Below are 85,046 nucleotides of genomic sequence, written 5' to 3' on the forward strand. Positions count from 1 at the left end.
TCGGTGCCGCCGCATTTTTCGCGCCGCTTCCGGCGTTGTTGTTGCCGCAGCCGACCATTACAATTACGGTCAACAACAGCAACATGACATTCGCTATGTACTTCCTTCTCAATTGAATCTCCCTCTCCATATTAATGACAATAATATTCATTCTCAATAATAACCCAAAAAAAAGAACTTCCTCTTACACGATCACCCCATCCAAATGATAATGAAAATCATTAGCAGTACAGACGAGCTACTTATCATTGTAGCCGACAAAAATGAGAAAATGATGTGAAAAATAAAAAACATGTACACAGTTCGGGGACATTGTACATGTCGGATGGGATTGCCGGGAAGGTAACCGATAAGGTCGACTAACGGAGCAAATCTCTCCGGCATGCCGCCGATGATGGCGAAGGCGATCGGAAGACCCAGCGTTCCTGCCCGAACCGCCGACTGACGTGATTTCCGTTCATGGCATGCGGTCCTTGCACGCTCATTCAGCAACAGGCCGGCTCTGGAAGCCGACCTGTTCCGTCATCAGTGCGTTTTAGACAATCCGGAGGTACGGCGGTAAGCAATCGTGCCTTGCCCGGCGAACTCCGGCAAGAGCCTGTTTACCGCTCAGCACGGATCCACCGTACCGAATATTTTCCCCGCTGAAGGAGCGAGCTTCTCCAACTCCTGCGCCAGCCGATCCCACGAGCGTCCAGGGCCGCTTCTTCCGGATCGAGCTCGATGAAGATACCGCTGGCGCCCGCGGCCACGACCGCCTTGCTGAGGGGGGCGACCATCTCGCGCCGTGGGGCGTGTGTGGGATCGGCAAATACGGGCAGATGGCTCATCGACTGCAGCGCCGGAATGGCGGCGATGTCCAACGTGCTGCTTCTATACGGCCCAACCCGAAAAATCAACTCGACGTGACGGGCTCGCCAAGGAACCGAGGCATCGATGCCGTCGCTCCATATGATACAAGAATAACACCAAGCTGACAAACCGTTACAATGACCGCATGTATGCTTGCGATTTTGTCACGATCGAAGGTTGCGTGTTCGCGTATGTTCGTTTATAATGGGAACAAGTGTTCGTTTATGTGGAGGTGTTCGCGTATGGTCAATGAGCGTGTAGCGGTTTCTCCGGAAGATATGCATTTGATCCGAAACCTCGTCATACTTCCGGTTGTTCTATCGGCATTCGAGTGCGACAAGATCTATTTCGAGAAAGACAAGGGCCCCGGAATCATGAGTCATTACGTAACCGTTGTTCAACGTGCCATAAACAGGATACGGGTTGATATGGAAAGGTTATTCAGTACGCTGCGCGAGCGCGGTATTGATGTATTTGAAGAGAGACGCAACCAGAACGGAATAAACCGCGTATTTACGTTCGCCGGCCAGCGGAGTGTGTACGCCTTGTATTGGGGAGCCTTCGATGCGGAGATCGACTTGCTTACGAATTACTATTTGGGCAACCTGACGGATTCTGATAGGAATGGATAAGTCTTAATAAACGATGTATCGAGCTACAGCGCAGCGCTGCGGCTCTTTTTTGTGTTTTCGAAAATGATGTTGTAACGAAATGAAAAGTATGCAGTCTAATAGAGGTGAGGAAGTGAGGGAGTGACGAATTTCGAGAATGTCTACAATCAATATTTTCGGGATATCTACTTATTCGTGTATGCGTTGAGCCGCAATGAGACCATTGCCGAGGAAATCACGCAAGAAACCTTTTTTAAAGCTTTGAAAAGCATCGAGACGTTCAAAGGTCACTGCAAGATTAACGTTTGGTTATGCCAAATCGCCAAAAACACGTATTTTTCTTATCTGGAGAAACAAAGACGGCTCGGGCCGGAGCCCGCCTCTGAACCCGTAAGCAAAGAAAATGTCGAAGAAGCGATTCTGCATAAGGAGGATGCTTTCCGAATACACAAGGCGCTGCACCGTATGAACGATCCGTACAAGGAAGTGTTTACCCTGCGAGTGTTCGGAGAGCTATCCTTCGCACAAATCGGTCAGCTGTTCGAGAAGACGGAGAGCTGGGCAAGAGTTACCTTTTACCGCGCCAAACAAAACATTCAGAATGCGCTGAAGGAGGAATCGATATGAGCACAGTCCAGTGCGATATCATCAAGGATCTGCTGCCTTTGTACGTGGATAACGTATGCAGTGAGGCGAGCAGGAAAATGGTCGAAGCTCATCTTGCGGAGTGCGGCAATTGCAGAGAAGAATTAGAAAATATTCTACGCGAGCTGCAGATACCGGGAGATGCTGCCGGAAATAATCGTAGCGACGGCAATGTCATAAAGGGAATATCCACCATCTGGAATCGCTCCAAAACGAAAGCTTTTATGAAAGGAGCCGTCATTACGGCATTATCTTGTACGGTTATTGTTCTGGGGTATGTCGGTCTGTTTCACTGGAACATTACTGCCGTTCCTACGGATGTGATCCAGATAACCGATGTAAGCAAGCTGGCCGATGGCCGGATCGCCTATCATGTCCAATTCACGGATGGTTACGATCTCAATGAGGTCCGATTCGATTCCGATGAGAACGGAAATTTTTATTTGACTCCTTACCGGCCCGTTGTCAAAGAAAAGCCCATCATGGATGGCGGACTCTCCAATATGTATTACACGCTTGCGGAATTCGAGAAGCACGTATATCAAGAGAAGCATGGCAACGATAAAGAAATTACAGCCTTGTACTTCGGCACACGGACAGACAACATCCTGGTATGGAAAAAAGGGATGGAACTGCCCGCGGCGAGCGAAAAAGTCGAAGCTTTGCTGGATGGGAAAGAATAAGAAAGTCGGCCCCGTAATGCTAAATGCCCGACCTCATGGTATGGTAAAAGTAAACGACGTTAAGAGGGTGAGCCAATGGACCATCTCCGCTATCCGATCGGCCGATTCGAAGCCGTTCAGAATCCAACTCCGGAACAACGCAGCAGATGGATTGAGGATATTTCGGAAATGCCGAAAATGGTTCGGCTGACTGTGCAAAACCTGACTATGGAGCAGCTGCTTACCGAATATCGTCCCGGTGGTTGGACTGTCCGACAGGTCGTTCACCATATGGCCGATAACGATATGAATGCCTTTATTCGTTTTAAGAGAGCATTGACCGAGGATAGCCCTACGGCAGGTTCTTATAGAGAAGATTTGTGGGCGGAATTAAGCGATTATGAGACGCCAATTGAAGCCTCGATCATTCTTCTCGAATCCCTTCATTATCGATTTGCAGCGTTACTAAATTCATTGCGTCCGTCTGACTATCAACGAACATTTACGAGTCCCACTCACGGCGCAATGACTCTCGATGTCGCCGCTCAGAGGTATGCTTGGCACGGCCGGCATCATATCGCCCAAATCGCTTCTCTTAAAGAGCGGATGGGCTGGTAACGAAACAAATCGCGACTAAGAAACGTTGCTTCAAATTAAGGCCACAGCTTCAATGGGTTAGTCATAAAGGAGCCATCATCCTTAGCATCACTGTGGCATTGCCGAACCCTAATTTCATTATTACTAGACGAAATTTTGGCAAACGGCCCTCGCCGGCGCACGTGACGTCGCCGGCGGGGGCCGTTTGCCATTTCGATGCAGAAGGATTAAGCGCTTACTTTGACGCGGCGGCGGCTTCCGCTTGCTGGATTTTCTTATTCACTCTCTCCGCCGCTTCGCGGAGCGCCGTATTGACATCCTTGGTGTTGTACACGACATCGCGGACGATGGTAACGAACTCTCCGTTGTTCGGGCCGTTGTATTTGTTGACGGAGCCGGCGGGAGCGTATTTGTCGGGCTGTAAAGCCTTGCTGTTTTTGCCGGCATACATCGGGTTGTTTTTACCGAACGATTTGCGCAGTTCTTTGTCGTTCAGGGAGGTCAGAAATTTGCCGTCCTGGATTTGCCGTGTCTGGTATTCTTCGCTGGTCAGGTAGGCGATAGCCTCGAACGCTTGGTCCTTGTGCTGGCTGATGGAGGTGACGTAGAAGTAGGTCGGATAAGCTTGCGGTCCCATGTCCGGCATTTCCTTCAGAACCGGGAACGAGGCCAGATCCCAGTTCATATTGCCGATCTCCTGCGACGTATACAGAGCGGAAATGCCGAGGAACATCGCTACCGTGCGGTCTTTGAAGAAACGGTTGCGTTCGTGCGGTTCGGAAATTTTGCTTGGATCGACTGCTGCATAACCCGGGAGCTTGTAAAAGCGGATCAGGTTATCCGCGAAGCTTTTCCACCTCAGATCGGTGTCGTAGGCGGATTTTTTCGTGTCTGTGTACACGATGGGAATGGACTGCTGGTTCATCATGGCCAAGTGGCCGTACGACGAACCTAGCCCGGTATAGTTGACGCCGCCGTCGGTGCGGGTCAGACTTTTGCTCAGCTCGTACAAGTCGTCCCAGGTCATGCCGTCCTTCGGATAAGGGACGCCGAATTTATCGAAGAGATCCTTGTTGTAGTATAGGGCTGCGGGGGTTGTGTAGACGGGCAAACCGTAAATGCCGCCACCCGCCAATTGTCTCGCGGTATCCACCATGGTCGGCTCGAGCCGGTTCAGGTTGTAGTTGGCTTGCTTGATCAGCGGGCCGATGTCGTACTCCAGCCTGTAATCCAGCAGACTGCCCGGACTCGCTCCGATCGAAGCGAAGACGATGTCGATCTTCTGTCCTGCTGCCAGCAGCTCGGTGATTTTGCCGCCGGGGATATATTTGACCGTAACATGGGGGAATTTGCTCATAATCGGCTGACCGAACGTTTTCATAAACTCCTCTTCGGGCCAATCCGCCGGGTAAGGGAAATAGACGCTCAGCTCGGCCGGTTGTCTGTTGCTTGCGGCTGCAGTATCGCCTCCGGCGGCCGGAGCTACCCGGCTATTGCTGCATGCGGACAATAGTATAACGAGGAAAAGCAGTAAAGGGACAATCCTGTTCATCCTGTTCATGGACACTCGCATACCCTCCTTGTTTACAAGCAATGGGAAGTCGCTTACAAATCGCCCGGGAGCCGGAATGTTTTGTCGTCATGAAGATAGGGGACTGCCGTGATCCGTTGCCGCGCGTTCACCTCTTTCTCCGGAATAGTTCGGTTTGCCTGCAAGCGGTGGCTGTATTCTCAGTTTATTGAAGTTGCGGAGAAAGTAACAGTGTATTTTCTTAAAGATTAAAAAAAGTTTTTTCCGGCTCGCCATACTTGCGCCATGTTCCTCCCGTCCCGAATCGGCGAAGATAGAACCCATAAACAATACGAATCGGAGGGTTCAACTATGGAGTACTCATCTGTGGAGCATGGAAACAATCATTACGAGCTGGAGCTGCCGCATGGACGGCTGCATGTATTTGCGAATTCGGACGTGTACCAGACGTTCGGTGCGAAAGTATACGAGATGGCGGACAACAATCTGCGTATTCCCCGTCATGTGTATATGAGCTATACCCCGGACGCGCATGTGGGAGTAGGGACTTGCATCGGAACGACGGCGGTGTGGAATATGAAGGACGGGTTCGTGTCCCCTTCCATCGTCGGAGTGGATATCGGTTGCGGGATGCGGGTGCATACGACGACGCTGCATCGCCGGGATATTCAGGATCGGGCCGTGCGCAGGGCGTTGATTGAAGCGATCGAAAAGTATGTGCCGACGAAGGAACGGACCAATACGCATTATGCGGATATAGATATCATGAACGTGGTTCGGCATGGGTTAAAGGGTCTGCCTGAGAAATATGTCCCGCAGGAGCAATGGCTGACGCATGTGGAAGAGTCGACGTTCCGGTTTGAGCATGCTTATCTGGAGCATTTGCCGGCCCAGATCCGAAAATATGCGCACGGACAATTGGGGACGCTTGGAGGCGGGAACCATTTTATCGAGCTTCAGGTTTTGGAGATCGAGGAAGGCCGGGCGGAGCTGGCGGCGCGGTGGGGACTGTTCGACGGTCAGGTGGTGGTCATGATCCACTCCGGCTCCCGGGCATGGGGGGCGAAGCTGGGACAGACGTACACAAGCGAGCTGAGGGACGCGATGTACAGTTGGGGCGTGGACAATCCGGACCGGAACCTGATCTACGCTCCGATTGCCAGCCGGGAAGGGCAGACGTACTTGAACCTGATGTACTCGGCGTTGAACTTCGCGGTCAGCAACCGGCATATGATCGCCTTCGGGGTGCGGGAAGCGTTTCGGGACGTGTTCGGGGCCGGGCTGGAGATGCCGGTGCTGTACGACTTGATGCACAACTATGCGCTAAAGGAAGCTCATCGCAACCAGCCGATGCTCGTCCATCGCAAAGGAGCGACCCGGGCGCTGCCTCCCGGCCATTATTTAAATACGGCCGCCTACAAGGAGACGGGGCATCCGGCCCTGATTCCCGGCTCTATGGGAACGTCCTCGTATATTATGGTCGGTCGCGAGGAGGGAATGAAAAATTTCTACTCGATCTGCCATGGCGCGGGAAGAGCCCGCTCGCGCAAAGCGACGAAGGAGCTTGTGACGGTCGATCAATTCGAGCAATCGTTGATGGTCGGGACGGATGAGGAGATTCTGGTCAACCACCGGTCGCTGCAGACTATTCTTGACGAATGCCCGCAAGCGTACAAGGACGTCGATCAGATTATCGACAGCGTGGTCGGAGCGTCGTTGGCCGATGTGGTAGCCAAATGCAAGCCGATGGCGGCGATCAAGGGCGTGTAAGCGTAAGAAAGGCTCGTTTTGCGTCGACAGGTATTTGCCGGATACAGTGTGAATTCCGTATGGAGCGTTGAGCTGTGGCATCGCATCGTTCATGCGACCGTTAAGGTCGGAGGTACTTGGTGATACCCGAACAGGGGCGACGGTGTTGCGGAATATTAGAAGGGCCTCTTGATAGGGGCCCTTTTTTCGTCTTTACAAGGGACTGCAATTCGTTAATAATTACTTGATACTACATGACAGCGAGGTTTGCAGATTGATCATCAAACATAATTTGCCCGCCATGAATGCCCGATATAAAGCGACGAGAAACAATGAGTCGGTATCGAAGACGCTGCAGAAGCTGTCTTCCGGTCTAAGAATCACTAACGCGGCGGACGATGCGGCAGGATTGACCATCTCGGAAAAAATGAGAGCCCAAATACGGGGATTGAATGCGGCGAGCCGAAATGCCCAGGACGGAATCTCCTTGATCCAGACGGCCGAGGGCGCGCTTGGAAATATCGGCGATAATCTGCAAAGAATAAGAGAGCTGGCCGTTCAATCCGCCAATGGAACGTTGACGGAACAAGACAGAAGCTATTTGCAACAGGAGGTGGCCGAACTAAAGGAATCTATCGACAAAATCGCGGACACGACCGAATTTAACGGCATGAAGCTATTGGACGGATCGTTATCCGTCATTCCCGCGAAGCCGGCTATTCCGGCAGTTCCGCCAATACCCGCGACTCCGACGATACCGGCTGTGCCGACCATCCCGGCCGTACCGCCGACACCGGCCATTCCTGCCGTACCCGGTACTCCGGATATCCCTCCGAGCTCCTCTATTGACGTAACGACGGGCGGCATGGGAAAAACGATAGCGGACGGAGACATTCCGATCGGCATTTACGGGGCCGTCGTACGTATAAATCCGGACGAATATATTCATAGCGATGAAGCGTACGACCTTTACATAGATTGGCTAAACGGCGCACCCGTCGGGTTTAACGTCACTCGAACCCCCAGCGGGCTAATCGTGACTCATACGATTTCATCCGGCACCACGTTCAGCGTAAACGGGATCACTTTCGATATAACAAATGCCAGCACGTTCAATATGTCTCCGGGCAACCAACACCAAGGTACCGTGGTGTTCCATCCGGGCAATAACTCCTTGATACCGGGGATGCCCGGAACCCCGGCCATACCGGCAAGCCCCGGATCGCCTGAAATACCGGGAACGCCGGAAATTCCCGGGACACCCGAAATACCGGGAACGCCGGAAGTTCCGGCGACACCGGAGCGGGACAATCGATTGTCGTTTCAAATAGGCGCCAATTCCGGCCAGACGATGAAAGTAGAACTGGGCGATTACGGTTTGGCGAGCTTGGGTATCGGGACATTGTCCGTGGATCCTGCGGATAAAGCGTTGGAAGCCATTGCGGTTGCAGATGAGGCCATAGCGAAAGTAACGGCCGGCAGAAGCAGTTTGGGGGCCAGTCAAAACCGGTTGGAGCATACGATTTCCAATCTGAGCAATTCCGCCGAGCAGCTCACCGCCGCGGAGTCGAGAATCCGGGATGCGGATATGGCCAAGGAAATGATCGAATACACGAAGCATACCATTTTGGCGCAAGCGGCCCAAGCGATGCTGACGCAAGCCAATCAGCAGCCGCAGGGAGTATTGCAAATGTTCAAATAGTTTCGCGAGCAGACGCTGAGGCGCCTGCTTGTTTTTTTATTGAAGGTGTAACTTCGATAAAGCGTTAAAGCGAAGTGCGAGTTTCCGCCTTGGCCGGTGTTCGCGAGACGCCAATCCGTCAAATAGCGGAACTGGCGTATGTTATGGACCCGAAAAGCAGCGCAGACCGCACAATAACGGAAAACCATTCCTCTATTCCGCCGTTCACCCCCCATTTTCCCACCGAGAGATCAAAATAGCGGAAGCTTGTGCCGCTATATTCAGGAGTGCAACGAAATTCGAGACGATAACGGAACACAGCGCCGCTATATACAGGCAACGCGTTGTCTCCTCTATAGCACGGATGCACTTCATCGAGAGGGCTTCGATCAGAAGCTCCTCTCATGCACATGATTGCTCTCGTTCGCCAGAAACTGAAGATTTCATTAAAAGCTTAAAGTACATGTGGAATCCTCGGAGCTGAATAACTGAGGATGAAGCGGCAAAATGCTGTCAACCTTCTCATTTGCATGAATGTTGTAAGCTTGAATTGTCACAAGGTTAATGGAGCCGGGACTTATCCGGCACGGCACTCCAACTCTATTCAAGGAGGCACTATGGCGACAAGCGAGTATGCAATCGAAGTGCGGCAGTTGAGGAAATCGTTCGGGAAGGTCGAGGTGCTGAAGGGCGTAAATCTCGGCGTGGAGCGGGGAAGCGTATATGCGGTGCTCGGGCCCAATGGGGCCGGCAAAACGACGACGGTTCGCATCCTGTCCACGCTGCTCGTTCCGGACGCCGGAACGGTGCGGGTATTCGGGCATGACGTGGTACGCGAGGCCGACGCGGTTCGAAGCCGGGTCAGTTTGACGGGGCAATTCGCTTCGGTGGACGAAGGGCTTTCCGGTCGCGATAATCTGGTGATGGTCGCGCGCTTGATGGGTTATGCCTGGAAGACTGCCAATGCGAGGGCGAATGAGCTGCTTGAAGCGTTTGATCTGACGGAGGCCGCCTACCGTCAGGCCAACACGTATTCGGGGGGAATGCGGCGCCGCTTGGATATTGCGGCCAGTCTGGTCGTTACGCCGGAACTGCTGTTTCTGGATGAGCCGACAACGGGGCTCGATCCCCGCAGCCGCAATCAAGTGTGGGAGATTGTCCGGACGCTGGTGGCCCAAGGTACGACCGTATTGCTTACGACGCAATATTTGGAGGAGGCCGATCAGCTAGCCGACCGGATAGCCGTCATCGATCACGGCAAAGTCATAGCCGAAGGAACCGTCGGGGCGCTGAAAGCTTCGGTCGGGTCGGGGAGTGTTCAGGTGAGGCTGGACAACGCGGAGCAGCGCGGAGAGGCGGAACGGATTTTATCCCGCACGCTGGGCGCGGGCGTACAGCTCGCTTCCGACCCGGTCGCTTTGTCGGCCCGGGTATCGAATCCCGAGTTGGCTGCAATCGCTTTGGCCGAGCTATTCCGGGCCGGAATTCCGACGAACCGTTTCTCGCTCGCGCAGCCCAGCTTGGATGAAGTGTTCCTGGCTTTGACCGGTCGTCCGGCCGTCGAAGAAGCGAACGGTGAGGGGGATACGCTATGAACGCTACTTCTATGACCCGGACGATCGACGGGCGGAAGCTGAAGCAAGCGTTGTCCGTTCACAGTCGTCCGAAGCGTCCGAGCGCCTGGTCCGCCACGATGACGTTTGCCTGGAGAATGGTGCAGGGTACAAGGAACAATCTGTTTATGTTTCTGATCGATGCGGTTGTTTTTCCCGCGCTATTTTTATTGATTTTCACCTTTTTGTTCGGCGGAGCCATCTCCGGCTCGACCGGCCTGTATTTGCAGTTTTTGCTCCCCGGCATGCTGGTCTACACGGTGACGACCATGACGGTATACACCGGGGTTACGATCAGCACGGATATTTCGAAGGGCGTATTCAACCGGTTCAAGACGCTTCCGTTCTGGCAACCGGCGGCTATTATCGGGACGCTGTTGATCGATATCGTCCGGTATGCGGCCGCATTGAGCGCTACTGTCGGGATCGGGATGCTTCTCGGCTTTCGGCCGGAGGCGGGCTTGCTCGGCGCCTTGCTTGCCTTGTTGACGGTCATTCTGTTCGCCTTTAGCGCGAGCTGGATATTCGCCTGCCTCGGCGTCGTGGTGAAGAAGACCGAATCGCTTACGAGCACGAGCTATTTGGTGCTGTACCCGCTTATGTTCACCAGCAACGTATTCGTGGATTCGTCCACGATGCCCGGATGGCTCCGGGGCGTCGTCGATCTGAATCCGCTCAGCCTGGCTTCGACGGCCGTACGGGGATTGATGCACGGCAACGCCGCGGCCGGCGACATCGTCTGGGCGCTGGCGGGATGCGCCGTGCTCGTCATCCTGTTCGCACCGCTGACGTTTCATCTGTATCGCCGTAAGGTGCCTCAGTAGGGGGGCATGCGGTTCACCGAAAGCCCGCTGCGTCGCTGGACGATTGCAGTGAGGCTTTTTTTTCTACGACAGCATTATCCGCAAACAAGCTGGGGGCTGCTTCGGTGGGCGTGACAACACGTTGCCTGTGTATAGCGGCACTGGATTCCGTTATTGTCTCGAATTTCGTTTCATTCTTGAATATAGCGGTACAGGCTTCCGTTATATCGATCTCTCGGGTGAAAGTGGAAAGTGAACCGCGTATTAGAGGAATGGTTTTCCGTTATTTTGTTGTCGACACTGCTATTCGGTACATAACATACGCCAGTTCCGCTATTATACGGATTCGCGCTCTCGCTAGCGCCGGCAAGGCGGGAAGCCTTTACTGATCATGCGATGCACGCACTTCTGTATGCGAATTATGCTGTCATAGTTTTTTTAACGTTGCAGGAAGATTTCGCTAAGCACAGAGCGAATTGCGAACCTTCTGTACCAAGAATTAACATTGCTTCTGGCCGTCGTGCAGCAAACTGGATTTAGACAGGCACCGCACAAAATGGGGCGGAAATTCGAAACATAATCACATTTTGCACAGCGGCACCTCCTGCTAAGATTGCGTTAACCCCCGAAGAAACATCTGGCGAATCGCTCACGAGCTTGGGAAGGGAGGGTGGTAGTGTGGCTGAATGCCGGCTGAACGAATCGGCGCCTGGATCGCGGCCCGGATAAGCTCACCGAGGGGATACCATGATCGACCGGCCTGAAAGGCTGGACGCTTTCCTGCAATCATTTTCATATCGATTCGGATAGGGAGGGTTTCGGATGAGCATGCGCAACAACAGCTTGGGGCTCGTTTTGCTGCTTTCGGTGTGTCTCGTAGTCCAGTGGTTCGGTTTTGGAGGGAGTAAGGCTTCAGCGGATTTACCTGCAAGCGATGTACTGGTAAACGGCGGTTTCGAAACGATCGCAAACGGCGTTCCGTCCGGGTGGGTGCCTATCGGTAATACGTGGACCGGCGGTGTGCAGATCGCTTCGGAGGCGGCTCGGACCGGCAGCTACGGAGTTTCGATTCAGACGAACACGACGAACAATCCATGGATATCGCAAGGGGTTCCCGTGGACGAGGAAGCTACGTATGCGATCACGTCCTGGTTTAAGGCGATGGGCGTAACCGGCGCGCCCGGCTTCAAGATCGAGTTTTACACGTCGCAGGTGCCATCGCCGCAAACCGCACTGGACGGATATTCGTACCGCAGTCCCGCTTCCTATCTCGACGGGCAGTGGCATGAGCTGAGTTACGAAGTCAAGGCTCCGGCCGGAGCGAAGTACATGGTTGTTTATTTGCGGCTGTACGGAACCGGCAAAGTGTATTTTGACGACGCGGCGGTCGTCAAAACGAAAGATGCGCAGCAAATCGTGCTCACGCCGAATCAGACTTACTACTATCCGGAACTAACCTCAGGCAGTATCCATGTCGTGCTAAAGCCGTTGGACGGCCTCTTCGCGGGAAAGAAAACGGACCTTAAGCTCGTTAAGGAAGCCGGGGGGGCGGTCGTCTTCGCGCAAACCGACATGGCAGCCGCCGCGGAATGGAACGTTCCGTTCCAGCCTTCCGTCATGGAGCTCGGGCAGACGTACGTGCTGTCGGCGGAGCTGAAAGACGCAGCCGGAGAAATCATTTCGCGCGAGGAGAGGAAGCTTTACCGATGGAACCGTCCGACAATGCTGCCGCAGAACGGTCCCGTCCAAGTCGGCGGACAACCTTTCTTCCCGATTATCGCCTACCATGCGTACCCGAATGATTTTCCGTATTTGAACCAGATCGGTATCAATACGATCCAAGGCGTCAACACGGCAAGCGAAGCGACGCTGCAGACACTGCTCGACGCTGCGCATGCGAACGGCCTGAAAGTGCTTCAGACACTGTACTTGAATATGCAGGTCAAGGAAAACTTTGCGCTGACGGAGCAGATGGTTGCCCGGTTCAAAAGTCATCCCGCCCTGCTGGGCTGGATGATCATGGACGAGCCGACCTATAACGGTATTCCCCAGTCGGAAATTCTCGAAGCGTACAAACGAATTCATTCGATCGATCCCGATCATCCGACCTATATGGTCGAGTCCGAGCCGTATGCGTACCGCTCCACCGGGCAAGCGACGGATATACTCGTGACGGACGTATACCCGTACAATGGGACGAATATGCAGCCAATTTCGGCGGTCGGGGAGGGCGTACGCAAGGCGGTGCTCGATACGGACGGGGTAAAGCCGGTCTGGAGCGTGCTGCAGACGTTCCGTTTCCCCGGCTCGGCTTCGTGGGACTACTTGCCGACGATCGGCCAAGTGCGCAATATGGCGTACCAATCGATTCTGGCCGGAAGCAAAGGGCTGGCGTATTACTCCATCAACGATCCGGGCTGGAGGATGCAAGATTCGGCGCTGTGGGCGGGGCTGGCCGCTTTCAAAGACGAGCTGCCGCTGATCGGGGAGCTGGCGGCACAAGGGAGCAAGACGGCCGAACAGATCGGCGAAGCGGTACAGTGGGGAGTTTGGAGCAAGGGGCAGGAGCAATATGCGATCGCGATCAACGTGACGCAAACGGCGCAGACAGCGGAAATTCCGCTCGCAAACGCAGGCAACCGGGTACGGCTGCTGTACGGCGACGAGCCGTCGTCTTGGGAAAGCTGGGACGCGAAGCTGGACGTGAATCTCGGTCCCGAGCAGGCGCTCGTATACCGCATTACGCCATTTATATCCGAGGTCCAGGCTGCGACCGACACGATGCAGGACGCCGTAGCGCTTTTGCAAAGCAAACATTGGAGGCAAAAAGCAAGCGAGCTCGCCGCTAAGCTGGGCGATGTGCGGCAAGCCTTGTCCGGGCAAGCTCCGGACGTTAAAGACGTGATGAACAAGGCGGACAAAGCGCTGGATGACACGAGCAAACTGACGTCTTGGGTTAACGGGCAAACCGACACCGTCCTGGAAGGCAAAAGGCAGGCGCTTCTCGCGCTGCTGAACGGCGCGTACGACCGGGTGGAGCCGATCGCCCAATCGACGATCCGCCTCGATTTGCAGCCGCCGCCGGATGTTATGACGCCCGGCGGGCAGGGAGCCGTAAGCGTCCGAATCCGCAACACCGGGGACAAAACGCTCCGTCCTTGGCTCCGCGTCGATTTGCCGGATGCCTTCGGGCTGCAGCCGATCGAGAGGGAGTTCGGTCCCGTCAAAAGCGGTGCAACCGCTAATGCCTCCGCAGATTTCACGGTACCGCCCGCCGTCCCGGCTGGAACTTACAACGTCACGGCATCGGTATATTACGAATACAAGGGCTCGTTGTTCCAAGTTTCGTCCGCCCGAGAGCTTGAGGTGACACCGCTCTTGCAAGCGAAGCTGTCGCCGATTACGATCGAGGCGGCGAAGGCGGGCACGTATCCGTTTGCCGTCGAGCTGACGAACGGCTCCACCGAACCGCTTACGGTGGAGCTGGTCCGAACCGTCCCGAACGGATTGACGGTCGACCTTGCGGCTTTCGCGACTCTCGTCGGGCGGGAGACGAAGACGGTCCATGGAAGTGTTACGATTCCCGCGACGGTGACGCAAGGCGTCTATACGGTAACGGTGGTGCCGAAGGCAAATGGAGGCAGCTATGCTCCGCTGCCGCTTACGGTCCGGGCCGAGACGAACCTCGTATACAACAGCGGCTTCGAGATAGCCGGTACGAACGGTCCGGACGGTTGGTTGATGCGAACGGGCGTATGGGATAAGACGACGGCCTACGGCGGATTGGCGTCAGCCAAGCTGAATCCGGACGCGAGCAACAACTGGAACGTGATCAATGCGACCGAGGCCAAAGAAATTCCGGTTGTGGCGGGTCGCCAGTATAGGTTGTCCGGCTGGGTGAAGAACGGTTCGACGGCCGGCTCGGTCGCGCTGGGCATCCGGCAAATCGACACGAACGGCGTGTCCGTTTTGTACAACTGGACAGAAGCTGCGAGGGGAGGCGACTGGACGAAAGTGCAAGTGAGCTTCACTGCGCTGCCGCAAACGAAACGGGCCGCCGTCTATTTCAAAGTCGACCAAGGCGTGAACGGTTCGGCATGGGTAGACGATCTGGAAATGCGCGAGCTGCCGTAAAGGTCGGCTTGCCGATGCGGCTTGCGGAATCTGCGCGGCTCGAAGTGAGGAGCATCGCCAGCTCTTTGGATACGGTCGCCAAAGACCGTTAAAGCTCCACAGTACGAGTTTCACAATGGTTACGGACATTAATGGCCGTCAGACTCGAAAATCATGGTTTTTTTTCTGGTTTTCCTTCCTAATGGTCATCAATAACCGTTGGAAAACCGAAATCGGTGTAAATTAACTCTACCGGTCATTTGTGTCCGCTAACTACATGTATTTAGCTCGCCCAACTCGTTTATCCATCATGGGATGTCCGAATCTTGATCATGGGAGGCTAACAGGGGTTCGCTCACCGACAGTCTCCTAGAAATAAAAAACCGCGATCCCGAAGGACCGCGGTTTTCGTTCTATGGAGCGTAGGGGGATATGGAAATCCTGATTGAACCGTCCGGAGGAGTAGAATCGACGAAGCAGATCGCAGCGGTAGTTGCAGACGCCGTGCTCGTTCGCTGCGCTCCCTCCGCACGGTCAGAGCCCCGCTTCCGGGACGTCCCTTTTTCTGGGCTATCAGGTAGATGAAGTGCAGCTTCTGGCTCAAGCTTGCGAAGTCGGGCTCGAACGCCATGATCCGTCAAAACCGGTATACCCTTCCACTAGGTGTCTCCTCTCGGAAGAACAAGCTTCTATAAAACGGCGCGCAGATTCGGTCACAGGCCAGCGCGGGCCTAGCTCGCAAGCCGAGGAACGGAAGCTGAGTCCGCAGCTTAACCGGGCTTCCGCACCTCGATGAGCATATACGCCATGATAGGTGCGCTCGGCAAATATGACGAGGTCTCCCGGTTCGGTTACAACCGGAAGCATGCCCGGCACATCCATGCCGCAATAGGGAACCGGCTCCGTCCCGGTTGGGTAAAACGACTTGCGTCCCGGTGTAAATTCAAATCCGACGGGTCCGGACCAATCGTCAGTATGAGAATCCGGCACGATCGCCAGACCGCCGTTCTGCGGGGTGCTGCCCGTCAAATAAAACCAGAGCGAAGGGGCGCCGCTGTTGTTTAATACGGCATTTGCCCCATAAGGATGCTCGAGCGGGTCCCAATCCGTATGCCAGGCATGTACTCCCGACTTCGCCGCATCCCCCGCGGCACCCGGCTTCTTATAGATGCCCGCGCTTCGATTCAACGTGATCGGCTTATTGCCGTTAAGGAAGCCTGCAAGGAGCATGAGCGGTTCGTAGGCCAGCAGTTCGGCCATTACCGGGCCTTTCTCGATAAAAGACGGATCGGTAATGGACAACGTGGTATCGTCTTGAAACATAGGCCCGATTACCCGGCGCACTTCGTCCTTTAACCGCTCTACAGTGTGGCGGGACAACATTTGTTTGACGATCGCAAAGCCGTGCTTTTCCTTGCAGTCCCGAATGTTTTGCAGCTCGCTTGGCTCAAATTCATATCGATACGAAAGCTGTATATTCTCCATCCGAAAACACTCCTTTAAATTTCTATATTGAAATGAACGGTTACTTCGCCTTAAGCTTCTCTTCGATCGTCTTATTCGTTTTCTCTTCCGCCTCGCGCAGTGCGGAGTTCATGTCGGTCGTGCCTAGTATGACGCTGTTCACTGCTCCGGCGATATTCGTTTCCGCGATTGCATTGTACTGGTTGATCCCATTTGTGGCCGCATATTTCACCGGTACTAGCGCAGCCGCGTTCCTTCCCTTGAGATTCGGTTCTTGCGAACCGTATACTTCCCGCCATTTCGTATTGTTCAGCACAGGCGCCGCGCCGCTTTTGGCAGCCTGGAACTGCAGCTCCTCGTCGGTCAAGGCGGACATGGCCAAAAAGGCGGCATCCTTCTTTTTGCTCGTACTCGGCATGACGAAATAGACGGCTTCAGGCTGCGGGCCGACACCCGGACGCGACTTGAACTCCGGGAACGTTACCGCGTCCCAATTCATTTTGACTCCTTGTTCTTCCTTTGGCCAATCCGAGTTCATTTGCACAAGCATAGCGAGCGTCCTGTCCTTCGCAAACATATCCAGCGACGGCCCGCCGATCCCCGTACCTTTCTCCGTTGGCGCGAAGCCGGGCAGCTGGGAGAAGCGGATGAAGTTCTCAAGAAAGCTTTTCCATTCCGCGGTAAAAAACGCCGCTTTGGAGCCGGCATCCAGTCTTGGCAGCGACAGTTGGTTAAAGGTGATGAAATTGGTCGTACGGATGCCAAACCCCCGATACTTTATTCCCCCGTCCTCGCGCGTCAGCTTCTTGGCGGTTTCGTATACTTCGTCCCAAGTCATGCCGTCCTTGACATAAGCCACGCCGAACTTGTCGAACAAATCTTTGTTGTAGAAAAATCCGGGGGCATTCACTTTAAAAGGCAATCCTGCCATCTTTCCCGGCTCCAACGCTTTAGTCAATTCGTATACAATCGGGTCCAGCCTATTAAAATCGTACTTGTACTTCTTGGCCAGCTCTGTAATATCCCCGTTCAAGCCGCGGTCCTGCAAACTCTGGTAAGCGTTGGAGGTAGTCATGATCAAATCGAGCTCCGTTTTGGACGCTATCAATTCATCCATCGTAGCACCGGTTCCGCTCTGGATATAGTTAATGGATAGATTCGGATATTTTTTCACTATATAATTGCCGTACGTTTCCATGAACGTTTCTCTCGGGTAACCGCTCCATGGATAATAAATCGTGATTTGCACCGGTTCCTTCAAAGCCGTTTCCGCGCTGCCGGCTTCAATCGATTTCTCGCCATTGGCGGTCAGGCTTCCGCCATCCCCGCTGCTGCACGCGCCGACTAGCATAATCGACAAAGTTAGCGAACCTAGTGAAGCAATCCTTTGTTTGACCATAGCGCCAATCCCCCTTGGTTATTTGCAGCCTTCTTGCCATGCTTCTGGAACAAAGTCGGAGCAGTACCTCGAAATGGGCTCGAGAGTCAATACCGGGCACAATAAGAAGGCTTGACGTTGCATTAGCGTTAATGTTGCGCTTCTCTCTATTGCCTTTGGAATCGGTATGCTACAATGAAAGCGCTCTTCAAAAACTTCGGATTGCTGCGAATGATGTCCTGGAGGTAGCTTATGATCGAATATCCGACAGAAACGAAAGCGCTTTGGCTGCACAGACCGACACCGCTCGAGAAAATGTGGGGTATCTGGCCGACCAGTACCGGATACGCGATAGCGAAGCCGGAATACCGGAACGGATCTCGAGCTATTCCGTCTTTCGCCCTTATTTATTTGGAGCAAGGCGCCCTCCATTTCATCGATCATCGAGGCAACGAGCAGCTTTTGCGCAAAAATACGATGTTCTGCCTGATCCCCGGCATTCTCCATCAATACTATTACGCTGAGGCCGACGCGCCGCCACGAACGTCATGGATCACGTTTGAAGGGAAGCAGTCGCTCCCGCTCCTGAACCGGATCGGCTTTTCCATGGAGCAGCCTTGTTTGACCGGTTGGGACGAAACGCGGCTTATTCCGCATATGAAATCCATGGAGCGTGTGTTCGCATCCGAGGAAAAAACGGACCGCTTGCATTTTGTGCTGCTGCTCGTAGGCTTGTTCGACGAACTGCTTGCGCAGTCCCGGCAGCTCGGTTACGAGAACGCCCCTAACACCTCCTGGCTGCAGGACAGCATCGAATTTATGAATACCCACTATTCCAATGGCATCCGCATTCGCGATGTAGCTCGCCATGCGGGTATGACGCGTTCCCATTTTACCCGAGTGTTTACCGAGCATAGGGGCTGCTCCCCGAAAGCGTATTTACAGCAGCTGCGGATGGAAAAGGCGATGCACTACCTGAAGGAAACGTCCTTCACGCTCACGGAAATCGCCTTGACGATCTCTTATCCCGATGCCTATTCGTTCAGCCGGGCATTCCAGCAGCATTACGGCTATCCTCCTTCCCGAGCTCGTGAGCGACCCGACAAAGGTTCTTCGGGTTAACCCCATCTTACCAGCAGGCGCTGCCGCGCAAAATGTGATTATGTTTCGAATTTCCGCCGCATTTTGTGCGGTGCAGACCTTCGTGATCTCCGTTAGTGACTGTAATCCCTGAAATAAGTCGCCCCTCGGAATGCTCCCGTCGCATTTGCTTTTCCATCGAGAACGCCGATAAACGGCAAACGTTTTTCCAAGCTCGCAGCCCATTATTTCCCGCTCGTAATACTTTCGCCATGTTCGTTTCGCCCCGGATCGGCGAAAATAAAAAATGCAACAGACAAAGGATTGGCGCAAGGGTGGCGTACCTGGGCAGGGACCTCTGAACGGTCCCGCAGTACCGGCGCTCGATTAGCGCCCGTATGCTGTACGGCCATTGCTGCGCGAATTCCGCCATTGCAAGGGTTCGAATCCCTTAACCGCGAGAAGCGGTTAGCTCAGCGGTAGAGCACTCGACTTTCAATCGAGCGAAAACCTTATACTCAGAAGACCTTTACAAGGAGTACTCAGTGGCTCTGTCAGCACGCTTGCGAGCACAGCTTTGCAATCCGCGGATACCGTAACGGCATGCGGGTGTGACGGTCGGAGAAGCAGGGAAGGGCGACCGCTGCACGTAGGGACCGGGGGCAGAATGGTCCGACAGCGGCGATGCAGCGTGCAAACGCGCGCCGGCCGCTTCCCGAGCTTTCCGGCACAATGCCCGGAGCGCACCGTCGCTTAAGCGCGATTCCGCTGTCCGCCGCAGGAGGACTCCTTGCGCAAGGTCGCCAATTCGACTTTTAACGTTCAGAGATGTTTCGTTCCATAGACCGAAGAGCCAAGCCAAGCTTTGAGCCGAGAAAGGCTATCTCATAAATGCGAATGTGCTGCTTTCAAAATGGCCTCGATCAGAAGCCTATCTCATACATAACAGAAATGAAGGGGGATTCATCATGTTGAAAACCGTTACGATTCAAACCGACGAACGCGGCTTGCTGTTCCGCAAGGGCAGCTATGTCAAGCTTTTGCAGCCGGGGACTTACCGGTTCTGGTCTTGGAAGAAGACGACGGAAGTCGTACTGCCCGTTACGAAGCCTTTCGCGGTTGCCGGGAAAGATCTGCGTCTTTTCCTGCACGACGAGGAGCTGCTGCGGCAGCTGGAAGTGGTGCACGTTCAAGACCATGAGATTGTGCTGCACTATGAGGACGAGAAGTTCGTCGCCGTTCTGCCGGCCGGAAGCTATGCGTTCTGGAACGTGCTGAAGCGGCATACGTTCATCCGCGTCGATATCCGCAACCCGGAGCTGCCCGCCGGGATCGATCCGGCTGTCGTACCCAAGCTGGGAACGTATATTCAGACGTTCGAGGTGGCCAATCACGAGTCCGGCGTGCTGTTCTATAATCACGTCCGGCAGCGGGAGCTTCCGCCCGGCAAGCACGTATTCTGGAAAGGGCCGGTCTCGGTCTCGGTGGCGAAGGCGGATCTGCGTCAGCAGCAGCTGGATATGACCGGGCAGGAGATGATGACGGAGGACAAGGTAACGCTGCGGCTCAATTTCGTCTGCCAGTACAAGATCGTCAGCCCGCTTCGCGCCTTGGAGTTCAAGTCGTTCGAGGAACAGCTGTACATCCGGCTGCAGCTGCTCCTGCGCGAATATGTAGGGACGCTGAAGCTGGACGATCTGCTGAAGATGAAGCAGGAAATCGGAGCGTTCGTCTTGTCGCGGCTGAACGGGGAGAGCGAGGAGTACGGCGTCCATTTCGTGTCGGCAGGGGTGAAGGATATCATTCTGCCTGGGGATATCAAAGACATTCTGAACACGGTGCTGCTGGCCGAGAAGAAGGCGCTGGCGAACACGATCACCCGCCGGGAGGAGACGGCCTCGACCCGCAGTCTGCTGAATACGGCGAAGCTGATGGACGAGAACGAGACGCTGTTCCGGCTGAAGGAGCTGGAGTTTCTGGAGAAAATATGCGAGAAGATCGGCACGATCTCGTTGACCGGCGGCGGCAATTTGCTGGAGAAGCTGAACCTGCTGCTCGGGGACAAAAACGGCAGGAAAGCGTGACGGCAAGCACAATGCTGCGGCGTACCCGATTCAAACCGTCGCGTCGCTCGGCGGCAATCGCAGTTCCGCGATCCGTCCATACGGCAGCCGGGACTGATCTCTGCCGCACCTTGGCCCGGGCTGGATGCGGATGCCGTAGCGTGGATCGCTTCTATCGGGTAATCGGCACGAAACATTCGTTGCATGATTCCAGAAGTTCGTATCCAACGGGAAGCGGAACAAAAAGTTCCTCTATCGAGCTTCGTGGCATCGAAATTGGGGCTTTACGGAATAAAAAGTTCCTCTATCCCGTCCGGAAGCACGCGATACAGCCTGTTGACGGCAAATAGCGGAACGAATCGTTCCGTTTTTACATATTAACTCGTCTTCACGCCTCCATAAAGGAAGTCATTGTTCCCTCGCCGCCCAATAGCGGAACTCATTCTTCCCCTACAACGGTCGCAGATCCGCAACCGCGTTCCACAAGGGGAACGACCTTTGATACGCAGGACTGGAATGCAAAAAAAGAGGGAGTATCGCCGGCAAAGGCCGTACTCCCTCTTTCGCTGTTCCGCTGCTATCCGCTATCCTTTTTCGCTACTATCCAATAACCTTATTCGTTGTTATCCATCAATCCGAGCTTGATCGCCAGTCGTTTCAGCATCACGACGGCTTGCGCGCGGCTCGATTGCTCTTTCGGGGCAAAGGCGGAATCGGCGATTCCGTTCATGATGCCTTCGCTCACGGCGCGGGCTGCCGCATTGCGCGCCCAAGCGCTGATCTTATCGGCATCCGCGAAAGGTTGCAGCGCATTCGATGCGCCTGCCGCAGACTTCAAGGAAGAGAAGTCGAACGCACGGGATGCGAGAACCGCCAGTTCTTCGCGGCTGATCACTTGATTCGGACGGAACGAGCCATCCTCGTAGCCATCGATCAAGCCGGCTTTGGACGCTGTAGCCACATCGCTTGCATACCAGTCGGTGGAGCGTACGTCGTTAAACGTTGCTCTTCCGTCTTGCTGCGCAAGACCGAGCGCACGAACGAGCAGTGCTGCAAATTCGGCCCGGGTAATCGACTGGTCCGGAGCGAACTCGCTGTCGGTAACGCCTTTCACGAGCAGCTTCGAGGCGAGAAGCCCGATATCGGCTTCGGCCCAATGTCCTTGCGTGTCCTTGAATGCTTTGCCGTACGAGACAACCGCATACGTGCTGTTCCCGGTTCGTTTGATGACGACGGTCGTCACTCCGTCCGCTTGTGCGAAACGGGCGGGAACGAAAGTCATTTCACCGGTTGCCGGATCGATCACGACCGCAGTCGCACGTCCCGGTACATTGCCCGTCAAGGAGATCGCGCGTTCCACATAACGGCTTCCGAAATTGTCGAGCGCAAGCGTTTTGCCGCCGGCTTGCACGATAATGCGGAAATCGTAAGCGTCGCCGATCATTTCGCCGCCTTGCTTTTCCACTTCGTCGGCGATCGCTTCCGCTTCCGTTCCGGTTTTCTTCTCAAGCGTGACCGTCAGAACGAGGTCGCCCGAAGCTACGCCCATTGCGCTCGCGAGCGCATCGATATCGATCAGATCGGCCGGCAAGTAATAGGTTACGCCGCCGGATTTGATAACGAACACTGCACCGTCGATCGCGCCGCCGGCCAGAGCCGATGCCGGAAGCGACAAGATCGCGACCGGCTGGGCGGACGATACTTCGACGACGATTTCCTTCGCCGTGCTTCCTTGCTGCTTGAGCGCGGCCAGAGCCTTGGCTACCGTATCCGCGTCCAGCGTCACTTTCATCGCCGGCTTGCCGTTCTCATCCGTCGTCTGGACCGCCGTCGCCGAGATCGTTACGCCGGTGTCGGTCGGTTTCGTCGTCGGCTGCTGCGGAGAGGTCGTTCCTCCGGACGGACCGGATGTTCCGGACGAATAGCTTCTTGTCGTCACGGTCGAGGAAGGACCGTTGGCGCTCCAGTTGCCCGAAGCGTCGCCGGCTTCTACTTTGAACGTATAAGACGTACTCGACAGGAGGCCGGTCACGTCATATACGTTGCCTGTTACGGTCGCAATTTCTTGACCGCCTTGGTAAAGCTTGTATCCGGTTACCGCCGTATTGTCGGTTGCGCCGGACCAGGTCAATTGAAGCTGGGTTTGCGATACATTCGTTGCGGTCAAGGCTGCATTGCCTGCCCATGCCGGCGCTTCCGCATCCGCATTCGGATCGTAGGTCAGCTGAATCGACTTCTCGTTCGTCTTCATGCCGTCCACATACACGGCGAACGTTACGGTGTTGCCGCCTTCCTGCAAATTCACTTTACCCGCGAAGTCGCCGTTAGAGTCGATCGTTGCGGCCGTTTCGTTCAACAGGACGTTCACGGATGAGCCTGCTCCCAATACTTTGACATTCCCCGTAAGCTCGGGGGTTGCCGTAGATACCGTCTTGCCGTTGTAGTTCATGAAGCCCGAAAGGGCTGCCGATCTTACATCATCGCCGACATTGTACGTATTGGCGATTAGCTGACGCTTCGTGCGCACGCCGTTCTCGTCGAGAGCCGAAATGACCATGCCTCCCTGCGGAATGGCGCTGTTGTTGTCCTGAGGAGATCCCCAGCTCCAGTTGATCGCTTGCGATTTATTGACCATCTTGACGACTTTGCCCGTCGAGTCGGCTACGACTTCCACGCCGAACCGGTTCGTGCCGGTCGAGGTGCCGAACTCTTCGTTATACACGGTCAAATCGCCGAGATTCCGGCTGACGTTGTAGAAGTTGGCTTCGATAAAGGAAGAAGGATTGCCGGGCTTGCTTAAGCCGATTTGGTAATCTTTCACATACGCTTCGTCGCGGATGGAAGCTTTCACGATCGGCCAGTTGGCGAGCGATGCGTCGAACAGCATCAGTCCGTTCGAGCTGCCCATCGCCGTCTGGAAAATTTCCCGCTGCAGCTCGGGGGACTGCAGATCGGCCAAAGCCATACCCGAGTAAAGCGGCACTTCGCCGTTCGTCACGATCGAATCGATCGTAATATAGCGCTGAATTTCCGGTATCGTGCTGTAATAAGTTCCGACCATCAGGAAGTCCATATGGTCGATATAGCCGGTCTGGTAATATCCGTTCGTATAGATCGAATCGGTAGGGAATTTCAGACGGCTGTCATAGCGGAAATTTTTGCTGCCCCAGTGGACGCCGTTCAAATAGTAAGACTCGTACCACGCTCCGACATAGGCGGACGTTTGAATCTTTTTCCCCTTCGATGCGGTGTAGCGGTCGACGAGGTCGCGCGTTTCTTTCACGAAGCTCTCGATCGTGCCGGAGCGGAACTCCCACCAATCCTGGATTAGCGGACCGTCAACGCGTTTGCCGTCCGTGTATTTGAAAATGTCCGCCGGCCAGTTCGTTAACGTTTTGCCGCGCTGCTGGAGGAACGTCGCGAATTTCGCTTTCGTAAGATCGCTGAAATCCGCGGATTCATTGTCGTAGCGGCCCCGGTCGAGAATGATGCCGTCCACGTCGTAGTTTTTCATGACTTCCTCGAACGTTTTCAGCTGGAAGTCGCGCACTTCGTCGTTAGACGGGTTGACGAACAGGACAACCGCTCCGTTCGATTGGTCATTCAGCCCGCGTTGGCCGTAGGCGCTCTCTCTCAGACGCTTGATTTCTCCATTGTCATCCGCGCGGTATACGCGCTCTTCCCAGTCGAGATGCTGATCGATAATCGCATAATCTTTCATCGCGATGGAGCCCTCGGCAAATACGTTGAACGCGGCATGAACCTTCAAGCCGAGCGCATGGCCGTGGGTAAGGAACAATTCGAGCAAATCGAGATCGGGGTTCGAGCCTTTCCGGTCGTTGGCCGTCATTTCGCTGACGTAAGGCCGGTTGGTCAAGTCGTTCTTTTTGTAAGAGACGAAGCCTTCCACGCCTTTGACGTCAAACGCGATGTCCGTGACTCCGGCGTCTTTCGCATGCTTCAGAAAGTTCAGCACGCTTTCGCTCGATTGGAGCTTCTTCGCGTTCGCTGCCTGGTCGACCCACAAAATCACTTGCTTGTCGGAAGTGAGGGACGGTCTGCTGTATACGACGACCGACTTCCTGTCCAGCTCCGAGCCGTTCTTCGACAGCACGACATCGATGTAGTTCGGTCCGGCCGCAAGAGCCGTCTCCAGGCTGAACGTGCCGTCCGCCTGCAACGTTGCGGCTTGATCGCCGATCTTGACGGAAGCTCCCGTCGGGTTCGTGATTTTGCCGGAGATCGTCGTTTTCGCAGCGGCTGTCGTATACATCGTCATGCCGTCGAGCTGCATGCGAGGTACGGCGCCCAGACCGCTCATCAGATCGGATACGGGTACGACGTTGCCGTTTTTGCGCAGCTTGACGACGTCGCCCACTTTGAATTTCGTAGCCAAATACTTTTTAATATCGTACGTATTGTAGCTGTTGTCTTGAGCCATGACGACGTAGCCGCCTTGCGGAATGTCCAGCTCGCCGCCGACCCACGAAGGGGTGCTGTTGCCGTTCGCCGCGTTGATCATCTTGGTCACTTTGCCGTTGGCGTCGACTTGCAGGGCAACGTTCGTGGCCGGAATTTGAATCTTCGATCCGTATTCGGTCGTGAACAAGGCGATAATATTCGGAATGCCGGTTACATCCTTGTCAACGTAGTTGATCGTCTTCTTCGGGCCTTCGACGATAATCGTAATGTCCGCCGGAGGGGCTTCGATCTCGATCAGATCGCCGGTCGGCTTCTGGTACACGATCGTCAGCGGCGTATCCTGCAGCACGTCCGCATTTTTCAGCAGCTTGACCGAAATGCTGTTGGTGCCTTCGGCCAGCGTAACGGTCTGGCTGAACGTGCCGTCGGCTTGGACGGTCGCGACGACGTCGCCGACCTTCACGGCAAGCCCGATGCCGGATGCGTAGTTAAGCACTTTGCCCTGAATGTTGTATGTAGCCGTCGTAACGGTAGTGACGGATCCGGCCGATACTTGCAGGACCGGCTGCGACAGGAAGTCGACTGCGGTTAATCGGGCTCCGTCTCGCTCTAGGGCGATGGTTCCGTCTTTGAAGTCATACAGCAGACCTCTGTGAGTAGTTCCGTGGGATACTAAGGCATATCCGCCTTCCGGTATTGCGATATACTGATCCGCTTCCCATGGCGGTCCGCCCACAGCGCGGATAATGTCACCTTGGGCATTCACAAAAATAGCCGTATTGCCGTATTTTACGAATACTTTACCGGCTTGCGCCGCCAGTTCATGGTTCACGTATCCGTAATTCACTTCGGCTCCGCTTGTGTAAAGAGCCACATAGTTCGTTTTTTGTGAAGGTTTGTTCACATTAAAATTCACATAATCAACCTTCAGCTTCTTGCTCCCGTCCAGCGACACCGCATAAACCTCGTTCGTCACGGAGCCGCCTCCGGTCTCGGCCGCCTGCGCCGTTGCCCCGAAAGACGGAAGCAGCGAAACCAGCAAGCAAACGATGAGGAGCACATTCAATCTGTACCCGTTCGTTCTCATAATTCACCTTCCCCTATGTAGTAATAGTTCGAATACGTTTTCATTATAGGTGGGAGCGGTTTCATCTTATAGGTGAGATGATGACTGTTTTTGGCACTATAATGACATTTCGGACGGAAACCCGAACGGACGAACTCCGAGCCGCACGAGGGCGGTTATTCAAAAAGGTTAAATTTGCATGAAAAGGTTTGTTTTCGGTATTAGCAGCTATACGAAGAATATGTCATTGCAACCTTACCACTTGCACCAATGTTGTAATCTAATATTGTCAAACCAAATCCATTTGAACGGAGGATGTAAACTGAACGATACGATCGCAATCAAAGGCGCCCGGGAGAACAATTTGAAGCAGGTTTCGCTCGAAATTCCGAAGCATAAGCTGGTAGTGTTGACCGGCCCTTCCGGGTCCGGAAAATCTACGCTCGCCATGGATACGCTGCAGCGGGAATGCCAGCGACAGTATATGGAATCGATGGGGATGGTGGCGGATTCGGTCAGCAAGCCGAAGGTGGACTCGATCGTCGGCCTTTCCCCTTCGATTAGCGTGGGACAGCATGTCACGAACCGGAATCCGAGATCGACGGTCGGGACCGTGACGGACATTTATACGTATTTGCGCGTCATCTACGAGAAGCTGGGCGAACGGCCGTGTCCGGCTTGCGGCAAGACGATCGTGCCGTCGCTCGCGAACGATACCGAGCCTCCGCGAGTAGGCGACGACGAGCAGGACGGTTTCCAGAGCTATATCGAATGTCCGCATTGCCATGAAACGATACAAAAATTGGAGCGTAGCCATTTCTCGTTCAACAAGCCGGAGGGAGCATGCGAGACGTGCGCCGGGCTGGGCGCTGTAGCCGAGCTCGATCTCGACGCCGTATTTGACGGGCAAAAAAGCTTGAACGAAGGCGGCGTCACGTTTTGGTTCGACGCACTGGCCCAGTACCAGATCAACATTTTGAAAGCGGCTGCGAAGCATTACGGTTTCGTGTTCGATCCCGACCGGCCTTTGAAAGATTACGACCCGATCCAACGCGATTTGTTGTACTACGGCGTCGAGAGCGAGGCATTCGTCCGCCATTTCCCGGACGTCAAGCCGCCCAAGTCGGTTACGCAAGGCAAATACGAGGGCGTCGTGACGGGAATATGGAGACGATACAGGGAGAAGGAAGGGGAGTCGGGCGAAGCGGCGCTGTTCCATGAAGAGACGTGTACCGCTTGCAGCGGGGCCCGGCTGAAGAAGGAAAGCCTGCTCGTCAAGGTGGACGGAGCTTCGATCGCCGAAGTGTCCGAACGGTCGCTGGAAGAGGCGCTGGCCTGGATGAACCGGCTGATGGACAGCTTAAGCCCGGAGGACAGGCACGTTGTGGAGGCGCTGCTGCACGACCTGATCGTCCGGATGAAACGGATTACCGGTGTCGGACTCGGCTATTTGTCGTTGAACCGGCAGGCGGTCACGCTGTCCGGCGGAGAGGCTCAGCGCCTGAGGCTCGCCTCTATTCTCGGCTCCGGTCTGACGGGCGTTCTATATATTCTCGACGAACCGACGGCCGGTCTCCATCCGAGAGACACGGCAGGCTTGATCGGGGTGTTGAAGCAACTGCGCGATCTGGGCAACACGGTCCTTGTCATCGAGCACGATGTCGAGATGATGCGCGCAGCCGATCATGTTATCGATATGGGGCCGGGCGCCGGCAGCTTCGGAGGGCGCGTAGTCGGGGAAGGAAGCTTGGAAGATTTGATCCGCAGCCCGGAATCGGTCACCGGCGCTTACTTGCGGGACGAGGAAAGCTTCGCGGAAACGAGGAGAAGAAGGCCCGGCAACGGAAAGTTCCTGACGGTCCGGAATGCCTACGAACGCAATTTGAAGCATATTACGGTTTCTTTTCCGCTCGGTTGTCTCATCTCGGTTACCGGAGTCTCGGGCTCGGGGAAATCGACTCTGTTGTTCGATTTGTTGGCCGCCGGCGGCACGGAGGAGCAGCGGCGGAGAGGCTGCGAGAGCATTGCCGGGCTGGACGCCATCGGCAGCATGATTACGGTCGACCAGTCTCCGATCGGGAGAATGAGCCGGTCGAACGTCGCGACCTACACCGATGTGTTCACTTTGATGCGGAACCTGTTCGCGGGCTTGCCGGAAGCGAAACGGGCCAAGCTGACCTCGAAGCACTTCTCGTTCAACACGCCGGGCGGGAGGTGCGAATCCTGCCAAGGACTCGGCGTCGTATCGATGAACATGCATTTTCTCCCCGATCTCGAGGTTCGCTGTCCGGTTTGCCGCGGCAGACGGTTCCAGGACGAGATTTTGCGGATTACGTACAAAGGCTATACGATATCCGACCTGCTGGATATGACGGTTCAAGAGAGCTTGCCGTTGCTCGAAGACCAGGAGAAAATGGCCGGATCGATCCGGCTGCTGTGCGAGGTCGGGCTCGGTTATTTGCAATGGGGGCAGTCCGTCCGGACATTATCGGGCGGAGAGGGCCAGCGGATCAAGCTCGCCAAGGAGCTGAGCGGCAAAACAAAGAACCATACGCTCTATTTGCTGGACGAGCCTTCGACCGGCCTGCATCCGGGCGATACCCGGCAGCTGCTCGTTCTATTGAACAAATTGGTCGAGGCCGGCAATACCGTCATTGTCGTCGAGCATAATCTCGATGTCATCCGCGAAGCGGATTGGGTCGTCGATATCGGTCCCGAAGGGGGCGACGCGGGAGGCTCGCTCGTGGCGGAAGGAACGCCGGAGACGGTCGCGGCCGTCGATGCTTCGTATACGGGAATGTATTTGCGGAAGGCTTTGGGGCTGGGGTGACGGAGGCCAGGCCGGCTCCTTTTTCGCAAGGGCCGGACCGATTGGTTCCTGACGCTTACTTGTTGTCCCCCCAATTTTACGGCAGTGCCTGCACGCGGCTGGAGGAGGCGTGACCGGAGGCGATCGCGGTTTATCTGCAGGGCTGCGAGGGGGACTTGAAGCCTGGGAGCAGCGGACGGCAACCGTTTCAAGTCGGGCTGATTGGTGGAAATGCGGCCGGGGAAGTCGCGGACATGCTGTGCGAATAAGCGTTTACGGCGCTCGAAGGTCCGTCGGCTCCGAGGGATCCGGAGAAGCTTGTCTATGAAGCGTCCGCTTGCCTGGATCAGATGATCGGCAACGGACGCTTCAGTTTTCCGGCGGAACGGGCGGTGGGCAGTCGACCTGATTCGGTGGCTCACCGTCTTTTTCAGACAAACTCAAACAGCTATAATCCTTTTTAATATCTTACGTGAATTCCTTGTTCTTTAAGGTATTGTTTTATATCATCAATCGTACATTCTTTGTAATGTAACAAGGAAGCCACCAGCGCTGCATCGACATTTGCTTTTTCAAACACTTCGCCTATATCGGAAAGCTTGCCGGCGCCCCCAGAGGCGATTATAGGTACGTTTACGGACTGGGACAATAAACTTAATAATCCAATATCATAGCCATCCTTGGTTCCATCTTTGTCTATACTGGTGCATATTATTTCTCCGACTCCCAATTGTTCGGCCATTTGTGCCCATTCGACTACATCAAGTCCCGTGCTTTGATGCGCGGAGTGCGTATAAACTTCATAACGTACAAGTTCTTTGTTTTCGTTGTATACCGCTTTGGCATCGAGGCCTAATACAACACACTGCTTGCCGAAAATTTCGGCGGCTTCGGTGATCAGTTCCGGTCTTTTGACCGCTGCGGAATTAATACCTACCTTATCTGCTCCGCATCTCAACACTTTTTTGAAATCTTCGACAGTTCTTACACCGCCAATGACAGAGAAGGGAACAAAGACATTTTCGGCTGCACGTCGTATCCATTCATATTTTACGTTATCGTTTGTCAGCGAGGCAGTAGTATCCAGATATATGATTTCGTCCGCCCCGGCTTCCGCGTATTGTTGGCCTAATTCGGCCGGATCGCCAACAATAGTAGGGTTTCTAAATTTAACATACTTTACTGCGCTATCGTTCAGGACATCTATTGCCGGAATAATCCTTTTTTTTAACAAGAAATTTCCTCCTACGATTTTGATCTTGAGGCCGCCCATCATTCGTGGTGCTGTTGGGTCGGTACTCGGCTCGTTCGGTTTTAATGATTAACCCAATAAAAGGTGAACCGACTAAAGCAGCACAAGTTTTCTTTTAACATGAGCAATGATATGACCGGGAGTGGCGAAATTTTCGAACAACAGCTCTTCCTCATCAAATGCGATGTTAAACACTTCTTCCAATTCGACAATGAGTTTAACAATTTTAAAGGAATCGAAGCCCCATGCGTACAAATCTTCCGAATAAGATAAAGGAGCGAATTTCTCGCCGAGAGTGTTCTTGAGTTTTTTTTTGACTAGCTGTTCAATGTTTAAATTCACAATTCACCTCCCCGAACTCGCCGATGCTATTTCCATATCCGTTTATTCCTTTATTTCTGCGGTACTGGGTCGGAGTTATTCCAAAATAACGTTTAAACAAATCTCCGAATTGCGATTGGGAAATATAACCAAGTTGTTCTGCGATTACACCGATAGTAAAGTCGGTGGAAACAAGCCATTCTTGTGCCTTTGCCATTTTTAAGTTTTGTAAATACTTGATCGGGGAAACCCGAAATACTTTTGAGTAGGAGTTGCATAAATAGACTGGATTACTTCGAACCAAATCCGCCAAATACTGCAAAGTAAGGGGGCGCATATAATTATTGCGGATATAGCGGTTCACCGTAATAAGTCTGGAGTCGATTTTACCTATTGGTCGTTTGGCCGGTGTCAAAACATTCTCTTTCTCTACATGCAAGGATTGAAGCAACGAATAAAGTTGCCTTTCTGTTTCCGGCAATACTTCCGTAGAAATTCTATTTTCCGCGAATAAAGGGGCGACTATGGATGTGGCTTGGATGGCAAACGAGTTCTGGCTGTGCACGATTAAAGATCGCTCCCATTCCTCTGAAGCGGCTCCCCATTGAAAAATAATTCCTCGTACCGTAACAGGATGGGCGGTTGTGTTGACGAGACGGAATTTCCTGCCTATCAGTACATCTCCATGTTGTAGTCGCTGACCGGTTTTATGCCCCTGTAAATGCAGGGATCCAAATATTTCGATATAAGCGTAGTACTCTGCTTGGACATTCCAATGAGTCGAGCTCCCCGAGGTAATGATTTCGTTTGTATGGATCGAACAAATTTTTACAAACACGGTATCACCATATTCGCGATGTAATGAGGACGGTTTCACACAATTTTAATATAAATTTTACCATGAAAAAAAGGAAATTCAAGTTAGTTTTTGATGTATATCCTATATAATACATATAATCGGTATTTACAGATATTATCTGAATTTACATAAATGATAGTGTTGCAATGAGGTCTGTGATATAGTACCTTCCATGAAAATATTAATTTTTTTACTTTATATTGTAAAAAAAGGGGGATGAGTACTATACCAGTTACAAGTGACGAGCTTTCTTATAGTTTGAATGGCAAAATAAATGATTTACAGAAAGCATTTAGCGATAAAGCCGGTTATTATGATCAATCAGGTTTATTTCCACATGAAAACATAGATTTGGTAACCAATAACGCTCTACATACAGTCACTATAGACTCGGATTACGGCGGAATGGAATTAGGTTTTGAAGAGACTAGTGAATTGCTGGTGCGTCTCGCTTCAGGTTGTCCTTCTACGGCCTTATGTTTGGCAATGCATTACTACACCATTGCCGGATTAAACAAAGTGCTCTCCCCGCAACAAAAAAGCAAAATTTATTCGGACATACGTAATAACGGACATTACTTCACATCCTTTAATCAACCGAACGTGACGATTGTTCAAGCGAACCAGGATTTCACCCAGAGCACGGGAATAGCAATAAAAAAAGTGGATGAAGGGTATTTAGTGAACGGAGTCAAGAGATGTTCTTCGGGCATTGACAGATTTTCGTACATTCCGATTTATGGGAATCAAGTGGGCATTGATAAAAGCAGGTTTGGTATTTCGGCATTGTTTTTACGAAGGGACGACCCCGGTGTAACCATAACCAGCTCTTGGGATAACGCATCTTTAAGAGCATCTGCAGGTCATGATGTCTTACTTAACGATGTTTTTGTGAGTAAGGACAGATTAATTGGCCATGAGGGATTTGGAGTCGAGAATACTTCCAATTTGGTGTTTTGGTCAAGGATGGCTATATCTTCGGTTTATTTGGGTATTGCCAAAGCTTCCATGGATTACATAACTACTATTATTAAACATAAAAAAGATTATGTTTCGAAGAAAACGCTCGCTTTTTTACCTAACATACAATATGCCTTTTCCGAACTGAAAATCAAATATGATACAGCCCATAGTCAGTTGAAAATGTTTGTCAAACAGGCGGATTATGAAACTTTTAATGGTAAATACACGGACGATTTGTTTCAACGGGCGCTTGTAACCAAATTTTTTGTTGGTCGGACCGCCAATGAGATCGTATGGCAAGCTATGCAGATTGAAGGCATGAGATCCATGTCAAGAGGAAGTGTTTTGGAGAGACTGTATAGGGATGTTAGAGCCGCTACTTTTCATCAACCGAATGACGATCTGATGAAGGAAATATTGGCGAAAAAGGCACTTGGACTCATCGCTCCCAAAAATAGATGGGTATAGGGAGAAAGTAGACTATTAATTGGAAAATTTATGTTCGGGAGAGATTTATATGAAACTTGAGCTTGATTTTTTTTCTCACTTGCTAGTGGATACGTATCCATTTCAATTTAGGATTTCCAATGAAGACACTTCCGTTCATCTGAAGAGCGATTCTCTCGAAGTTCTGGCGCATACGAGGGCTTATTTGCACTATGAACTTACGAATACGCCTAATTTATACAATTGGGAATTTATAGCGCTCACATCGTGTTCAATGGATTTTGAGGTGCTATTTCAAGGAGCCGAACAAAAAAATCTGGAGTATGGGGATCCGGGCTCCACAATACATATTTCTTCTTGGCTCGGGATTCGGAACCATCGATCAAAAAGCTTTATTTTTGTTAACCATAAGGAACGTAAAGTCATTCTTATAAATTCTGATGAACGTTCACTGTTTGTGGATACCTATAAAGCAGTTCGGCAAACGATAACTAGTGAATTGATGGGACGGTGTATTCCGTTACATTGTTCAAGCTTTTCTTATGGCGGTCAAGGTATTATTTTTGTGGGCGATAAAGGAAGCGGGAAAACGACTCTGCTGGTGGCCTCATTGTTACAAAAAGGAAGATTGGCTAGCTATCTAGGAAATGACCGGATTTTGGCACGTGCGGATGAAACGGGAGTCAATCTTTATGTGTGGCCTACTGTACTTGGAATTGGGCCGGGTGCGATTCATAATATGCCAAAATTCAAAGAGCAAATGTTGCCGGATCTGCATGATCGCGCGGGTGGAACGGCTCGATGGCTGTTCGATCAAGAGTTGATAACGGAGCCTGAAGGCCCCTTTAAAGAAGTAGAGAATCTGGAACGGAGTAAACAATGGAACTGGCCCCAAAAACTTTGGCTAACGCCGATGGAGGTAGCTGCTTCCTGCAATACCAACCTGGGACATCGGAGCGGGCTAAATCTGATTATTTATCCCAGTCTTAATCCGGATGCCAAGCATGTATCCGTAGAAGAGATCAATGGGGAACAGTCGGCCGAAATGATAAATTCAAATATTTTGAAAGAACTTACATTTTATCCGAATTGGATGAAACTTCCGACTCCTCACACAGATGTATGGAATAATTCCGTTGCTGAATTGCAGGAAAAGGTTAAAAAAATTCCTGCTTATAAAATTACCGGCGGGCCTGATACTGAAGCTGTAGTAAATGCCGTTTTTTCATTACTCTCTCGTAGGGGAAAGGGGAGAGTCTAATGTTAGCTTTTTTCGGAGGAAAACCCGAAGTTACAGTTACTCAACCGCACAGTAATTGGCCAATTGTTCTACCCGAAGTAATTCGTGCTGTCCAGAAATATTTGGAGGATGGAAGCCCGCTATCCATTAGTGATAAGACTGGCGTGGTTAATGATCTGGAAACAAGTTTTGAAGAATATTACGGTCTCCCGTATGCGCTTCTGACCAACTCGGGAAGCAACGCTTTATTTTCGGCATTTATGGCAATAGGCATCGGTCCTGGTGACGAGGTCATCGCCCCGACTTACGCATTCCATGCTTGCATAACTTCTGTAATTAATCGAGGAGCGGTTCCAGTATTATGCGACACCGAGCCCGACTCTATGAACATCGATGCGGCTTCTATCGAGCAATTAATTACTCCGCGAACCCGTGCAATTGTCGTTGTGCATAATTGGGGTCATCCGGTCGATCTGGAACGGATTAGACTCGTTGCGGACAGACACGGTTTGTATTTGATTGAAGACTGCTCTCATGCGCACGGATCGGAGTATAACCATCAGAAGGTCGGAACGTTCGGAGACATTAGCTGCTTTAGCCTTCAAGCCAATAAACTTGTATGCGCCGGGGAAGGCGGGGTTTTGCTTACTCCTCACAGGGAATTGTACGAACGTGCATGTTTATTGGGGCACTACAGAGGACGCAGCCACACGACTATCAAAAGTAAGTTCTACAAGCAATTTGCCGAGACAGGCTATGGTCTGAAAAATCGAATCCATCCGTTGGCTGCTGTTATAGCCCGAGAATATTTTTTAGCGCTTGACGATGAAGTTGGCAGACGGGTGGAGATGTTTCATTCATTGAATGAAATACTAAGAACTTTGCCCGGAATAAATCCGCCACTGATTAAAGAATACGTGACAAGACATTCCTACTATGGATACAAGCCGGAGTATAATCCGGATGAATTAGAGGGCTTGAGCATGGAGTTGTTTATAGATGCGTTGAAGTCCGAAGGCGTTGAAATACATAAGCCGACTTTCAAAATGATACATCAACTTGAACTATATAGAACAAGAAACAATAGGCTTTATCCCAATACTCCCGAAAACTGGAGGGTGTACGGGGATGGAGATTTCCCGAATTCCGAAAAACTGATTACAAAATTGCTAACTTTATCTATTCCAACGGGACCAGAATCAAAATCAATCATGGAACAGTACATGAACGCATTTTATAAAGTAGTCGAAAATTATCGTAAGCTACTAGATTACTCGACAGTTGCATTGAAATAGAGGAGTAGCTTTCCTAGGAGTGTTCTAGCTTGTCTATCGAATTGATAAATGATGTGTTTCCGGACAGTGCGATTACTTGTACCGAGGTTTTAATAGATCAACCCAATAAGCTAGTAATAAGATACGGTCTATTGCAAGGAACAACAAAAAGAAATGTAGTATATAAAAAAGGTTCATATAAAGAGATGCAAATTTCGGAATATCTCGATAAAATAAAAGTTCCAGGAATTCCATTTTTGTATTATGTTGATGATAAACAAATGATTATGGAAAGTACTGGCGATCCAATCAAAAAGAATTCGGTAATTCCCGTCTCGGTGCTGAATACGATTTGTTATGTACATAACGCGACTATTGGTAAAATAGAGTCGATTCCTTTTGTTGGAATACACACCGAGAAAACGTACTATGAAGAGCTGGAGGATCTCCAACTCATATTAACAACGGTCCTTAACGGTAAACACGCCGAAATTTTATTCGATAACGAAATGAAAGCGATTATTATGGAAAGTATGTATGAAATATCAAAATATTTTTATGCATTACAAACTACAAATTGCTTCAGTCTCATTCATTTTGATTTATGGAGTGGTAATATGCTGATCAATCAGGAGGGGCACGGATATAGTGTTATAGATTGGGGAAAAGGTGCCTACGGGAATCCCGTGTTTGATCTAATCACCTTTTCGGACTGGAGGAGGTCGGCAAATTTTTACTATAAACATAGAATAAAGAATCCAGCTTACCAGCTAAATTATGACAAATTTCAATTACAGTGCTACATAGCCAGAACGGTTAAAATTTTAAGTTATTTAGACTGGGATCTGAATGTGAATAATTTGGTAACGAAAGATTTGAATAATAAAGTCATTAAAAAAGTCGTAACGATGAGAAAGGCTCATATAAAAAGGAGGCTTGACGAGATCCGGACTAATTTATTCATATTAAAGAACTTGAAGCCGACAGAGAAGGCCATTTTATGACCAAGGGCATCATATTCGATTTTGATGGTGTAATCCTCGATACGGAAACGATCGATTATAAAGTTATGTGTCAAATATATGAAGAATATGGGGCCGTATTGCCGCTTGACATGTGGGCGAGGAGGGTCGGCGGACATAAAAATAATTTCGATCCCTATGAATATCTTATAAGCTGTACGCAAAACAATCTAAATAAAAATGATCTTAAGAAGTATAAAAAGGCCAAGTATGAGCAATGTATGGCAAATGAAAGGCTGCTGCCCGGAGTGCTATCATGTCTACAATCCGCGAAAAGGATGAACATCCCGGTAAGTATCGCCTCCAGTTCACCACGAAAAAGAATAGTAGAACTGCTAGGCAAATTTAATATCATTGACTATTTCGCCTATATTGTGAGTTCAGAAGATGTAGTTAACGTCAAGCCCCATCCGGACTTATACTTGAAAGCCGTGTCGTTGATGAATCTGGAACCATTCGATGTTATAGCCATTGAAGATTCACCTGCAGGAGCAAGGGCAGCGAAGGACGCCGACATATATTGTATTATTGTTCCAAATGAAATGACGAGAAGATTTACTTTTCAAAATGTGGACTTGCAATTAAATTCTTTGCAGGAAATGGAGTTGCCCGATCTGTTAAACTATGTAAATATAGTGAAAGGAAGATAAAAGATGGAAATCGAGTTGGCTTTAGAAGAGAGACTGATTCTCAAACTAATAAAGCTAGACATGACAGACGAAGAAGTAGAAGAATGCCGCCGCTTAATGAGTGAAGGAGCAGTTGATTGGGGGAGAATGATTCATCTCGCGGTTATGCATAAAGTTACCATGATTATGTATAGAAATGTTATAGAGAAAAATATATTCAATGTTGAAGGCAAATGGAAAAATATTCTCAACACCTACCTTGCAGGGAATCGGATACGTAATGAAATGATTTATCGTCATATTTATCCCGTATTAAGCGAATTGTCTGAAATAGACGTAACATGCATCCTATTAAAAGGCGCTTTATTAAATCATACCTTATACGATGATTTTGGATTGCGACATAGTAACGATGTCGATTTACTTGTAAGTGAAGATGCTTTGACGGTTACCGAGAAAATTTTTGAAAAGCACGGATTTATTCAAGGCCAGATCAACTGGGAGACTAGAAAGCTGGAACCGGCCACTAGAAAACAAAAAGCTTTTCAGCGAATGTCTACCCATGAGCTAATGCCTTTTATATTGGAAAAAAACGAGAGTTTTTGCAAATTTGTCGAGGTCGACGTTCATTTCGATATTTTTAGCCGAGCCAAAAGAATGAGAGCAAATTTCCCTATCGCGGAACTGTTTAAATCAGCAAAAAAAATAACTATTAACGGGAATATTGAATGCTACTCTCTAAAGCCGGAATACAATCTAATGCAATTAGCATCGCACCTCTATCAGGATGCAACAATGATACAAAGTATTTCAAGGGGGAAAGACATTGAGCTAATAAAATTCGTGGATTTAAATGAATTCATACGTCGGAATATTCATGAAATAAATTGGGGAGTTTTTGCCGAACAATTGGTGGAATTTCGAATCAACCCCATCGTTTATTACGCTATTTATTATACGGAGCAAATATTTGGCGAACTAGTTCCCAGATCTTTTATGAACAGTATTTGCCCGCCCGATCAGGAATACCTTAATATGTTTGCATTCGAGGAAGAGCATCAGCACGTATGGCAACAGCCATTTTTTGAGCGTATGTTTAATTTCGATAGAAAAGAGGCGTTGAAAGATATTAAAAAAGATGAGTCTTTAAAATACATCTCTATTCTGAAGGAGTTAAAAGCAAAGTAATATAGCAGAATTTTATTGGAGGAATTTTTGTATGATAGGAATTATAGATTATGGTGCGGGTAATCTCTTCAGCGTGCAAAAATCAATCGAAAAACTAGGAAAACAAGCAAAAATAGTTTCATATCCCGAAGATTTTACGCAAATCGATAAAGTAATCCTTCCGGGTGTAGGGAATGCAAAAAGAACTATGGATATTTTGGACCATCGGGGGCTAAGCAGAGCTATAAACGAAATCGTAAAAGAAATACCCTTTCTGGGAATTTGTTTGGGGATGCAGTTGCTTCTAGACTATAGCAAAGAAAATGATGCCACTTGTTTAGGGATTGTGAGTGGCGGGGTAGTACCTTTTGACCAAAGCCTCAGAGTTCCACACATGGGTTGGAATGAAGTAAAGCAGGAAAAAAAACATAGAATCTTTGATGGCATTCCGGATAAGTCCAATTTTTATTTTGTTCATTCTTATCGTGTGTTTACAAACGATTCGGAACATACAATTGGAACAACCATTTACGATGGCTCGTTTTCGAGCGTAATCGCCAAAGAGGACCATATTATCGGGGTACAATTCCATCCCGAGAAAAGCGGAGAAACAGGCCTTTTACTGCTTGAAAATTTTTGTCGTTTGTAAATTGCATAAAACGAAGGAGAGCCAATGTCATCGAGTAAACGTCAAACGGCGGCGCTAAACGGGGCGGGTTCCGGGATGCTGAGCGTCTATGGGTGGGTTATTGCTTATTTGGGCCGATATAAGTGGCATGTTGCTCTATTTATTGGATGCGGGGTAGTAGCTTCCGTTATCGAGCTGTCGATTCCGAAATTCATTCAATTTTTCATCGATCAAGTGTTGCCTGGCAGAAACATCCCATTGTTTGCGCAGCTATTGTCGGTGCTATGCCTCTGTTTTATTATGCTGTTCATAGTAAAAGCTTTTCGCAATGTATTGCAAAGAATATTTCAGGAAAAGACGGCTCGGGATCTTCAGCTCGGCCTGCTTGCCCAGTTGCGGCGCTTGGGCTTTTCCTATTACGAGCAACATCCGACGGGAGAAACATTGGCGCTGTTCAACACGGAAGTCGCGGCCGTGCAGCAAATCTATAGGAGATATTTTCCTACGATCATTCAGGGGAGTTTGACCTTTGGCATTGCCTTCGTGTTTGCCGCTCAAATCCATTTTATTCTAACTATTTCAATTGTGCCCTTTTTCCTGTCGTACTATATGATAGGACCGTATTTCGAGAAGAAGGCGGCATTGATCGGCAGAGAAGCACAGCAAAAACGAACGGAAGCCAACAAAAAATTGTATGACAGCTTTTCCGCGATTCTCGAGCTTCGGGCTTTCGGTGCCCAGCAATGGGATTTGCGCCGTCTCCTCGCCAAGTTTACGAGTTTTCATGAGGTGCTGCTGGCGCAATATTTGAACGCCTATCTTAGAGGGACTGTGCGAAGGGTGACGACCTACTTCGGCGCGCTTTTTCTGTTTGTGTACGGGGTGCACTTGGTTCGGAACGGAGAAATGAGCGTAGGGGAATTTGTGGCGTTTGCCTCTTATTATTTTCTGATTATGGGAGATTTGACCCGTATTGTAACGATGACTACCGAGCAACGGTTGCTGCTGCATCAAGCGGAAAAGCTGTATCGGTTCATGCACGAGGAGCCCGAGGCGGCGGAGCCGGCACGGCCTGTCGTACTTCCCGCCATTCGGGGGGAAATCCGCTTTCGCGATGTGTATTTCGGCTATCCGCAGTTTCCGGCTGTCATTAGGGGGTTCGAGCTCCATATTCGTTCGGGGGAAAAAGTGGCCTTAGTCGGGACAAGCGGCAATGGGAAATCGACTTTGCTGAAGCTGGTGGGGCGGTTTTACGACCCGCAGCAGGGGGAGATTTTGCTGGACGGGGCTCCCTTGCCCGAGCTTTCGTTCTCCCAGCTTCGCGGGGCTATCGGATTTGTGTTTCAAGAAACGTATCTCTACGGTACTTCGGTGATGGAAAATATCCGCTTCGGCCGCCCGGAGGCCAGTGACGAGCAGGTGATGGCGGCGGCGCAAGCGGCTTATGCCCATGACTTTATCGTGCAGATGCCGCAGGGCTACGATACGTTGGTTGGCGAGCGGGGTATCAAGCTTTCCGGCGGACAAAAGCAGCGCATCGCGATTGCCCGCATGTTTGTGAAAAATCCGTCCATCGTGCTGCTGGATGAGGCAACGTCGGCGCTGGACAATACGAGCGAGATTGAGGTGCAGAAAGCGCTGGATGCTTTGCTGGAAGGGCGGACGACGATTGCCGTTGCCCATCGTTTGTCGACGGTGCGCGATTATGATCGAATCGTTGTAATGGACGGGGGGCGCAATGTGGAAGAAGGCACTTACCGGCAATTGCTGGAAAGGAAAGGCATGTTTTACCGACTGGCCGAGGGCGAAACGGCTGATGCAAACATGGCGGGTGAAGCTGGATGAAGGGGAAGCGGAATGCAAGCACGGACGTTGTCCCGGCAGACGGGCGAATGACCAATATCGGATGGTTGATTTCCGTTTCCCGGGCAATCCGGGGCGGGCTTTTGCTCGGCCTGCTGCTGGTTGCCGGCAAAACGGTGGCGAATTTGGCGCTGACCGGGGTGCAGAAGTGGATTATCGACGATATTTTTCTGGGTCAAAACTATGGTCTGCTGTGGCCGGTCATGTTCGGCTTCGCGCTTGCGATTGTCGCCTATAATGCTTTTCATGCCATGGGCGATTTAACTTTAACGAAGCATTCGTACCGGCTGTCCCGCTCGCTGACGGAGACTTTCCTGCAGACCGTTCACCGGCTGCCGGCCGATACGCTGCAAAATGAGCGTACCGGTAAACTGGTCAACCACGTCACGGGCGACATTCAATCCGTGGCAAGCATTTATTCGGGCTCGTTGTCCAACGGCGTTCAGCAAGTGATCGGCGCCGCGATGCTGATCGTTGTCGTCGCTTATGCCAGCCCTGTCATTTTGATCAGTGTATTGGCCGTCGGCGCGCTTTATATTCCATTGGGCAAGTATTTCGGTCCTCGTCTCAAAGCGGCGTCCAAAGAAGTGCAAAGCGGACGCTCCGACCTTGTTGTTTATTTCGAGGAGGGGGTTGCCTCGACCCGCGAAGTGATTGCGTTCGACCGGGTGTCCTGGGAGAAGCGGCGCTACGGGGAATGGTTTGCCGTTTTTTTCGAAAAGGTGATGAAAGAAGGCAAGCTCGTGAACCGACACCTGCTGTGGAGCGACCCGCTTCGCTGGGGAGTCCGGCTGTTTGTCCTCGGGTACGGGGGTTATGAAGTGATGCGCGGGAATCTAACCTTGGGCTTGTTTGTCGTGGTGTATCAGTTCTCGACGCAGTTGATGGAATCCGTATATGGCATTTATCAGTTTATTACGGGTCTTACCGGTCGTATGGCTTCCGTGGAGCGGTTGCGGGAAGTGCTGGATCGGGCGCAAATTTCCGAAGGGACGGAGCGGCTTCCGGGGCGTATCCGGCAAATCGCCTTTCAAAAGGTATGCTTCCGTTATTCGGAAGAAACGCCGCTTGTGCTGGATCATTTGACCATGACCTTGCCGCTTCAACGAAAAATTGCTTTCGTGGGGAGCAGCGGCGGAGGCAAATCGACGATCGCCCAGCTGTTGATCCGTTTCCGCGAGCCGGACAGCGGGGCGATTTCGGTCGATGGTTTTCCGCTGCATAACATCCACCGACAGCAGTGGACGGAACGGGTCGCTATTGTTTTTCAGGAGCCGTATCTGTTTCCGGATACGATCCGCGCCAACTTGTTGATGGGAGACGAGCAAATGGACGAGTCGCAGATGAAGGAGGCGTGCCGGGTCGCCTGCATCGACGACTGGATCGAGGCACTGCCGCTGGGCTACGACACGGTGCTTGGGGAACGGGGCATAACTTTGTCCGGAGGGCAACGCCAGCGAATTGCTCTGGCGCGTGCCATTGCAAGGCAGCCGGATATTCTGATTCTGGATGAGGCAACCTCGGCTCTTGATTTGGAGACGGAGCGGAACGTGATGGCCAGATTGGATGCATGCCGGAAAGAGCGAACGACGATCGTCATTGCCCACCGGCTCTCCACGATCCAAAATGCGGATGTAATCTATGTCATGGATAGCGGGAAAATTGCCGAACAAGGTACGCATGAACAACTGCTGGCACAACGGGGCGTGTATGAATCATTACAGAACGTGCAACCGCAATGGGAAAAGGGGGCTTGATTCAAATGCAAACGACTTCGACAGTAACTATGGTTTCGGACATAACGGCGAAAGTAAATGAGATTCTAGAAACGGATCACAACATAGCTTGGGAGGAAGAATTAACGTCACTCGGTTTGGATTCTATCAAGTCTGTTAACTTAATAGTAGATCTTGAAGAAATGTACCATATAGTATTCGATGAAGATGAGCTGCTCACCGAAAATTTTTCGACGATAAGTAAAATAGTAGCCCGTGTTCAAGGGAAGCTGGGGTAATTTCATGATCACTAACCCATTGTCGCATTGGAACTGGCATGACAAAAAAATATATTGGTATTGCAATTTAAATCATGAACAAACTTGGAATGAATCGAAGTTTTTTCCTTCGGTGACAGATACATCTCAGCTTCATTTGATTTTGCAGCAGGAACAGCAGATGATTTATTTGACTAGAGCCAATGACACTGTACTGTTCAGGCATCAACCCGATCTTGACTTTTGGTTGTATTTGCAAAAGCAAGGCATTCAGCTTCCAAATATCCAGATCATATCTGATTTTCATTCTTGGTACCGAAGCGAGCAAATGGATCGTAGCGCTATGATCGTGCCTTACATGGTGACAGAGGAATTTCTTCCATGTCTCCAAGATGATGGCTGTTCCGTTTACGGAAGCAATCCCGCGCTGGTGAAATTTTTGAATAACAAGCTTGCTGTGCGCAAGTTTGCGCAGGAGAACGGGTTTACCACCACAAAGGGATACTTTTGTGGTGGTTTGGAACAATTAATAGACGCTTATCGATCGTTAACACTCCAAGGTTTCGAGAAGACGGTCATAAAAATCCCTTACGGATCTTCTGGAAAAGGATTGAAAATAATCCATAATAAAGAAGAATTCAATCGGTTTGTTGCTTTCATAAAACGAAGGATCCATACGTTTACGGAACTTGTAATTGAAGGCTGGTATACGATCGAACGTTCTTTGAATGCTCAATTATTAATTGAAGATGGGAACGTTCACTTGCTCGCAGTAACGGAGCAACATATCGACGAGAACGCAGTTTACATGGGTTCCGATTTCACACCGCAGTACAATCGTTTGTTAGTCCAAAAATATCGAAATGAAATGCTGAGGCTGGGACACCTGCTGAAAGATATGGGGGTACAAGGAGTTCTGGGTGTGGACTCTATTGTGGATCAAGCAGGGGTTCTTTATCCCATCATTGAAATTAATGCAAGATTCACTCAAGTCACTTATTTACTCCCCCTTATAGAAAGACTGAACAAGGAACATCCCATTTTAATGAGCAGATTTCTCAGGTTTTGCCTAATTGAAGAATTCAGTTTTAATGAAATTTACGAGTGTCTCAATTTACATCTGGAGCCCGATTCTAGTAATTATTTTTTGGTGTATACATTTGCTACAAATAAAGAAGGAGGGAAAACCAATTATCGAATGTTTGTTTTATTCTATGGCTCCGATAGAAGGAAAGTACAAAGTATGATGAATGCTTTTCTGGCATTCAATCCTATTTCATTTAAAAATTAATTTATTTCGCGATTTGTTGTAGCAAGGAGGGGAAACGATAGTGTATGACCAGAAAATTTTCAGAATTGTTGAGTCGACAGGTCTGTTTTGTCGAAAAAGCCAAACTTTAAATTATTTCAATCGTAGAGGATTAGACGTAGAGCCTTTATTTTTCGCCGCGTACGACAACACCAGAAAAGTATACGAAGAGGCCGTAGTAAAGAAAAAATCCAGATATAACATTTCTAATAAGCTATGCAATAAGGAAGACTTTGCAACGCTAGGTATTTTACAGTATGATACGAAATTTGTATCGTTCGGAGATGCTTACTCTACTGTGGTCAGCAATATGGAAAGAGAAAGATCCGTATTTATTTTTATAACAAATGCATATATTCCCCATCGTGGCGGAAGGAGCACGCACTCCATCATACTGGAAGGATTCGATAGGGAACAAGGCTTGTTTGCTGTAACCGATCCCCCTGCAAAGAACCCTTATTATTATGATATGGATATTTTGTGCGCCGCGTACGATAGTTTGCCGGATTTCAAAAAATATATAACTGTTTTTGACTATAGTTCTTTCAAATTGGATCAAGAAAGTTTACGTAATTTGCATTCGAAGTTTCATCATTTATTTTGCGGTATGGAATTGGATCTCCTGCTGTTTGACGCTTTTGTCGGCTTTTTGGAAGGGAACTTGGAAACATCCGACCAGCTGAACGAGTGGATTGAAGCTTTTTCCTATCTTCATGGAACGAGGTCGTTGTTCCAGATCTATTGGGAGAAATACCATTCATCCGTAGCCGCCCATAATCTTTTGGAAGAGTATATCATGCAAATGGCCATTCTTAGAAATATGTTATATCTGGTGAAAGCGAAATGGCCCCAACCCGATAAGATAGGAAGCCTTATCGAGCGTTGCAAGAAGATCAGACAGATGGATCTTATGCTGTATCAGACGATACGTAGATATTTGACCGATTCTGATAGCGGCTTGTACAATTCAAGCGTACGACCTCTGTATATAGATCCGCCGCATGCTTTTAAATGTACCGCTATGACAGATACGAGTGCGTTCTTATGTTGGGAAGATGCGAATGCCGAAATGCGGGCGGACGGATACGAATTGTATCAAGACGAGAGCCTAATTGCTGTGACCAATCGCAATAGTCATATTGTCGGTAACTTAATGCCCGACACAAAGTATAATTTTAATTTAGTATCTAAAGACGCATTCGGCAACTGTTCAAAGCCAGTCGCCTTATCCGTCGCCACTAGAGAGGAAGACGTATCCGAAAGTCGTAATTTTGCTCTTTACAAGCCTGTAGAGACATCATCTGAAAGAGAGCAAATATTATTGGGGAAATACAACATTGTCGATGGGGATCAGACTACTCCTTGGGTCAGTGATGAACAGGAGTTCCAGTTCGTTAAGATAGATATGGGAGAATTAAAGAAAGTACGTCATGTCCGCATACATTGGGGAAGCTTGTATGCCAGGAAATACAAAATGATGTGTTCTGAAAATGGGGACCAGTGGAATGCGGTTTATTTATCGGAGCACGGGAAAGCCGGGATTGAAGATATACATAATATCGAATTCTCGGGCCGATACTTAAAAATTGAAATGCTTGAATCCGCGTATGAAAACAAATATACGATTTGGGAAATTGAAATATTTGGTCGGCGAAAACCGCCTTTGCACTATTATAAAGCCGAAGAGTTGGACACGCATCTGTCGGAAGGCACACGAAGGAATAGAGTTCAACAAAGAGATCAAGCCGGAGCCCAGTGGAGAGCCGTAGATGTCATTAGATTTAGTGCCGTGAACGATTGTATGACTTACAAACTGAATATAGAGAAGTGTGGAAACTACTTGGTGCGGATCGGTACAATTAGAGCCATTAACCAATGTAGATTTCAGCTCTATGTCAACGGGAAAAAACAAGGGGGCGAGCAGGATATGGCTCTTGCCCAAACTTATTTTGAAGTTCTGGACCTTGGAAGCCTGGTTATTGAGGAGGCCGGAATAATCGATTTTACAATCGAGGTTTCAGGAAAGAGTGAAAGCAGCAAGGATTATGTGCTTATTGTTGATCATATTGTTTTGATCCCGGACCAGACCGGGTAGTCCTGACGGAAAGAGGGGAATCCTATGAAACGACTGTTTTTGATGCTTGACTCAGCATGACTAACCTAGAGGCGGTCGGTCGACCGCATCGTCCTCCTCCCCGATTAAAAAGAGGTGCTCGGCCGGACCGCGTAGTCTAAGCCGGCTCATGCAGGCGGCCGGCGACTGGCAAGTTGTCCTCCACTTGTCGGTTGCCGTGAGCCCGCCCCTCATTCCCCCTCACGGCTCCGAATGCGCAGCAGCCTTTCCGCCGCGGCGTCGGCCGTCTCCAGTCCGGCCCAGAACAGTCCGAGCTCGTAATCCATTTCGCTGATAAAGGCGCTGTCCGGAAACGCCTCGTGGACGAACAGGCACCGGTCGAGACGGGCGTCTCCGAGCCGGATTGCCTGCAAGTGCGCCTTGTCCCACACCGATTCATTAATGCCGCGAAGCACCGACAAAAATCCCGAGGTTCTGCCGATCCTGTCCTGGATGTCGCTGCGAACCGCGATTTTGCAAAAGGCAGCGGCCAGCTCCGGCTCGGGGCAGGCAACGGGCACCATGATCGCATTGGCGACGAGCAGAGTGGCCCGTTCGGGACCGAAGCGGATCGGGGCGGCTTGCGGCTCGAAGGGAAGCGATTCTTCCTTGAGCGCGGCCAGCTCCATGGCGGTCGTAAGCATCATCGCGGCATTTTCCGTCGCGAACGGCTCGATATTGCGGCTGTTTTTGTTGCGGGTGTACAGAATAGCCGTGCGCTTGCGGTACAGCATGTCGTGGAGCAGGTTCAGCGTTGTTCGAAGCGCATCGGCATGTTCGGTCAGCCGGTTGAAATCGACTCCGTTTTGCAGGGCGATAACCGGCCAGCGGTTGTACGTATGCGACAACGATAGCGCATACAGGTCCGGAATGCCGTCGCCGTTCCTATCCTCGGACAGTCCGAGAAGCGGGGCAAACGTTTCGTTTCCGTTGCCGTACTGGTGCGGATCGGGGAGAGGGATGCCAAGCCTGCCCAGCAACGCCGGGTTGTATGCGATGAATACCGGAGAGAACGTTACCGGCAGCGCCTGCAGCCCGGACGTCCCTTCAAAGCCGCCGAGCAGCTTCGGGTAAAACATTCGCTTCGTATGCTCGATGCGCTCGTCCAAGTCCATATATTCTTCTTTACGCTCCAGTTCCCGGAATTGCCGGTCGGTCACGAGCAAGATATCCGGGTAAGGCCCGGTTTCCTGCAAAGTATGCACGGACTTCCAGAAATCGACCGCGGATAGCTGCAGCACCTTTACATCGGTATGGGGGTGCTCCTTCTCGAAAGCTTCGATCGTCATGCCGAGCGCGTAGTCCGCATAGTTGGACGGCGAGGTGGTGACGATCCGGAGCGTTTTGCGCCGGCGCTCCTCGCGGGGGAGATGGGCGGCCACGACGCTGCCGAGACCGGGCTTCTTCAGGACCAGTCCTTCGTCGACAAGCGTGTTCAACGATTTGCGCACGGAAATCCGGCTTAATCCGTAACGGAGGGCGAGCTCATTCTCGGATAGCAGAAAATCTCCCGGCTTGAGGACGCCGGAATGAATTTGTTCGCGGATAATGCCGGCGAGCTTCATGTAGAGGAAGTCGGTTTTGCGTTTCATCGGAATCCTTTCTGAGACGCTTTTTTTGTTTGCGGTTACCAGTAATTGTATTGTATATAAGAACATATTGGATTACAATATGAATACAAGAATGGAACAAGGAAAGTACAGGTATTATTTTTTCCATTCTTGTTGCAAATAAATAATAGGAGGTGCATGATGGATGAGGCTGTGGATCAGAAGGAATGTCAGTCTCACAATTGTAATCGCTTTCATATTGACCTTGCTTCCGGTGTTCGGTCCGGCTGAACGTGCGGGAGCAACCGGGGAGAGTTCGTATGGCCCGAACCTGCTGCAGAACGGAAGCTTCGAGACGTGGAGCGGTGGAACGCCGACAAGCTGGACGAAAGTGCTGGCGGCCGGAGGAACGCTAAGCCAGGAGACGTCGTCCGGGAACGTGCAGGACGGGGCAAGTTCGGCCAGGCTCAAGGCACCAGCGGCGACGGGAGACTCGGCTTCTTTGCGGCAGGGCGGTATTGCGGTGACGGGCGGCAAGGAATACCGGGTATCGTTCTACTATAAAAAACCGCTCTCGCCGGCGACGGCGTACGTGTATTTCAAACTGACGTATAGAAAGAGCGACGGCACGGCGATTACGCCGACGACGGTGGAGAAGCTGCCGACAGCCGAGGTGGCGAATTTCACGCTGTTCGAGAAGAGCTTCGCGGCGCCGGCCGATGCGGTGTCGGTCACCTATGAATTTCTGATGCAGAGAGGAGCGGAGTTGATCGTGGATCATGCTTCGTACGCCGAAGTGATCGGCAGCACGCCCGAGATCGGCGAAGGCCCGAATTTGCTCGGCAACGCCGGTTTCGATACGTGGACGTCCGGACAATTGAACGGATGGACGACGGCAGTGACAGGCGGGGGACAGGTGCTTCTGTCCAACCAGGCCGGCTACCGACTGAAGAGCAACGCTGCGGAGCTGGCCGCTCTGCAGTCGGGCGACAGCGCCGCCGTCATGCAGGGAGCTCTGCCAGTTACCGGTGGGCAGCCGTATCGCGCGACATTTACATACCGCACGGAGTTTGTCGTTGGAACGGCGCAGCTGCGCGTGCTGTTCAAGGATGCGGCGGGGCAGACGCTGCGAACGGTGAGCGCGGACCTGTTCGACGAAGAGCACGACCGGTTCGCCACGCTGGCGGAGCTGGATGGGACCGCGCCTGCGAATGCGGTGACGGCTGCGTTCGAAGCGACTGTCTCGCACGGGCGCGTCTGGATCGACGAGGCTTCGTTCCGGACGATTCCGAATCTTGTCGCCAACGGCAGCTTCGAGAGCCCGCTCTCCGGAAGCGATTGGAGCGTGGCGTCCGGACCCGGAACGACCGGAGGGTCAGCCGTTCGGGTAACCGCCGGGGGATTCGACCTGAACGGCGCGGTCACGATCGAGACGTACGGGGCGCAGGACGAATGGAGCGTCGGACAGTCGTTTGTTGCTCAGCCAGACGGACATAGGCGATTCAAAATAAACGCGCTGTACAAGGTGCAGCAGACGGGTACGGGCGCCGAATCGTTCATCCGCCTGACCTGGCTCGATGCGAACGGACAGCCGATTCAAGTGACGGCGGCCGATAATCCGCCGTTCGCTTCGGGACAGCTGCCGCTGTCCTCGTTCGAAGCGCCCGTATTGAAGCGGGACGGCGAATGGCACCGACTGACGCAAGTATTGCTGAAGCCCGCCGGCGCGGCGAAGCTGGAAATCCGGCTCGTCGGACGCGGCGGGGTGTCCAGCGTCATGTGGGACGGCATCCAAGTCGAGCCGTGGTCGGATTTGTACAAAGTCGACGGAACGCCCGCCACCGATCTGGCTATGGCATACGATTGGTCCAACGAAATCGAGCCGGACGTCTTCTGGTCGAAAATTCCGGCTGCGGCGCGGCAAACCATGACCGCTCCGGTATGGGAGTCGGAGCTGTTGAGGCGCCATTTCTTCGGTCTCGACGGTTACTACTATTTGAATTACTACACGCCGTTAAACAATAAAATGTCGCAGGCGAGAATCCCGTATCTGGAACATACGGTCGGCGTATCCGCCGCGACGGGGGCGCCTTCGACAGTAAGAGCGGGGGATTTGCCGTATAACGTAACGGCTTCGCCCGACGGTCCGAACCGGGAATATTACGCCGGCGGCAACCAGTCGTCCGTCGGGACATATGCGACTTTATACACGTTGACCGGAGAACAGCCTTTCCTCGATCGTGCGGAAGAACTGATGCAGTTCAGCCACTACTCCCAATACAAGTCGGACGGGGATAACCCGTTCGTGCGCATCCATTACCCGGACGAGTGGCAGCGGCTGCTCGATACGGGACGGAATGTCCAATTCCGCGGGGGCTGGGACTACAAATTCAACTACAACTGGACGAACGTATACGGCTACACGTATCCGAAGCATTCGCCGGACGGCCATGTCAACGCCCAGATCGGAGGCCGAATGCTGCATCTGTACCCTTATGCGGATGATGCCGCAGGCGTGCTGAATGCCGTGTACGAATTCGCCTACAACCAAATCCCGTGCAACGGCTTCAATTACGGTGTATACAAAAACCGGGCCTATTATTGGTTCGGGTACGGACCGTCGACAACGGGTATTCCCAACGATGCACGAAATCCGCTCGGCGACGGCACAGACAATATTAATGCGGCGAAAGCGCATGTATTCGCCAAGGTCGGCTATCTGCGCAACGATCCGAAAATGCTCGAGCTGGCCCGAGGCCTCCTCTGGTATCTCGCCCGCGAGTACGAATACGACGGAGCCTTCTATTACGATTCGGCGGAAAACCCGTTGAATAAGACCCGCGCCGTGCTCGATCAAAGCCACGAGACGATGATGGTATGGGACGCGATGCACGCTTTCGCCTATTTGAAGCAGGCCGGGGTGGATATCGGGGCGGAGGAGGCGGTATGGAAGGAAGCGCTCGATACGACGGTCGACTCCGCGCTCTGGTACCAAGGCGACCGCTACATCAAGGCGCTGAAGGCATTCGACGGTACGCCGGCGCCGAATTCGCAGTTTACGATCGCCACTTACTTGCAGGCTATCGGCGACGGGCCGTATACGAACGTGAAATGGTTCGATAAGCTCGGATCGAACATGGTCGTACCGCAGTCGCTGAACGTGCGTATTTCCAAAGTCGTGCCGCCTTCCGCCACGGAATCGGATTGGACGGTCGATCCTGGCCGGGACGTCGTCTACGCGGTAACGCCCGACAGTATGGCGAATGACGGCATCGTGCTGCCCTGGATGCTTCAGAAGGGAGATATATACCGGGTTGTGTATACCGCAACGACCGGATCGGGCTTCGACCGTAATGCAGATACGATGCCGAACGCCGGCGCCGCCTTTTACTTGAACGGGGGCAGCGGGGGCAAGCTGGAAATCGCCGAGGCGATGGCTCCGCCGATGCTGATCGATTTGAACGTGAACGCGTCGAATCTGCTGAGCTTCCCGGCGCAGTTGTACTTCCCGTTCCCGAATGCGGCCTCCGCTGCAATGGAGCTTCCGGCGGCCCCCGCCGCGCAAGCGTACGCTTCTCCGGGCTGGAGGACGGATAGCGTCGGCGACGCCGTAACGATGCATTTCAAGCACCTTGCGCCGACCGTGACCTACTCGACGTACTCGAACTCGATTTATGGCCAGGTGTCGTTCAGCCGGTATATCGAATATGCGTTCTACTTGCCGCGAACGTCGGAAGGGGAGTACGACGTCGCCCTCGAGCGGTTGAACGGCAGCATCGCCTATTCGGTTTCGATCGACGGACAGCCGCTCGCGGCGGAAAGCCTCGTCTCGACCGGGCTGCGCACGTCAGTCGCCGATCTGGGCTCCGTCACGCTGGAGCCGGGCTGGCATACGATCCGCTTCGATACGCCGGGCTCGATGGGCATTTTGAATGTGAAATTTACTGCTCTGTCGGTGGCTCCATAGTCGCGAACGGCGATAGAAAGGAAGAGAAACAGCCTCGCATGAAGCATGATGCGGGGCTGTTTTCTTGTATAATCCGCGGACAACAACACGTTCAGCGTGTAACGGAACGTTTTTCCGTTAAACACCCGATTCCGCGGCTTTTCCAAAAATAGGGGAACGGATTTCCGCTAAATCTCGGTTTTCGGGGAAAAAGGGGCTGAAGCCGCGGAATAGCGGAAAGCCTTTCCGCTATCGAGCCGTCGACAGCGGGATTCGGAGAAATAGCGTACGTCTGTTCCGCTATTTTCGCACCGCACGCTGCTCCCTGCGCGCCGTGTTTCGCTGCATGACGGCGGTCGGTCGACCAGCTTCAAAACGAATTCAGCCTTATCGAACGGCTCATGTCAGCCGGAAGTTGCTTTATATTAATACGGTGCGCTCTTCCAATCGTTAATGGTTAACACCGCTAAACTGTCGCATTGTCCTGATCGTCTTGCTCCTTCAAGGACCCGTCTTCCCCGTACCGCGCAAGCGCCTTCGCGGACGACTCCAGCATGCGATTCCTGATATAATCGCCCTCCACGACCCTGACCCGTTTGCCGAGAAAGCGGATTTTGGACAGCAAGTATTCGCTGTCGTCCCCCTGGAAGTGCACCCGGACCCGATACGTGTCCTCATCGGGATCATACGCAACGTCCTTCTCGAAGCAGGAGAAGGCGTACAAAATTCGCGACAATTCCTTGTTGTACTGCCTTAAGACCTCAATGCATGCTTCCTGCTTGCGCGAATCGAGGGTTCGGTTAAGGCGGTTAAGAATCCGATCGGGATCGGCGTACGACGGCAGCGGCTCCTCGGCAGCGGACGAGATTTTCTGAAGCCGGGTGCTCATGAAAGCGCGATGCCGAAGATGGTACCATAGCAAGTACCATTCTCTCTTGACCATCGAATACTCCAATTTATAAGGAAAACCGGACTGGTCGACCACTTCCCGCCCGTTCTTGATCGTGTAGGCCAGCCGGATTCCGCTCCTGCTCGCGATGCAACGGCGCAACCGGCGCAGTAGCGGGTGGTACACTTGGCTTTCCTTGCTGCGGGCTTTCTCGGCCAGGTGGTCCGCGGCGTCCAAGCAATCGTCCTTCTCGAGCGCGGAACGAAGCTTGTCCAGCGTGTCCGCCTCGAACGCCTGCCGTGCGGCCGGATGCTCCAGCATCGTTTTCAGCCATGCCCGCTCGGAGGAGGTAATGAGCAGCGTGCCGGAGCCGTCGAGGCGGGACAAGATCCGATAGTTGAATATTTTCTCAAACGGATTCATAGTAGGCCTGAATCTCCCTCCATTCCGCGATCAGCTCCCGGCGCAGCGATACGGGCTCAAGCACTTCGCAGCTCGATCCGAAGCTGCGCAGCCACGGTTTGATTTCCGTCGTTCCGTTGACATCGATCTCGTAGACGAAGGAGTCGTCGTCTTCCTCCGCGATACGTCCCCATTGCCCCTGAAGCAGCACCCGTTCCATGATGAAGTTGGCCTGGCCGTCCCCCGGATTGTAGAAGCGAGCGCGCACCGTTATCGGTCTACCGGTGTCGATCAGCCAGCTGTTCCGGGTTTTCTCTTCGAGCTCTCTTCTCTTCGATTCGAAAAATTCCGCTTCGACCGATTCGTTCGCTTCGATCTGGGTCATCCCCTCGAGCCGGTATTTGCGTATGCCTTCTCTCCCGTGAGAAAGGAGATACCAGCGTCCATACTGGTGATCGTACACGATCCGGAGCGGAACCGTGCTCTCCAGCCGGCCTTCGGCCTCCCGCTCGAACAACGGATTGGTGTTTTTGGAGGCGTAGCTTTTCTCGGCTTTCGGCGAGAAGTAGAGGAAGCGTATTTTACGGCGGCTGCGGATCGCGCCGAGCAGAGTAAACAGGTGAGCCTCGTCCAGAATGCGGGAGTAGTAATGGTATTTGTACAAGAAGGGCTCCGGTGCCGTCTTGCCCCCGCTATTGCGGACGACCTGCTTCTTCAGCGCCTCCCGCAGCAAGTACCCTTGGACGGAAGGCACTTGCGTATTGGTCATGACGTCGACGAAATCATACAAGTCGCACAGCTCCTCGTCCGACAAATTGCGGATAAGGCCGTCGTGGACCCGGTACCGGTAAGGCCGGGGGCCGGGCTCCTTGACGATAACGCCGACCTCCTCCAAATATTTGAGGTCGCCTCTGACCGTTTTCTCGTCGGGAAGGGGGAGATCGGACGGCAGACTGCCGCAGCAAATATCGAGCAGCTCTATGGCGGTAAGAGCTTGTCCGTTTAAGGCCGCCAGCAGCAAAGAAATCCTGTCGCATTCGGATTCCTTGAGCGACTTGGCCCGGAACAGGAAGAGCAGCAGCGGGTCGGTGGAATCGTAATAGCTGAAGCGCAGCATTTCGGCCAAATCTTTGCCTTGCTCCTCCGGCAGCTGCCCGTACGTGGCGCTTACGATTTCTTTGAGCCGCTTGAGCGTCTTGTCGAACGTATGCACGGATATTCCCAGACGCTCCGCAAACTGCTGGCGGCTGTACGCGCCGCTGGTCAATACGAGCATGCGCAGAAGCTGGATTTCTTTGTCAAAGCTTTCTCGGGCCATCCGCATCCTCCTTATCGTACGGAGCTATCACTTATGCTTCCTATTGTAGCAGGGTAACGACGAAGTGAACATGGGAAGCCTGATGCGGTGAGGCGATTGCAACTCAAGTCGTGAGAGGTACTGCTGAACCACTTTGGATAGTTTTTCACTATCTCTAATATTTTCTATTGCCAACCGCATGACTAATTTGCCGGGCAGTATAACGATATCCCGTGGAGGATGTTTGTGGAAAATGCCGAATAGATTAACGGAAACCTATACCCATTCACAAAAGCGAGGAAAAATATGAACATCGTTCTTATAGGTATGTCCGGAGCCGGTAAAAGCACTTTAGGCGTGTTGCTCGCAAAAGCTTTAGAAATGGATTACGTGGATACGGACATTGTTATACAACAACATGAAGGCAGGTTGTTACAAGATATCCTGGATCAGGATGGTATCGAAAAATTTATGGAAGTCGAAGAAAGAACGGTATCTGAACTGCAACCAAAACATTGCGTTATCTCTACAGGGGGAAGTGTTATATATTCAGAAAAAGCCATGAATGTCCTTAAACAGGGCGGACAGATTATTTATTTGCATGTCCCCTATGAAGAAATTGAAAAGAGACTAATCAACCTGACAACCAGAGGCATTGTAATCAGGAAAGGAAATAGTCTTAAGGACGTTTACGAGGAGAGAGTGCCTCTATACATGAAGTATAGCGATCAAACCCTCGATTGCTCGAATAAGGATATAGAACATTGCGTTAGTGAGCTTATAGAAAACATACAAGCATCGCGATAATATCCCTCTATGTGAGCGCCTTGCAGGGTGAAAGGTTCGTTTTGTAATAGCATCATTTTTTACACGATCCGGATAGTTATGGGGAGTACCGGCGAATTTGCAGAATAGCAATTTAAAAGAAATAGAAGCCAAGGACGGCAGTTTTGGATTTGATTTCGGCGGAGTCTACGACGAGGTGAGTCTTCACGAGGGCATCGCCTATACGCTCCGGCGACGGTAGAAAAGTGAAGATCGTTTTTATTCGCCAAGGCAACGACACGAAGATCGTCGAATCGTTCGAAGCGGAAGAGACCAACGCCATCGAGATGCAGCAAGCCGGCTGGCAAGCGATTTTAGACAATTTCAAAACATATGCGGAAAATGCCTGAGAAGAATAAAAACTTTCGCAGCCTTAGAAACGCATGTCGATGTCGGCATGCGTTTTGTTATATCCAGCATGGCAGACATCAAGCGAATCACCGGCCGGACGAACTGCAGATTGGCATTATGCCTATCTTGCTTGGTGAGGGGCAGCGCCTTTCGAGCACCTTGAAGGCATGCGGATCATGCTCAAGAAGACAAGTCTCGTTGAAACGGGCCAGCGTACAGACATATGGCTTACTGTCCAAAAGTAATGCCGAGGACTTTATTTTCAAGGCTGCCGCTGTATGCATCCATTCCGCTCCCATTCGTTTATAAGCCGTTTTTGTGTTTATAGTATGAGGAGAGCTTTCTCTAATGCCGCATAAATTGCGGCTTTTTTTGTTTTATAGGGTTTAGTTCAAGCAGAGTCGCAGAAAATAACGCTTCCTTTCCGTTGCGCTTCTTTATCTTGTATGGTAGTATACTAGTATACAAGATAGATCGAAGGAGGAGTCATTATGATTCAACCCCAACAACGGCAAGGTTCCAGCCGGGACTATGTGTACGATATCGTTAGAAAAGATATTTTGAGCTTGAAGCTGCAGCCGGGCACGATGATTTCGGAGAAGGAAATAGGGGACAAATTGGATGTAAGTCGTACGCCGACAAGAGAAGCCTTTATCAAGCTGGCGGAAGAGGACCTGATCGTCATTTATCCGCAAAAGGGCTCCTTCATCTCGCTAATCGATATCGAGCAAGTGGAAGAAGCCAGATTCGTTCGGGAAACCATGGAAGTAGCCGTATTGAAAATCGCCTGCGAAACGTTCACTGAACGTGATGTTGCGGAGATGGAAGCTCTGGTCGCCGAGCAGCGTATTTATAGCGGCCATAATAACATTGAGAAAATGCACGACCTGGACGAGCTTTTCCATGAAACCATATTCAACAAATGCAACAAGCAGAGAACGTGGTCGGTTATCCAGCAGATGCTCGCTCACTACAAACGATTCCGCAACCTGCTTCTCGCCGTTTACTTCGATTGGGAAACCATTATCGCTCAGCATACCCGGATCGTGGATAGCATCCGTGCGCGTAATCCGCTGATGGCTGAGCAGGAGCTGCGGCAACACGTGAAATCCCGCTTTGAGAAAGCCGAGCTTCTGGAGAAGTACCCGAACTATTTCAAGAAATCGGACGCCTCTTCATCCGTCACCTTATTGTAAGCGGCTTCCGGGACATAATTGACAAGAAGGGTGATGTTATGGTTTCAAGTTGGGTCGATCGTAATATCCGGTATCTGTTCTCGCTGCCGGCGGTTCTGTTCGTAGCCTTAATGGTTGTTTTCCCGCTCGGCTATACGGCGTGGCTGAGCCTTCACGAATGGAGCATGTCGGGCACGTCGGCACCGCAATGGATCGGATTGCGAAACTATGCCGAGCTGCTGACGGATTCGCGGTTTTGGCAATCTGCTTGGCACACGATCTATTTCTCCTTCGGGGTCGTCATAGCCGAGACGATACTCGGGGTGCTGATCGCGGTGCTGCTCAACCGCAGTTTTCGTTTTAAAAACGTTGTGAAAACGCTCTTTTTGCTGCCTATGGTATCAACGCCGGTGGCGATCGCAATGGTTTGGATGCTGATCTTCGAGCCGACGGTCGGCTTCGCCAATTATTTGCTCGGGCAGTTCGGCATCGCGCCGCAAGCATGGCTGACCTCTTCCAAGACGGTCCTGCCTTCCCTGATGCTCGTCGATATATGGGAGTGGACTCCGATGATCACGCTTATCGTATTGGCTGGAATGGCAACGCTTCCACACGAGCCTTACGAGTCGGCGGTCGTCGACGGGGCAACGCGCTGGCAAATTTTTTGGCAAATTACGATTCCGATGCTCATTCCGACGATCGTTGTCGCCATGCTGTTGCGGATGATCGACGCTCTGAAAACGTTTGACCTCATCTATGCAACGACACAGGGGGGACCCGGCAATTCGTCGGAGACGCTAAACACTTATGGCTATGTACTCGGTTTCGGCTTTTTCAAAGTCGGACTCGGCTCGGCGCTCATCATGTTGTTTTTGCTTCTGGTGGCCTTGATTAGTCTAGTCTTTGTGTTAGTAAGAAAAAAGGCGGGTGACGCGTTATGATCCAAGCGGTTCAAACGAGCGGGAAACGTGCGTCGCCCTGGCGGCCGGGCTCCATTTTGTTCTATGCGGGACTTGCAGTGATTTTGCTGATCGTGTGCTTTCCGTTCATCTGGATGGTGTTGGCTTCCTTTAAAACTCAGGTACAAATTATGTCGGTGGACAAGCTATTCGTATTCGAGCCGATTACCGGCAATTACAAAACCGTCTTTAGTGATTATGAGTTTGTAAAGCCGATTGTAAACAGTCTAATCGTCGGGGTATTCTCGACCTTGCTGGCGGTCGTGTTGGGGCTGCCGGCCGCGTACTCCATTTCCCGCTATAGGCAAACCATGCTCGGACTTGTTATTTTGATGGTGCGCTTCATTCCCGGCATTACGTTCCTAATCCCTTGGTACGTTATTTTTTCCAAGATCGGTCTGGTCGATACCCATTTCGCGCTATCGCTTAGCCATCTATTGATCAATTTGCCCTTTATTATTTGGATTATGATCCCGTACTTCGACTCTTTGCCCAAAGAGCTGGAGGAAGCGGCGATCGTAGACGGTTCATCGGTTTTCGGGCTGTTCGTGCGCATTATATTGCCGCTCTCCGTTCCGGGCATCATTACTGCGTCGCTGCTGTCATTTATTTTCTCTTGGAACAATCTTGTTTTCTCGATGGCATTGGCGGGGGGCAATACGCAGACGCTGCCACTGGCGATATTCAACTTTATCTCCTATGCTTCGATCGACTGGGGCGCATTGATGGCCGCCGCCGTGCTCATTACGGTGCCGATTCTCGTGATCTCATTGCTTACCCAGCGCTTCATTATACAAGGCTTGACAGCCGGAGCGGTTAAAGGCTGACCTGTAGGCGTTGAATTCCAAGGGGAGGTGATAACCGGGATAGAGCGTACAGTTGCAGAACAACGTAAAGATTAGATACAAGCAGAAATTCGGTACAGGCAACGAGGGAAACGAGCAGCACAATACGAATCAGGGGGTATGGGTACTATGAAACTCAATTGGGGCAAAACGACTTCGGCCATGATGGCGTCTGTCATGCTGGCAGGCATGTTGGCAGCATGCGGTTCTTCGGGAAGCAACGGACAAACCAAGACGGGCAACGGCGCCGATAAAGACAAACCGTATGCCGGAACGGAAATCCGATTTGTCATGGCCGTTCATCCGTGGCTGGATACGATCAAGACGATGCTGCCGGAATTCGAGCAAAAAACCGGCATCAAAGTCAAAATCGATTCGTTCAGCCAAGAACAGACCAGCAACAAACTGGCAGTAGAGATGACGGCGAAAACCTCCTCGTTGGATGTCATGTTTATCCGGCCGCTCGACGAAACGAAGCTGTTCTCCAAAAACGGCTGGGTGGAGCCGCTCGATCCGTTCGTAACGAACGATGCCAACTACGACGTGAAGGACTTCATTCAATCTTCGCTCGACTCGTCAACCTATGACGGCAAGCTGATCGCGATCCCGATCACGACCGAGCGAGAAGTGCTTTACTACCGTAAAGATTTGCTGGAGAAAAACAACATCCCCGTTCCGAAGACGATGGACGAACTGATGAAGGCCGCGGAAAAGCTGAACGATCCGAAAAACGGCATGTACGGCTTCGCCGCACGCGGCAGAAAGGTCGTCGCGGTTACCCAGTTCTCCGGCTTCCTGTACAGCTTCGGAGGCAAATTTCACGATGGGGACAAAGCGACGTTGAACACGCCTGAAGCGATAACTGCCTTCAAATATTACGGTGACATGTTGAACAAATACGCTCCTCCTGGAGCGATCAATATGCATTGGACGGAAGCGGCTGCAGCTTTCGCTCAGGGGAAGGTAGCTTTGTTCACAGACGCCGACGCCATTTATTTGAACGTGGCGGATCCGTCCAAATCGACTGTCAGCGACAAAGTAGGTTACGCGATGTTCCCTGCGGGCCCTGCGGGATCGCGTCCGTATAACGTCAGCTCCGGAGCGCTCGCGGTTAGCAAATATTCCAAAAACAAAGAAGCGGCAGCCGAATTTGTCAAATGGGCGACCAGCAAGGAGACGGTGCTGAAAACCCAGTCCGCGGGCAATCCGGGTGCGAGACAATCGGTGTGGAACAATCCGGAATCGACGAAAAGCTACCCGGCCGATCTTGTCAAAGTGATCAATGAAAGTTCCAAGATCGGCGTAGGCGTGGATCGGCCTCAAGTTATCGGAGTGGCCGAGGCAAGAGACATCATCAGCGGTCCGATGAGCGCCGCTATCGAGGGCAAAGATATTGCCGCGGCGGTCGAGAAGGCGCAAAAAGATTTTCAAGCTTTGATCGATAAAGAGAAAGCGTCCCAGTGACGGCTAAATGGGGGCGGCGGGAAACGACCGCCCCTTTATGATTCGGAGGAGGAAGAAACGGATATGACAACGATCGGTTTCATCGGTTTGGGGAGAATGGGCGGCGGCATTTGCCATCAATTGCTTGAACGGGGCTATGCGATGACCGTATTCGATATTAACGAGAACAACAGCAGTCTGTTTGCGGACAAGGCCGCTGTCGCGACAACAGTCGGGGAAGTATTGGACAAAAGCGACATCGTCTTCTTGTCGCTGCCGGGCTCGCCGCAAGTTGAAGAAACCGTGGAGAAGTTTATCGCTCTAGGCGTGGCGGGCAAGACGATCGTAGACTTGAGTACCAGCTACCCGTTATCTTCAAGCAAGTTGCACGCGCAGGTGAAAGCGGCCGGCGGCCAGTTCGCCGACGCCTCGCTGACCGGTACGCCCATGCATGCCGAGCAGGGCAGCCTCATCGTCACTTTCGGCGGAGACGAGCAAACGTTTTCCCAATGCAAGCCGATCATCGAGGCTTTCGCTTCCCGCGGCGTCCATCATATCGGAGGACCCGGAGCGGGCAACATCGCCAAATTGGCCAACAACTATTTGTCGATCATGTACATCGCCCTTTATTCGGAAATATTTCCGCTGGCGGAGAAGCTCGGCTTCGATACCGTCAAGCTGTTCGAGATTATCGGCAACAGCGGAGTCAATTGCCCAATGTATCAGAGCAACGCGGCCAAAATCGTCAACAAGACTTACGACCCGTCGTTTGCCCTTGACTTGGCTTTGAAAGATTTATCTTATGTGAAGAAGCTATTCGACGAGCATCAATTTCCTTCCTTCGTTCTGGACGGCGGCCTGAACTTGCTGCGCATCGGACATCAACAAGGCTATGGAGCCAACGATTGCTCGGAAATGGCTCGTGTCGTCCGGGATATGATGGGGGCGGAATAAGGAGAACGGGTATGAAGGATACATGGGATGCGGGAACGCTTCGCGCGTTTTACGAGGATCATCTGAAGCGTGTGCTGTTGCCGTTCTGGCTTCGATCTACGGACGAGAAGTACGGCGGGTTCTTTAACTGCTACGACAATTTGGGGGAACAGCTTGTCTCCACGGACAAATACACGTGGTCGCAGGGCCGGTTCGTTTGGATGTACGCGAAGCTGGCTTCCATGAGCACGGATACTTTCGACAGCGGGGAACGGGACCGATTCCTGGAGCTGGCCCGGGGCGGCGCGAAGTTTCTTATGGATCATTGCGTGCTGGAGAGCGGGAACTGCGCGTTCGTTATGGATCGGGCCGGTGTGCCAAAGCTGAATCCGCCGAACGAGCGGTACGATTCCAGCATATTCGCCGACTGCTTCGTTGTGGCCGGACTGGCCAAGTACGCCGCCGTATCGGGCGATTCCGTCAGCTTAAGGTTCGCTTGGACGCTGTACCGCTCGGTCATCCGACGTATCGAGAGCGGATCGTACGAAATGGCGCCTTATCCGACGCCGGATGGGTACCGTTCACACAACATTCCGATGATCTTGCTAAATGTGACCCAGGAGCTGCTGGAGGCCGAAGAGGCGCTTGGAGCTGCAGGTCCGACAAACGGCGCCGACGGAAGTGGGAAGACGGAATGGCTGCGCGGCAAGATGACGGCGTTTTTGCTCGATATTATGGGCCATTTTGTCGATCGGGACGGAGTGCTGAACGAAATGATCGCTGCTGACGGCTCTCGCGTCGATTCGCTTCTGGGCCGTTACTGCAACCCCGGTCATTCCATCGAGGATATGTGGTTCGTCATCCATGCGGCCGAGAAGCTGGGTTTGGAACCCTATATCGGCAGAGCGGTCCGGACGGCAAAGAAGATGGTGGAGCTCGGCTGGGACGATCAATACGGTGGCTTGCTGCTGTTTGCGGACCGGGACGGGGGGCAGCCGCGGGGAGACTGCAGCGGCTTGGAACACGAGGCCATGGTCGGGCAGATCGGGCAAAACTGGGACAATAAGCTGTGGTGGGTTCACTCGGAGGCGCTGTATACGACAATGCTCGGCTACAGTTTGACGCGAGACGAACGGCTTCTCGCCGACTATCGCGCCATTCACGAATACACATTCCGCACGTTCCCTCATCCGGACGAGCGAATCGGAGAATGGATACAAATTCGCCGACGCAACGGCGAGCCGATCAGCAAGGTCGTTGCTCTTCCTGTGAAAGATCCGTACCATATTATCCGCAACGTAACATTGATCATCGAGCTGCTGGAACGGATGGAGAAAGGGATCAGAACGGAGGCGTTGCAGTCATGAGCATCATCCGCAAGCTGCTGGAGCCGATTCCGCTGCCGCCGATGGCTCTGATCCGGCAAAAGTTCGACGAAACCCGGGTTGACGACATTCCCGGTCATCTAAGGCGGGAGTTCGAGAAACCCGGCACGATCGATCGTCTGCAGCCGGGCCAGCAGGTTGCCGTCGCGGTCGGCAGCCGGGGCATTCAAAATCTGGCGTTAATCGTTAGAACGACGCTCGACCGGATTAAGGAAGCCGGTGCCGTTCCGTTCATCGTTCCCTGCATGGGCAGTCATGGCGGGGCAACGGCTGAAGGCCAGATCGAAATTTTGAAACAGCTGGGCATAACGGAATCGTCCATGTCGGTACCGATCAGAGCCTCGATGGACGTGGCCGTCATCGATACGCTCGACAACGGCTTGCCCGTTTATTCCGATCGGTATGCCATGGAAGCAGATGCGATCATTGTCATTAATCGGATCAAGCCGCATACCGCCTTCCGCGGACCGTACGAAAGCGGCGTCATGAAAATGATCGCGATCGGACTTGGAAAGCAAAAAGGGGCGGAGGCGATCCATCAGCTCGGCTTTAAGCATATGGCCGTCAATATGCCGGCTGCGGCCCGCATTCTGATGCGCAAGCTGCCGATCGTCTTCGGCGTCGCGATCGTCGAGAACGCATACGACCAAACCTGCAGAATCGAAGCACTCCCGATTGAACGCGTGGAAGAGCGGGAACTGCAATTGCTGGAGGAAGCCAAGGAACGTATTCCGAAGCTGCTGATCGGGCAGATCGACGTGCTGGTTATCGACTGGATCGGCAAGAACATAAGCGGCGACGGGATGGATCCAAACGTTACGGGGCGCTTCCCAACCCCATACGCCTACGGAGGGCCGGATGTTACCAAAATCGTTGCGCTTGACTTGACCCCCGAATCCAAAGGCAATGCAGCCGGAATCGGACTGTCCGATTTTACGACAAAACGTATGGTCGAAAAAATGAATGCGGAAGCGACGTATGCCAATGGACTGACCTCGACTGTGTGCTTACCCTGCAACATTTCGACTACTTTGGAAAACGACTATTATGCAATTAAGGCCGCGGTCAAGACATGCAATATATTGGACTACAACGCTTGTCGTCTCGTGCGTATCCGCGATACGCTGCACCTGGGCGAAATACAAATTTCGGCCGGGATGCTGGATGAAGCCCGCAGCCACCCGGATATCGAGGTATTGACGGGGCCGGGCGAGTGGCATTTTGACGAGGAGGGCAACGTACCCAAGGCATAGCCCGGCTTATGTCCGCCACAGAGCTCCATTTCATCATAATAAACGAATTGTCCGGTCTAACGACCGGGCATTTTTTATGAAACGGTAAGATCGGTTCGCCGAAGGGAACTGAATAGGCGTTACTTTTTAAGGCCATATTGCCCCTATTCCATTATTGGATAGCATTCTAATGTTGCAAGAAAGGAATCATTTAGAAAATATCGAATACTAAATTAAGTCATTATAACCGGAAGGGGAATATAATGAGTAAGAAGCTAATATATGACCCAACTCAACATCCAGAATGGGTACCCCCGCATAGTCAAGAGTGATGATCGATTAGCATTCCGCTCCCTCGATATGAATTAGTTTCTAACGGGAACAAGAGTACAATAGGTAATTCATCAGGCTGCCGGCGATCGGTAGCCTATTGAAGTAACAGGCAGATTAGGCGAATAGTAGCCGGTAATTGTGTAGATGAATATTTCCGTCAGTAGGGCTAAGAAGTTAGGGGAGGATTAAGAAATGAAGATTGTCCAAACCGGCGAACGAGGAGCACGAACGATGATGGCGATGGTCTATGAAACCTACGGATCGCCAGAAGTCCTCCGAATTAAAGAGGTAGATGTCCCTGTATTGAAGGACCATGAAGTGTTGATCGAGGTCCATGCGGCTTCGGTGAATTCCTGGGATTGGGATCTCCTTCGCGGGAAACCGTACATAACCCGCCTTGGAGGGCTCCGCAAGCCCCGTTACCGAATTCTTGGCGCGGACATCGCGGGGCGGGTAATCGCCGTGGGCGACGCAGCCAAGAGATTCCGACCGGGGGAAGAGGTATTCGGGGACCTTTCCGGGTGCGGCTGGGGCGGATTTGCGGAGTATGTAAGCGCCAGCGAGGAAGCCTTGACACCAAAGCCGGCCGGGATGAGCTTTGAGCAGGCGGCTGCGATTCCTCAAGCGGCCGTTCTAGCCTTGCAGGGTATGCGCGACAAAGGAAAGCTGCGAAAGGGTCATCGGGTTCTGATCAATGGGGCTGGTGGCGGAGTCGGCACGTTTGCGGTCCAATATGCCAAATGGCTCGGAGCGGAAGTGACCGGCGTTGACAGCGCCGGAAAGCTGGATATGCTGCTTTCCATCGGGGCAGATCATGTCTTGGATTATACGAAGGATGACTTCGCCGCAAGTGGAATACGGTACGACCTGATCCTCGATGTCGTTGGAAGTCGTTCAGTTTTCGCTGTGAAGCACGCGCTTTCGTCAGGCGGTACGTATGTCATGGTCGGCGGTTCACTGCTTCGCATTCTCCAGGCTTTGTTGGCGGCACCGCTGTATGCTTGGCTTGAAAGGAAAAAGTTAACGGTCCTGGTCCATAAGCCGAACCACGACGATCAAATGGTTTGGAAGACGCTTGTCGAAGCAGGCCAAGTCGTGCCTGTCATTGATCGGCAGTATCCGTTAAGCGACGCGGCTCAGGCGCTTCGGTATTTTGGAGAAGGCCGCGCGAAAGGGAAAATCGTCGTGTGCATGAAAAGCTAGCTAAACTAACGGATTCGAGAACTGAATAAAGACAGCGCGACGGCAGCCGGCCACAATGATCGGCTGCCTAATGCTTTTTATCTTGTCTAAAGTTAAAGGGGAATCTATATAGTACTGGTCAGTGAAAAGTTCTTCATAGAAAATAACCCAATCCAGCGATTATATGATATCCTCAAGTTCTCGCACGAAAGGATATAATCGCTGAAGGGTTACAAGAAAATAGACCCGATTTCAGAGCGATACGGGTCGTATAATGTAACTACAAAACGTCAAGAGGAGAGACTCGGTATGAATATATTTAAAAATATGATTTCAAGCGAAGATGAATTACGTGCCCTGTTGGGTTATCCAAGCGAGCTTGTACAAAATAAAGTAATTGATCATTTGGATAAACATGGTCTTGAATTTATTTCAAAATCTCCATTTTTGCTAATGGCTACGTCGGATAAAAACGGAAGGTGTGATGTTTCTCCTCGGGGTGATGCTCCTGGTTTTGTTAGGGTTCTGAATGAAACCCACATAGTTATTCCGGAAAGACCGGGGAATCGTAGGATGGATTCGATGAGAAATATTTTATCAAACCCTAAAGTAGGGCTTATTTTTATAATTCCAGGTCTGGAAGAGACACTACGGATTAATGGACATGCTTGCATTATCCGCGATGAAGAATTGTTGAAGCAGATGGAAGCGAACGGGAAGATGCCGGTTGTCAGTATTGGTGTTTCAATTGAAGAGTGCTTTGTTCATTGTGCTAAAGCTTTCAAACGCTCACATTTGTGGAATCCAGATACATGGATGCACAAGGACCGATTGCCTAACATAGCAAAAATGATAGCAGACCACGCAAAACTCCCTGGAATGGATGCTGAAAAGATTGCTGAAGCACTTCAAGACAGCTACACGAATCGCTTATATTGAGCAGAGTTTAATTGTTCTTTATTTATTTCACAAGCTTCATTCGAATTGCAGTGACCACTGCCTGTGTGCGGTCCTGCGCCCCAAGTTTTTGCATGATATGGTGTATGTGCGTTTTTGTTGTACCTTCAGAAATGCATAAAATCGCTGATATTTCATGGTTTCTCTTACCGTAAGCAAGCAGCTGCAATACTTCCGTTTCACGCTCCGTCAAGGCGCCGAGCAGCCGATCTTTGCCAGTTGAATCCGGCTCCTCCATGCCTGAAGTCAATATTTGGTCTAGAGCGCGTTTGGCCGTGCTGCTATTGAACAGGGTTGCCCCCCGGTGCATTGCACGTATGCCGCTGAGCAACTCATCGGTTTCCGTATCCTTCAACAAATAGCCGGAAGCCCCGGCACGAATCCCGTCAAACACATACTGTTCAACATCGAATGTCGTTAAGAGGACGACTTTTGTATCGGGCATAGCTTCAACGATAGACTTTGTAGCCATGATGCCCGTTCCGCCCGGCATGCGGATATCCATCAAGACGATATCCGGAACGTTTCGTATAGCAACGTCAACCGCTTCTTCTCCGGTCGAAGCTTCTCCGACCACCTGCATATCTTTTTGAATGTCCAATATGTAACGCAATCCTTTACGGATGAAAGGCTGGTCGTCCGCAAGCACGATTCGGATCATTTTTCCGATTTGCATGAAATGTCTCCTTTAAAACGTACTCGATGAAATAGCAAGCGGAATAGTTGCTTGTATCTTTAAACCATTCGGTGAATTTGCGGAGAAAACGATGCTCCCTCCGGCTGATTTGCATCTTTCGATCATACCGCTTAGGCCGAATCCGAAATTCAAAGGTTTCTCGCCGCTGAAATGACCGTCATCCGTGATGAGAAGCTTTACATGTTCATTCTCTTCCTCCACCGCAACGTCAACCTGGCTCGCACCGGCGTGCTTGAGGATGTTGGTTAACGCTTCTTGCAAGATCCTGTAGAGAATCACGCTGCATTCAACCGGCCACTCGCCGATAGGTCCGATTTCTTTGTATTGTATCCGCACCTGAGAATTGGCTTCGATTTGAGAGATCAGGCCTTTCAGCGCGATCGGTCCCAAGCCCTTCTCATCGTCCGACCATTCCTTTACTGCAATCCTTACCTCATCCATCCCTTTCCTAGCTACCTTCAGAATTTCGTCTACGCTGTTTGCCGCCTCAACCGGGTCTTTCGGAATCATCAGCTTCAACGCTTGAAGTTGAACAATAAGCGAGGTCATCTGATGTCCAAGCCCGTCATGAATGTCGCGTGCCAATCTCGTACGCTCCGTCAGCGCAGCATAACCCATCGCCTGAACGGATGTTTGCTGCAATTCGGAATACGCCGTATTCAATTGTTCCAGCTGCTTTCGGTTCGTTCGATGCGCTTCGTGAAGCCGGCTTTGATTTCGGACCGCGATATACATCAGGACAGCCGCTATGAGAGCGCCATATGAAACCCCGTCGACCAACATCATACCAAAAATGAGGCAAACCGTGACGAATGCGAGAGTAGCGGTCGAACGGTTCCATTTCGGATCAGCCACACCCAACATATACAGGAGCGGCCAGAAAATGCGGTGATCAGGGTGATCGGAATGAAGGATGCGAATGATGACGGATATAGCGGTAAGAAAGCATACCGCGATGACATACCTTCTAGCGTTCCACCATCCTTTAGGCGCTGCCGCCATTCCTATATAACAAGCCGCGAAGGCAGCGTAAACGATAAGGACGTGGACATGTAGAAACGGATATTCAGGCCATATCAATACGAAAAAGGCAACGATAAAGGTAATATGTGCGGCGCGCGTGTCAATGTGACGAAATATGTTTTTGTTCATTGTTCTTTCCTTCAGTCGGTTGGTTTCCTTCATCATATCAGATGAATCCGTTTTGCTCATCAATCGATCGATATAGACGCTGAATAAAAATCAACTGCAGATAGACGTAAAAGGAATCGCATTTTGATATCTTTTGTGTGCAAAGAAAAATGAGGAGTGATTGCAATGGATCTGGCCGGAAAAGAAAAAATCAATAAGAAAAAAAGGACGAAGTTTTTTTTGGTGGAATTGGTTAAGAAACGGTGGCCTTCTTTCGTGGCGTTGGCCATAGCCGCAACAGGACTTCCCGCTTCAACGGATCCCATGTCGTTGATCCTGTTTCTCGCAGCGCTTTTCTACCCGATATCGGGCGCAATTCGCGGTCATCTCCGCGGGGGGCGTACCATCTTGATACAGGCGATCGCATTGGTCTTCTTCGGCGTTATCGCGTTAGTGTCTGTGTACGTCGACAGAGACACGGGACTGATTCTGCTTGCGGCAGGTTATATCGGCCATACGATCTGGGACATTGCCCATTTTCGGACCGGAAGGATCGTCCGGCGGGGATATGCGGAATTTTGCGCGGTTTTGGATTTGCTTATTGCAGCCGTTCTGCTCGCTCCGATATTCATGTAACACGTGGAGAGGCTGCCTTTCTGGGCTCCGATCCTGCTTGCCGTATATCCGGATAGTCATGCTTTTTTAATCGGACAGCGATTTTAGATGTCCTTGGTTTTGAATGACAGTTCGAATGTGAAGATCCATTTCTAATGAAGGATAGTAGTCGGACCTCCAATGTTCTAATTGATCTCGAGACAGTTTGTTCCGAAAATATTGTCCCAGTCCTAAAATATCGGCTTCCCTTGTTTGAATTTTGGCAAACATGTGATAAAACCGTTTAGTAAGAAGCTCTTCCAGTTCTTTTTGGATGGAGTGGATTGATGGATGTTCCCTCGTCTCCAAAATGGAAGCTTTCAAGTTTATCCGACTCTCCATGTATGGCTTTTTATCAACAACCTTACTGTCATGGGTCATTGTATTACTAACAATCAAAACGGTTGCGTGATCCATGACTTCAATTTTTCCCTGGGTGCTATGCCCGTTAAATGCATTAATCAAAAGAGTCTCATCCGAACTGATTTGATCAACCATCTTGCCATTTTTAATAACCGCTGTACCGACATGTTCAACTTTCGTACTTTTCCGGGATTTAACAATCGGTATGGCAACGTCGCGCGTATAGGAGTGGATACTGCGGTAAACCTGCCAAATCCGTGTCAGCGCGAAAACTTCCTCTGTAATCGAACCCCAAAGTAGTATATGGATATTGGAACCGCAATTAAAATATAGAGCCTTAATATCGTATTCCACCACATTAATTGTTCCACATCCTTCCAGCCCGGAATTGTTATGCAAATGATAAATACGATCACTGAAGGGGAAATCACAAGGAAAACGGGTTTAACGGACGGCAAAAATTGGTGCAACGGCAGCAATCAGAACTTTATTTCTGTTGTAGGAGACGTAAGGCTGCACGAAACCGAGAAACAAAAAACCTCCCGCAAATGCAAAAAAGCTTTCTAAATAGAGGGGGTCCTAATAAAGGAAAAGTGTTCGTCGAAAAGGGGGAATACATAACGCCAATCCATGTTCTGAAAAGAAGTGATAAAAACAAATATGACAATCGGAAGAAATAGTAAGGTTAGTTAAAAGGGGATTTGTATAGTAATAAAAATATAATTATAATCAGTAATTATTTATTGTAAAACGATAAAATGCGTGTTAAAATCAAACTGACAAAAACGAAGTGAGGTGCATTTTATGGAACGAGGAACAACACTCTTTTTAAAGGTTACTTTATTTCTTATTGGAATTCCGATTCTGGCTTTGTGTATATTTTTTGTGCCTCAGTTAGCGAATTTTGCAGCGGAATTGTATCCGGATATTGCTTATATGAAATATCTCGTTTTCATTGATTTGTATGCAACGGCGATCCCTTTTTACTTTGCTCTGTATCAAGCTTTTAAACTTTTAATCTACATTGACAAGAACACAGCTTTCTCGGAATTATCTGTAAAAGCTTTAAAGAATATAAAATACTGTGCAATCGCAATCAGTATTTTGTATGTATTAGGCATGCCGCTCTTTTATCTCATTGCAGAGTTAGACGATGCCCCGGGTATCATATTAATCGGAATGGTCATCATTTTTGCTTCCATGGTGGTTGCAGTCTTTGCTGCTGTTCTTCAAAAGCTATTAAAAAATGCCATAGATATAAAATCAGAAAATGACTTAACGGTCTGAGGTGAATAACATGGCAATGATAATCAATATTGATGTGATGCTGGCTAAAAGGAAAATGAGCGTAACAGAGCTTTCGGAGAGGGTTGGCATCACTATGGCTAACCTTTCTATATTGAAAAACGGAAAGGCAAAAGCCATAAGGCTTTCAACTTTAGAGGCCATTTGCAAAGCATTAGAATGCCAACCCGGGGATATTTTAGAGTACAAAAGTGACGGAGACATTCAAGGATCAAATTTATAAAGGGGATGAAGGAGGCTTTGCTGAAGCTCGTAAGGACTGGCTCCTCCGTATGGATATATTTGTGTGGTGAGGAGAAATCATGAGGGTATTGCTGCAGTTCATTCGTTTTGGTTGGGGGCAGGCATTGTCTTGTCTGTTTCCCGTCGTTATTTTCGCTTCGTTGGCTATAACGAAGCTTATCCCAATCCCTTGGCTGCCGAGATATGACTGGCTGCTGCTCATTTGCCTCGCAATGCAATGGTGGATGGTGCATTCCGGTCTTGAAACGCGCGATGAACTTAAAGTTATTACCTTGTTTCACTTGATAGGCCTGGCACTTGAGCTGTTCAAGGTGCATATGGGTTCTTGGTCGTACCCCGAGGAGGGGTACTCGAAGGTGTTTGGCGTTCCGTTATACAGCGGATTTATGTACGCGAGTGTGGCGAGTTATCTATGCCAAGCGTGGCGGAGGTTGAAGGTCGAATTGGTGAGATGGCCACCGTTCTCGATGGTGGTACCGCTTGCCGCGATGATTTATTTAAACTTTTTCACCCACCATTATTGGGTCGATGTTCGTTGGTGGCTGTCGGCGCTTGTCCTTCTCGTATTTTGGCGGACATGGGTCACGTATGAGGTCGGTGGAACGCGATACCGGATGCCGCTTGCGCTTTCTTTCGTGCTGATCGGATTTTTTATCTGGATAGCGGAAAACGTCGCTACCTTCTTCGGAGCCTGGGAATATCCGGATCAGTCGGTATCGTGGCAAATCGTCCATTTTGGCAAGGTGAGCTCATGGCTACTGCTTGTGATTGTCAGCTTTTTGATTGTAGCCACTTTAAAGCTGGTGAAGGATCGACAAACCCCTGCTTCAAAAGATATAAGCATCCAAGGATAATTACTTCTTCGCCGTTATTTCCACAACATTTCAAGTCCGATGTTTTTATCGTATTCGTAACAAGGGTATCGTTTGTTCCGCCTCAAGCGAGCGGGTAGCTTACGCTGCCTGTAGCGGGACGGCCCGAGAAAGTCTATGATAGAGGAGGATGCATGAAAAGTTGGAGATGCCCCGAGCAGAAGGAGGAAGGTTACAATGAACATGAAGCCGGGTGAAACGGCGATAGGATTTATCGGCATCGGCGTAATGGGAAAAAGCATGGCGGAGCATATCCGGCAAGCCGGCTATGAGCTGCACGTCTACACCCGCACGGCCGCCAAGGCGGACGAGCTGGTGCATAGAGGCGCCGTCTGGCACGAGACCCCGGCCGATCTGGCCTCCGCTTGCGATGCGATCATTACGATGGTCGGTTATCCGAAGGATGTGGAAGAGCTGTACCTCGGCGAACGGGGGTTGATCGCTCGCGCCAAAGCGGGCGCGTATTTGATCGATATGACGACGTCCAGTCCGATTTTGGCCAAGCGAATCCATGAAGCGGCTGCGCGGAAGGGGCTGTACGCCCTCGATGCGCCGGTTTCCGGCGGGGATATCGGCGCGCGCGAGCGCAGATTGTCCATTATGGTCGGGGGAGATCAGGAGGCGTTCGACGCCGTGCTGCCTCTGCTCCAGCGGATGGGTGCCAACATCGTGCGTCAAGGCGGGGCCGGAGCGGGACAGCATACGAAGATGTGCAACCAGATCGCCATCGCTTCGAATATGCTCGGCGTTTGCGAAGCGATCGCCTATGCCGAAGCGGCGGGGCTGGACCCGAACACCGTGCTCGGCAGCATCGAATCCGGCGCCGCGGGCAGCTGGTCGCTCAGCAATCTGGGACCGCGCATCATCGCAGGCAACTTTGAGCCGGGCTTCTACGTCAAGCATTTTATCAAAGACATGGGGATCGCCCTGGAGGCGGCGAAGGAGATGGGACTGGACACGCCGGGGCTGAAGCTGGCCGAATCCCTGTATCGGCAGCTCGAGGAGAAGGGCTATGCGGAGAAAGGAACCCAGGCCTTGTACAAGCTGTGGGCCGAATAAGGCGCTCCTGTCTCCGGGCTGCAAGGCAATCGCTTCCGGAATGGAACGAGCGCCAGATGCCATAGTTCAACTTATGCGGAGGAACTCCATGAACATTAGAAGGCTGGGCTCGGCCGAAGCGCCCCCCATGGATTTGCTGCTGTTGGCGGATCCATCCCGGACGTTGGTCGAAGCCTACATCGCCAGAGGACAATGCTTCGTCGCCGACCGGGACGGCGGCACGATAGGCGTATACGTACTCTTGCCGACAAGACCCGGGACGGTGGAACTGGTCAATGTGGCCGTTGCCGAGGACGAGCAGGGCAAAGGGATAGGCAAATTGTTGGTCCTTCACGCCGTCGAGCAAGCCCGAGAGCAGCGTTACCATACGATCGAAGTCGGGACCGGCAGCACGGGCGTCGTCCAACTGGCGCTTTATCAGAAATGCGGCTTTCGCATGACCGGCATCGACCGGGATTTTTTTGTCCGGCACTATGAAGAGGAGATTTACGAGAACGGTATCCGGCTACGGGACATGGTCCGGCTTTCTCGGGATTTATAGGGAATGTCCGCCGGGGGGGATCGGATGGGACATCGGCGAGTCGGGCCGAAGGAGGGGACATATGTTTACTTATAGCGTGACGCAATGGATTTTCGGAAATGAACCGATGGACACGAGCTTGCAGCGGCTCCAGCGTTTCGGATACGACGGCGTCGAGCTGGCGGGGGAGCCGGCGAAGCTGGACATCGACGGGCTGCGGGAGCAAATGAAGCGATACGGGCTCGTCTGCACCTCGATATGCGGCATTTACACGGCCGAGCGCGATTTGTCGCACCACGATCCGACTCGGCGGCAGGAAGCCGTCCGATATGTGAAGGATTGCGTAGACATGGCGGAGCGGCTCGGGGCGTCCGTCGTCATTGTCGTACCCACGCCGGTCGGCAAGAACGGTCCGATTACGAACCGGCAGGACGAGTGGGCCAACGCAATCCTGAGCCTGAAGGAGGCGGGCACGTACGCCCAATCGAAAAACGTCCGTCTCGCCATAGAAGCGCTGAACCGGTTCGAGACGTATCTGGTGAACACGCTGGCAGCGGCCAAACGGCTGGCGGAGGCGGTGAACGTCGCGAGCGTAGGCGTCATGGCGGACTTATTCCATATGAATATCGAAGAACGTGATCATAGCGAGGCGATACGGGACATTGCCCCGTACTTGGCTCATGTACATATCGCGGACAATACGCGCGAAGCGGCGGGACTGGGGCAAACCGACTTTACGGACGTGTTCCGCACGCTGATCGGCATCGGATACGACGGAAATGTGACGATGGAGTTTTTGCCGCGAATTTCCAACCCGTACAAGGCTGCCGGGACAACCGGCTCGGGCGAGATCTACGACGCCTACGCCAAGCAGTCGATCGAGCATATTCGAGGGATCGTGCGGAAGTTACGATAGGATCAAAATTTCAGCGGGCCATTCCCAAGTGATGAGAGCTTGGCGTGGCCGTCCCATAGGAACGACAAAACCTCCAGTTCCGCTTCGAAGGTGAAGCGGTACCGGAGGTCATTTTTAATCCGATTTGTTATTTCCAAGGAGACGCCGCCGCGCCAAGCCTCCTATCATCCGGTCGTCGGCCGTACCGGGAGCGTTGCGCGCGAACGCCTGCGAACGTAGGCGTATACCGTGAGCATCACGATCAGCTCCGAGAGCGGGATAGCCAGCCAGATGCCCGTCGTGCCGAACATGTGCGGCAGCGTGAACAGTAGGGCGACCATCAGCAGCATTTCCCGGGCGACGGTAATCCAGGTGGCCATACGCACCTGATCGGTCGCTTGAAAATACGTCATCATGACGAAGTTTACGCCCATGAACAAGTAGGCGATGAAGAACAGACGGATGCCGGTCACGGCCAGCTCGCGGACTTCGACGGCAAACGTCCCGAACAACGAGACGATGCCATCCGCCGCGACCGATCCGATGATAAAGATGCCGAGTCCCGCCCCGAAAGCGGTACGGACGGCGATCCGGATCGTCTCTTTTTGCCGGGCGTGCAGCTTGGCTCCCCTGTAGTAGCTGATCAGCGGCTGTACGGCCGATCCCATGCCGAGGAACAGCATGAGCATGACGCTATGCACATAATTGAGGATGGAGAAGGCTGAGACGCCGACCGTTCCCGCCCATCGCACCATTGCCATGTTGTAGCCAGCCGTAAACACGGCGATTCCGATTTCCGCGACAAAGCTCGGAAAACCGATCGCGAGCGTGCTTCTGGCCAGCTTCCACGACAGACGAGGCTTCGTAAAACGAAGCGTGCTGTCCTTGCGCATGAAATGCGTGAATAGCACGCATGCTCCGATAACCGCCCCGCCGACCAATGCCCAAGCGGACCCCGCCACCCCGAAATCGAGAACAAACAGCAGGACGTAGTTCAATACGATGTTGCACCCCGCAGTAACGAGCAGGGAGATCATGGACAAGGTCGGATTGCCGTCGTTGCGGACAAATACGCTGAACGCATTTTGCACGGTAATGGCGAATCCGCAGGCCAATAAAACGCTCATATATTCCATGACGTAAGGCATCGTCTCGTCATTCGCCCCAAGAAACAGCGCGAGCCTTTCCCGGAACCCGAACGCGATCGCCGCGAGCAGCAAAGTCAAGCCGAATATTAGCGTCAAGGAGTGCGTGAATACGGAGCGGGCCTCCTCATATCGCTTGGCGCCCATACTTTTGGAGTAAAGAGTTGCGCCTCCGATGCCGATCCATAGCGATACCGCAATGAAGATGGAAAATACGGGGACGGCTACGTTTACCCCCGCCAGCGCCACTTCACCGAATCGATGCCCCACGAAAATGCCGTCCACGACGACATTGATAGACATCATAAACATTCCGATCAGTGACGGAATCAAGTAACGAACGAATACTTTTCCCGTGGATTCGGTTTCCAGGGCTTGCAAGCCGTTTTGTTCTTTAAGCATTATGCACCTCTGATTGTCAGTCCCCGTGAAGCAATCCATTCCATAGCAAGGAGAAAGTCGCTTCCGCGGCTTGGATAAAATAGTCCGGGCTGCCGAAAATAAGCTTCGCGGTCAAGCCTTCGTAAATCGTATGGACGGCCAGCGCCCCGTCCTTCGGGTTTGCCTGGATGTCGGGATCGTGCTGAAAGGCAAGCTCCAGCAAATGGAGCAGGTGATGCGAGTACAGCTCATACATCGTAAGGAACAGCTCCTGCAGCTGCTGCGGGGGCATGAACGCCATCAGAAACATCAGTTTGACGTTGCGGTTGGTCGCGTAACGGTCTCTCATCTCCACGACGAATTGATCGAGCAGCTTGCGCATCGGCTTTCCTTTGTGTTCATTGAAAAAAGTGGTAAGGAAGGCGATTTCCTGCTTCGTCGCTTCCTCGTGAATTTCGACGACCAAATCTTTTTTGCTCTCGAAATGGGCGTACATCGACTGCTTCTTGATGCCGACTTCGTCCGCGATATCCGCCAGCTTCGTGCCCTCGTACCCGTATCGGAGTAGATGGCCGACCGCTGCTCTTTTGATCTCTTCTCTCCGGCTCATGGCGTCCCCCTTGTTCAAAACTAACCATTAACCTTACTGTAGTCAGTTTCATATATTAGATATATTAACAACATTCAATTAAAAAATCAACATTTTAACTGACTGTGGTAAGTTAATTTTTAATAAATTGTTGCAAAGGGACGAAGCAGACTGCCGCGAAGGTTGTATCGCCGAGCAGTCCGAGCGAGGAGTAGAGCCGTAGGTGTACTTGAGCGTAAACGTCGATGCGCGGAGGCGCATCGTCGGCGCTGAACGCCAAATAACGCGAACGGCTCGCGCTGCTTAGCGAATAGTATGACACGGGGATTGTCAGGGCAACATTTGGGAGGGAAGAATGGGGATCGGCCGGATCGGCCACGGAGCGGTGAGACGGCGAGCCTGGGTTGACTTACGCTGCCTTGTCGTTCGGGTGCGAGTTAAGCGTAACTGGATTCGCACGTTGTCGGGCGTGCAACGAAAAAAAAGCCGAGACGCTTGTCCCGGCAAGTGGCTCTCGCTGTCGCTAATGCAGCACCCGCTCCGCTTCCGGATGCTCCTGCTGCCATTGCACGACTTCTTCCTCGTGGCGGCACAGCTTGCCCTTGTACCGCAATCCTCCGTGCGAGATGTTGATGCTGCAGGCTGCCGTGTCCGAGGCCGCGACCCAGTGCGGAGTCAAAAACGTATTCCATAACACGGTTCCCGGCGTCATCTCGTAGGAAAGCTCGTCTTCCGGCGTAATGCCCGGAGGTCGCCGGACGCCCTTGCAGTGGAGCCGGGTATCGAAAGGGGCCCAGCGGTCGGGGTCCTTGAGCCCGGAGAACAGCTTCGTTCCGTATAGCTGCCAGGCCAGCACGTGGGAGTAGTCGAGATGGTAGTTGGTCATCCGATTCGGACCGCTGATGAACAGGATCGGGTAGCATCGCGTCCATGTAAAGCCGGCGTCGGCGAGCGCGCGTTTCCACGGTGTCATCACCCATTCTTCAAAGCCGTCCAACAGCTGCCCGCCGCCGAAAAAACGGTCCAGCTTGAAGTGGGCGAGCGCGAACGGGGAGCGCAGCGCTTCCTCGATCGGGAGCTTGCGGAACGATTCCGCGATATCGGTGAGCTCGAGCGAGTCCCCTTTTGCCCCGGAAGTGATGCGGCTGTCCGGATCTTGACGGAGCGTCTCGACGATCCGCTCGAGCGGAGGCATGTCGTAGGCGAAAGGAACGCACTCGCCTTCCATCAAAAAATTAAGCACCCCGTCCCACGTCTGCTGAAATCGCTGCCAGCTGTCAACGGTTTGTTTCATAGCCGATTCTCCTCGCTTAATCGAATTTGGCATAGCGGAGTTCGTTACGTCACCAGTATGGAATAGCCGGAGACTACCGCGCAATTGTCATTTTTTGTGATCGGCCGAACAAATCATGATAAAGATTGCAACAAATGATTAGTCGTTTGCGGGCGGCCGCAGTCATGCGACGTCACACGCTCCGGGAGCTGCGAGGCGTAGTGCGAGCACGATTGCATTGCAAAAAGAAAACCTCCGGTTCCGCTGGCTGCGGAGTCGGAGGCCTTCTGCTAGTTAATTGCCGTGTGAGACGACCAGCTCATATTTGTTCAAAGAAGCGCCGAGCATCACTTCGCGGCTGTCGCCGCCGCCGCGGTGAGACTCGCGGAACGATTCGCTGGAGGTCCAGCCCTTGAACGCTTCCTCGTTCTCCCAGACGGTGCACACCTTCAGCTCTTCTTCGCCTTCCTTGCCTTCGCCGAGCCATACTTCCATGCGGCGGAAGCCGGGCATTTGCTGTACGCCCTTCGCGGCCGCGAACCGCTCCGCTACTTGCTTTCCGTGTCCGGCTTTGATCCGGATCGTATTCGTTACGACAAACATCGTATCGCCTCCCGTAGTCCTGTTATGCGGCTGTTCCAAGTCATCTTCACCTTCTATTATAACGAACCGGAGGGGGAGGTCCAAATTTGCTACACGAAACGCGAGGGCGGCCGGTTGTAATACTTTTTGAACGCCTTCGAGAACGTGTAAGGGTCGGGGTAGCCGAGCAGCTCGGCGATCTGCTTGATCGAATACTGCTCGAGATACAAATAATCGCGGGCTCGGTTCATCCGCACCTGGTATAAATAGTAGCCCGGCGTGACGCCGACCGTATTTTTGAAATAGGTGATGAAATATTTCTCGGACATCCCGATCAGCTCGGCGAGCTCCCGAATGGCGATCGGACGTTGAAGATGCTCGTGCAAATAGCCGAATACCGGCTGCAGCGCATCCATATGCCGTACCGTGCCCTTTTTCGGCAATGCGGTCGATGGCGAGGGATCGAAGCCGGATGCGCCCGACTCGGCCGCATGCTCGATAATACGGGATAGCAGCAGGGTCAAGCAGCCTTTGAGGCGGACGCTCGATACGGCGGAACGGTTGCGGTACCGCTCGAAAGCCCGGCGAAACAGCGCGGCCTCCTCCGACACGAAAGCTCCCGGCACGATGCCGGATAAGCTGAAATCGTCCAATATGCGCGAGCGGTCGCCGATCCCGAAGTCGAAGTGGACGTAGAGGAACCGGCAGCCGTCCTCCCCAGTGGAGGCGGAGTACGGGACGTTCGGATAGAACAGGATCAGATCGCCGGGCTTGGCGGACCCGGAAACGCCGCCCATGCGAAGGTTGACCGTGCCGGCCAGCACGATCCACAGGTCGTAATCGGGATGCTGCTTGCTCTCGCTCCAATGGGGCGGGTGGTAGAGCGCGCTGCATGAAGCGATGCGAAGCGTAACGTGCTCCGACAGCTCGTTGAACAGATGGAAGGAATCCGTTTGATTAGCCATGCTAAGAGCGTCTCCTTTCGCGCAAACTCCGAACGGTCGGGTGTGCTTATCGTGTCGAGTTATTTAGGGCTTGTGCACGTTCTCAACAGCCTGAAAATGTCAGCTTCCCCAAGCTGTTCACCGGCCTTCCAAAGCTCGGACGTCCTTAACCGGATAGGCTTCGATCAGCAATGTTTTTCTTAACTTATATTCACACTTTTAGACATATTGCCATACTAACAGTATACCACATGTATCAGGCTTTCTATTTGATCGTACTATTTGACATCATAGTAAAACTACAGTCCATTTCACTTCCCGGCGATCCCTTTATAATGAAGATGAAATCAAACGGATTGTGGAGGGATAGGCAATGAACGATGTCAAGCTGTTGAAACCGAAGGTTGTAGTTTTAGGCGCGGGAAGCTTGTTTTTCGGACGACAATCGATTTGGCAAATGGTCACGTCACCGTATTTGAACAACGGAACCTTGGCTTTGGTGGATACCGACGAAGCGAGACTCGCCAAGCTGCTTAAGCTGGCCCGCATGGTGGCCGAGGAGCAGGGCGTCCGGCTGACGGTGGAAGGCTCCACGGACCGCCGGGACGTATTGAAGGACGCGGACTTCGTCGTTCTGAGCTTCGCCAAAGATACGGTGAAGTATCGGGGCATCGATTGCGCCGTCTCGGAAAAATACGGCATTCGCATGTGCTCCGGCGATACGATCGGGCCGGGCGGCATATTCCGGGCGATGCGGGAGCTGCCCGTCATTATGGAATGCGTGCGGGATATCGAGGAGATCTGTCCCGACGCCTGGGTGATCAACTACATCAATCCGTCGGCCGTGCACGGCATCGCTCTGAGCCGGTATGCGCCGAGCCTGAAAAGCTTCGCGCTGTGCGACGGCCTGCATATGCCGCATGTGAAGCGGAACTATTTGAAGCGCGCCGGGATAATCGCGGATGCGAAGGAGTATACGGAGGACGTAGCCGGACGGTTCGATTTCCGGATCGCCGGGGTCAATCATTTCACTTGGCTGCTGAAGGCCGAATTCGACGGACGCGACGTAGCTCCGCTGATTGCGGAATCGCTGCGCCGGGCCGCGGAGACGGGCACGGACGGAGGAGACCGCGGAGCGAAGGCGGCCCATAACGACGCCATCGGGTACGAACTGTACAACGTGTTCGGTTATGTCCCTACATGCGTAGCCCATACGAAGGAATATTTGCGCTACTGGCAAGGTCTCGGCAAAACGGTCGAACCGATTCCGCAGCTCCATATATGGGAAACCGAGGAGAGATACAAGCGGCATGACGCCATGTGGAAGCAGGTCGACGATTTTGTAAGCGGGGGCAGGCCGATTTCCGAATACCGGACGGCGTTCGGTCCCGATCACGCGACCGATATTATCGAAAATATGGTCGGCGGCTTGGGCAAGCCGTATTATATCAACACGCTGAACCGGGGAGCCGTGTCCAACATGAACGGCGACGCGTTCCTCGAGCTGTGCTGCGAGGTTACGCTGGACGGCGTCAAGCCGCTGCCGGTAGGCGAGATGCCGCGCGGCATCCGCGGGATGCAGGAGCTCGTTCTGGATACCCACGAGCTGACTGCGGAAGCCGTCGTGGAGCGCAGCTTCGCCAAGCTTAGAAGGGCAATGATGACCGACCCGCTCGTCAATTCGATCGGCGACGCGGACAACATCATCAAGGAGCTGCTGGAGCAGGAGAGGGAAGCGCTTCCCTCCTGGTGGTACGAGTAAAAGAGCGTTCGTCAGGATCTACGAGGCGGCTGCCCGCGGTGAGCGGGGGCCGCTTTTTTCTATGCCGGCAAGATTGGCCTGCCATGTTCGCACGGCGCCTTCCGGTTCGTAACGGAACGGATTTCCGCTAATGCAACGGTTTCGGTCGTGTTTCCGAAGCTAGCGGAACAGAGTTCCGTTAAGACGGCCCTCCGAGAGGAAACGGGCCGCAAACGGCGCAATAACGGAACACAGCTCCTTTATTTGGCGGCTGCCGCTTGGTTACGGGTTAATAGCGGAATCTATTTCCGTTATTCCTTCGCTTCGCTTTAATAGGGCAAGCCGACAGCAGCCAGCAAGAGATCGCGCGTTGCTAAAGTCTCGCCCAAGTACAACTGGGACCCGGAGGCCGGCATCCGACGAGCTTGGGAGACGATCGGTTCGATGTATACTAAATACTGTGGGCGGCCTTAGGGCCGTCTGCGTTTTTTTTGCATGCAGGCACAACAAAAAAAAGCCGCACGCGGCGGCTCGATCCGAAGCAAATCCGTTCTTTTTCCTGTGTCTATTATAACACATGAATATAAACAAAAACAGCCTTGTAATTCCCTTAATTTACCTAATATAGTATGTATATTACGCTAAGGGAGGACTGGGATTGAACGAACTGAACTTCGGCAAGACGAGCAATGCGAAGGAAATGGCGGCAAGCGCACGCTGGATGGCGGGAGCCATAGCTGCAGTGGCTCCGCTGCAGGCTTCGGTACTGATCGGACTTGCCGTGCTAGAAGGCTTGGCCCCGGTATTTTCCATTTATGTGACGCAGCATCTCATCGATGCGGTAATTCAAGCGGCAGGCAGGGGGAGCGAAGGGTTTGACGCCGTCGTTCCCTGGATAGTCGCATTTGCGGCTTCGCTGCTGCTTGCCCACGATGTGCTGTGGAAGTTCCGCGATCCTGTGCTGACAAGGCTGCGCCAGAAGCTCCAGCAAGAGCTGGAAAGGCGGCGTCTCGTCCATGCCTCGGCATTGCCGCTGACGTTTTTCGAAGAAAGCGCTTCCTATGACCGATTGACCCGCAGCTCCGATCCGGGCAGGAAGACGTCCGACATGTTTCTGTATGTGCTGACCTTGGGAAAAGGCGTAATCAGCGTCATCGGGGTCGCCGCTATTTTCTGGAACGTATCGCCGTGGCTTGCCGTCGCCTTGGTCGCCGTCATCGTGCCGAGAGCGGTGCATGGCGCCAAAAGCTCGCGGAAATGGATGAGCTTCACATACGACCAGACCGAGGAGCAGCGACGGGCCTCCTATGTGAGCGGCTTGTTGACGGGCCGTGCCGAGCAGAAGGAGATGCGCGTATTCGATTTGTCCGGTACGCTTTCCGGGCGATGGGAGTCGCTCAGGCGGGAGCAGCGGACCAAAGCGATGCAGGTGAAGAAAGGGATGGAGCTCAGGGGAATCCCTTCGAGTTTGCTCTATTGGATAACGGAAACGGCCGTCGTGGTCGCCCTCGGCCTATGGCTTGCCCCGCAGCGAATCACGCCCGGCATTTTCATGTCGCTGTTCCAGGGCGTGGGCAAGATGAATGCAGGCGCCGGCAGCATCAGCTTCGGGATCGGCATTTTGCATAAAAACGCGATCGATGTCGGCTACGTGCGCGAATTTTTGCAAATTCCGGTCGACGAGAGGACGCGGGGGGAACGGCTTTTTCCCGCTCCGCTTACCGAGGGCATCCGGCTGAACGGAGTCTCCTTCTCGTATCCCGGCAGGGAGCGTCCGATTTTACAGCGGCTGGATCTGCATCTGCGGCCCGGAGAACGCGTAGCGCTAGTGGGGGAGAACGGCGCGGGCAAAAGCACGCTGGTCAAGCTGCTGCTCGGACTGTACAAGCCCGATGAAGGCACGCTGACGGCGGACGGCGTCGATTATGCCGATATTTCCCCGGAAAGTCTGCACGAGAACGTATGCGCCGCTTACCAGGACTATTACAAGTTCGCGTTTACCGCGGCGCAGAGCGTGGCGTTGGGCGAGACGGCGGGAGCGGCAGCGGCGGACGGTCCGGAGAAGCTGGAGCGGATCAAGCAAGCGGCGGCAAGAGGCGGTGCCGACGAATTTATAACGGAGCTGCCCCAAGGCTACGATACGCCGATCGGGCGTTTGTACGACGGCAGCCGCGAGCTGTCGGAAGGGCAATGGCAGCGCATCGCGATCAGCCGGACGTTCATGCGGGACCCGCAGCTGCTCGTGCTCGACGAGCCGACAGCGGCGCTCGACGCAAAGGCGGAAGCCGACATTTACGGGCAGTTCGTCTCGGCCGCCACGGATCGGGCGGTATTGCTTATCAGCCATAGGCTCGGCAGCGCACGGCTGGCCGATCGGATTATCGTCCTACAGGACGGCCGCATCGCCGAGGACGGCAACCATGAGCAGTTGATCGCGGCCAAGGGCGCGTATGCGCAAATGTGGGAGGTGCAGTCCGGATGGTATCGATAAAACGTCTCGGCGTGTTCGTCACGCTGTTTCGCTTCGTGAAATGGATTGTCGTTACCGACCCGCGGCGCGCCTTGATCTCGATCGGCTTGAACATGCTGCAGGGCGTCTTTCCGGCGATTCAGATTTATATGGCCTCCCGCATATTCGGGCAGATGATGCATGTATACGACGGTACGTCGGGCGTGCGGCCTTTGCTGGAATGGATCGCGGCGTGGGCGTCAATATCGCTGCTGTCCACGCTGCTTCGGCCGGTCGAAGCGCTGTACACGGAGCGGATCCGGCAGGAGATGGAGGACAGCTTGCTGCGGCAGCTGCAAAACAAGGCGGCCCGGCTTCGCTTGGAAGCGTTCGAGCGGTCGGATTTTCAAGACCTGCTGACGCGGGCGCGCCGGATTGCCGGGCCCGGTCAATTTTTGAACCTGCTGTGGGAGTTTTACAGGATGCTTACCGCTGTAGTAAGAATGGTTTCCATTGCCCTGCTCGTCGGCACGTGGAACGTGTGGCTGCTGCTCGCGCTTGTGATCGTCGCGCTGCCGGAGCCGATCGCCGGCTTCATTCAAGCCAAATCGGCCTTCTTCCTGAAGCGCAAGCAGACCGAGCCGGAGAGGGTAATGAGCTATTTGGCGGGCACGTTGACGTCCCGGGCGGCGGCGAAGGAGGTGCGGACGTTCGATGCTTCGCCCTGGCTGCTCCGCCGGTGGGAGACGCTTTACCGCGGCGTCGCGGATACGTTGTACAGGCAGGAGCGGGCGCAGCAGTATACGCGGGCGGGCTTGTCCGGCGTCGGCATGCTCGGTTTGGCCGCCGGAGCGGGCTGGACGGCGTGGACGGTCGCGGAGGGGAGCTTGTCCGCCGCCGGGTTCGGCGCCATGCTGTTTGCGCTGCAGTCGATGCAGGATGGCATGCAGCAAATCGTCGGAAGGCTGGGCTTTTTTCGCGACAGGCTGCTGCAGATTGAAGATTTGTTCATTTATGTGGACTTGCAGCCGGAGGAGCCGGTTGGCGGCGAAGCGGCCGACTCGTCGGGGCTCGGAGATATCCGCGTCGAGCAGTTGACGTATCGGTATCCGCAAAGCGATCGCGACAGCTTGAGCGGCATCTCCTTCACGCTCCGCGAGGGCGAGAGGATCGCGCTCGTCGGGAGCAACGGCTCGGGCAAGACGACACTTGTGAAAGTGCTGCTTGGCCTATATGAGCCAAGCGGGGGCAGCGTCTGCTATGGCGGCCGCAGCTTGGCGCAGCTCGATCTGAAAAGGCTGCGCGACCGTTCCGCCGCGGTCTTCCAGGACTTTACCCGTTATGCGTTCACGCTCCGTGATAATGTGGGATTGGGAAGGGCGGAGCGGATCGGCGATGAGCGGGCAATCCGGGAGGCGTCCGCCCTCGGGGGCGCCGATGAAGTAGCCGGTGCGCTGTCCGACGGCTTCGAGACGATGCTGACCCGCCAGTTCACGGGGGGAACGGACTTGTCCGGCGGCCAATGGCAGCGCGTGGCGATTTCCCGCGCTTTCATGCGCGATGCCCCGCTCGTCGTGCTGGACGAACCGACGGCGGCGCTCGATCCGAAGGCGGAGACGGACGTGTTCGAGCGGTTCGCGGCCATGGCCGGCAGCCGGACCGCGGTTCTCGTCTCGCACCGGCTCGGCATGGCCAGATTGTGCGATCGCGTCATGGTGATGCAGGGCGGCCGGCTGATCGAGCTCGGTACCCATGACGAGCTGCTCGCCGCCGGCGGAGAGTATGCGCGGCTGTGGTCGCTGCAGTCGCAATGGTACCGCGAGTCGGTGATCCCGGCCCGGCCGTGACGGCGGCGCGTTCACAGACTTCTCATTTGTTGCCTGCCGCCGGCTTGATTTATAATAAGGAAGACAGAAGGTCGCATTACGTATATGGCTCCCGACGCGCGCCTGTCCAGGCGCGCGTTTGCGTCGATTCGGGACGGCGGTTGGGGAGTCCGTTGCGATAAGCTTCGCGGCATTGCTCGTTAACGGATTTAATCATTTCCGGGGTTAACCATGACGAAAACGAGACGCCGCGAATCAAGGGCACGGGGGCGGCGCTGTCGCTCCGAGCTTTGTCGCGGCTCCTTTCGAAGCCGAGATGGAAAATATCTGGTTGTTGAAAAAGTCAAAAAGAGAGAGTTGTCATACAAAAAGAAGTGGGGGAAATGTGCGGAAAGCGAAGCGGTTGACTTTAAAATCGTGTTGTAACCGCTAAAATCTTAAAAACAACACGATT

64 protein-coding genes and 1 pseudogene are annotated in these 85,046 nt (G+C 52.3%); 46 read left to right on the top strand and 19 right to left on the bottom strand.

What is annotated here, in order from left to right; all coding sequences use genetic code 11:
- Window positions 1–602 precede the first annotated feature (602 nt).
- The gene (locus FE784_RS20455; protein ID WP_246132110.1) at window positions 603–863 is read right to left on the bottom strand and encodes a hypothetical protein; all 261 of its coding nucleotides are present in this window, start codon (window positions 861–863) and stop codon (window positions 603–605) included.
- A gap of 267 nt (window positions 864–1,130) precedes the next feature.
- Between FE784_RS20455 and FE784_RS43125 the strand changes: the two genes are divergently transcribed.
- The 4 genes from FE784_RS43125 (at window position 1,131) to FE784_RS20475 (ending at window position 3,388) form a co-directional block, all read left to right on the top strand.
- Window positions 1,131–1,484, top strand: a complete 354-nt coding sequence (locus FE784_RS43125; protein ID WP_484217485.1) for a YhjD family protein — start codon at window positions 1,131–1,133, stop codon at window positions 1,482–1,484.
- Window positions 1,485–1,604: 120 nt separating this feature from the next.
- The gene (locus tag FE784_RS20465) at window positions 1,605–2,090 is read left to right on the top strand and encodes an RNA polymerase sigma factor (RefSeq protein WP_139604092.1); all 486 of its coding nucleotides are present in this window, start codon (window positions 1,605–1,607) and stop codon (window positions 2,088–2,090) included.
- Complete coding sequence (locus FE784_RS20470) at window positions 2,087–2,791, top strand: zf-HC2 domain-containing protein (protein ID WP_139604093.1); 705 nt, start codon at window positions 2,087–2,089, stop codon at window positions 2,789–2,791. The genes FE784_RS20465 and FE784_RS20470 overlap by 4 nt, the downstream gene beginning before the upstream one ends.
- A 75-nt stretch (window positions 2,792–2,866) precedes the next feature.
- Window positions 2,867–3,388: a YfiT family bacillithiol transferase gene (locus FE784_RS20475; protein WP_139604094.1), complete on the top strand. Its 522-nt coding sequence runs from the start codon at window positions 2,867–2,869 to the stop codon at window positions 3,386–3,388.
- A 214-nt stretch (window positions 3,389–3,602) separates the two neighbouring features.
- Here the strand turns inward: FE784_RS20475 and FE784_RS20480 are convergent, their stop codons facing one another.
- Window positions 3,603–4,928 carry an ABC transporter substrate-binding protein gene (locus tag FE784_RS20480; protein ID WP_246132113.1) on the bottom strand — a complete coding sequence of 442 codons (1,326 nt, stop codon included), beginning with the start codon at window positions 4,926–4,928 and terminating at the stop codon, window positions 3,603–3,605.
- Window positions 4,929–5,249: 321 nt separating this feature from the next.
- Here FE784_RS20480 and FE784_RS20485 point away from each other — a divergent pair, with 321 nt between their 5' ends.
- The 5 genes from FE784_RS20485 (at window position 5,250) to FE784_RS20510 (ending at window position 14,878) form a co-directional block, all read left to right on the top strand.
- Complete coding sequence (locus FE784_RS20485) at window positions 5,250–6,668, top strand: RtcB family protein (RefSeq protein ID WP_139604096.1); 1,419 nt, start codon at window positions 5,250–5,252, stop codon at window positions 6,666–6,668.
- A 253-nt stretch (window positions 6,669–6,921) separates the two neighbouring features.
- Window positions 6,922–8,349: a flagellin N-terminal helical domain-containing protein gene (locus FE784_RS42445; RefSeq protein WP_281287136.1), complete on the top strand. Its 1,428-nt coding sequence runs from the start codon at window positions 6,922–6,924 to the stop codon at window positions 8,347–8,349.
- 596 nt (window positions 8,350–8,945) lie between these two features.
- Window positions 8,946–9,923, top strand: a complete 978-nt coding sequence (locus FE784_RS20500; RefSeq protein WP_139604097.1) for an ATP-binding cassette domain-containing protein — start codon at window positions 8,946–8,948, stop codon at window positions 9,921–9,923.
- Window positions 9,920–10,765: an ABC transporter permease gene (locus FE784_RS20505; RefSeq protein ID WP_139604098.1), complete on the top strand. Its 846-nt coding sequence runs from the start codon at window positions 9,920–9,922 to the stop codon at window positions 10,763–10,765. The genes FE784_RS20500 and FE784_RS20505 overlap by 4 nt, the downstream gene beginning before the upstream one ends.
- A gap of 801 nt (window positions 10,766–11,566) precedes the next feature.
- Window positions 11,567–14,878, top strand: a complete 3,312-nt coding sequence (locus tag FE784_RS20510) for a carbohydrate binding domain-containing protein (protein WP_139604099.1) — start codon at window positions 11,567–11,569, stop codon at window positions 14,876–14,878.
- Between the two features lie 579 nt (window positions 14,879–15,457).
- Here the strand turns inward: FE784_RS20510 and FE784_RS20515 are convergent.
- Together FE784_RS20515 and FE784_RS20520 are read right to left on the bottom strand one after the other, a co-directional pair.
- Window positions 15,458–16,342, bottom strand: coding sequence for a phytanoyl-CoA dioxygenase family protein (locus FE784_RS20515; protein WP_139604100.1), 885 nt, complete (start codon window positions 16,340–16,342; stop codon window positions 15,458–15,460).
- A gap of 40 nt (window positions 16,343–16,382) precedes the next feature.
- Window positions 16,383–17,720 (bottom strand): ABC transporter substrate-binding protein, encoded by a 1,338-nt coding sequence (locus FE784_RS20520; protein ID WP_139604101.1) that lies wholly within the window; start codon window positions 17,718–17,720, stop codon window positions 16,383–16,385.
- Window positions 17,721–17,951: 231 nt separating this feature from the next.
- Here FE784_RS20520 and FE784_RS20525 point away from each other — a divergent pair, with 231 nt between their 5' ends.
- Window positions 17,952–18,821 carry a helix-turn-helix transcriptional regulator gene (locus tag FE784_RS20525; RefSeq protein ID WP_139604102.1) on the top strand — a complete coding sequence of 290 codons (870 nt, stop codon included), beginning with the start codon at window positions 17,952–17,954 and terminating at the stop codon, window positions 18,819–18,821.
- A gap of 926 nt (window positions 18,822–19,747) precedes the next feature.
- Window positions 19,748–20,863 carry a slipin family protein gene (locus tag FE784_RS20530; protein WP_139604103.1) on the top strand — a complete coding sequence of 372 codons (1,116 nt, stop codon included), beginning with the start codon at window positions 19,748–19,750 and terminating at the stop codon, window positions 20,861–20,863.
- Between the two features lie 592 nt (window positions 20,864–21,455).
- Here the strand turns inward: FE784_RS20530 and FE784_RS20535 are convergent.
- Entirely contained in the window at window positions 21,456–26,351 is a 4,896-nt protein-coding gene (locus FE784_RS20535; protein ID WP_139604104.1) for an S-layer homology domain-containing protein, read from the bottom strand.
- Between the two features lie 301 nt (window positions 26,352–26,652).
- Here FE784_RS20535 and uvrA point away from each other — a divergent pair, with 301 nt between their 5' ends.
- On the top strand, window positions 26,653–29,160 hold the full coding sequence (uvrA, locus tag FE784_RS20540; protein WP_139604161.1) for an excinuclease ABC subunit UvrA: 2,508 nt from the start codon (window positions 26,653–26,655) through the stop codon (window positions 29,158–29,160).
- A 439-nt stretch (window positions 29,161–29,599) separates the two neighbouring features.
- Here the strand turns inward: uvrA and hisF are convergent, their stop codons facing one another.
- The 3 genes from hisF to FE784_RS20555 all read right to left on the bottom strand — a co-directional run bounded on the left by hisF (window position 29,600) and on the right by FE784_RS20555 (window position 31,550).
- Window positions 29,600–30,373 (bottom strand): imidazole glycerol phosphate synthase subunit HisF, encoded by a 774-nt coding sequence (gene hisF, locus FE784_RS20545; protein ID WP_139604105.1) that lies wholly within the window; start codon window positions 30,371–30,373, stop codon window positions 29,600–29,602.
- A gap of 111 nt (window positions 30,374–30,484) precedes the next feature.
- Complete coding sequence (locus FE784_RS20550; RefSeq protein ID WP_176706392.1) at window positions 30,485–30,733, bottom strand: acyl carrier protein; 249 nt, start codon at window positions 30,731–30,733, stop codon at window positions 30,485–30,487.
- The gene (locus FE784_RS20555) at window positions 30,717–31,550 is read right to left on the bottom strand and encodes a helix-turn-helix domain-containing protein (RefSeq protein ID WP_139604107.1); all 834 of its coding nucleotides are present in this window, start codon (window positions 31,548–31,550) and stop codon (window positions 30,717–30,719) included. The genes FE784_RS20550 and FE784_RS20555 overlap by 17 nt, the downstream gene beginning before the upstream one ends.
- Window positions 31,551–31,829: 279 nt before the next feature.
- Here FE784_RS20555 and FE784_RS20560 point away from each other — a divergent pair, with 279 nt between their 5' ends.
- Genes FE784_RS20560 through FE784_RS20615 form a run of 12 tightly spaced genes read left to right on the top strand, consistent with a single transcriptional unit; the run spans window position 31,830 to window position 46,201 of the window.
- Window positions 31,830–33,002 (top strand): acyl-CoA dehydrogenase family protein, encoded by a 1,173-nt coding sequence (locus FE784_RS20560; protein ID WP_218103795.1) that lies wholly within the window; start codon window positions 31,830–31,832, stop codon window positions 33,000–33,002.
- 49 nt (window positions 33,003–33,051) lie between these two features.
- Window positions 33,052–34,242, top strand: coding sequence for a hypothetical protein (locus FE784_RS20565; RefSeq protein WP_139604109.1), 1,191 nt, complete (start codon window positions 33,052–33,054; stop codon window positions 34,240–34,242).
- Window positions 34,242–35,516 (top strand): DegT/DnrJ/EryC1/StrS family aminotransferase, encoded by a 1,275-nt coding sequence (locus FE784_RS20570; protein ID WP_139604110.1) that lies wholly within the window; start codon window positions 34,242–34,244, stop codon window positions 35,514–35,516. Before FE784_RS20565 ends, FE784_RS20570 begins: the two co-directional genes overlap by 1 nt.
- A gap of 29 nt (window positions 35,517–35,545) precedes the next feature.
- A complete protein-coding gene (locus FE784_RS20575; RefSeq protein ID WP_139604111.1) occupies window positions 35,546–36,499 on the top strand; it encodes a phosphotransferase in 954 nt (317 codons plus the stop codon).
- Entirely contained in the window at window positions 36,496–37,167 is a 672-nt protein-coding gene (locus FE784_RS20580; RefSeq protein ID WP_139604112.1) for an HAD family hydrolase, read from the top strand. Before FE784_RS20575 ends, FE784_RS20580 begins: the two co-directional genes overlap by 4 nt.
- Before the next feature lie 3 nt (window positions 37,168–37,170).
- On the top strand, window positions 37,171–38,334 hold the full coding sequence (locus FE784_RS20585) for a nucleotidyltransferase domain-containing protein (RefSeq protein ID WP_139604113.1): 1,164 nt from the start codon (window positions 37,171–37,173) through the stop codon (window positions 38,332–38,334).
- Between the two features lie 31 nt (window positions 38,335–38,365).
- Window positions 38,366–38,962: an imidazole glycerol phosphate synthase subunit HisH gene (gene hisH / locus FE784_RS20590; RefSeq protein WP_139604114.1), complete on the top strand. Its 597-nt coding sequence runs from the start codon at window positions 38,366–38,368 to the stop codon at window positions 38,960–38,962.
- Window positions 38,963–38,986: 24 nt separating this feature from the next.
- Window positions 38,987–40,786: an ABC transporter ATP-binding protein gene (locus FE784_RS20595; protein ID WP_139604115.1), complete on the top strand. Its 1,800-nt coding sequence runs from the start codon at window positions 38,987–38,989 to the stop codon at window positions 40,784–40,786.
- On the top strand, window positions 40,783–42,561 hold the full coding sequence (locus tag FE784_RS20600; protein WP_139604116.1) for an ABC transporter ATP-binding protein: 1,779 nt from the start codon (window positions 40,783–40,785) through the stop codon (window positions 42,559–42,561). The genes FE784_RS20595 and FE784_RS20600 overlap by 4 nt, the downstream gene beginning before the upstream one ends.
- A gap of 5 nt (window positions 42,562–42,566) precedes the next feature.
- Entirely contained in the window at window positions 42,567–42,818 is a 252-nt protein-coding gene (locus tag FE784_RS20605; RefSeq protein ID WP_139604117.1) for an acyl carrier protein, read from the top strand.
- A 4-nt stretch (window positions 42,819–42,822) separates the two neighbouring features.
- A complete protein-coding gene (locus FE784_RS20610; protein ID WP_139604118.1) occupies window positions 42,823–44,088 on the top strand; it encodes an ATP-grasp domain-containing protein in 1,266 nt (421 codons plus the stop codon).
- Window positions 44,089–44,128: 40 nt separating this feature from the next.
- Window positions 44,129–46,201, top strand: coding sequence for a discoidin domain-containing protein (locus tag FE784_RS20615; RefSeq protein ID WP_139604119.1), 2,073 nt, complete (start codon window positions 44,129–44,131; stop codon window positions 46,199–46,201).
- Between the two features lie 209 nt (window positions 46,202–46,410).
- Here the strand turns inward: FE784_RS20615 and FE784_RS20620 are convergent, their stop codons facing one another.
- Complete coding sequence (locus tag FE784_RS20620) at window positions 46,411–47,811, bottom strand: extracellular solute-binding protein (RefSeq protein ID WP_176706393.1); 1,401 nt, start codon at window positions 47,809–47,811, stop codon at window positions 46,411–46,413.
- 163 nt (window positions 47,812–47,974) lie between these two features.
- Here FE784_RS20620 and FE784_RS20625 point away from each other — a divergent pair, with 163 nt between their 5' ends.
- A complete protein-coding gene (locus FE784_RS20625) occupies window positions 47,975–51,736 on the top strand; it encodes a carbohydrate binding domain-containing protein (protein ID WP_139604121.1) in 3,762 nt (1,253 codons plus the stop codon).
- A 445-nt stretch (window positions 51,737–52,181) separates the two neighbouring features.
- Here FE784_RS20625 and FE784_RS20630 read toward each other — a convergent pair whose 3' ends face one another.
- Both FE784_RS20630 and FE784_RS20635 read right to left on the bottom strand, forming a co-directional pair.
- Entirely contained in the window at window positions 52,182–53,027 is an 846-nt protein-coding gene (locus tag FE784_RS20630; RefSeq protein ID WP_139604122.1) for a WYL domain-containing protein, read from the bottom strand.
- Complete coding sequence (locus FE784_RS20635) at window positions 53,014–54,324, bottom strand: helix-turn-helix transcriptional regulator (protein ID WP_139604123.1); 1,311 nt, start codon at window positions 54,322–54,324, stop codon at window positions 53,014–53,016. Before FE784_RS20635 ends, FE784_RS20630 begins: the two co-directional genes overlap by 14 nt.
- Window positions 54,325–54,609: 285 nt before the next feature.
- Here FE784_RS20635 and FE784_RS20640 point away from each other — a divergent pair, with 285 nt between their 5' ends.
- From FE784_RS20640 to FE784_RS20690, 11 genes and pseudogenes are all read left to right on the top strand, one after another.
- Entirely contained in the window at window positions 54,610–55,110 is a 501-nt protein-coding gene (locus FE784_RS20640; RefSeq protein ID WP_139604124.1) for a shikimate kinase, read from the top strand.
- 112 nt (window positions 55,111–55,222) lie between these two features.
- Window positions 55,223–55,478 (top strand): annotated as a pseudogene (locus tag FE784_RS20645) (SRPBCC domain-containing protein); the annotation flags it as partial.
- Between the two features lie 492 nt (window positions 55,479–55,970).
- Window positions 55,971–56,675, top strand: a complete 705-nt coding sequence (locus FE784_RS20650) for a GntR family transcriptional regulator (protein ID WP_139604125.1) — start codon at window positions 55,971–55,973, stop codon at window positions 56,673–56,675.
- 38 nt (window positions 56,676–56,713) lie between these two features.
- The gene (locus FE784_RS20655) at window positions 56,714–57,595 is read left to right on the top strand and encodes a carbohydrate ABC transporter permease (RefSeq protein WP_139604126.1); all 882 of its coding nucleotides are present in this window, start codon (window positions 56,714–56,716) and stop codon (window positions 57,593–57,595) included.
- Window positions 57,592–58,440: a carbohydrate ABC transporter permease gene (locus FE784_RS20660; RefSeq protein ID WP_139604127.1), complete on the top strand. Its 849-nt coding sequence runs from the start codon at window positions 57,592–57,594 to the stop codon at window positions 58,438–58,440. The genes FE784_RS20655 and FE784_RS20660 overlap by 4 nt, the downstream gene beginning before the upstream one ends.
- 147 nt (window positions 58,441–58,587) lie before the next feature.
- Window positions 58,588–59,922, top strand: a complete 1,335-nt coding sequence (locus FE784_RS20665; RefSeq protein WP_139604128.1) for an ABC transporter substrate-binding protein — start codon at window positions 58,588–58,590, stop codon at window positions 59,920–59,922.
- Between the two features lie 63 nt (window positions 59,923–59,985).
- A complete protein-coding gene (locus FE784_RS20670; protein WP_139604129.1) occupies window positions 59,986–60,855 on the top strand; it encodes an NAD(P)-dependent oxidoreductase in 870 nt (289 codons plus the stop codon).
- An 11-nt stretch (window positions 60,856–60,866) separates the two neighbouring features.
- Window positions 60,867–62,201: an AGE family epimerase/isomerase gene (locus tag FE784_RS20675; protein WP_139604130.1), complete on the top strand. Its 1,335-nt coding sequence runs from the start codon at window positions 60,867–60,869 to the stop codon at window positions 62,199–62,201.
- On the top strand, window positions 62,198–63,472 hold the full coding sequence (locus tag FE784_RS20680) for a nickel pincer cofactor-dependent isomerase, group 22 (protein WP_139604131.1): 1,275 nt from the start codon (window positions 62,198–62,200) through the stop codon (window positions 63,470–63,472). Before FE784_RS20675 ends, FE784_RS20680 begins: the two co-directional genes overlap by 4 nt.
- A 504-nt stretch (window positions 63,473–63,976) precedes the next feature.
- Window positions 63,977–64,987 (top strand): NAD(P)-dependent alcohol dehydrogenase, encoded by a 1,011-nt coding sequence (locus tag FE784_RS20685; protein ID WP_246132111.1) that lies wholly within the window; start codon window positions 63,977–63,979, stop codon window positions 64,985–64,987.
- 288 nt (window positions 64,988–65,275) lie between these two features.
- Entirely contained in the window at window positions 65,276–65,905 is a 630-nt protein-coding gene (locus FE784_RS20690; RefSeq protein ID WP_139604132.1) for a pyridoxamine 5'-phosphate oxidase family protein, read from the top strand.
- A 22-nt stretch (window positions 65,906–65,927) separates the two neighbouring features.
- Here the strand turns inward: FE784_RS20690 and FE784_RS20695 are convergent, their stop codons facing one another.
- Window positions 65,928–66,593 carry a response regulator transcription factor gene (locus tag FE784_RS20695; protein WP_281287137.1) on the bottom strand — a complete coding sequence of 222 codons (666 nt, stop codon included), beginning with the start codon at window positions 66,591–66,593 and terminating at the stop codon, window positions 65,928–65,930.
- 18 nt (window positions 66,594–66,611) lie between these two features.
- Window positions 66,612–67,808, bottom strand: coding sequence for a sensor histidine kinase (locus tag FE784_RS20700; protein ID WP_176706394.1), 1,197 nt, complete (start codon window positions 67,806–67,808; stop codon window positions 66,612–66,614).
- A 129-nt stretch (window positions 67,809–67,937) separates the two neighbouring features.
- Here FE784_RS20700 and FE784_RS20705 point away from each other — a divergent pair, with 129 nt between their 5' ends.
- Complete coding sequence (locus tag FE784_RS20705) at window positions 67,938–68,387, top strand: hypothetical protein (RefSeq protein ID WP_139604135.1); 450 nt, start codon at window positions 67,938–67,940, stop codon at window positions 68,385–68,387.
- Window positions 68,388–68,453: 66 nt separating this feature from the next.
- On the opposite strand, the gene FE784_RS20710 is transcribed toward FE784_RS20705, so the two are convergent.
- Window positions 68,454–69,125 (bottom strand): Ger(x)C family spore germination C-terminal domain-containing protein, encoded by a 672-nt coding sequence (locus FE784_RS20710; protein ID WP_139604136.1) that lies wholly within the window; start codon window positions 69,123–69,125, stop codon window positions 68,454–68,456.
- Between the two features lie 447 nt (window positions 69,126–69,572).
- Between FE784_RS20710 and FE784_RS20715 the strand changes: the two genes are divergently transcribed.
- The 6 genes from FE784_RS20715 (at window position 69,573) to FE784_RS20740 (ending at window position 73,683) form a co-directional block, all read left to right on the top strand.
- Window positions 69,573–70,055, top strand: coding sequence for a DUF2975 domain-containing protein (locus FE784_RS20715; protein WP_139604137.1), 483 nt, complete (start codon window positions 69,573–69,575; stop codon window positions 70,053–70,055).
- A 10-nt stretch (window positions 70,056–70,065) separates the two neighbouring features.
- Entirely contained in the window at window positions 70,066–70,296 is a 231-nt protein-coding gene (locus FE784_RS20720) for a helix-turn-helix domain-containing protein (protein ID WP_139604138.1), read from the top strand.
- A 79-nt stretch (window positions 70,297–70,375) separates the two neighbouring features.
- Window positions 70,376–71,170 carry a DUF817 domain-containing protein gene (locus tag FE784_RS20725; protein ID WP_139604139.1) on the top strand — a complete coding sequence of 265 codons (795 nt, stop codon included), beginning with the start codon at window positions 70,376–70,378 and terminating at the stop codon, window positions 71,168–71,170.
- Between the two features lie 195 nt (window positions 71,171–71,365).
- Window positions 71,366–72,247 (top strand): NAD(P)-dependent oxidoreductase, encoded by an 882-nt coding sequence (locus tag FE784_RS20730; RefSeq protein ID WP_139604140.1) that lies wholly within the window; start codon window positions 71,366–71,368, stop codon window positions 72,245–72,247.
- Window positions 72,248–72,335: 88 nt separating this feature from the next.
- On the top strand, window positions 72,336–72,788 hold the full coding sequence (locus FE784_RS20735; RefSeq protein WP_139604141.1) for a GNAT family N-acetyltransferase: 453 nt from the start codon (window positions 72,336–72,338) through the stop codon (window positions 72,786–72,788).
- A 61-nt stretch (window positions 72,789–72,849) separates the two neighbouring features.
- On the top strand, window positions 72,850–73,683 hold the full coding sequence (locus FE784_RS20740; protein WP_176706395.1) for a sugar phosphate isomerase/epimerase family protein: 834 nt from the start codon (window positions 72,850–72,852) through the stop codon (window positions 73,681–73,683).
- Window positions 73,684–73,847: 164 nt separating this feature from the next.
- Here FE784_RS20740 and FE784_RS20745 read toward each other — a convergent pair whose 3' ends face one another.
- The 5 genes from FE784_RS20745 to FE784_RS20765 form a co-directional block, all read right to left on the bottom strand.
- Window positions 73,848–75,209: an MATE family efflux transporter gene (locus FE784_RS20745; RefSeq protein WP_176706396.1), complete on the bottom strand. Its 1,362-nt coding sequence runs from the start codon at window positions 75,207–75,209 to the stop codon at window positions 73,848–73,850.
- 16 nt (window positions 75,210–75,225) lie between these two features.
- Window positions 75,226–75,798 carry a TetR/AcrR family transcriptional regulator gene (locus tag FE784_RS20750; RefSeq protein ID WP_139604143.1) on the bottom strand — a complete coding sequence of 191 codons (573 nt, stop codon included), beginning with the start codon at window positions 75,796–75,798 and terminating at the stop codon, window positions 75,226–75,228.
- Between the two features lie 502 nt (window positions 75,799–76,300).
- Window positions 76,301–77,071, bottom strand: a complete 771-nt coding sequence (locus FE784_RS20755) for a hypothetical protein (protein WP_139604144.1) — start codon at window positions 77,069–77,071, stop codon at window positions 76,301–76,303.
- 273 nt (window positions 77,072–77,344) lie between these two features.
- Window positions 77,345–77,653 carry an antibiotic biosynthesis monooxygenase gene (locus tag FE784_RS20760; protein ID WP_139604145.1) on the bottom strand — a complete coding sequence of 103 codons (309 nt, stop codon included), beginning with the start codon at window positions 77,651–77,653 and terminating at the stop codon, window positions 77,345–77,347.
- An 89-nt stretch (window positions 77,654–77,742) separates the two neighbouring features.
- A complete protein-coding gene (locus FE784_RS20765; protein ID WP_139604146.1) occupies window positions 77,743–78,597 on the bottom strand; it encodes an AraC family transcriptional regulator in 855 nt (284 codons plus the stop codon).
- Between the two features lie 352 nt (window positions 78,598–78,949).
- On the opposite strand from FE784_RS20765, the gene FE784_RS20770 reads away from it, so the two are divergent.
- The 3 genes from FE784_RS20770 (at window position 78,950) to FE784_RS20780 (ending at window position 84,613) form a co-directional block, all read left to right on the top strand.
- Window positions 78,950–80,338: a family 4 glycosyl hydrolase gene (locus tag FE784_RS20770; protein WP_139604147.1), complete on the top strand. Its 1,389-nt coding sequence runs from the start codon at window positions 78,950–78,952 to the stop codon at window positions 80,336–80,338.
- 637 nt (window positions 80,339–80,975) lie between these two features.
- A complete protein-coding gene (locus FE784_RS20775; RefSeq protein WP_139604148.1) occupies window positions 80,976–82,808 on the top strand; it encodes an ABC transporter ATP-binding protein in 1,833 nt (610 codons plus the stop codon).
- Complete coding sequence (locus FE784_RS20780; RefSeq protein WP_139604149.1) at window positions 82,796–84,613, top strand: ABC transporter ATP-binding protein; 1,818 nt, start codon at window positions 82,796–82,798, stop codon at window positions 84,611–84,613. The genes FE784_RS20775 and FE784_RS20780 overlap by 13 nt, the downstream gene beginning before the upstream one ends.
- Window positions 84,614–85,046 lie beyond the last annotated feature (433 nt).

Source organism: Paenibacillus hemerocallicola, from assembly GCF_006265175.1.
Taxonomy (GTDB): domain Bacteria; phylum Bacillota; class Bacilli; order Paenibacillales; family NBRC-103111; genus Paenibacillus_AB; species Paenibacillus_AB hemerocallicola.

Bases quoted from the DNA above. Each gene is read 5' to 3' on its own strand.
- FE784_RS43125 (WP_484217485.1), top strand. From the start codon at position 1,131: ATGCATTTGATCCGAAACCTCGTCATACTTCCGGTTGTTCTATCGGCA.
- FE784_RS20470 (WP_139604093.1), top strand. From the start codon at position 2,087: ATGAGCACAGTCCAGTGCGATATCATCAAGGATCTGCTGCCTTTGTAC.
- FE784_RS20475 (WP_139604094.1), top strand. From the start codon at position 2,867: ATGGACCATCTCCGCTATCCGATCGGCCGATTCGAAGCCGTTCAGAAT.
- FE784_RS20480 (WP_246132113.1), bottom strand. From the start codon at position 4,928: ATGAACAGGATGAACAGGATTGTCCCTTTACTGCTTTTCCTCGTTATA.
- FE784_RS20485 (WP_139604096.1), top strand. From the start codon at position 5,250: ATGGAGTACTCATCTGTGGAGCATGGAAACAATCATTACGAGCTGGAG.
- FE784_RS20500 (WP_139604097.1), top strand. From the start codon at position 8,946: ATGGCGACAAGCGAGTATGCAATCGAAGTGCGGCAGTTGAGGAAATCG.
- FE784_RS20505 (WP_139604098.1), top strand. From the start codon at position 9,920: ATGAACGCTACTTCTATGACCCGGACGATCGACGGGCGGAAGCTGAAG.
- FE784_RS20510 (WP_139604099.1), top strand. From the start codon at position 11,567: ATGAGCATGCGCAACAACAGCTTGGGGCTCGTTTTGCTGCTTTCGGTG.
- FE784_RS20515 (WP_139604100.1), bottom strand. From the start codon at position 16,342: ATGGAGAATATACAGCTTTCGTATCGATATGAATTTGAGCCAAGCGAG.
- FE784_RS20520 (WP_139604101.1), bottom strand. From the start codon at position 17,720: ATGGTCAAACAAAGGATTGCTTCACTAGGTTCGCTAACTTTGTCGATT.
- FE784_RS20525 (WP_139604102.1), top strand. From the start codon at position 17,952: ATGATCGAATATCCGACAGAAACGAAAGCGCTTTGGCTGCACAGACCG.
- FE784_RS20530 (WP_139604103.1), top strand. From the start codon at position 19,748: ATGTTGAAAACCGTTACGATTCAAACCGACGAACGCGGCTTGCTGTTC.
- FE784_RS20535 (WP_139604104.1), bottom strand. From the start codon at position 26,351: ATGAGAACGAACGGGTACAGATTGAATGTGCTCCTCATCGTTTGCTTG.
- FE784_RS20565 (WP_139604109.1), top strand. From the start codon at position 33,052: ATGAAACTTGAGCTTGATTTTTTTTCTCACTTGCTAGTGGATACGTAT.
- FE784_RS20570 (WP_139604110.1), top strand. From the start codon at position 34,242: ATGTTAGCTTTTTTCGGAGGAAAACCCGAAGTTACAGTTACTCAACCG.
- FE784_RS20580 (WP_139604112.1), top strand. From the start codon at position 36,496: ATGACCAAGGGCATCATATTCGATTTTGATGGTGTAATCCTCGATACG.
- FE784_RS20585 (WP_139604113.1), top strand. From the start codon at position 37,171: ATGGAAATCGAGTTGGCTTTAGAAGAGAGACTGATTCTCAAACTAATA.
- hisH (WP_139604114.1), top strand. From the start codon at position 38,366: ATGATAGGAATTATAGATTATGGTGCGGGTAATCTCTTCAGCGTGCAA.
- FE784_RS20595 (WP_139604115.1), top strand. From the start codon at position 38,987: ATGTCATCGAGTAAACGTCAAACGGCGGCGCTAAACGGGGCGGGTTCC.
- FE784_RS20600 (WP_139604116.1), top strand. From the start codon at position 40,783: ATGAAGGGGAAGCGGAATGCAAGCACGGACGTTGTCCCGGCAGACGGG.
- FE784_RS20605 (WP_139604117.1), top strand. From the start codon at position 42,567: ATGCAAACGACTTCGACAGTAACTATGGTTTCGGACATAACGGCGAAA.
- FE784_RS20610 (WP_139604118.1), top strand. From the start codon at position 42,823: ATGATCACTAACCCATTGTCGCATTGGAACTGGCATGACAAAAAAATA.
- FE784_RS20620 (WP_176706393.1), bottom strand. From the start codon at position 47,811: ATGAAACGCAAAACCGACTTCCTCTACATGAAGCTCGCCGGCATTATC.
- FE784_RS20625 (WP_139604121.1), top strand. From the start codon at position 47,975: ATGAGGCTGTGGATCAGAAGGAATGTCAGTCTCACAATTGTAATCGCT.
- FE784_RS20630 (WP_139604122.1), bottom strand. From the start codon at position 53,027: ATGAATCCGTTTGAGAAAATATTCAACTATCGGATCTTGTCCCGCCTC.
- FE784_RS20635 (WP_139604123.1), bottom strand. From the start codon at position 54,324: ATGGCCCGAGAAAGCTTTGACAAAGAAATCCAGCTTCTGCGCATGCTC.
- FE784_RS20640 (WP_139604124.1), top strand. From the start codon at position 54,610: ATGAACATCGTTCTTATAGGTATGTCCGGAGCCGGTAAAAGCACTTTA.
- FE784_RS20650 (WP_139604125.1), top strand. From the start codon at position 55,971: ATGATTCAACCCCAACAACGGCAAGGTTCCAGCCGGGACTATGTGTAC.
- FE784_RS20655 (WP_139604126.1), top strand. From the start codon at position 56,714: ATGGTTTCAAGTTGGGTCGATCGTAATATCCGGTATCTGTTCTCGCTG.
- FE784_RS20660 (WP_139604127.1), top strand. From the start codon at position 57,592: ATGATCCAAGCGGTTCAAACGAGCGGGAAACGTGCGTCGCCCTGGCGG.
- FE784_RS20665 (WP_139604128.1), top strand. From the start codon at position 58,588: ATGAAACTCAATTGGGGCAAAACGACTTCGGCCATGATGGCGTCTGTC.
- FE784_RS20670 (WP_139604129.1), top strand. From the start codon at position 59,986: ATGACAACGATCGGTTTCATCGGTTTGGGGAGAATGGGCGGCGGCATT.
- FE784_RS20675 (WP_139604130.1), top strand. From the start codon at position 60,867: ATGAAGGATACATGGGATGCGGGAACGCTTCGCGCGTTTTACGAGGAT.
- FE784_RS20680 (WP_139604131.1), top strand. From the start codon at position 62,198: ATGAGCATCATCCGCAAGCTGCTGGAGCCGATTCCGCTGCCGCCGATG.
- FE784_RS20685 (WP_246132111.1), top strand. From the start codon at position 63,977: ATGAAGATTGTCCAAACCGGCGAACGAGGAGCACGAACGATGATGGCG.
- FE784_RS20690 (WP_139604132.1), top strand. From the start codon at position 65,276: ATGAATATATTTAAAAATATGATTTCAAGCGAAGATGAATTACGTGCC.
- FE784_RS20700 (WP_176706394.1), bottom strand. From the start codon at position 67,808: ATGATGAAGGAAACCAACCGACTGAAGGAAAGAACAATGAACAAAAAC.
- FE784_RS20705 (WP_139604135.1), top strand. From the start codon at position 67,938: ATGGATCTGGCCGGAAAAGAAAAAATCAATAAGAAAAAAAGGACGAAG.
- FE784_RS20715 (WP_139604137.1), top strand. From the start codon at position 69,573: ATGGAACGAGGAACAACACTCTTTTTAAAGGTTACTTTATTTCTTATT.
- FE784_RS20720 (WP_139604138.1), top strand. From the start codon at position 70,066: ATGGCAATGATAATCAATATTGATGTGATGCTGGCTAAAAGGAAAATG.
- FE784_RS20725 (WP_139604139.1), top strand. From the start codon at position 70,376: ATGAGGGTATTGCTGCAGTTCATTCGTTTTGGTTGGGGGCAGGCATTG.
- FE784_RS20730 (WP_139604140.1), top strand. From the start codon at position 71,366: ATGAACATGAAGCCGGGTGAAACGGCGATAGGATTTATCGGCATCGGC.
- FE784_RS20735 (WP_139604141.1), top strand. From the start codon at position 72,336: ATGAACATTAGAAGGCTGGGCTCGGCCGAAGCGCCCCCCATGGATTTG.
- FE784_RS20740 (WP_176706395.1), top strand. From the start codon at position 72,850: ATGTTTACTTATAGCGTGACGCAATGGATTTTCGGAAATGAACCGATG.
- FE784_RS20745 (WP_176706396.1), bottom strand. From the start codon at position 75,209: ATGCTTAAAGAACAAAACGGCTTGCAAGCCCTGGAAACCGAATCCACG.
- FE784_RS20750 (WP_139604143.1), bottom strand. From the start codon at position 75,798: ATGAGCCGGAGAGAAGAGATCAAAAGAGCAGCGGTCGGCCATCTACTC.
- FE784_RS20755 (WP_139604144.1), bottom strand. From the start codon at position 77,071: ATGAAACAAACCGTTGACAGCTGGCAGCGATTTCAGCAGACGTGGGAC.
- FE784_RS20760 (WP_139604145.1), bottom strand. From the start codon at position 77,653: ATGTTTGTCGTAACGAATACGATCCGGATCAAAGCCGGACACGGAAAG.
- FE784_RS20765 (WP_139604146.1), bottom strand. From the start codon at position 78,597: ATGGCTAATCAAACGGATTCCTTCCATCTGTTCAACGAGCTGTCGGAG.
- FE784_RS20770 (WP_139604147.1), top strand. From the start codon at position 78,950: ATGAACGATGTCAAGCTGTTGAAACCGAAGGTTGTAGTTTTAGGCGCG.
- FE784_RS20780 (WP_139604149.1), top strand. From the start codon at position 82,796: ATGGTATCGATAAAACGTCTCGGCGTGTTCGTCACGCTGTTTCGCTTC.